The sequence below is a fragment of the Pseudolabrys sp. genome (assembly GCF_050250095.1).
Lineage (GTDB): Bacteria > Pseudomonadota > Alphaproteobacteria > Rhizobiales > Xanthobacteraceae > Pseudolabrys.
Map to the genome: position 1 here is coordinate 278,609 of NZ_JBFWPH010000002.1, position 115,343 is coordinate 393,951.

At 64.7% G+C, this 115,343-nt stretch carries 93 protein-coding genes (2 of these 93 running past the window's edge); 51 read left to right on the forward strand and 42 right to left on the reverse strand.

From position 1 onward, the window contains the following. Positions 1–97 carry the 3' portion of a cbb3-type cytochrome oxidase assembly protein CcoS gene (gene ccoS, locus AB7F10_RS06655; protein WP_428559398.1) on the forward strand. 44 nt of this gene lie to the left of the window's left edge, so the window shows 97 of its 141 coding nt (coding positions 45–141); its start codon lies off the left edge, out of view; it ends in the stop codon at positions 95–97. A 39-nt stretch (positions 98–136) separates the two neighbouring features. Here the strand turns inward: ccoS and AB7F10_RS06660 are convergent, their stop codons facing one another. From AB7F10_RS06660 to AB7F10_RS06685, 6 genes are read right to left on the reverse strand one after another with little or no spacing between them, the layout of a single operon-like run. After that, positions 137–538, reverse strand: coding sequence for a cupin domain-containing protein (locus tag AB7F10_RS06660; protein WP_428559395.1), 402 nt, complete (start codon positions 536–538; stop codon positions 137–139). A 42-nt stretch (positions 539–580) separates the two neighbouring features. Further along, positions 581–931: a hypothetical protein gene (locus AB7F10_RS06665; RefSeq protein WP_428559393.1), complete on the reverse strand. Its 351-nt coding sequence runs from the start codon at positions 929–931 to the stop codon at positions 581–583. A 9-nt stretch (positions 932–940) separates the two neighbouring features. Beyond that, positions 941–1,342 carry a RidA family protein gene (locus AB7F10_RS06670; protein ID WP_428559391.1) on the reverse strand — a complete coding sequence of 134 codons (402 nt, stop codon included), beginning with the start codon at positions 1,340–1,342 and terminating at the stop codon, positions 941–943. Further along, positions 1,335–2,417: an Ldh family oxidoreductase gene (locus AB7F10_RS06675; protein WP_428559388.1), complete on the reverse strand. Its 1,083-nt coding sequence runs from the start codon at positions 2,415–2,417 to the stop codon at positions 1,335–1,337. The genes AB7F10_RS06670 and AB7F10_RS06675 overlap by 8 nt, the downstream gene beginning before the upstream one ends. Continuing rightward, on the reverse strand, positions 2,417–2,815 hold the full coding sequence (locus AB7F10_RS06680; RefSeq protein ID WP_428559386.1) for a YciI family protein: 399 nt from the start codon (positions 2,813–2,815) through the stop codon (positions 2,417–2,419). Before AB7F10_RS06680 ends, AB7F10_RS06675 begins: the two co-directional genes overlap by 1 nt. Next, entirely contained in the window at positions 2,812–3,552 is a 741-nt protein-coding gene (locus AB7F10_RS06685) for a GntR family transcriptional regulator (protein ID WP_428559384.1), read from the reverse strand. Before AB7F10_RS06685 ends, AB7F10_RS06680 begins: the two co-directional genes overlap by 4 nt. 170 nt (positions 3,553–3,722) lie before the next feature. Here AB7F10_RS06685 and AB7F10_RS06690 point away from each other — a divergent pair, with 170 nt between their 5' ends. The 3 genes from AB7F10_RS06690 to AB7F10_RS06700 are packed head-to-tail and all read left to right on the forward strand — an operon-like array spanning position 3,723 to position 6,335. Beyond that, the gene (locus tag AB7F10_RS06690) at positions 3,723–4,751 is read left to right on the forward strand and encodes an ABC transporter substrate-binding protein (RefSeq protein ID WP_428559382.1); all 1,029 of its coding nucleotides are present in this window, start codon (positions 3,723–3,725) and stop codon (positions 4,749–4,751) included. Between the two features lie 19 nt (positions 4,752–4,770). Further along, on the forward strand, positions 4,771–5,577 hold the full coding sequence (locus tag AB7F10_RS06695) for an ABC transporter ATP-binding protein (protein WP_428587150.1): 807 nt from the start codon (positions 4,771–4,773) through the stop codon (positions 5,575–5,577). Then, positions 5,574–6,335 carry an ABC transporter permease gene (locus AB7F10_RS06700; protein ID WP_428559380.1) on the forward strand — a complete coding sequence of 254 codons (762 nt, stop codon included), beginning with the start codon at positions 5,574–5,576 and terminating at the stop codon, positions 6,333–6,335. Before AB7F10_RS06695 ends, AB7F10_RS06700 begins: the two co-directional genes overlap by 4 nt. A gap of 42 nt (positions 6,336–6,377) precedes the next feature. On the opposite strand, the gene AB7F10_RS06705 is transcribed toward AB7F10_RS06700, so the two are convergent. Beyond that, positions 6,378–7,142, reverse strand: coding sequence for an IclR family transcriptional regulator (locus AB7F10_RS06705; protein ID WP_428559378.1), 765 nt, complete (start codon positions 7,140–7,142; stop codon positions 6,378–6,380). Between the two features lie 265 nt (positions 7,143–7,407). Between AB7F10_RS06705 and AB7F10_RS06710 the strand changes: the two genes are divergently transcribed. From AB7F10_RS06710 to AB7F10_RS06720, 3 genes are read left to right on the forward strand one after another with little or no spacing between them, the layout of a single operon-like run. Continuing rightward, entirely contained in the window at positions 7,408–9,507 is a 2,100-nt protein-coding gene (locus AB7F10_RS06710; protein ID WP_428559376.1) for a hydantoinase/oxoprolinase family protein, read from the forward strand. Then, positions 9,504–11,291, forward strand: coding sequence for a hydantoinase B/oxoprolinase family protein (locus tag AB7F10_RS06715; RefSeq protein ID WP_428559374.1), 1,788 nt, complete (start codon positions 9,504–9,506; stop codon positions 11,289–11,291). The genes AB7F10_RS06710 and AB7F10_RS06715 overlap by 4 nt, the downstream gene beginning before the upstream one ends. Positions 11,292–11,313: 22 nt before the next feature. After that, positions 11,314–11,703, forward strand: coding sequence for a hypothetical protein (locus AB7F10_RS06720; protein ID WP_428559372.1), 390 nt, complete (start codon positions 11,314–11,316; stop codon positions 11,701–11,703). Between the two features lie 3 nt (positions 11,704–11,706). Here AB7F10_RS06720 and AB7F10_RS06725 read toward each other — a convergent pair whose 3' ends face one another. Beyond that, positions 11,707–12,711, reverse strand: a complete 1,005-nt coding sequence (locus AB7F10_RS06725; protein WP_428559370.1) for an amidohydrolase family protein — start codon at positions 12,709–12,711, stop codon at positions 11,707–11,709. Between the two features lie 189 nt (positions 12,712–12,900). On the opposite strand from AB7F10_RS06725, the gene AB7F10_RS06730 reads away from it, so the two are divergent. From AB7F10_RS06730 to AB7F10_RS06750, 5 genes are all read left to right on the forward strand, one after another. Further along, positions 12,901–13,806 carry an IclR family transcriptional regulator gene (locus AB7F10_RS06730; RefSeq protein ID WP_428559368.1) on the forward strand — a complete coding sequence of 302 codons (906 nt, stop codon included), beginning with the start codon at positions 12,901–12,903 and terminating at the stop codon, positions 13,804–13,806. Positions 13,807–13,828: 22 nt separating this feature from the next. Continuing rightward, a complete protein-coding gene (locus tag AB7F10_RS06735) occupies positions 13,829–14,812 on the forward strand; it encodes a TAXI family TRAP transporter solute-binding subunit (protein WP_428559365.1) in 984 nt (327 codons plus the stop codon). 63 nt (positions 14,813–14,875) lie between these two features. Then, positions 14,876–16,786 (forward strand): TRAP transporter permease, encoded by a 1,911-nt coding sequence (locus AB7F10_RS06740; RefSeq protein WP_428559363.1) that lies wholly within the window; start codon positions 14,876–14,878, stop codon positions 16,784–16,786. 2 nt (positions 16,787–16,788) lie between these two features. Then, complete coding sequence (locus AB7F10_RS06745; protein WP_428559361.1) at positions 16,789–17,877, forward strand: oligogalacturonate lyase family protein; 1,089 nt, start codon at positions 16,789–16,791, stop codon at positions 17,875–17,877. Continuing rightward, positions 17,874–18,650: a D-glutamate cyclase family protein gene (locus AB7F10_RS06750; protein WP_428559358.1), complete on the forward strand. Its 777-nt coding sequence runs from the start codon at positions 17,874–17,876 to the stop codon at positions 18,648–18,650. The genes AB7F10_RS06745 and AB7F10_RS06750 overlap by 4 nt, the downstream gene beginning before the upstream one ends. A gap of 42 nt (positions 18,651–18,692) precedes the next feature. Here AB7F10_RS06750 and AB7F10_RS06755 read toward each other — a convergent pair whose 3' ends face one another. The 13 genes from AB7F10_RS06755 to AB7F10_RS06815 all read right to left on the reverse strand — a co-directional run bounded on the left by AB7F10_RS06755 (position 18,693) and on the right by AB7F10_RS06815 (position 31,707). Further along, on the reverse strand, positions 18,693–19,781 hold the full coding sequence (locus AB7F10_RS06755) for a Rieske 2Fe-2S domain-containing protein (protein WP_428559356.1): 1,089 nt from the start codon (positions 19,779–19,781) through the stop codon (positions 18,693–18,695). A 3-nt stretch (positions 19,782–19,784) separates the two neighbouring features. Further along, entirely contained in the window at positions 19,785–20,012 is a 228-nt protein-coding gene (locus AB7F10_RS06760; RefSeq protein WP_428559354.1) for a recombinase-like helix-turn-helix domain-containing protein, read from the reverse strand. A gap of 73 nt (positions 20,013–20,085) precedes the next feature. Then, positions 20,086–21,042, reverse strand: coding sequence for an MBL fold metallo-hydrolase (locus AB7F10_RS06765; RefSeq protein WP_428559352.1), 957 nt, complete (start codon positions 21,040–21,042; stop codon positions 20,086–20,088). A gap of 22 nt (positions 21,043–21,064) precedes the next feature. Then, complete coding sequence (locus AB7F10_RS06770) at positions 21,065–22,054, reverse strand: PDR/VanB family oxidoreductase (RefSeq protein ID WP_428559350.1); 990 nt, start codon at positions 22,052–22,054, stop codon at positions 21,065–21,067. Between the two features lie 4 nt (positions 22,055–22,058). After that, the gene (locus AB7F10_RS06775) at positions 22,059–23,591 is read right to left on the reverse strand and encodes an aldehyde dehydrogenase (RefSeq protein WP_428559348.1); all 1,533 of its coding nucleotides are present in this window, start codon (positions 23,589–23,591) and stop codon (positions 22,059–22,061) included. Between the two features lie 7 nt (positions 23,592–23,598). Next, positions 23,599–25,302, reverse strand: coding sequence for a thiamine pyrophosphate-binding protein (locus tag AB7F10_RS06780; RefSeq protein WP_428559346.1), 1,704 nt, complete (start codon positions 25,300–25,302; stop codon positions 23,599–23,601). Positions 25,303–25,323: 21 nt separating this feature from the next. Continuing rightward, entirely contained in the window at positions 25,324–26,115 is a 792-nt protein-coding gene (locus tag AB7F10_RS06785) for an SDR family oxidoreductase (RefSeq protein ID WP_428559343.1), read from the reverse strand. Positions 26,116–26,124: 9 nt separating this feature from the next. Next, positions 26,125–27,000, reverse strand: coding sequence for an IclR family transcriptional regulator (locus AB7F10_RS06790; RefSeq protein WP_428559341.1), 876 nt, complete (start codon positions 26,998–27,000; stop codon positions 26,125–26,127). Then, on the reverse strand, positions 26,993–27,826 hold the full coding sequence (locus AB7F10_RS06795) for an alpha/beta fold hydrolase (RefSeq protein ID WP_428559338.1): 834 nt from the start codon (positions 27,824–27,826) through the stop codon (positions 26,993–26,995). Before AB7F10_RS06795 ends, AB7F10_RS06790 begins: the two co-directional genes overlap by 8 nt. Continuing rightward, positions 27,823–28,680 (reverse strand): ABC transporter permease, encoded by an 858-nt coding sequence (locus tag AB7F10_RS06800; RefSeq protein ID WP_428559335.1) that lies wholly within the window; start codon positions 28,678–28,680, stop codon positions 27,823–27,825. The genes AB7F10_RS06795 and AB7F10_RS06800 overlap by 4 nt, the downstream gene beginning before the upstream one ends. A 22-nt stretch (positions 28,681–28,702) precedes the next feature. Further along, positions 28,703–29,641 (reverse strand): ABC transporter substrate-binding protein, encoded by a 939-nt coding sequence (locus AB7F10_RS06805; RefSeq protein ID WP_428559333.1) that lies wholly within the window; start codon positions 29,639–29,641, stop codon positions 28,703–28,705. A gap of 113 nt (positions 29,642–29,754) precedes the next feature. After that, positions 29,755–30,909, reverse strand: coding sequence for an FAD-dependent oxidoreductase (locus AB7F10_RS06810; protein WP_428559331.1), 1,155 nt, complete (start codon positions 30,907–30,909; stop codon positions 29,755–29,757). Between the two features lie 30 nt (positions 30,910–30,939). After that, positions 30,940–31,707: an ABC transporter ATP-binding protein gene (locus AB7F10_RS06815; protein WP_428559329.1), complete on the reverse strand. Its 768-nt coding sequence runs from the start codon at positions 31,705–31,707 to the stop codon at positions 30,940–30,942. Between the two features lie 322 nt (positions 31,708–32,029). On the opposite strand from AB7F10_RS06815, the gene AB7F10_RS06820 reads away from it, so the two are divergent. The 13 genes from AB7F10_RS06820 (at position 32,030) to AB7F10_RS06880 (ending at position 46,029) form a co-directional block, all read left to right on the forward strand. Continuing rightward, entirely contained in the window at positions 32,030–32,899 is an 870-nt protein-coding gene (locus AB7F10_RS06820; RefSeq protein WP_428559327.1) for an IclR family transcriptional regulator, read from the forward strand. A gap of 54 nt (positions 32,900–32,953) precedes the next feature. Beyond that, positions 32,954–33,475, forward strand: coding sequence for a cupin domain-containing protein (locus AB7F10_RS06825; protein WP_428559325.1), 522 nt, complete (start codon positions 32,954–32,956; stop codon positions 33,473–33,475). Between the two features lie 64 nt (positions 33,476–33,539). Next, positions 33,540–34,490, forward strand: coding sequence for a VOC family protein (locus AB7F10_RS06830; protein WP_428559322.1), 951 nt, complete (start codon positions 33,540–33,542; stop codon positions 34,488–34,490). Between the two features lie 10 nt (positions 34,491–34,500). Further along, positions 34,501–34,863 (forward strand): hypothetical protein, encoded by a 363-nt coding sequence (locus tag AB7F10_RS06835; protein WP_428559320.1) that lies wholly within the window; start codon positions 34,501–34,503, stop codon positions 34,861–34,863. Between the two features lie 16 nt (positions 34,864–34,879). After that, complete coding sequence (locus AB7F10_RS06840; RefSeq protein ID WP_428559318.1) at positions 34,880–35,632, forward strand: SDR family oxidoreductase; 753 nt, start codon at positions 34,880–34,882, stop codon at positions 35,630–35,632. 25 nt (positions 35,633–35,657) lie between these two features. After that, on the forward strand, positions 35,658–36,779 hold the full coding sequence (locus tag AB7F10_RS06845) for an FAD-dependent monooxygenase (protein ID WP_428559316.1): 1,122 nt from the start codon (positions 35,658–35,660) through the stop codon (positions 36,777–36,779). 166 nt (positions 36,780–36,945) lie between these two features. Beyond that, positions 36,946–37,497, forward strand: a complete 552-nt coding sequence (locus AB7F10_RS06850; RefSeq protein ID WP_428559314.1) for a cupin domain-containing protein — start codon at positions 36,946–36,948, stop codon at positions 37,495–37,497. Between the two features lie 369 nt (positions 37,498–37,866). Beyond that, the gene (locus AB7F10_RS06855; protein WP_428559312.1) at positions 37,867–39,363 is read left to right on the forward strand and encodes an ABC transporter substrate-binding protein; all 1,497 of its coding nucleotides are present in this window, start codon (positions 37,867–37,869) and stop codon (positions 39,361–39,363) included. A 58-nt stretch (positions 39,364–39,421) separates the two neighbouring features. Next, positions 39,422–40,366 carry an ABC transporter permease gene (locus tag AB7F10_RS06860; RefSeq protein ID WP_428559310.1) on the forward strand — a complete coding sequence of 315 codons (945 nt, stop codon included), beginning with the start codon at positions 39,422–39,424 and terminating at the stop codon, positions 40,364–40,366. Beyond that, the gene (locus AB7F10_RS06865; RefSeq protein WP_428559308.1) at positions 40,363–42,279 is read left to right on the forward strand and encodes a dipeptide/oligopeptide/nickel ABC transporter permease/ATP-binding protein; all 1,917 of its coding nucleotides are present in this window, start codon (positions 40,363–40,365) and stop codon (positions 42,277–42,279) included. Before AB7F10_RS06860 ends, AB7F10_RS06865 begins: the two co-directional genes overlap by 4 nt. Beyond that, complete coding sequence (locus tag AB7F10_RS06870; protein WP_428559306.1) at positions 42,276–43,112, forward strand: ATP-binding cassette domain-containing protein; 837 nt, start codon at positions 42,276–42,278, stop codon at positions 43,110–43,112. The genes AB7F10_RS06865 and AB7F10_RS06870 overlap by 4 nt, the downstream gene beginning before the upstream one ends. Then, positions 43,112–44,503 (forward strand): amidohydrolase family protein, encoded by a 1,392-nt coding sequence (locus tag AB7F10_RS06875; RefSeq protein WP_428559303.1) that lies wholly within the window; start codon positions 43,112–43,114, stop codon positions 44,501–44,503. The genes AB7F10_RS06870 and AB7F10_RS06875 overlap by 1 nt, the downstream gene beginning before the upstream one ends. A gap of 200 nt (positions 44,504–44,703) precedes the next feature. Continuing rightward, positions 44,704–46,029, forward strand: coding sequence for an aspartate aminotransferase family protein (locus AB7F10_RS06880; protein ID WP_428559300.1), 1,326 nt, complete (start codon positions 44,704–44,706; stop codon positions 46,027–46,029). A gap of 23 nt (positions 46,030–46,052) precedes the next feature. On the opposite strand, the gene AB7F10_RS06885 is transcribed toward AB7F10_RS06880, so the two are convergent. Beyond that, positions 46,053–46,736: a GntR family transcriptional regulator gene (locus AB7F10_RS06885; RefSeq protein ID WP_428559298.1), complete on the reverse strand. Its 684-nt coding sequence runs from the start codon at positions 46,734–46,736 to the stop codon at positions 46,053–46,055. Between the two features lie 151 nt (positions 46,737–46,887). Between AB7F10_RS06885 and AB7F10_RS06890 the strand changes: the two genes are divergently transcribed. The 3 genes from AB7F10_RS06890 to AB7F10_RS06900 all read left to right on the forward strand — a co-directional run bounded on the left by AB7F10_RS06890 (position 46,888) and on the right by AB7F10_RS06900 (position 50,645). Beyond that, positions 46,888–48,120, forward strand: coding sequence for an alpha/beta hydrolase family protein (locus tag AB7F10_RS06890; protein WP_428559296.1), 1,233 nt, complete (start codon positions 46,888–46,890; stop codon positions 48,118–48,120). Between the two features lie 101 nt (positions 48,121–48,221). After that, positions 48,222–48,716 (forward strand): hypothetical protein, encoded by a 495-nt coding sequence (locus tag AB7F10_RS06895; protein ID WP_428559294.1) that lies wholly within the window; start codon positions 48,222–48,224, stop codon positions 48,714–48,716. Between the two features lie 114 nt (positions 48,717–48,830). After that, positions 48,831–50,645, forward strand: a complete 1,815-nt coding sequence (locus tag AB7F10_RS06900) for an ATP-binding response regulator (RefSeq protein ID WP_428559292.1) — start codon at positions 48,831–48,833, stop codon at positions 50,643–50,645. Here the strand turns inward: AB7F10_RS06900 and AB7F10_RS06905 are convergent. After that, positions 50,642–51,274: a response regulator transcription factor gene (locus tag AB7F10_RS06905; RefSeq protein WP_428559290.1), complete on the reverse strand. Its 633-nt coding sequence runs from the start codon at positions 51,272–51,274 to the stop codon at positions 50,642–50,644. The genes AB7F10_RS06900 and AB7F10_RS06905 overlap by 4 nt on opposite strands. Positions 51,275–51,698: 424 nt before the next feature. On the opposite strand from AB7F10_RS06905, the gene AB7F10_RS06910 reads away from it, so the two are divergent. The 3 genes from AB7F10_RS06910 to AB7F10_RS06920 all read left to right on the forward strand — a co-directional run bounded on the left by AB7F10_RS06910 (position 51,699) and on the right by AB7F10_RS06920 (position 70,653). Further along, positions 51,699–68,096 carry a leukotoxin LktA family filamentous adhesin gene (locus tag AB7F10_RS06910; protein ID WP_428559288.1) on the forward strand — a complete coding sequence of 5,466 codons (16,398 nt, stop codon included), beginning with the start codon at positions 51,699–51,701 and terminating at the stop codon, positions 68,094–68,096. A gap of 176 nt (positions 68,097–68,272) precedes the next feature. Next, entirely contained in the window at positions 68,273–69,922 is a 1,650-nt protein-coding gene (locus AB7F10_RS06915) for a ShlB/FhaC/HecB family hemolysin secretion/activation protein (RefSeq protein ID WP_428560019.1), read from the forward strand. Between the two features lie 35 nt (positions 69,923–69,957). Then, positions 69,958–70,653, forward strand: a complete 696-nt coding sequence (locus tag AB7F10_RS06920; RefSeq protein WP_428559286.1) for a hypothetical protein — start codon at positions 69,958–69,960, stop codon at positions 70,651–70,653. A gap of 40 nt (positions 70,654–70,693) precedes the next feature. Here the strand turns inward: AB7F10_RS06920 and AB7F10_RS06925 are convergent, their stop codons facing one another. The 7 genes from AB7F10_RS06925 to AB7F10_RS06955 form a co-directional block, all read right to left on the reverse strand. Then, positions 70,694–71,452: an ABC transporter ATP-binding protein gene (locus tag AB7F10_RS06925; protein WP_428559283.1), complete on the reverse strand. Its 759-nt coding sequence runs from the start codon at positions 71,450–71,452 to the stop codon at positions 70,694–70,696. Further along, positions 71,445–72,239, reverse strand: a complete 795-nt coding sequence (locus AB7F10_RS06930; protein ID WP_428559281.1) for an ABC transporter ATP-binding protein — start codon at positions 72,237–72,239, stop codon at positions 71,445–71,447. The genes AB7F10_RS06925 and AB7F10_RS06930 overlap by 8 nt, the downstream gene beginning before the upstream one ends. Further along, on the reverse strand, positions 72,236–73,318 hold the full coding sequence (locus AB7F10_RS06935) for a branched-chain amino acid ABC transporter permease (RefSeq protein WP_428559279.1): 1,083 nt from the start codon (positions 73,316–73,318) through the stop codon (positions 72,236–72,238). Before AB7F10_RS06935 ends, AB7F10_RS06930 begins: the two co-directional genes overlap by 4 nt. Beyond that, a complete protein-coding gene (locus AB7F10_RS06940; RefSeq protein ID WP_428559277.1) occupies positions 73,311–74,180 on the reverse strand; it encodes a branched-chain amino acid ABC transporter permease in 870 nt (289 codons plus the stop codon). Before AB7F10_RS06940 ends, AB7F10_RS06935 begins: the two co-directional genes overlap by 8 nt. Before the next feature lie 82 nt (positions 74,181–74,262). Continuing rightward, entirely contained in the window at positions 74,263–75,435 is a 1,173-nt protein-coding gene (locus AB7F10_RS06945; RefSeq protein WP_428559275.1) for an ABC transporter substrate-binding protein, read from the reverse strand. 58 nt (positions 75,436–75,493) lie between these two features. Beyond that, positions 75,494–77,377 (reverse strand): AMP-dependent synthetase/ligase, encoded by a 1,884-nt coding sequence (locus AB7F10_RS06950; RefSeq protein ID WP_428559273.1) that lies wholly within the window; start codon positions 77,375–77,377, stop codon positions 75,494–75,496. Between the two features lie 81 nt (positions 77,378–77,458). Next, entirely contained in the window at positions 77,459–78,094 is a 636-nt protein-coding gene (locus tag AB7F10_RS06955) for a TetR/AcrR family transcriptional regulator (protein ID WP_428559271.1), read from the reverse strand. A gap of 130 nt (positions 78,095–78,224) precedes the next feature. Here AB7F10_RS06955 and AB7F10_RS06960 point away from each other — a divergent pair, with 130 nt between their 5' ends. The 9 genes from AB7F10_RS06960 to wecC all read left to right on the forward strand — a co-directional run bounded on the left by AB7F10_RS06960 (position 78,225) and on the right by wecC (position 89,882). After that, on the forward strand, positions 78,225–79,343 hold the full coding sequence (locus AB7F10_RS06960; RefSeq protein ID WP_428559269.1) for a 5-methyltetrahydropteroyltriglutamate--homocysteine S-methyltransferase: 1,119 nt from the start codon (positions 78,225–78,227) through the stop codon (positions 79,341–79,343). Positions 79,344–79,925: 582 nt separating this feature from the next. After that, the gene (locus AB7F10_RS06965; protein ID WP_428587137.1) at positions 79,926–80,492 is read left to right on the forward strand and encodes a polysaccharide biosynthesis/export family protein; all 567 of its coding nucleotides are present in this window, start codon (positions 79,926–79,928) and stop codon (positions 80,490–80,492) included. A 403-nt stretch (positions 80,493–80,895) separates the two neighbouring features. After that, positions 80,896–82,218, forward strand: a complete 1,323-nt coding sequence (locus tag AB7F10_RS06970) for an outer membrane beta-barrel protein (protein ID WP_428559264.1) — start codon at positions 80,896–80,898, stop codon at positions 82,216–82,218. Beyond that, positions 82,199–84,508 carry a GumC family protein gene (locus AB7F10_RS06975; RefSeq protein ID WP_428559262.1) on the forward strand — a complete coding sequence of 770 codons (2,310 nt, stop codon included), beginning with the start codon at positions 82,199–82,201 and terminating at the stop codon, positions 84,506–84,508. The genes AB7F10_RS06970 and AB7F10_RS06975 overlap by 20 nt, the downstream gene beginning before the upstream one ends. Before the next feature lie 4 nt (positions 84,509–84,512). Further along, positions 84,513–86,015 carry an undecaprenyl-phosphate glucose phosphotransferase gene (locus tag AB7F10_RS06980; RefSeq protein ID WP_428559259.1) on the forward strand — a complete coding sequence of 501 codons (1,503 nt, stop codon included), beginning with the start codon at positions 84,513–84,515 and terminating at the stop codon, positions 86,013–86,015. Between the two features lie 200 nt (positions 86,016–86,215). Next, entirely contained in the window at positions 86,216–86,599 is a 384-nt protein-coding gene (locus AB7F10_RS06985; RefSeq protein ID WP_428560016.1) for an acyltransferase, read from the forward strand. Between the two features lie 78 nt (positions 86,600–86,677). Beyond that, the gene (locus AB7F10_RS06990; RefSeq protein ID WP_428559257.1) at positions 86,678–87,463 is read left to right on the forward strand and encodes a WecB/TagA/CpsF family glycosyltransferase; all 786 of its coding nucleotides are present in this window, start codon (positions 86,678–86,680) and stop codon (positions 87,461–87,463) included. Then, positions 87,460–88,608: a non-hydrolyzing UDP-N-acetylglucosamine 2-epimerase gene (gene wecB / locus AB7F10_RS06995; protein ID WP_428559255.1), complete on the forward strand. Its 1,149-nt coding sequence runs from the start codon at positions 87,460–87,462 to the stop codon at positions 88,606–88,608. Before AB7F10_RS06990 ends, wecB begins: the two co-directional genes overlap by 4 nt. Beyond that, entirely contained in the window at positions 88,605–89,882 is a 1,278-nt protein-coding gene (gene wecC, locus AB7F10_RS07000; RefSeq protein WP_428559253.1) for a UDP-N-acetyl-D-mannosamine dehydrogenase, read from the forward strand. The genes wecB and wecC overlap by 4 nt, the downstream gene beginning before the upstream one ends. Here the strand turns inward: wecC and AB7F10_RS07005 are convergent. From AB7F10_RS07005 to AB7F10_RS07015, 3 genes are read right to left on the reverse strand one after another with little or no spacing between them, the layout of a single operon-like run. Then, positions 89,865–91,058, reverse strand: coding sequence for a glycosyltransferase (locus AB7F10_RS07005; protein WP_428559251.1), 1,194 nt, complete (start codon positions 91,056–91,058; stop codon positions 89,865–89,867). The genes wecC and AB7F10_RS07005 overlap by 18 nt on opposite strands. Beyond that, entirely contained in the window at positions 91,030–92,400 is a 1,371-nt protein-coding gene (locus AB7F10_RS07010; RefSeq protein ID WP_428587138.1) for an O-antigen ligase family protein, read from the reverse strand. The genes AB7F10_RS07005 and AB7F10_RS07010 overlap by 29 nt, the downstream gene beginning before the upstream one ends. After that, on the reverse strand, positions 92,397–93,959 hold the full coding sequence (locus tag AB7F10_RS07015) for a lipopolysaccharide biosynthesis protein (protein ID WP_428559246.1): 1,563 nt from the start codon (positions 93,957–93,959) through the stop codon (positions 92,397–92,399). Before AB7F10_RS07015 ends, AB7F10_RS07010 begins: the two co-directional genes overlap by 4 nt. 57 nt (positions 93,960–94,016) lie before the next feature. Between AB7F10_RS07015 and AB7F10_RS07020 the strand changes: the two genes are divergently transcribed. Next, positions 94,017–95,267 (forward strand): glycoside hydrolase family 5 protein, encoded by a 1,251-nt coding sequence (locus AB7F10_RS07020; RefSeq protein WP_428559244.1) that lies wholly within the window; start codon positions 94,017–94,019, stop codon positions 95,265–95,267. Positions 95,268–95,280: 13 nt separating this feature from the next. On the opposite strand, the gene AB7F10_RS07025 is transcribed toward AB7F10_RS07020, so the two are convergent. Then, positions 95,281–95,796: a MarR family winged helix-turn-helix transcriptional regulator gene (locus AB7F10_RS07025; protein WP_428559242.1), complete on the reverse strand. Its 516-nt coding sequence runs from the start codon at positions 95,794–95,796 to the stop codon at positions 95,281–95,283. 153 nt (positions 95,797–95,949) lie between these two features. Between AB7F10_RS07025 and AB7F10_RS07030 the strand changes: the two genes are divergently transcribed. Further along, on the forward strand, positions 95,950–97,893 hold the full coding sequence (locus AB7F10_RS07030; protein ID WP_428559239.1) for an FAD-binding monooxygenase: 1,944 nt from the start codon (positions 95,950–95,952) through the stop codon (positions 97,891–97,893). A 79-nt stretch (positions 97,894–97,972) separates the two neighbouring features. Here AB7F10_RS07030 and AB7F10_RS07035 read toward each other — a convergent pair whose 3' ends face one another. After that, a complete protein-coding gene (locus AB7F10_RS07035; protein ID WP_428559237.1) occupies positions 97,973–98,998 on the reverse strand; it encodes an ABC transporter substrate-binding protein in 1,026 nt (341 codons plus the stop codon). 404 nt (positions 98,999–99,402) lie between these two features. On the opposite strand from AB7F10_RS07035, the gene AB7F10_RS07040 reads away from it, so the two are divergent. The 6 genes from AB7F10_RS07040 (at position 99,403) to AB7F10_RS07065 (ending at position 104,288) form a co-directional block, all read left to right on the forward strand. Next, positions 99,403–99,939: a helix-turn-helix domain-containing protein gene (locus tag AB7F10_RS07040; protein WP_428587152.1), complete on the forward strand. Its 537-nt coding sequence runs from the start codon at positions 99,403–99,405 to the stop codon at positions 99,937–99,939. A gap of 90 nt (positions 99,940–100,029) precedes the next feature. After that, positions 100,030–100,932: a polysaccharide deacetylase family protein gene (locus AB7F10_RS07045; protein WP_428559235.1), complete on the forward strand. Its 903-nt coding sequence runs from the start codon at positions 100,030–100,032 to the stop codon at positions 100,930–100,932. A gap of 28 nt (positions 100,933–100,960) precedes the next feature. Further along, a complete protein-coding gene (locus tag AB7F10_RS07050) occupies positions 100,961–101,917 on the forward strand; it encodes an acetamidase/formamidase family protein (RefSeq protein WP_428559233.1) in 957 nt (318 codons plus the stop codon). 42 nt (positions 101,918–101,959) lie between these two features. After that, positions 101,960–102,751, forward strand: a complete 792-nt coding sequence (locus tag AB7F10_RS07055) for an ABC transporter ATP-binding protein (RefSeq protein WP_428559231.1) — start codon at positions 101,960–101,962, stop codon at positions 102,749–102,751. Continuing rightward, on the forward strand, positions 102,726–103,598 hold the full coding sequence (locus tag AB7F10_RS07060; protein ID WP_428559229.1) for an ABC transporter permease: 873 nt from the start codon (positions 102,726–102,728) through the stop codon (positions 103,596–103,598). The genes AB7F10_RS07055 and AB7F10_RS07060 overlap by 26 nt, the downstream gene beginning before the upstream one ends. Positions 103,599–103,613: 15 nt before the next feature. After that, positions 103,614–104,288 carry a fumarylacetoacetate hydrolase family protein gene (locus AB7F10_RS07065; RefSeq protein WP_428559226.1) on the forward strand — a complete coding sequence of 225 codons (675 nt, stop codon included), beginning with the start codon at positions 103,614–103,616 and terminating at the stop codon, positions 104,286–104,288. A gap of 12 nt (positions 104,289–104,300) precedes the next feature. On the opposite strand, the gene AB7F10_RS07070 is transcribed toward AB7F10_RS07065, so the two are convergent. The 7 genes from AB7F10_RS07070 to AB7F10_RS07100 all read right to left on the reverse strand — a co-directional run bounded on the left by AB7F10_RS07070 (position 104,301) and on the right by AB7F10_RS07100 (position 113,304). Continuing rightward, entirely contained in the window at positions 104,301–105,287 is a 987-nt protein-coding gene (locus AB7F10_RS07070) for a 3-hydroxybutyryl-CoA dehydrogenase (protein ID WP_428559224.1), read from the reverse strand. Positions 105,288–105,289: 2 nt separating this feature from the next. Then, positions 105,290–106,369, reverse strand: coding sequence for an NAD/NADP octopine/nopaline dehydrogenase family protein (locus tag AB7F10_RS07075; protein ID WP_428559221.1), 1,080 nt, complete (start codon positions 106,367–106,369; stop codon positions 105,290–105,292). A gap of 116 nt (positions 106,370–106,485) precedes the next feature. Next, positions 106,486–107,217 (reverse strand): ABC transporter ATP-binding protein, encoded by a 732-nt coding sequence (locus AB7F10_RS07080; protein ID WP_428559219.1) that lies wholly within the window; start codon positions 107,215–107,217, stop codon positions 106,486–106,488. Beyond that, the gene (locus AB7F10_RS07085) at positions 107,217–109,019 is read right to left on the reverse strand and encodes an ABC transporter permease subunit (RefSeq protein ID WP_428559217.1); all 1,803 of its coding nucleotides are present in this window, start codon (positions 109,017–109,019) and stop codon (positions 107,217–107,219) included. Before AB7F10_RS07085 ends, AB7F10_RS07080 begins: the two co-directional genes overlap by 1 nt. After that, positions 109,016–110,059 carry a branched-chain amino acid ABC transporter permease gene (locus tag AB7F10_RS07090; RefSeq protein ID WP_428559215.1) on the reverse strand — a complete coding sequence of 348 codons (1,044 nt, stop codon included), beginning with the start codon at positions 110,057–110,059 and terminating at the stop codon, positions 109,016–109,018. The genes AB7F10_RS07085 and AB7F10_RS07090 overlap by 4 nt, the downstream gene beginning before the upstream one ends. A gap of 41 nt (positions 110,060–110,100) precedes the next feature. Continuing rightward, the gene (locus AB7F10_RS07095; protein ID WP_428559212.1) at positions 110,101–111,255 is read right to left on the reverse strand and encodes an ABC transporter substrate-binding protein; all 1,155 of its coding nucleotides are present in this window, start codon (positions 111,253–111,255) and stop codon (positions 110,101–110,103) included. A gap of 429 nt (positions 111,256–111,684) precedes the next feature. Beyond that, positions 111,685–113,304: an ATP-dependent acyl-CoA ligase gene (locus AB7F10_RS07100; RefSeq protein WP_428559210.1), complete on the reverse strand. Its 1,620-nt coding sequence runs from the start codon at positions 113,302–113,304 to the stop codon at positions 111,685–111,687. Here AB7F10_RS07100 and AB7F10_RS07105 point away from each other — a divergent pair. The 3 genes in view from AB7F10_RS07105 to AB7F10_RS07115 are tightly spaced (at most 48 nt apart) and all read left to right on the forward strand, a layout consistent with a single transcriptional unit that may run on beyond the window. After that, positions 113,294–114,184 (forward strand): aspartate/glutamate racemase family protein, encoded by an 891-nt coding sequence (locus AB7F10_RS07105; protein WP_428559207.1) that lies wholly within the window; start codon positions 113,294–113,296, stop codon positions 114,182–114,184. The two genes, AB7F10_RS07100 and AB7F10_RS07105, sit on opposite strands and share 11 nt — an antisense overlap. A 48-nt stretch (positions 114,185–114,232) precedes the next feature. Beyond that, positions 114,233–115,207 carry a PDR/VanB family oxidoreductase gene (locus AB7F10_RS07110; protein WP_428559205.1) on the forward strand — a complete coding sequence of 325 codons (975 nt, stop codon included), beginning with the start codon at positions 114,233–114,235 and terminating at the stop codon, positions 115,205–115,207. A 17-nt stretch (positions 115,208–115,224) separates the two neighbouring features. Continuing rightward, positions 115,225–115,343, forward strand: partial view of an aromatic ring-hydroxylating dioxygenase subunit alpha gene (locus tag AB7F10_RS07115; protein WP_428559203.1) — the start only. The gene runs 1,195 nt beyond the window's last position; only the first 119 of its 1,314 coding nucleotides appear in the window; the start codon lies at positions 115,225–115,227; the stop codon falls past the right edge of the window.

The following is a 115,343-nucleotide window of genomic DNA, read 5'->3' on the forward strand; positions in this document are numbered from 1 at the left end:
CGCGGTCGCGCTCGGCGCCTTCATGTGGTGCCTGCGGTCGGGCCAGTACGACGATCTCGATGGCGCCGCAGAGCGCATTCTGTTCGAGGATGATTAAGTCCGCTTGCGCGCGCAAATTCGCCGGCTTCGCGGAGCGCTAGTGGGCGTCCTGCTCGTCGGCGTACCAGTCCGGCTTGTGCGGATAATGCGGACCGTCGTAGATTTCGACGATCACCGTTTCTTCGTGCGCGATCGCGGGGCCGTGTACGTTGCCCTTCGGGTTGCAGTAGAAGCAGCCGGGCGTCAGGGTGACGCCGGTCGAGGTGTATTCGTACTTGCCCTGCAGGCAGAACATGAACTGGTTCGACGAGTGGTAGTGCGGCTTCGGGATGCCGGCGCCCTTGTCAAACTTGATGAGTGCGATCGAGGCGCCGGTTTCCTCGTTCCGCCACAGCATCTTCTCATGAACGCCCTTCAGCGATTTTTCGCGCCAGGGAACGCCGTTGGACTGGATGAGGATTTCATCGAGGCTCGGTGCGCCGGCGGGCATCTGGGTCATCGTCATGTCCTTATCTAGGCTTGCGAACGCGGGAATAAGGCGTCAGACCGTCCAGGTGACGGACTTTATCTCGATCAGTCGCGACAGATAGACGACGTTCGACTTGTTGGTGAGTTGGTGCACTTCGCGCATCTCGTCGATGAAGGTGTAGGAGCCGGCCGGCTCCTGCACGGTGATCTTCCTGCCCGAAATGGTTTCGATCTCGTTCTCGCCGCCGCTCAATGAGAGCACCGCATAGGGGTGGTAGTGAATGTGGAAGCCGAGCGTTTGGCCCGGCTCGAGCCGCACCTCCCACATGCGAATGTGCTCGTTTTCGAGCAGCACCTTGTCGCCGATCTCGCGCAGCGCGATGCGGCGCGCAGCTGCTGCTTTCAACCCGTATTTGTCGTCCATGCGCGCCTCCTATGCGTTCGGAAGAACGGCGATGGCATTGATCTCGATCAGGTAGTCTGGGGACACCATCTTGGCGACCTCGACCATGGTCGAGGCGGGCAGCGGCGCCTTGAAATATTCGGCGCGCACTTTGTGGATGGCGTCGAACTGCTCGATGTTGCGGACGAAGACGTCGACGCGGCAGATGTCGTCCATCGTGCCGCCGGCGGCTTCGACCGCGGCTTTCAGGTTCTCGCAGACCTGCCGGGTCTGCGCCGAAATATCGCCGATCCCGGCGATGCTGCCGTCGGCGCAGCGCGCCGTCATGCCGGAGATGAAGACGAGGCGGCCGGTCGCCTCGATGGCGGTTGCGTGCGAGAAGACGCCGGGCGGTTGGCGGAGCTTCGGGCTGCTGATCTGGGTCTTAGGCATGGCGTTTCTCTCGCGTGGACTCATGGAAGGGGGCGGTGACGCCGAGTTCGCCGGCATAGCGGGCGAGCATCGTGGCGACCGGTTCGTCGAGCGTGACGACGCCGTCGGCGTCCTGCTGGCGCCGCCACTCGATCTCACCGGGCGCGAACAGGCCCGTGACGCCGGGCGCGCGTGCACCGGTACGGATGCGTTCGGCTGCGGCCGCGGCCTGCTGCCGGAACACCGCGAGGTCGCAGAAATGCGCGACATCAGCGGCGATGAACAGGTGTGAGCAGTCATAAGGCGTGGCGAAGTCGCCGTAGAGCGGCTGCACCTGCGGACCCGTAGCGCCCTGCGCTAGCAATCCGCACAGGAGGTCGATCATGAAGGAGAGGCCGAAGCCCTTTGCGCCGCCGGACGGCAGCAGCATGCCCTTGATGGCTTCGGCGGGATCGGTGGTCGGCGTGCCGCGCGCGGTGACGGCCCAGGATTCCGGAATAGCTTCGCCGGCTTTCTCCGCCATGCGAATCTTGCCCATGGCCGCTTCGCTGGTCGCCATGTCCAGAACGATCGGAATGTCGCCGTCGGTCGGCACCGCGATCGCAATCGGATTGTTGCCGACGGCGCGTTCCGCTCCGCCGGGGGCAGGCATCAGGGGGCGCGTGTTGCACATCGCGATGCCGATGCAGCCGGCCTCGGCCGCCTGCCGGGCATAACGGCCGGCCGCGCCGAAATGGAAGCCGTGGCGTACGGTGACGATGCCGGCGGCGAACTCGCGCGCTTTCGCAATCGCCATGTCCATGGCCCGCGCGCCGGTGACATGACCGAGCGCGTGCCCGGCATCGAGCACCACGGCGCCGTGGCGGTTCGACACCACCGTTGCGCTTTCCCCACGCGAGACGGAGCCCTTGCGCAGCCGCTCGATATACATGTCGGCGAGCATCACGCCGTGCGAGCGCAGCCCCATCAGATCGGCCTCGACCAGCCCGTCGGCCACGACCTCGGCCGCGCCCTGCGGCGCGCCGGCGGCGTGGAACAGCTGCGCCATAAAGGCGCGCAAGTCGTCGGCCGGAATCCGCCGGGCCTGTTCGGACATCACGCGTACTCGATCTTCTGGGCAGCGATCTTCACCGACAGCGTGAAGCTGCCTTCGTTCATCAGCCAGGGGATGATCTTGTAGGTGCGAACCCCATCGCGATGCATCGGATCTGCGTCGGCGATTTTGCGCGCCTCTGCGATATCCTTGGCGCGATAGACGATCATGCCTTTGCCGGTCCATTCCTCGCCTTTCTCGTCGGAGAGAGGGCCAGCGGCGACGATGATGCCGCGCTTTTCCAGGTCGCGCTGATATTCGAGATGAATGCCGAGATGGCGCTGCACGGCGAGGCGGTCCTGCTTCGGCTCCGTGAAGCAGATGAAGTATTCGCGTGCGGCGAGGCCTTCCGCCCGCGCATTGTCGATCCGTTGCCGCCAGGTCTGGATGGTTTCGGTCATTTTGCCGGTTTCCTGTTGACGACTCGAAGTTCGGCAGGCCGTTTGCGGTCCGCGAGCGAGGCCGCAACCTTGTCGAGCGTCCGGGTGATATGGAGGCGGTTGAGTTCGAGCGTCTTGCCGACGTCGCGGCTCAGCGCCGCGCGCATCAACTGCTTGTGCTCGGAGACGTCGTCGCGCGAGGGTGCGTTGGCCATAATCGACAGCGCGACATAGCGTTCCGCCTGTTCGAACAGGCGGGAGCGGATCGACATCAGCGTCGGCGCGCCGCAGGCGGCGACCAGCGCCGCATGGAAGCTCTCGTGCTCCTTGCTCCAAGTCTCGCTGATCGTGCGCGGGCCTTCGAATTTCTCCTGCCGCGACAGCCGATGGAAGGCGCTCACGAGGTTCGCCTCCCAGTCGACGCCGCCATTCTTCAGCGACCAGCGCAGCGCGACCCCTTCGATCTCGATGCGCGTGGTCATCAGGTCCGTGAGATTGTCGAGCGAGACGTCGGAGACCCGGAAGCCCTTGTTTTCTTCCAGTACGACGAGGCCCTCGGCCTCGAGTCGCATCAGCGCCTCGCGGATCGGGCTGGTGCTGACGCCGTAATGCTCGCGCAGCGCCTCGACGCGAAGCCGCTCGTTCGGCATCAGCCGGCAGTTGAGGATGTCGGACCGCAACCGCGCGAGCGCGGCGGAATTCAGCGTCGTCGCGGCGTCGGAGCGGGCGAGCGAGGTCGTCTCAAGCGAAGTCGGCATGGGCCAACGGATCTCCCGGCGCGCAGGAATGCGGCATTTGGAGATAGCCGAGCGACTCCCGATAATCAAATGGATTTTCGAAAATCTATTGACGTCCCGAAACTCGCATTGCACGATGACGGGCATCGCGGACGCCGTACGCCGCGCCGTGCAACAGGGGAGGTTGGGGTATGAGCGCGTGGATTCGTATCGCTGCAGTGTCGCTTGGGATCGTCTCGTATACCGTCGCGGCCGCTCCGGCCTCGGCGCAGGACGCAAAACCGCTGACGAAAGTGGTGTTCTCGCTCGACTTCATTCCGCTCGGCCGCCATGCGCCGTGGTATGCCGCGCTCGCCGAGGGCTACTTCAAGGATGAGGGCCTCGACGTCAGCATCATCCCGAGCCAGGGCACCGCGCAGGTGATCCAGGCGGTTGAATCCGGCACCGCCAATATCGGTTTCGTCGACGTGCCGAGCCTCGTGCTCGCGCGCAGCAACGGCTCCAAGATCAAGATGGTCGCGGTGAACTACCAGAAGGCGCCTTATGCGATCTTCAGCCTCAGCACCGGCGCCAATGTCACTCAGCCCAAGCAGCTGGAGGGTTTGACGCTCGGCAGCGGTGCGGGCAGCTCGACGCCGAAGATCATCCAGGGCTTCATGGCGCAGAAGGGGCTCGATCCGGCGAAGCTCACGATTTCGAATGTCGCGCCGCCGGCGCGCGCCTCGATGCTGCTCGCGGGACAGGTTCCTGCGATCGAATTCTTCGTCATGTCGAAGCCCGGTCTCAGCGGCGGCGCGAAAGCCAAGAACGCGGAACTGCGGACGCTTCTGCTGGCGGACCACGGCCTGCAGCTTTATTCGAACGGCATCGCCGCCACCGAGGACTATCTCGCCAAAAACGGCGATGTGGTGAAGCGCTTCGTACGCGCCGCCCTGAAGGGCTGGAAGTTCGCGCTGGCCAATCCGGAGAAGGCGGCAGCCGAGCAGATCAAATACGTTCCCTCGCTCAAGCCGGATGTGATCGTGGCCGAGCTTGGCGTGGTCGGCGATCTCGCGGTCACCGACGACACCAAAAAGAACGGCTTCGGCTGGTTCGACCCGGCGAAGATGAAGGCGAATGTCGATTTCGTCGTCAAATATATCGGCGTCACCGGCAAGGCGCCGGCTCCGGCTGACCTCTACGCCACCGGCTTCCTGCCGTCGCCGGCCATCAAACCCTGAGAGGACGCGACCCATTCAGATCGAACCTGCAAACAGCACACAGGGGCGGACGAGCGCCGCCCCTGTTCCGTTTGGGCACTTCAAGGACGTCCATCAGTCCTTCGGGCGCGCCAAGGAGCCGCCGCTCGTCGCGATCGATAACATCACGTTCGATCTGAAGGAGCGGCAGCTGGTGACGCTGCTTGGCCCGAGCGGCTGCGGCAAGACCACGTTTCTGAAGATTGTCGGCGGGCTGATTGGCGCAACGAGCGGCACCATCCAGATCGGTGGCCGGGATGTGACCGAGCCGCACGAGGATTTCGGCGTGGTGTTCCAGCAGGCGAACCTGATGCCGTGGCGGACGATCCTCGATAACGTGCTGTTCCCCATGGAGATTCTCGGCCGCACCGGCTCGGCGGCGAAGCAGCGGGCGCAGACGCTGCTGGCGCAGGTCGGCCTCGAAGGCTTCGATCGCGCTTATCCCTCGCAGTTATCGGGCGGCATGCAGCAGCGTGCCGCGCTCTGTCGTGCATTGATCCACGAACCGAAACTTCTCCTGATGGACGAGCCGTTCGGCGCGCTCGATGAGCTGACGCGCATGGAAATGCAGGATCTGCTGCTCGACATCCGCGAGCGCACCGGTGCGACGACTCTGTTCGTCACCCACAGCATCAGCGAGGCGATCTACATCTCCGATGCGGTTGTCGTATTCAGTAGGCGGCCCGCGGTGATCGCGGACTACATCGAGGTCGATCTGCCTTATCCGCGCTCGGCGGAAATCCGCTATTCCGCGCACTTCACCGAGCTCGAGCACAGGGCGGGCCGTGCGCTCGGGATTGCCCGATGATGCTGCGCAGGATCGAGAACACCATCTATCCGCTGGCTGGCGTCGCCGTCATCCTGATCGCGTGGGAGCTTTACACCTGGGCCTTCGGCATCAGCCGGATCGTATTGCCGAGCCCGTCCGACATCTATCACGCATCGGTCGCCAACTGGCGCATCCTGCTGGTCGAAACCTGGCCGACGTTCTTCGAAAGCCTGCTGGGCTTTGCACTCGCGGTGGTGATCGGCATCCCGATCGCTGTCTGCGTCGCCAATTCGCGCATTCTCAATCTGACGCTCTATCCCATCCTGATCGCGACGCAGTCGGTGCCGAAGGTTGCCATCGCGCCGATCGTGCTGGTGTGGTTCGGTCTCGGCATGCAGTCGAAGCTGGTGATAGCGTTTCTCGTCGCGTTCTTTCCGATGGTGGTGGACACCGCGGCAGGCATGCGGGCGACGCCGCCGGGTCTCCTGGAACTGGCGCGCTCGCTGCGCGCCTCGCGGCTGCAAATTTTCCTGAAGGTGCAGTTTCCCGCCGCGCTGCCGTTCGTCTTTGCCGGCGCCAAGGTGGCGGTGACGCTCGCCGTGATCGGCGCGGTGATCGGTGAGTTCGTCGGTTCGGTCAACGGTCTCGGCAATCTGCTTCTCGCGGCGAACTCGCAGCTCGACAGCCCGCTCGCCTGGGCGGCGCTGGTGTGGTTGAGCGTGCTCGGTATCCTGCTGTTTGCCGCCGTGGTCGTCGCCGAACGGCTCATCATGCCGTGGTCCGGTTCCGGCCACTGAGCGAAAATATCCCCCCGTACTCGTCCGTTCCGAAGAGTGACTCTATTCGGGGACGGCGCCGCCGCTCGCCTCCAGGCCGCGCGCAATCAGGTCCGCGGCATTCAGCAGAGGCTTGAGGCCACGGCTTGCGAGCGCGTCCGGCTTCATCCGCACGGTCGGCGCGGCGACGCTGAGCGCTGCGATCGGATAGCCGTCGCGGTCGAGGACCGGGACAGCGAGAACGGTCAGGACGGTGGAAATCGTCGAACCGCTCAGCGCAAAGCCCTGCTTGCGGACCGCGGCAAGTTTTTTGTCGAGATCGGGCGGAGCGGCGATCTCCTGAAAGTCGCGCTGCCGCGACGGCTGCTTGAGCGTGCGGATGCGGTCGGCGTCCGGCAGGAAAGCGAGGATCGCCCAGCCGATCACACTGGTCGCCGCCGGGATCAGCGTGCCCACGCGGATATCGACGCCCAGTCGCGTGATGCCGGCGCGCATGCGCTCGACGTAGAGCACGTCGCCGCCATCGAGCACGCCGAGGCTTGCCGCTTCGTTCGTTTCGTCGACCAATGCGCGCAGCATCGGCCGCGCCAGCATGCGAATGTCGCGCCGTCCGATGGCATGGAAGCCGAGGTCGAGTACCTTCAGCGTCAGCGCGAAATGCTTGGGATCCGAGCGCGCGACATAGCCGAGATCGACCATCGTGTTCAGCATGCGATGCGTTGTGCCGGGATCGAGGTCGGACGCGGCGGCAAGCTCGCTCAATGTCAGGTCGGCATCGGATGCGGCGATGGCTTCGAGCAGCCGGAATGCCTTGCCGAGAGATTGCACGGAACTTTTGCTGCTCGCTGCGTCTCGCGCGACGGCCTTCTTCGCAGATTTCCTGGGGCGGCTTGGCATGATCTGCACGGTCGCTGGCTTTGAGGATCGCGATGCCGCCGGCTTCTTGACAAGGGCGGCACCGGCTGACACCTTATCAAAACGAAAATAATTTCGCAATCCGAAGGTCGGATGTTCGGCCGCGAACCGTGCAACACGGCTTCGGTTGGCTCGCCGGCAAGACCGGGCGGACAGGAAGGGCGTACGGGAAGGCGTTATGGCAGCCGCGTCATCTCCGGCAAAGGGGGCCGCTGGAACCCTGCGCATCGCTGTCGATATCGGCGGCACCTTCACCGATCTCGCGGCATTCGACGAGGCGACCGGCGCCCTGCATTTCGGCAAGGCGCTGTCAACCCACGGCGAATTGGTGCGCGGCATCGAGGATACGCTCCACGGTGCGCGCATCGCGGCCAAGGACGCCTATCTCTTCCTGCACGGCTCGACCATCGCGATCAACACGCTGCTCGAACGCACCGGCGCGGAAACGGCGCTGCTCATCACCGAGGGCTTCCGCGACATCTATGAGATCGGCCGCGTCAACCGGCCCGACGCCTATAATCTGTTTTTCAGCAAGCACGAGCCGCTGATCCGCCGCTCGCTGCGCTTCGAGGTGCCGGAGCGCCTGCGCGCCGACGGCACGATCCACAAGGAACTCGACGAGCAGGCTGTCCGTAATCTGGTGCGCTCGCTGAAGGATCGCGGCATTCAGGCGGTCGCGGTGCTGCTGCTGCACTCCTATCGCAATCCCGCGCACGAGGTGCGCGTCAAGGAGATCGTGCAGGAGGAACTGCCCGGCACGTTTGTCTCGGCGTCACACGAGCTGTCGCAGGAGTATCGCGAATTCGAACGGGTCTCGACCGTCGCCGCCAATGCCTATGTCGGCCCGCGCGTCGCGGCTTATCTCGGCGAGCTTGAAAGCCATCTGACCGATGCGGGCTTTCGCGGCAGCTTCTATGCCGTGCAGTCGACCGGCGGGTTGTTCCCGATTGCCCATGCGCGGCGGGACTGCGTGCGGATGCTCGAATCCGGTCCCGCTGCCGGTGTGATCGGCGCGCAGGCGATCTGCGCGCAGATGGGCATGGGCGAGGCGATCGCTTTCGACATGGGCGGCACCACCGCCAAGGCCGGCGTCATCAGCAAGGGCGAGCCGCTGACGACGGGCAGCGCGCTGATCGGCGGCTACGAAAAGGCGCTACCGATCCAGATTCCGATGATCGATATTTTCGAGGTCGGCACCGGCGGCGGCAGCATCGCCAGGATCGGCGAGGGTAACTCCCTCCGTGTGGGTCCGCAAAGCGCGGGCTCGATGCCGGGGCCGGCCTGCTACGGCAGGGGCGGCAAGGAGCCGACCGTCACCGACGCCAACCTGCTGCTCGGCCGGCTCGACGACAAGAACTTCCTCGGCGGCGAAATGGCGCTGGACACCGCCGCCGCTCATGCTGCGATGCAGGCCGTTGCCGGTCCACTCGGCCTGGACGAGATCCAGATGGCGGACGGCATTCTGCGCATCGCGGTCACGTCGATGTCGCACGCCGTCAAGGCGGTCACCACCGAGCGCGGACTCGATGCCGGCTCCTTTACGATGGTGGTCTATGGCGGGGCGGGGCCGCTGCATTCGTCGGCGATCGCGCGCGAGATCGGCATTCGCCGCGTGCTGGTGCCGTTCTCGCCGGGCCATTTCTCGGCCTATGGCATGCTGTTCAGCGATCTGCGCTATGACTATGTGCGCTCCTGCTTCAAGCGGCTCGACGAAGCTTCGTTCGACGAGCTTGAGGCGATCTATGCCGACATGGAGCGCGAAGGGCGCGCGGCCATCGCCGACTCCGCCGTGAAGCCGAGTGAGATCCGGGTCGCCCGCGCCGCCGACATGCGGTACGTCGGTCAGGAACACGCGGTCACCGTCGATCTCGACGAGAGGTTCTTCCGGGAGCAGGACCGGCGCGGCATCAAGGGCCAGTTCGACGAGGTCCATGCCGTACGCTACGGGACCTCGGCGCCGAAGGAGCCGGGCGACATCGTCAGCCTGCGGCTCACTGTCACCGGTCTGATGAAAAAGCCGAGCCCTCGCACGGTCCCCGAAGGCGGCAAGGCGCCGGAGAAGGACGCGCTGCTGCGCAAGAAGCCGGTCTATTTCCGCGATGCCGGCGGCTTCGTCGATACGCCGGTCTACCGCCGCACGCTCTTGCGCAGCGGCAACGAGATCGCAGGACCGGCGCTGATCGAGGAACATGCCTCGACCACGGTGCTCGCGCCCGGCGACCGCCTCGCGGTCGATGCGTTCGGCAATCTCGTCATTGCGATCGGGAGCCAGACATGACGTCCGAGCAGAAATCGCCCGAGATCGACGCCGTCACCGTCGAGGTCATCCGCAACGGTCTTCTCGCCATCACCGAGGAGATGAAGACCAACCTGATGCGGACGGCCTACAACCTCATCATCTACGAGGCGCTGGATTTTACCGTTGGTCTGTTCACGGTGAAGGGCGAGACGATCTCGATCGGTCTCGGCCTGCCGATGTTCATCCGCGGCATGGCGGAGACGGTAAAGGCGAAGATCAAGCATTTCGGCCTCGACGGCATTCATCCCGGCGACATCCTCGTCACCAATGACGCCTACACCACCGGTTCGCACCTCAATCACTTCACCTTCACCCAACCGGTTTTTCACAACGGCGAGATCATCGCTTTTTCGTGCTGCATGGCGCACTGGCTCGATGTCGGCGGGACGCTCGGTCAGGTTACGACCGACATTTTCTCCGAAGGCATCCAGATTCCGATCGTGAAGTACCAGAAGGCCGGGGTGGTCAATCAGGATCTCGTCGACATCATCGCGATGAATGTGCGCCTGCCGGAACGCGCACTGGGGGACCTGCGCGCGCAGATCACGGCGGTGACGACCGGTGAGCGCCGTTTCACCGAACTGGTCAATCGCTACGGCAAGGAGGCGGTGCTCGGTTCCGTCGCCGTCATCATGGATCATTCGGAGGCCATCGCGCGCGCCAATACGCGCAATATACCGGACGGCGTCTACGAGGCCGAATCCTACATGGATGACGACGGCGTCGATGTCGGCGAGCGCATTCCGATCAAGGTCAAGGTCATCAAGCAGGGCGACGAGATGACCATCGATCTCACCGATGTCAGCAAACAGGTTCGGGGTTTCTACAATTCCGGCTACACGACCGGAATCGCCTGCGCGCAGGTCGCCTATAAATGCCTCACCACGCCGACCGATTATCCGGTCAATGACGGCAGCTTTCGGCCGCTGAAAGTCATCATGCCGATGGGCCGCGTCATCAGCGCGGAGCGGCCGTTCCCGATGCGCGTGTGGATGACCTTCCCGATGACGGTGATCGACACGATCTTCAAGGCGCTGGCGAACGCGATTCCTGATCGCGTGATCGCCGGCCACCACGCCGACCTCGTGTTTCCGAACATCCACGGCATTTCGCCGAGCGACGGCCGGCTGTTCATCGTGGGCATCGGTCCGCTCGGCGGCGGGTGGGGCGCGAAGAAATCCGAGGACGGCATTTCCGCAACCGTGTGCATGAACGACGGCGACACCCACAACAGCCCCTCGGAGCAGCTCGAGTCGAAATATCCGGTGCTGGTCGAGCGTTATTCGCTGCGGCAGGATTCCGCAGGCGCCGGCCGGAACCGCGGCGGCCTCGGCGCGGAGATGGTGGTACAGGCGTTGTCACCCTTCGCGGTGACGACGCGAATCGACCGTGTTCACTGCAAGCCCTGGGGCTTGCACGGTGGCATGGACGCCGCCGGCAATGGGATCGGTATCCGCCGCAACGGCAAATGGGAAACCGATATGCCGAACGCCAAGATCTTCGGCGTGCGGCTGCGGCCGGGCGACGCCTATCTGATGAAGTCCGGCGGCGGTGGCGGTTTCGGCTCGCCGCTCGATCGCGACGCCGAACGCGTCGCCTCCGATGTGCGCGAGGGCTATGTCGGCGCCGATGCGGCGCGCCGTGACTACGGCGTCGTCGTCACGGCGGATGGCGTGCTCGATGCCGACGCGACGGCAAAGTTGCGCGCGCAGATGCGTGAAAAAGGCGCAACAGGTGGAGAAATCAAGGCTGCCGCCGGTTGAGCTTCGGGGTATGCTTGCCGCAATGCTCAGTTCCGAACAACGCCGCGGCGAGGCGCGCGACCTCGCTTCGCTCTGGGGGCGCATCTCGCGCCAGCATCTGACCGCCGGGCAGGGCTGCGCCTGCGGCTTCGGCGGCATGATGCTTCAGGCATCCGACTTCGAACTGGATATCGTCGAATTCGTCATCAACGACGCGCGCAAGGCCGGGCTGTCCGGTGTCGAAACCTTTATCGATACTGTCGCGAAGCGTGGACCGGACAAATACAGCCTGCCGGCGCTGTTCGACGCCATTGCCAAGGATAGTCCTTTGCAGCCGGGCGGCGGCGAGGTTGATTTCGCGCTCGGGCGCCTGCGCACCACGCTAACCTCGATCGAGAACGCACATAATACTGCGCGTTTCGAGTGTGACTGACGATCAGGCGGCGATAAAACGCCGCAGATTGCCGTGCAGGATGTCGGCATGCTCCGCCGGTGCGAGCTTGAGGTCGCCGATGGCGCGCAACGTCTCCCGCACGAGGTAGCTGCCGCCTTCGGCGTCATAGGGGAAGTCGCTGGCAAACAGCACCTGCCTGCCGCCGAAATAATCGAGGCCGCAGCGCGTCGCGCCCGCCGAGCCTGACAACGCGGTGTCGGCATAGAACATCTTGAAATAGTCCGACGGCTTGCGCTTCAGCGGCACTGGCAGGAGGTCGGCGTCCGCCGGTGGCGTGCGCGTGCCCATTTCGAGATCCCAGCCCTGTTCGATCCGGCCGGCGAAATAGGGGATCATGGCGCCGAGATGATGCGTGATGATGCGCAGGCCGGGATGACGGTCGAACAGGCCGGCGAACACGATATGCGACATCGCGACCGAGGACTCGTAAGGCCAGCCGAAGCACCACCACACCTCGTATTTTGATTTCGGCAGAGTGGGATAGTCCGGCACCGGCCCGCGCACCGGGTGCAGCCAGATCGGCACGTTCGCTTTGGCGATGGCGTCGAAAATCGGTAGGAAGGCCGGATCGTCGAGCGGCCGGCCGCGCACATGCGTGCAAATCTGGAAGCCTTTGGCGCCGAGGCCAAGCGCGCGTTCGATTTCACGCTGGGCAAGGTCGGCATCGAGGAACGACAAGGCGCCGACGAAATAAGGAAATCGCGCGGGATATCGCGCGACTAGCTCGGCAAGGCCGTTATTCATCAGCATGGCGAGCGCGGCCGCCTCGTCCGCCTCGCCGAGTTCCTCGACCGGCGGCATCGATGGTGTGAGCACCTGGGCGTAGTTCTCGAACCGGTCCATGATGCGGAACCTGACGTCGAGATCGTAGAGCGATTTCAGCGTCATCCAGCGCTTCAGCGGTCCGGTTGCGCTCGCAACGCCTTGCAGCTTCTGAAAATAGGCGGGCGGAAAAATATGCGTCCAGGCATCGATCGCTGTGGTCATTCCGTGTCCCGTTGCCGCTTGCTGTGGACGGCCGGCGCGGCCGGTCGCCGATATTGTTGCGTCGCATCGGACGCGCCGATGCGGGCGCCACTATTGACTCGCGGCGCGCAAAAATTCCATACTTTTCGAAACTGCAAATAAACTTCGCAGTCCGAAAAAAAGCTACAGGGACCGGGGACGCTGACAGAGATGCCGAAGGGCGCACGCGCGCAGGCGACGGCGAAGTCGGGAGACTCCAAGCCGCCGAAGGTCAAGCCGGGCAAACGCGGCGCCAAGCGCGCAGCGTCTGCCGCGCGTGACAGCGTCGTCCAGGGCAGCGTTGTCAGTTCGCTCGCCAAGGGCCTGCGTATTCTCGAAGCGTTTTCCGCGGATCGCTCCGAACTGACGTTGAGCGAAATCGCGACGCTCGCGCAGCTCGACCCCGGCACGGCGTTTCGTCTGCTGAACACGCTGGTGATGCTCGGCTATCTCGACCGCGTGTCGGGCGGCCGGCGTTTTCGCCTCACCTTGAAGGTGACCGACCTCGGTCTGCATGCCATCGCCCGCGCCGATCTGCGCGAGGTGGCGCGGCCGATCCTGCGTTCGCTGGTCGGCGTGGTGAACGAGGCGGCGAGCCTCGGCGTGCTCGACGGCGCGGACATTCTCTATGTAGAGCGCGTGCGGGCCGGACTGACGCGCGTCGGCGTCGACATTCGTATCGGCACCACGATCCCCGCCTTCTGGAGCACGATCGGCGAGGCGATGCTGGCTTATCTGCCGCCAGACGAGCTTGCAAAAGTGCTGTCGCTGACGCCGCGCTCCGGCTCGTTTCCGCACATGCCGATGAACCGCGACGAGATCACACGGCGGCTGCGAAGCGTGCGCGAGAACGGCTATGCGCTGCGCGATTCCTATTTCGGCAGTGGCCTGCGCGTCCTCGCAGTTCCGGTGCTGGATATCGACGATTACCCGCTCGCCGCGCTCAGTGTCGTTGTGCCGGAATTCCAGATGTCGCTCAGGGAATTTCGCGTCCGTGCGCTCGAAGCCGTGCAGCGGTCGGCGAGGGATATTGCCAGGGTCATGCAATCGAGTGGCGCCGTCCGGGTGACGGCATAACAAACACGAAGGGAGAAACGCCATGACGTTCGGAAAATGGTCTATCGCGGCGGTCGCCACCGCCGCGCTGGTCGGTACGGCGATCGCCGCCGAGCCGATCCGCATCGGTGCGATGCCGGTCGGGTCGGGCTGGTATGTCGCGGCTGCCGCGATGGAACAGGTCTTCAAGCCGGCGCTCGGCGGCCGCGACGTCGAGGTGATCGCCCGCGGTGGCGGCGTCGCCAACCCGATGGTGGTCGAGCAGGGCAAGGCCGAGATCGCCCTGTCGAATGTCGCGACCGCGGTGTGGGCGACGCAGGGCCGCGAACTCTACGGCGGCAAGAAGGCGACGCACATCCGCGCGCTGGTTGGCGGCCTGAACTCGGTCTACCTCTCGATGATGGTCCGCAACGACTACATCAAAAAGAGCGGCCTCGACACTATGGAAAAAATCATGTCGTCGGGCAAACCGCTGCGCATCGTGATGAAGCCGCAGGCTTCCAACGTGCCGTCGAGCGTCGACATCGTGCTCGAGGCCTACGGCCTCGACCGCGCCAGGATCAAGGCGAACGGCGGCGATATCATCCAGGTCGCGCCGGCGCAGATTCCCGACGTGATGCGCGAGGGCCGGGCCGACATCCTGTTCGACACTGTGCTCAAGGGCCATCCGATGATCACGGAAGTCTCGCTCACCGCGGATGTCAGCTTCCTCGACCTGTCGGAGAAAGCGCGTGCTGCTCTCGGCAAGAACGGCGTGAAGCCCTCGCAGTTCCCCCAGTGGTTCAAGGGCCAGAACGGTCCGACCTGGGGCGCTGACTTCGGCACGCAGTTGATCGCGCGTGACGATCTACCGGACGATGTTGCCTACACCATCGTCAAGACGTTCATCGAGAAGCGTGCCGATCTCGCCAAAGCCTATCCGGCGTTCGGCGCGTTCGATCCGAAGCAGGCGGCCAAGCCGGAAAACACCGGCATTCCGCTGCATCCGGGCGCTGCGCGTTACTACAAGGAAGCCGGCCTGATGTAAGGCCGATGCGGCGGGCGTCCGTGTGGCGCCCGCCGGTCTTTTCTGCGGGGAACCAGAATCGTCATGGATGCCGTCCTGCGCACGCTTCGCGATGTCCGCCTGTGGGCCGGTCTCGCACTCGTCGTTTTCCAATACTGGATTCTGATCCACCCGCAGCCGCCGCTGGTCGCCCGCCCGGTGCACCTGGTGCTGGCGCTGCTGATCGTCTTCCTCTGGAATCCGCTCGATACCGGCAAGCTGCCGAAATGGCTTGAGCGCGTCCTCGACGCGGTCATCCTGATCGGAGTGGTCGGCTTTGCGATTTATTACTGGCTATCGATGACGCGCATCGACGAGCGCATCGAGAACGTTTCGCCGGTCTTTCCGCAGGACGTCATCTTCGGCATCGTCCTCGTCTTTCTGCTGCTCGAAGGCGTCCGCCGCACCACCGGCTGGATCTTGGTGTGGGTGATCCTTGCCTTTCTGCTCTACGGGGCGCTCGGATTCCTGCTGCCCTATGGCGGCTTCCGCGGCTTCGAGTTGAAGGAATATGTCGAGATTCTCGTGCTGACGACGAGCGGCGTGCTCGGCGTCACGACCGAGACGTCGGTGTCGTTCGTCTTTTACTTCATCGCTTTCGGTGTGGTTTACGCTGCAATCGGCGGCGGCCGGTTGTTCATCGATCTCGCGATCCGCCTCGTTGGGCGTGCAACCGGCGGCAGCCAGAAGGTCGCGGTGGTCGGTTCGAGCCTGATGGGCACCATCACCGGCAGCGCGGTCGCCAACGTCGCCGCGGTCGGCGTGTTCACGATCCCGCTGATGCGGCAATCCGGCGTGCCGGCCGACCGCGCTGCGGCGACGGAAGCCATTGCATCCACCGGCGGGCAGTTGATGCCGCCGGTGATGGGCGTCGCCGCCTTCGTGATGGCGGAACTGCTCGGCATTCCCTACGCGCAGATCGCACTGGCCGGCGTTATTCCGGCGGTGGCTTATTACGTTGCGCTCTATATTTTGTGCGACCTCAATGCGCGCAAGACCGGCACCGGCACGCTGCCGGCCGTCGCGGTCGACAATGTCGAGCCGGTGTTGCCGCGTCTGCATCTGTTGCTGCCGCCGGTCGCCCTGATCGCCGCGCTGATGATGAACTATTCGGCGCAAACGGCGGCAATGTACGCCACCATTGCCTGTTTTCCGGTTGCCTTCATTGGACGCGCGGAGCGGGTCACGTTCGGAAGAGTTCTCGAGATGGTGCGGGATGCCGGCCGGCAGGCGTCGGAGATCGCGGTGCCGATCGCGGCCATCGGCATCATCATCGCGGTGGCGATCCAGTCGAATCTCGCGCTGAAGTTTTCCGCCGGATTGATCTCGTTCGGCGGCGGCACGCTCGCCGGTTCGCTGATCCTCATCATCATCGGCTGCATCATCATGGGCATGGGCCTGCCGACGGTCGCTGCCTACATCATCGGCGCGGTGCTCTACGCTCCGGCGCTGCAGAAGCTCGGCGTGCCGCAGCTCAGCGCGCATTTTTTCGTGATGTATTACTGCGTGCTGTCGATGGTGACGCCGCCGGTCGCGCTTGCGGCCTACGCGGCGGCGGGCCTCGCGAAATCGAGCCCCTGGACCTCGGGCTGGATTGCGTTCCAGATGAGTTTCGTTGCCTTCCTCATCCCGTTCGCCTTCGTTGCCGATCCTGCGCTGCTGTTCCAGGCGCCGATTTTGCAGGTCATTGTCGCTTCGATCGGCCTGATCGTCCCGACCGCGGTGTGGGCAATCGGCCTGACCGGCTGGTTCCGGATCAACCTTGGCTGGCCGGACCGCATCTTCCTGATGCTGTGCGGTCTCGTCGCCATTGTCGCGCCGACACTCAGCCCGTTCTGGCTGATCGGCAATTGCGTCGGCCTCGCGTTTCTGGCGATCAAGTGGCGCTTTCCCTGGTTCGGCCTTCAGCCAAGCCGGAAGCTCGCAGGCGGCAACGGCGAGACAGCCGGAGTGTAGTGGTGAAGGGCAGCCGGTATGCGCCGGAGAGCCGTAATCTGACGGATCCCGCCTCGCGGCGCGTGGTTCGTCAGATCACGTCGCATCCCAGCATTCATCATCATCCGTTTTTCTTCGTGCCGGCCTACGACCGTGCGGGAGAGAAGCTGATTTTCGTGTCATATCGTACCGGCAGGCCGCAGCTCTTTTTCGAGGAGCGTGCAAGCGGCGACCTCGTTCAGGTCACCGACTGCGACGACCTCGCCGACTGGTCGATCTACCCGTCGCCGGACGGGCGCTTTGTCTTTTTCACCGCCGGCACCGGCGCATGGCGCGTCGATCTGGCGAGCTTTAAGGAAACCAAGCTCGCGGATTTCGGCGCCGTCGAGATGCGCGAGAAGGGCATGGTCGGCGCGGCGATGGGCACCACCGCCTTGTCCGCAAGCGGCCGCTGGTGGGCCATTCCGGTCAAGGCAGGCGGGATGTCGCGCTTCGTGCTGGTCGACACGCAGACCGGCGAGAGCCGCGTCATTCTCGAGCGCGACACCATCGGCCATCCGCAGTTTTGCCCCGACGACGACAACCTCATCCTCTATGCCGGGTCGATGACCGACCGCGTCTGGGTCGTCAACCGCGACGGCACCGGCAACCGCCGCGCCTATGAGCGCGAGGACCGCATGCAGTGGGTCACGCACGAGGTTTGGCTGCCCGGCCGCCGCGCCATCGCGTTCGTCGATTGGCCGCGGGGCTTGCGTCTGATCGATCTCGAAACCGGCGCGGCGCCGTGGCTGTCACGCTTTCCGGCCTGGCACGCCGCGCCAGACGCGGATGGTCGCCGCTTTGTCTGCGATACCAATTTTCCCGATCGTGGCCTGCACATCATTCCGCTCAGCACCGAAGCGCCCGGCTTCTTGTGCGCCAGCGAGGCGACGTCGGAAGGCGCGCACTGGGGCGGCCAGTTCCCTTATAATGACGGCCCGGTGGCGGTGGAGGCGCGCCAGCACACCCATCCGCATCCGCGCTTCTCGCCGGACGGCAGACGTGTCGTCTTCACCTCGGATCGGACCGGACACGCGCAGATTTACGAAGTCGAGATCGGAGGCGACGCATGAACGCCGAGGCCCTGCTGGAAAGCCAGCGCGTGCGGCGCGAGATTCGCGAAGGTCGCATCACCGGCACAAGCCGCGGCATGGCGCCGGGATTCGTTCAGTGCAATCTCGCCATCATGCCCAAGGCCTTTGCTTTCGACTTCATGCTGTACTGCCAGCGCAACCAGAAAGCCTGTCCGGTGCTCGAAGTCACCGACCCCGGCGATCCGGTGCCGCGCAAGCTCGCGCCGAACGCGGACCTGCGCACCGACTGCGCACGCTATTCGGTTTTCGTCGATGGCGAGCGGCAGGAAGACCGGCTCGACGTCAGGGACATCTGGCGCGACGATCTCGTGGCGTTCCTGATCGGCTCCGGCATCACCTTCGATGCCGCGCTCGAGCGGGCAGGCGTGCCGACGGACCGTAACCGCTGGGTGCTGCGCACCAATAGACCGACCGAGCCGGCTGGCCCGTTTCGCGGCGATCTTATCGTCACCATGCGGTGGTTGACCCCGCAGCAGGCGATCGTCGCCGCGCAGGTGTCGTCGCGTTTTCCGTTCAACCACGGTGCGCCGATCCACATCGGCAATCCCGCGGATATCGGCGCGGATCTCAAGAACCCGATGTTCGGCGGCCCGGTGCCGGACATGCCGAGAGATCAGACGGCGGTGTTCTGGGCCTGCGGGGTGACGCCGCAATCGGCGGCGGAAGCGGCGCGGCTGCCGCTCTTCATCGTGCATGCCGCCGCGCACAGCTTCATCACCGACCTGCCGGCCGATCATCTGATGAACGTGTGAAGCCGCAGCCGAACGCTCCGGCCCACGGACGAACGCCCGCGGTCAGAACTTTCCGGCGGCCCTTAGATCGGCAAGCTGTTTGCGCGCCTGCTGCGCCAAATAACGGCGCAACCGGATCACGCCGGCGTCGTGCTGGTAAAGCATCTCGAACTTCTCGAGGCCGGGCTTGAGGTGCGCGAGCATTTCGCGGTCCTGCTCGAGTACATGCCAGTGCCGCTTCTCAAGGTTCGTCTTGTAGAGGAAGCGCCAGACGTCACGCTGCCAGCCGGAGACTTTGCGGGTGCGCCAGAAGAACACGCACATGTTGTTTTCGTCGATCGGCGTGCCGAAGCCGGTGATGCCGAAATTGCCGCCCGGACCGCCGGACGGCGGGTAGGGGATTTCGAGCCGCACATAAAGCCCGCCGTCGTCGACCAGTTCGCTCCAGTCGAAATTCACGTCGCGCTGGCCGACCTTCTCGAAGAAGAAGCCGTGCGGCGTGTCGCGAGTCGCGAACTGCGCCTGCGTGTCGCCCTGATACATCGTGTGCGAATTGGCATGCAGGAACGTGCCGTGCATGGGATCCATGAGATTGTCGAAGGCATAGCGCCACGGCATCTCCCAGTCGGCGTAGCAGAGGAAGCTTGAATACTCCGGCGCGCTGATTTCCGGCGGCGGGTCGAACGGCGCCGGCTCCGCGTGAAGCACGTCGCCGAACCAGACGAAGATCGCGCCGGCGATATCCTTTGCCGGATAGGTCTTGACCGCCTTCTTGCCTTCGAGCGGACAGCCGGGCTGGCCCGGCACGTTGAGCACGGTGCCGTCGGGGCCGACCTCGACGCCGTGATAGTTGCAGCGCAGGCGGTCGCCTTCATTGATACCGCGCGACAGCGGCACCGCGCGATGCGGGCAGCGGTCGGCCTGAACGCGGATCTCGCCTTTGTTGTCGCGCCACAGCACGAGCGGCTCGCCGAGCCGCATCAGTCCGAGCGGCTTGCCGCCCGTTTGGACGAAGCGCGAGGGGAGAATGGGCCACCAGCGGTTACGCAGGCCGGTGCGCAGATAGGTCTGCACCTCCTGGTCGGTCGGGCCGGCGGCCGGCGCCTTCGGCGCGGCGGTGCGGGGATTTTCGAGCGTCGTGACATTCGACATGGCTCAGGCTCCCAGTTCTTTCATCAGTGCGGTGAAATTCTCCGGCGTCCAGTCGCCGCCGTTCGGCGGCCGCACCCGCGTGCCGTTGAGGCCCGCCACGACCTCGTCGATTTCGCGCGCGCCCTTGGTGAACACGCTCTCGATCGCGTTGGCGAGCTCCTGCTGCCACGCAGTCGGCGCCTGCGCGCGAGCCTGGTGCGGCTCCAGATAGGGGAAGCGGTAATCTGACATCGGTGCCTCCTGGCGTGTGCTCGTCGCTGGCGCTGTTGAATACTAGAACTTTTCGGGCCGTCCGTCGTCCGCGCTAGTTTCGCATCGCTGCGGTTGGCTTGTCGGCGATCGTGATGGTCATCAGATCGCGGCCGACTTCGAGCGGCCCATCGTAGACCTTGCGGGTGCGGGCGATCAGGTCGGCCGGCGTCGCGCCACCGTTGAGCCCGATATGGCTGTAGACCGCGAGCTTGGGTTTGGCTTCGGAAAAGACCTTGCCGGCAACCTCGGGCGAGGAAAGGTGTTTCAGGATGCGCTCGTAGACTGGAAATTTCTTCATCAACTCGTCCGGGATGACGGTCACGCAGTGCACCAGCAGGTCGGCGCCGGTGGCCTGCTTCACCACTTCGGCGCTGTAGCGCGTATCGCCGGACAGGACGACGCTGTGGCCGCGATACTCGATCTTGTAGCCATAAGACGGCGTGACGAGCTCACCGTGGTCGTTCTGGAACGCCGTGACCTTCAGCCCGTCTTTCTCGTAGACCGGGCCGGGCTTTACTTCGTGGACGTCGAAAGCGATGCCGGCCGGCGGATTTTTCTCGTCTTCGCCACGGATTTCGAGATCGCGCGAGAATGCTTCGGTTAGGCCCTTGGTGAGTTTGGCAAGGCCGGGCGGTCCATAGATCGTCATCGGCTTGGAACGCTGCGCATAGGGCGGGCGCAGCCAGCCGGTCAGCCAGAGGTCCGGCAATCCGTTGAGATGGTCGGAATGAAAGTGAGTCAGGAAGTGGGCGTCAATCTTCCCGAACGGGATTTTCAGCTGCGCAAGGCGGATGGTGACGCCGCGGCCGAAGTCAAAGACGAGCTTCTGGTCGCCGGCCTCGACCAGCGTGCTCGGGCCGAACCGTTCGGGCGAGGGCACCGGCGTTCCAGTGCCGAGCAGCGTCACGCGGAAGTCGCCGTCGGCCGCGGTCGCGCGCGGCGCGAATGAGCCGGCTGCGACCATCGCCATCACGGCCAGGCCGAAGAATTGCAGTACTCTTTTGCTCATCGTCCCGTTCCTTGTCTTGCCTTCAAATATCGAGCACCAGCCGCGAGCCTTTGGCACGCGACACGCAGATCATCATGGTCCTGTTAGCGGCGCGCTCGCTCGACGATAGGATGCTGTCGCGATGGTCGGCTTCGCCGGAGACGATCGCGGTCTCGCAGGTGCCGCAAATACCCTGTTCGCACGAACAGGGCACGTTGACGCCGGCATCGGCGAGCGCCGACAGGATCGAGCGGTCGGGCGGCACCGTGACGGTGACGCCGGACTGCTCGCACACCACCTCGAAGGCGCCGCTCGTTTCATCGGCAGGGCGGCTGCGCGGCGTAAACCATTCGAAATGAATGCTGCCTTCCGGCCAGCTGGCGGTTGCTTCCTCGACCGCCGTCATCAGTTTTTCCGGGCCGCAGCAGTAGACGACAGTATCTTTCTGGACCCCGCTGAACCGCTGCGCGACATCGAGTCGGGTGCCGGCCTCGGTCGAATGCAGGGACACCGTTCCGTTATCGAGCGCTTCGATCTCGGCAAGGAACGGAGCGTCCTCGTTGCGCCGGTTGCAGTAAACGAGCGTCCAGGGTTTCCCCTTGGCGCTCGTCTCGCGCATCATCGGGATGAACGGCGTGACGCCGATGCCGCCGGCGACGAAGATGTAGTTTTTCGCCTCGACCAGCGGGAAGTTATTGCGCGGCGTGCTGACGGTGACGAGATCGCCGGGCCGCAGCTTCTGATGGATGAAGCTCGACGACGCGCCGCCGGTAATCGCGCGGATGCCGACGCGGTAACGCGACAGGTCGTTGGGATCGCCGCACAGCGAATATTGCCGCATCGTGCCGTTCGGGAGCTTGAGATCGATATGCGCGCCGGGCTCAAAGGCGGGCAGCGGGCTGCCGTCCGGCGCGGTGAGTTCGAGCGACACCACGCCGGGCGCCTCCCAGACGATCGCGCGCAGCCGCACTTCGAGCGTCTGCTCGCCGCTGCGCGGGGCTAAAGAGGGGGCAAGGGTCGCTGCGCTGTTCATCGTCTCAAGCCTTGTCGGTGAGCGCGGGCGCCGACCACGGATGCGGCGTCTCGCTCAGGTCGCAGTAGATCGACTTCTGCGCCATCCAGGCGCGGATGCCGTCGCGGCCCTTTTCGCGGCCGAGACCGCTATCCTTGGTGCCGCCGAACGGCGTCGAAATGGAGAACTGCTTGTAGGTGTTGATCCAGACCGTGCCAGTGTCGATGGCGCGGGCGACACGCCAGGCGCGCGGGAAATCGCGGGTATAGATGCCGCAGGCAAGTCCGTGGCTGTTGTCGTTGGCCTGCCGCACGAGATCGTCCTCGCTGTCGAACGGCAGTACGGCAAGCACCGGCCCGAACACTTCCTCACGGCAGAGCCGGCTGTCGTTAGCGAGGTTCGCGACGATGGTCGGCCGGTAATAGGTGCCGCCGGCATAATCGTTGCCAGCCGGTCGCTCGCCGCCGGTCAGGATGCGTCCGCCGTCGTCGCGGGCGTGGCGGACATGAGTTTCGACCTCGTCGCGATGCTTCGGGCGGATCAGCGGCGCGACCTGCGTGCCCGCTTCGAACGGATGGCCGATGCGCAGGCGGTTGGTCGCCGCGACAAGCTTCGAAACGAAGGCATCGAAGATGGAGCGTTCGACGAACAGCCGCGAACCCGCGATGCAGGACTGGCCGGTGGACGAAAATACGCCGAACATCACGCCGGCGCAGGCGACGTCGAGATCGGCGTCGGCGAACACGATAGTCGGCGACTTGCCGCCGAGCTCCAGCGACACCGGCATGAATTTGTCGGCCGCCTTGCGGGCGATGTCGCGCCCGGTCTCGGTGCCGCCGGTGAAGGATACCTTGCGGATCGCCGGGTGGGTGACGAGCCGCTCGCCGACGACCGATCCTGCGCCGGGCAAGGTGGAGAACAGGCCCTTCGGCAAACCGGCCTCCTCGATGACACGCGCCAGCTCGAGGCAAACGAGCGGGCTCCAGGACGACGGCTTGAGCAGGATCGCGTTGCCGGCCGCAAGCGCGGGCGCAACCTTCTGCGCGTCCGACGCAATGGGTGAGTTCCACGGCGTGATTCCGGCGGTGACGCCGAGCGGCTCATAGACCGACATCGTCAGGAAGTTGCCGCGCGGGGGCGTCAGCGCATCTTCGTTCGTTTCGAGCGCCGCCGCCATGTAGCGGAAGGTGCCGGAGGCACTCATCGCCAGCGCGCGGGTTTCGCTCAGCGTCTTGCCGGTGTCGCGCGACTGGATATGGGAAATGCGGTCGGCGTTGCGCGCGATGCCTTCGGATATCCGGTAGAGATAGGTTGCGCGCTCATGCGGCAGCAGTTTGCGCCAGGCAGGATTGCTGACCGCGTCCTGCGCGCGCTCGATGGCGAGATCGACGTCTTCCAGCGACGCGCCGGGCAGAACGGCATTGAGCGAGCCGTCGGCGGGGAAGTTGGACGCAATGTCGGCGCCGCGGCCGCGACGCCACTCGCCGCCGATATAGAGCTTGTCTTGTGGCGCGATCTTTTGATCCATCGAACGCTCCTGGATCGCAAGGCGTGTCATGGCCGCCTCATTCCGGTTTTCCTGCGGCGCCGGCCGGCGGGCCGGCAAAGCTGCGGGCGAACGAGCCAATGGCGGTCATGTCGATCTCGATCATCTTCGGCCCAGCGGCCGCGATGGCGCGGTCGAGCGCCGCCTCGAAAGCGTGGGAAGCGGTGACGCGCTCATGCGGAAGCCCGACCGATGCGCACAGCAGCGCGAAATCGGGCGTCAGAATATCGGCATAGACGCGGCGGCCGGCATATTGCGCGTCCTGGATGTTGCGGATGACGCCATATCCCTTGTCGTTCATCATCACGAAGACCATGTCGGCCTGCGCTTCGACGGCGGTGGCGAGTTCGCCGATCATCAGCTGCGCGCCGCCGTCGCCGACCAGCACGATGGTCTTCGCCGCGACGCCGGCGAGGGCCGCACCGATGCCCATCGCGATGCCCTGGCCGATGCCGCCGCCCAGCGCGTGGACGCCGAGATGCGGCGCGGCGATCCGCACATAGCGGTTGCCGAACGTGCTGTTCGAGATCGTGACGTCGCGGACCCACGGATGACCGGCCTTGTGGACGCGCGCGTTCAGCGCATCGGCGATGGCTGTATAGGGGCCGAGCGCCGCCCGCAGCGCGGCTTCGGATTTGACGCGAGCCGCGCCGATGGCGGCGAGAAAGTCCGCGTCGGTATTGAGCCGCGAGGGTAGACGCTCCAGCAGACCGTCGAGGGCGAGGCGAGCGTCGCCGGCGATGAACTGCTCGACCGGATAGTTGCGTCCGGCCTGGCCGGTGTCAGCGTCGATCTGCACGAGAGCGGGCAGCGGCATCTTGTTGTTCTGCGTTTCGTTGCCGCGCAGCCGCGAGCCGACCACGATCATCAGGTCGGCGCGGCCGTAAATCTCGACCGCTTCGGGCGTCATGTTGAAGGCCCCGAGACTGTGCGGATGGCCTTCCGGCACCGTCGCGCGGCCGTTTGTGCTTGTCACCGCGCCGAAACCACGGGTGACGAGCGCGGTTGCCGCATCCGCGGCCCCACGCGCGCCGCCACCGAGCCACAGCATCGGACGCCGCGCCTTGCGGACCGCTTCGGCCAGTGCATCGAGCTGCGCCGCATCGGGCATGGCGCGTGGCACGGCCGGCATGCCGGCGAGCCGGCGCGCTGCCACGTTGACGCGCTGAATATCGACCGGAATTTCAAGCGTCACGGGGCCGGTCGGGGCGGTGAATGCGCTTTGCGCTGCTGCGATCAGCGTGTCGACGGCTGCGGCCGGCTCCCAGATTCGCAGGTAGGTCTTGCTGATCGCCTTCAGCATGTCGGGCTGGCGCGGCACGTCATGAATGGCGGCGCGGTCGCGGTCGACGAATTCGCGGTCGACCTGCGTGGTGATGTGCAGCACCGGCGAGCCGGCGGTCAGCGCCTCGACCTGCGATCCGGCCGCGTTGCCCGCCGCGGTACCGGTCGAGGTGATGGCGACGCCGAGCGAGCGCGATACCCGCGCGTAGGCGTCCGCCATATTCATCGCGCCGGCTTCGCCGCGCGCCGGCACGAAGCGGATGCGGCCCTGGCGCGCGATGGCGTCGAGGATCGGCATGTTGTGGATCGAGATGACGCCGAACACCGTGGTGACGCCGATGTCGGCCAGCGCGCGCGCGATTGCATCGCCGACCGTCTCGGCGGCGGGCGCGGGCGCTTCCCGGCTGGTGTGTTCGGCGACGGCGGCGGACATGGTCATGGCTCGTACTTTCAGTGGTCGTTAGATGAAGCGCGAAACGCCGCCCGAGATTTCGAGGCTGGCGCCGGTGATGTAGCTTGCGGCCGGAGAGCCGAGGAAAACGATCGCGCGCGCCGGTTCGTCCGGCTCGCCGAGCCGGGCCAGCGGAATGTGCTTGCTCTTGGCGAGCGCGGTGAACCATTGCTCGCGCGACACCGCCTTGTCGGGGCGGGCCTCGAAGCGGCGCTGCCACTGGCCGGAATCGACGAGGCCGAGCAGTACCGTGTTGACGCGGATGCGCGGCGCGAATTCGGTAGCGAGCGATTTGAGCAGGTTCTGGACGCCGGCCCGCGCCGCCGAGGTGCAGACCATGTGCGGTTCTGGTTGCAGCGACAGCAGCGAGTTGACCGCGACGATGGCCGGCGACGACGAGGCATCGAGCATCGGCCGGAAGGCGCGGATCGGCAGTACCTGACTGAAGAACTTCAGTTCGAGCTCTTCGCGCCATTGCGCGTCGGTCGTCTCCGCGAAAGTGGAAACGCGGCCCTGGCCGGCATTGTTGACGAGCAGATCGACGCAGCCGCCGCTCCACGCGCGGGTCTTGTCCGCCAGCGTCGCGACGTCGTCGGACTTCAACACATCGCAGCGAACGGCGAGCAGGTGGCCGGGACGGACCGGCTCGAGTACGTCTTGCGCCGTCTTGAGGCGGCCGGCATCGCGTCCGCAAATGACGACGCGTGCGCCTTCCCTGAGCAGGATGCGCGCGGTCGCAAGGCCGATGCCGGAGGTGCCTCCGGTGACCACCGCGACGCGATCTGCCAATCCGAGATCCATGACGTTGCCTTAAGCCGTTTCGCGCGCACGGCGGCGCGCAGTCTTTGCCGGTGCGGCGCCCGCGACCGGCAACTGCGTTCCGCGCCAGCCGAGGCGCTGGGATATTTCGATCGCCGCCGTCTTCATATTGTCGGAAATCAGCGTGCGCCGTACCGCGCCGGCGAAATCGGCGGCGTGGCCGCTGACATTGAGGGCGGCGACCGGCGCGTCGGTCGCATCGAAGATCGGCGCCGCAACCGAGCTGATGCCGGCCTCGAAATTGCCGTCGCTCCAGGCAAGGCCCGCGGCGCGGTCGCTCGCGAGCTGGGTGTGCAGCTGCGTCAGCGTGACGGCGGTATGCGGCGTGACACGCCGCAGCAGGGTGCCGGAGAACAGGCGGTCGATGCGGTCCGGCGGCATATGGGCGAGGATGATGCGGCCCATATTCGCCGCGTGCGCGGGCAGGCGGCTGCCGACGCGGATGTTGCTGGCGTAGACATGATTGGGCACACGGCGGACCAGATAGACCACTTCGAGATTGTCGAGCACGCCGAGATGCGCCGACAGCCGCAGCGTGTCGGCAAGCCGCGTCAGCACCGGCACCGAAATCTGCACCAGATCTTCCGAGAAAAAGGACTGCGCGGCGAGTCCGATCAGCCCGAGACCGATGCGCCAGCCCTGGCCCTCCGGGCGCGGCTCGATGAAACGCTCGGCTTCCAGCGTGTGGAGCAGGCGCAGCAGGGTGGTGCGGTTGATGCCGAGTTCACGCGCGGTGCGCGACATGTTGGTGACCTGGTCGCCTTCGGCGATGTGGCGCAGCAGCACGACGGCGCGCTGCACCGGCGGCGAGATATAGATGTCGTCGTGACGTTCTTCGACCGGCTCGGTCTTGGTCCTCTTAGCCACAGTGGCGCTCCAGCAGTTCGGAGAGGATATCCGCGACGGCCGCCGGGCTTTCCTGCGGCAGAGCATGGCCGGCATCGGGAATTTCGTGGAAGCCGGCCGAGCGGCGCAGCGCGGCGTGCAACGTACGCGCGTTCTCCGGTGGCGTGACGACGTCTTCGGCGCCGACGGCAACCGCGACCGGCGCGTCAATCCGTGCTGCGTCGGCAAGGAGGTCGCCTGCGCCGAGCGCGTAGACAGCTTGCGTGTAGCCGGCGGTATCGACCGCGGCCATCGCGGCGCGCACGGCGGCGAGCACCTGCGGTTTGCGCTCAGGAGCGTGGACCAGGCGAGCCGCGCGCTTGGCGGCAAATTCGGCCGGTCCGAGCGCCACGATATCGTCGATGCGCGCCTGCACGCCGGCAGGCAAAGCGGCGCCGGGCGAAACGCGATAGCCGAGCGCCGGAGACAGGAGCGCGAGCGCGCGGACGCGGTCCGAATGGCTTGCCGCAAATCGCGCCGCGAACAGGCAGCCGAGCGAATGGCCGGCTAGCACGAATGGCGGCAGGTTGAGCGCGCGCACGAGCTTGTCCAGCGCATCGGCATAATCGGCTGGCGAGGGGTGTTTGGCGGCGACCGGCTGCGAGCCGCCGTAGCCCGGCGCATTCCACGCGATGATGTCGCAGGAGGCCGGCAGCGTGGCGATCAGCGGCTCAAAGCTTGCGGCATTGCTGCCGATGCCGTGCAGCAGCACGACCGTCGCGCCGTTCGCCTGTCCGCTCCGGCGCAGAAGCCGGATTCCGGCGGCATTGCCGGGCACAATGCGGGCGATGTCGGCGACTGCGTTCATGGCTGCGGCTGCGGAGCCACGACCGCGCGCGGAACATAATGCAGCACGCGCGCTTCGACGGCGGTGACCGCCCAATACATCACGATGCCGATGACGGTCAGGAGCGCGATGGCGTCGAACACCATCGCGGTGTTGGCTTGGCCCTGGCCGAAGCTGATGAGGTAGCCGAGGCCAATCTCACCGCCGACCAGCTCGCCGACTGTGATGCCGATCACCGCCAGCGTCGCGCCGATCCGCAAGCCCGCGAGCAGGTTCGGCATCGAGAAGGGCAGCATGACTTTCCAGAAGATCTTGGCCTTGGACATATTGTAGGCGCGCGCAAGATTGACGAGGTCGCGGTCCATGACGCGCATCGCCTGCAGGACATTGACGAGGATCGGGAAGAACACCACGAGGATGGTGACGATCAGTTTCGGCCAGGCGTTGTAGCCGAACCACAGAATGAACAGCGGTGCGAAGGCGACCTTCGGCGCGATCTGCAGCGCGAGGATGTAGGGAGAGAGAACCTTTTCCCACGTCGGCAGCAGGCCGAGCGTGTAGCCGAATACCGCGCCGAGCAGGCCACCTAGGAAGAAGCCGAGGATGGACATCGACGCCGTGGACATGAAGTGAGCGACGAGATTTTCGCGATACCACATCCGCACCATCTCCGAACCGAGGTCGGAGAGGCGCGGGATGATGTATTTCGGGACGCCCAGCATCGGCGGCAGATATTGCCAGGCGAGCATGACGACGACGGCAAGAATAAGACTCGCAAACGGCACGATCGCATTCCGCAGCCACGGCGTCCGCATTTCGGCGGAGCGGGATGGCAGGGTTTCGGACGCGGCGGTGCCGTTTGCGCGGTCTGACATTGTCGTCGTCTCCTCGTTCCGATCAGATGAACTGATTGGTGTACAGGTCTTCCACCGGGACGGCGGACTGGATGATGCCGTTCTTCAGATAGAAGTCCTGCACCGTCTTGAGGCGCTTGGCGTCGAACTTGCCGAGCGCGGAGGCCGGCTCCGTGGTGTAGATCTGGTCCACGTAACGGCGCAGGATCTGCTCCATCACCTTTTCCTTGCCCTTGTGCTGCGGCACTTCGGCGACGAAGTCGGCCGCGGCCGAAGCCGGGTCCTTCATGCAGTCGCGAAGCGCCTGCATCACCGCCTTGACGAAGCCGCCGACAGCCGCCGGGCGCTCCTTGACGAGCTTGTCGGAGGTGAGAATGGCCTGCGCCATCGCCGGGAAGGTCTTCTCGACCGGGTGATAGTCGAGCGTGATGCCGGCGCCTTCGATCGCGAAGGCCCATTCCGGCGTCGCCATGATGCCGTCAAGCGACTTGGCGATCATCAGCTGGGTGACGCCGGCAGGACCGACCGCCTGGACTTCCAGATCGGCACGCTTGAGATCGGCGGAGGCCAGCACCGCCAGCAGGGCATAATAGCCGGTGTCCTGATAACCGATGACGCCGAGCTTCTTGCCGCGCAGGTCCTTGAACGACTTGATGTTGCTTTCCTTGCGGGTCACGAGCTGGAACAGCGGGTGAGAGCCGAGTTGCGCCACGGCGCGAACCGGCAGCCCGTTCGGACGGACAATCATCGAGGTTTCGCCGAGGCCGCCGCCGAGGTCGGCATTGCCGGCGCCAACCTGCTTGGCGACATCGGCGCCGCCGCGGCCGGTCTGGAACGCCACTTCCACGTTGTTCTTGGTGTAGTAGCCGCGCTTGGTCGCGACATGGAACGGCATGAAGGCCGGCAGGAAGGCCGGAGCCGGAAACAGATACGTCACCTTTTCCGCAGCGGCGAAAGCCGGACGGAATGCCGCGGTAGCCATCAGGCCTCCCACTGCCGCGCGCCGAGTAATCCTCATGTCATTGTCTCCCCTTTGTTAAGGCACGAACGCGGCGAGGCGTCGGGCCGTTGCGAGTGGATGTGTCTGCGGAGCCATCACGCCGGCTCCGCGATGCGTTGATAGAAGCGGTCGACGTCCTGCTGGGCCGTCTCGCGCATCCGGGCGTGGCGAATATCTCGGCCGGAGCCATCCTCGGCCGCGCCTGCTTCGCCGACGCGGCGAGAGGCGTCCTGCACGAACTTGCAGCGCGCGAAGCGGCGTTCGCTGAACCGGCTCAGCGTGGCCGGAATATCGGAAACGCCGTCCAGCATCTCCGCGAGAATGATCGCGTCTTCAAGCGCCATGGCGCCGCCCTGGCCCATGAAGGGCGAGGACGAATGCGCGGCGTCGCCGATCAGGAGAACGCGGCCGCGGCTCCAGGGCAGCGGCAGATGCACCTCCTCGACCGAGGTATAGAAGACGTTTTTGGTGTCATCGATTTCCGCAAGAAACGCGACGGCGGGGCCGGCGAATGCCCCGAATTTCCGGCGCATTTCGGCTGCCCATGTTTCGCGCGAGTAAAACGGCTTGCCGGGCTCGCGCGTGGTGCCGAACATGTAAAGCTCGTCGCGGCTGGTCGGCATGATGCCGAGCCGCGTTCCGGTGCCCATCATCATGATCTTGGTGTCGATGCTGGCGGGCTTGGCATGAGTGCTGCGCCAGACGCCGAAGCCGGTATAGACCGGTTCGATCTCGCCAAAGAGATGCGTGCGAATTTGAGAGCGGATACCGTCGGCGCCGATCAGCACGTCTGCGGCCAGCGTCGTTCCGTCGGAGAGGGTGAGTGCAACCGGGCGGTGCGGATCGGCGTCGTCGATCGCGGTGACGGTCACGCCAAGCCGGACCTCGACGCCCAGCCGCTCGAGGCATGTCGCCAGCACGCGGTGCAGTTCGACGCGACGCATTCCGACGATGGCCGGCACGCGCGCGCTGCCGCGCGGATAGACCGTGCGGGTGATGACGCTGCCGTCCTCCGAAAGATAGAGATTGCCGCCATCCGGGCTGACCCAGCCGCTGTCGCAGATCTCGTCGAGCACGCCGAGCTGGTCGAGTGCCATCAGCCCGTTGCAATAGATGAAGATACCGGAACTGGCCGGCGTCCAGCGCTTTTCACGCTCGATCAGCGTCACCGGAACATCGCGGCGGGCCAGCGCAATCGCGAGCGCCGATCCGGCAATGCCTCCCCCGACGATGACGACCCGGTTCAACACGTCAACATCCTCCGCGGCACGCGGCCGCGATCATGCATCGACACGGTCTTCTATGTGCAGCGAATGAAACAGATGAGCGACGATTTCGCTCGCGCGCGGCGTCGCGACGCGGGCGATGGGGTTATTGCGATCCGGCAGGCCGACGTCGATTTCTTCGACGATACGGCCGGGACGGTCGCTCATCACCAGAATACGGTCCGACATCGCGACCGCTTCGGAGAGATCGTGCGTGATGAGCAGCGTGGTCAGGCTCGATCCCGCGATGGTTTCGGCGAAGCTCTTTTGCAGGACGAGCTTGGTCTGCGCGTCGAGCGCGGAGAACGGCTCGTCGAGCAGCAGCACATCAGGATTGATCGCGAGCGTACGGGCGAGCGCCGCGCGCTGCCGCTGTCCGCCGGAAATCTGATAGGGGTATCGGTCGGCGAAATCGGTGAGCCGGCAGCGCTTGAGTTCACGCATCGCGCGCTCGCGCCGTTCGGCCGCGCTCATGTTGCGCGCCTCGAGGCCGAATTCGACATTGTGCAGGACCGTGCGCCAGGGCAGCAGCAGATCCTTCTGCAGCATGAAGCCGACGCTGGAATTCGGGCCGGTCACTTCGACGCCGTTAAGCGAGACGGTGCCTTCGCTCGGGTGATCGAGCCCCGCGACGAGATTGAGTAGGGTGCTCTTGCCGCAGCCGGACGGTCCGACGATCGAAACGAATTCGCCCTGGCCGATGGCGAAGGTCAGGTCGCGGACCGCGACGAATGGCGATGCGCCGGCGGCGCGTCCGGGAAACTGTCGGACGACGTCCTGCAAATGCAAAACACTCGGTGTTCCCGTTGACACGTCGATGGCGCTCCCGTTTGTCTGTTCATAATTGAACAGATCGTTCGTATTTTGCACAATTCAAATCTGAACGGGCGGGGAGAGTCAACCGTCGGCGCAACGCGGTAGTGGTTTTGCACGGACGCGCCGATGCGGAATTGCTGCGTGCTGCATGAGCAAACGCGAGAGTGGAATTTGTGCAGTGCCGTGCGGTGCCGGAAATCGTTACGGAAATTCCGCTTTGACGGCACGGCAGAAAGTTCGTATACTATACGAGGTTTCGCTAATAAAACAAATGACGGCGCGGTTCTCTATGACCAGGCGGCGTGACGCTTTGTCCCAGCGCAAGAAGAAAGCGGTCGCTTCCGCCGACGACGGTGCGACTCGATATCTGGTGCCGGCGCTGATGCGCGGCATGTCGATCCTGCGCTCGTTTTCCGAGGCGCGGTCGCCATTGTCGTTATCCGAGATCGCCGCCGACCAGAAGATCACCCGCTCGTCGGCTTATCGATTGCTCTATACGCTGAGCCATCTCGGCTTTGTCACCTTCGACGCCGAGGCCAAGACCTATACGCTCGGCTCTCAGGTTCTCCAGCTTGGCTATAGTTATCTGGCTTCGCGCGATGTCGTGGAGATCGCCACGCCGCATCTCGTGCGGCTGCGCGATCGCACCGGCTGGTCGGCCCATCTCGGCGAGCTGCACGGCCGCGATGTCGTTTATCTCGCGCGCATCGCGACCCGCCGCACCATTGCCAGCACCGTCAATGTCGGCACGCGCCTGCCGGCGCGGCTGACCACGATGGGGCGCATCCTGTTGTCCGGGATCGCGGCAGATGAGGTGAGGGAGCTTTACCGCAATGAGGAGTTTTCCCGCAGGGACGAGCGCGCGTCGTTGAACAGCCTGATCGAGCAGCTGGCGGAGGACCGTAAAGCTGGCGTCGTGGTGCAGAAGTCGGTCTACGAGCCCGGCGTCGCCAGCATCGCAGCGCCGGTCCGCGACATTGCCGGACATATCGTAGCGGCGATCAACATCTCGACCGTCGCGCTGCTGACCAACGATTCCGAGCTTTACGGGCCGCTCAAGGCCGATGTGATCGCCGCCGCACAGGCGATTTCCAGCGATCTCGGCCACCAGTCCGACGCTTTCAACACGGCCGCCGGCTCACGGCGGTCGACAGGCTGACAGACCAGACGCGGTCGGCGTTCCGCGCCAGCCGCAAAACGAAGGAGTAGGTACATGGACGACGTCACGAAAAGGTCTTGGGACCGCCCGGAAGGCGCAACTTTCGAGCAGTGGATGAAAAGCCGCGTCGCGCGGGTTTCCGAGCGTCAGTACGACTGGAACGCCCTGAAGTTCCAGGCCGACTTCGATCCGAAATACCGCCGCGCGCAGAAGCGCTTTATCGGCACCGGTGGCACCGGCGTTGCCAAAGACACCAATGTGATCCCCGCCGAGCACTTCACGCTGTCGAATATGGTCATCCCGCCGGGCGGCGAAGGCCCGATGCATCTGCATGTCGACGCCGAAGAGGTGTTCTTCGTGCTGCGCGGCAAGGTCAAGGTGATGGTGGAGAAGGATGGCGAGTATTTCGAGACGATCCTCGGCGAGCGGGATTGCGTTTCGGTCCCGCCCGGCGTCTATCGTGGCGAAATCAATGTCGGCGATGAAGACGCGATCATGATGGTGATGATCGGATCGCCGAAGCCTGTCACGCCGACCTATCCGCCGGAGCACCCGCTCTCGAAGGTCAAGCGCTGAGAATTGGCGGCGCGCCGCTGTTATGGCGGTGCGCCGCAGACGCCTGATAACAGGAGTTGAGATCATGTCGTTGATGGGTATCGATGCCGTTGTGTTCGGCGTGGCCGATATGGCGGAGGCAAAGCGCTTCCTCGACGACTGGGGTGTCGCGCTGGCGTCGGGTAGCGCCGACAAACTGGTCTATCGCACCCGCGACGGCGCCGAGGTGATCGTGCGTCCGAAGGACGCGAAGGACCTGGCGGCTCCGATTGAACAGGGCAACACCGTGCGCGAGGTGATCTGGGGCGCGGCCAATGAGGAGGAGCTTGAAAAGACGCTCGCCGGCCTTCGCTCGCTCGACAGCTTCACCACGGGCGCCGATGGACTGCCTCGGGTCAAGGACCCCAACGGCATGAGCCTCGCGTTCCGCGTCAGCAAACGCACGCCGATGAAGGTCGCGCCGACGATGCCGAACGCGCCGGGCTCGCATCAGCGCGTCAACACGCGCTCGCCGATCCATACGCAGGCGCACCCGATCAATATCGGCCACATCGTGCTGTTCGGTTCTGATTTCGCGGCGATGCGCGCGTTCTATACCGAGAAGCTCGGCTTCTCGATCAGCGATGAATATCCCAATCACGGCGTCTTCATGCGCTGCCAGAAGGTCGGCGACCATCACAACACGTTTGTGCTGAACCGTCCGGGCAAGCCCGGCATCAACCACGTCGCCTTTACCGTCACCGACATCCACGAATTGATCGGCGGCGGCATCGCAATGAGCAAAAAGGGCTGGAAGACCGAAATCGGTCCGGGCCGGCACCCGATCTCCTCTGCCTATTTCTGGTATTTCGAGAATCCGCTGGCCGCGCCGCTCGAATATTATGCGGACGAGGATTTCTGCACCGAGGATTGGAAGTCGCAGACCTTCGAGCGCAAGCCGGAACTGTTCGCCGAATGGGCGATCGTCGGCGGCATCGACGGCAACACTCGCCGTCAGGCGGCCGGCTTCGACAAGAGCGGCCGCGGTCACCCGTAAGGCACCGACCATGAGTCCGGATCTGCGCCGCATCATTGCCGTTGAGGCGCACCGGCGCCGGTGCGGCCGCTATCCGTTGCGGGTGCATTCGCTCGGGACCGGTGAAACCTACGATATCGCAACGGCCGATGGGGGGTTCCGCGACGTCACGACCGGGCTCGTCGCGCGGTTCGATGGCCGGCAGATCGTACTGTCGGACGGGCGCGGCCCGATCGATCTGACGCTGACGGACGACATTCGTTTCGAGGGGGCGGTTGGCGGCGAGCCGTTCACTGGCCGGGCCGGTGGCGGCGCGTCGGTGACCCTCTATGAAATCGGCGGCGACGAAAATTATTTCCAGTTTGCGTTGGGCACCGAAGCCGACGGGATTTGAAGGACACGCGGGAACGATGAGTAAACGATTTTCCGGAGAACGCATCGTCGTCACAGGGTCTGGCCGCGGTCTCGGCTTCGCCTTCGCCGAACGGCTTTGCCGCGAGGGTGCTTCGGTGATCGTCGCCGAGATCGACGCGGCGCTGGGAGCGGCGGCCGAAGCCAAACTGAAAGCCGCCGGCTATGACGCGCGTTTCGTGCAAACCGATATCTCGTCGGAGGCGTCGGTCGCCGCTATGGCGGCGGAAGCCGCCAAAGGGTGTGACGGAATTCATGGTGTCGTTGCCAATGCCGGCTGGGCGAACAATGTTGGCGGCAAGCACTATGACGAGATCACGCCCGAGGTCTGGGATCGGATGATGGCGATCAATGTGCGCGGCACCTGGCTGACGATCCGCGCGCTTGGGCCGAAAATGCGCAACGGCGGTTCGATTGTTACCGTGTCGTCCGACACTATCTACTGGGGACCTCCCAGGCTTCTGCACTACGTCACCAGCAAGTCGGCAATCGTCGGCATGACGCGCTCGCTGGCGCGCGAATTCGGCGAGCGGATGATCCGCGTCAATTGTCTGTTGCCGGGCCTGACGATGGGTGAGGCGACCAAGGACATTCCGCAGGACCGCTGGAACGATTATGCGTCGCGCGCCATCCTGAAACGGACTCAGCAGCCCGACGACCTCGATGGTGTCGTGGTGTTTCTGATGTCGGACGACTCCAAGTTCATCACCGCCCAGACGCTCGCTGTCGACGGCGGTTTTTCGATGCATTGATCCCAGGCAGTTTGAGTAAAGAGACATGAAAATCGGCATCAACGGTGGCGGCATCGGTGGTCTGGCATCGGCGATCGCGTTGCGCGCCGGCGGCCACGACGTCGAGGTCTACGAACAGGCGGCGGATTACCGGCGCGTGGGTGCGGACATCAATCTGACGCCGAACGCGGTGCGGGCGCTCAAGAGCCTCGGCGTATTCGAAGCGCTGGTTGAAAAAGGCGCGCAGCCGACCCATCGCATCAGCCGGATGTGGGATACCGGCGAGGAAACCTCGCGCCTCGAAATGGCCGGCGAGGCTGAGCGCAAATACGGTGCCCCCCAACTCACCATTCATCGCGCCGATCTGCTCGACGCCCTGCGCGGGCGCATTCCTGAAAGCAACGTCCTGCTCGGCCACCGCGTTACCGGCATCGAAACGGGCGATACGCCGCGCGTACGTTTTGCAAATGGCGAGGTGCGGTCGGTCGACGTGCTGGTCGGGGCCGACGGCATTCATTCGCCGACACGCACCGCGCTGTTTGGGGCCGAACATCCGCAATTCACCGGTCTTGTGTCGTATCGCGCCGTCGTCGATCGCGCAAAGCTCGACGTGCCCAACCTCGACGCTTTCACCAAATGGTGGGGCCCGACGCCCGACCGGCAGATCGTGACGTTCCCGCTCAATCGCGGACGCGAGACGTTCGTGTTCGCCACCACGGTGCAGGACGACTGGCGTCATGAATCCTGGACGATGCCGGGCGATGTGGCGGAGCTGCGCGCGGTCTATGCGGATTTTCATCGCGAGGCGCGCGCTCTGCTGGATGCCTGCGATGCCGTGATGAAGTCCGCGCTTTACGTGCGCGATCCGCTGCCGGCGTGGTCCGCCGGGAATGTGACGCTGGTCGGAGATGCATGTCATCCGATGACGCCGTTCATGGCGCAGGGCGCCTGCATGGCGATCGAGGATGCGGTGGTGCTCGGCCGCGCGCTCGCGGGCGTGCCGCGCGCCGAAGCGCCGGCGGCGCTCAAGCGTTACGAGAACGCACGCAAGGAACGCACCGCGCGCGTGCAACTCGGATCGCGGGGCAACGAGTGGCTCAAGCAGGGCGGTAATGCCGACTGGGTGTACGGCTACGTCGCGAGCGAAGCGCCGCTCGATCCGGCGTGAGCACGGCCAGCGGCATTCGCGGCACGTTTGCGATCCTGAACTGCAGCCAAACGGTCCGGTTCTGAAAGTATTGAAATCAAGGCATTATCGATTTGAGCCGCGCTTGCATTTCATGGCGCTCGGTGCATCATGTCTATGATCGTGAACAGTGCGGAAGGGTTCGATCATGGCGGCGGTCGATGTCGGGGCGCGGCTTCGTTTCATTCGCATGCAGAGCGGCATGTCTCAGCGCGAACTCGCGCGCCGCGCCGGCGTCACAAACGCCACGGTGTCGCTGATCGAGTCGAACCGGATGAATCCGTCGGTCGGCGCGCTCAAGCGTGTGCTGGACGGCGTTCCGATCGGCCTGTCCGAGTTTTTCGCACTCACGCCGAACAAGGCCGATCAATTGTTCTGGCGTTCGGAGGAATTGGTCGAAATCGGGCAGGGTCCGATCTCCTATCGGCAGGTCGGTACGAACCTGGTCGACCGGCAGCTGCAGATTTTGAAGGAACACTATGAACCCGGAGCTGACACCGGCCGCGTTTTGCTGACGCATGACGGCGAGGAGGGCGGCATCATCATCCGCGGGCGTCTCGAGGTGATGGTCGATAGTCAGCGTCGCGTGCTGTCGCCGGGCGATGCGTATTTTTTTGCCAGCCGTCGTCCGCACCGTTTCCGCAATGTCGGCGACGGTCCGTGCGAACTGATCAGCGCCTGTACGCCGCCGACCTTTTAGTCCGGTCGCGCGGCCGCCGCTCCACAACTGCAAAAGCGAGCGCCGGCGCATCGCCGCGACAGCGCGCCGCACGCGAAATTGCGAGCCGAAACGGGTCTGGTGCTGTTGTTCAGGATCGTGAACGAGGCGCGGTTGAGCGCGATGGAAATCAATGGGTTAGAGCCGGAAACAAATAGGCTGTTCAAAGCAGCAATCGCCCTTCAGTCTTTCGTAGCAGTTCGGCGGCGTGGAGCCGGCGGGCAAGCCAAAACAGTCACGTCGCCGAGCGAGGCGGCGGAGCCGGTCGGGCGGCGGAGCGCGGTGCTGGCGCTCGGATAAAAATGGAGCGCGGCATCTGCGCTCGGAAAAAAAGGACAGAGGGGACTTCAGATGACCATCGTTATGAAAGCCGTGTCGAAGGCGGTGTTGGCCGCCGGCGTTGTCGCGATCGCCTTGACGAGCGCGGTGGAAGCCAGCCCGCAGGGCACTTTGAATTACGGCACCGTGATCCAGCTCAACAACTGGAATCCGCTGGTGAAGCCGAACCAGACCTATACCGGCATCGTCTATGAGGGCCTGGTGAAGGCCGCGCCCGACGGCTTCACGCTGCAGCCGAGCCTTGCGACGCAGTGGAAGCTGTCGACCGACAAGCTGGAACTGACCTTGCGGCCCGGCGTCGTCTTCCACGATGGCACGCCGTTCAACGCCGAGGCGGTGAAAAAGAACATCGAATGGATCAAGACGTCCGGCACCCAGTGGGCCGTCGGGTTTGCGCCGGTCAGCAGCATCGAAATCAAGGACGATACCCACCTCGTATTCCACTTGTCGGAGCCGTCGCCGACCCTGCTGCAACGGCTGGCCTCGCGCGGCGCCTTCATGGTGTCTCCGGCGGCGATCGAGAAGAAGAACTGGGCCACCGCCTCCGGCACCGGTCCGTGGACCTATGACGCCGCCGCTTCGCAGCTCGGCACCAAGGAAGTCTTCCGTCTGTTCGATCGCTACTGGAACAAGGACAATGTCGGCGTCGAGTCGATCGTCGTGCATGTGCTGCAGGATCCGAGCGTGGCGCTGAACGCGCTGATCTCGGGTTATGTTCAGGTCACCGAACTCGATCCGTCGCAGTTTCCGGCCGCGACCGCGCAGGGCCTGAAGACGACCGGAACGCCGGTGCTGGTGCAGCACATCCTGTTTCTCGACCGCCGCAACACCTTCGCCGACGAGAACGTGCGCAAGGCGATCTGCTCGGCGATCGACATGGATGCCGTCGTGAAGGCCGGCTACAACGGTCAGGCGACGGCGGTGCCGCAGAAGATGCGCAAGGGGCTGCCCGGCTACAATCCGGAGCTCAAGGGCTACAAGCACGACGTCGACGCCGCGAAGAAGTATATGGCGGCGGCCGGCAATCCGAAAATCTCGTTCACGCTGCCGATGTTCGCCAACAACCACACGGCCGTTCTGCTGCTGGCGCAGCAGATGAAGCAGATCGGCATCGACGCCAAGCCGCAATTGATGACGACCGGCCAGTACTTCAGCTTTTACCAGACGGACAAATATCCGATGCAGGTGAACTCGAGCTCGACCGAGGACATCGGTCCGCTCGACTATTACCAGTTCCGCTTCGGTCCCAAGGGAACCGGCAATCCGTATCGCGTCGATGTCCCGGAGCTTGACGCGCTGGCGAAGAAGGCGCTGCAGGCGGAAGGCGAAGATGCCCAGAACAAGGGCTGGCAAGCGGTGATGAAGTACATCCAGGATCACGCGCTCGATTGCGGGTTCCACGAGGTGTTCACGAGCTGGGCCTACGACCCGAAGAAAATCACCGGCGTGCCGACCACGGTGCTGCGGGCCTCGACACTGCGCTACGACGAGGTGAAACTGATCAAGTAGCAGGGCGGATCGACTCACCGCTTCTCCGCAGAGGCTTAAGGCAAGGAACGGCGGTACGATGCTGCAGCTCATTGCGTTGCGCGTTGCAATGTCCGTGGCGTCGCTGTTCCTTGCCGCCGCCTTTGCGTTCAGCCTTGTCCATCTGTCACCCACCGACCCGGTCGTGCTGGCGCTCGGCGACGGTGCGACCACGGAGCAGAAACTCGCGCTCGCGCGCGACTTGGGGCTCGACCAACCGATCCTGCTGCAGCTGTGGCACTGGAGCGCGCGGCTCGTCAGCGGAGACCTCGGTCAGTCGATCTTCGCGCACAAGCCTGTGATCGCGATGATCGGGGAGGCGCTGCCGGTGACGCTGTTTTTGCTTGCCGGCGCGAGCGCGCTTGCCGTCATTCTCGGCGTGCTGATCGGCTCGTTCGCCGGGCTGCGTCCCGGCTCGTGGGCCGACCGGCTGGTCAACACCGGTGTCTCCGTGGCGCTCGCGACGCCGAGCTTCTGGCTCGCGCTGCTGCTCGGCTTTCTGTTCGCGGTGAAACTGCGGCTGGTTCCGGTGGCGGGCTACACGCCTTTTGCGGACGATGCGGTGCGCTGGGCGCTCGGGCTGATTCTGCCGTGCTTCGCGCTGTCGGTTCATGGCGTCGCCGTGATTTCACGCCACATGCGCGGCGCGGTGATCGACGTGATGGATTCGGCTTACATCACCGCGGCGCGTGCGCGGGGTACGCCGGCGCGGCTGATTGCCCGGCGCTACATGCTGAAGAACGCGCTGGTGCCGATCGTGCCGGTGATCGGCATCCAGGTCGCCGTGCTGCTGGCGATCAGCCCGGTCATCGAGAAGGTCTTTGTGCTGCCGGGGCTCGGGACGCTGATGGTCAATGCCGTGATCACCAGCGACTTTCCGTTGTTGCAGGGCGCCATCCTCGTGATCGCGACGATTTTGATTCTGGTGAATTTCGTCGTCGACATTGCGCTCGGGCTGCTCGACCCGCGGATTCGCCCCCAATGAGCACCGTCACCGATCCCGCTCACGGCGCCACCGCGGTGCTTCCGGCTTCCTCTCTTTCGCTGGCCGCTATTCTGCGTCGACCGTTGACCGCGGTGTGCGTCGCCGGCACCGGACTGTTGCTCGCGGTCGGATTGCTTGCGCCGTTGCTCGCGCCCTACGATCCCAACGACACGGATGTGCTGAATCGCCTTCAGGGTCCGTCGGCTTTGCATTGGCTGGGCACCGACGAGCTTGGCCGCGATACGCTGTCCCGCCTTCTTTATGGCACGACCACCGCGGTCGAAACCTCTTTGGAAGCGGTCGCCCTGGCGATCCTGCTCGGTGTGCCGATCGGTCTGGTGATCGGCTATTTCGGCGGCTGGTGGGACCGTATCGTGATGCGGCTCACCGATATCGCGCAGTCGATCCCGTCGCTGATTTTTGCCTTCGCGGTGATCGCGATCCTCGGGCGCGGCACCCTGCAGACCGCGATCGCCGTCGCCATCGTGTTCGGCATCATCCTGTTGCGTATTGCGCGGGGGCTCGTGCTGCGGGAGCGCGAACTGCTCTATGTCGATGCCGCGCGAGTCGGCGGTCTGTCGACATTGCGCATCCTGTTCCGGGAAATCCTGCCGAACGTTGCCGGACCGCTGATCGTCGAATCCGCGTTGATGCTCGGCTCCGCGATCATGCTGGTCACGATGCTGAGTTTTCTCGGCCTCGGTCTCGATGCCGAAACGCCCGACTGGGGCAGCATGCTCGATGCGGCGCGCAAGTATCAGATGGTGAACCCGTTCATGACGTTGCCGCCGGGCCTCGCCATCATGTTCGCGGTGCTGCTGTTCAACTTTTCGGGCGATACGTTGCGGGACGCGCTGATGGGCCGCCGCCGGTCCGTGCATCGCAGACCGCGCGAAGCGGGACGACGGCGCGCTGCGGCTGCCGCCAAGCCGGCAGTCGATGACGCGACCGTGCTGGCCGCCACCGGCCTGTCCGTCGGCTATGCTACCGACAGCGGCCTCTTGTTCGACGTGCTGTCGGACGTCGCGATCGGCCTCCGCCACGGCGAAACCGTCGGTTTGGTCGGAGAATCGGGCAGCGGCAAGTCGACCACCGGCATGGCGATGATCGGCTTGCTGCCGGCGATCGCGCGCCGCAACGGGCAGGTCTGGCTCGGCAATCGCGATCTGATGGCGATTTCACCACGCGAGGCCGCACGGCTGCGCGGTTCGGAAATCGCCATGGTGTTCCAGGACCCGGTCGGCGCCTTTTCGCCGGTTCACACGGTCGGCCAGCAGATCATCGAGCCGCTGCAGACCCATCGCGGTCTCGGCCGCGAGGAGGCGACGCGCCGGGCTGTCGAACTTCTCGATCTTGTCGGCATCCCCGACGCCGCCAAACGCATCAACGACTATCCGCATCAATTCTCCGGCGGCATGGCGCAGCGCGCGATGATCGCGATGGCGCTGAGCTGCGAGCCGAAGGTGCTCATCGCGGATGAGCCGACCAGCGCGCTCGACGTTACCGTGCAGGCGCAGGTGCTGAAGCTGCTCGGCCGCTTGTCGTCGGAATACGACACCGCCGTTCTGCTGATCACGCACGACCTCGGCGTCGTGGCGGAAACCTGCGACCGCGTCGTCGTGATGTACGCCGGCGAAATCGTCGAGGAGGGACCCGTTGCCAGCGTTCTTCGCCGGCCACGGCATCCCTATACGCATGCCTTGCTCAAGGCGACGCCACGCAACGAGGCTCCCGCCGGGCGGCTGCCGACGATTCCGGGGGCGGTGCCGCCGCCGTGGGAATGGCCGGCTGGCTGCCGTTTTGCCCCGCGTTGCGGCTTCGCGATCGAACGGTGCGCCGCCGGCAAAGTGCATCTGGCGGACGGCGTGCGCTGCATCCGTGCTCATGAATTGCAACTGGCGGTCGAACGATGACCGATAGTCCGTTGCTCCAGGTTCGCGATCTTGCCATCACCTACTACGGTGGCGGCAGCATCATTCCCGGCCGCCGGCGAAGCTTCGATGCGGTCAAGGGCGTTTCCTTCGATATCGCGGCAGGGCAGGGTTTTGCGCTCGTCGGCGAATCCGGGTCCGGCAAGACGACGATTGGCCGCGCGATCCTGCGCCTGGTGACGCCGAGCCGCGGCTCGATTGTTTTCGACGGACAGGACGTGACGGCGTTCGGCCGCCGTACGCCGCTGAGCTTTCGCCGCGACGTGCAGGTGGTATTTCAGGATCCGCGCTCGTCACTCAATCCGCGACGGACGGTGCGCGATACGCTGATGCAGGTGCTCAAGCGGCATTTCGGCGTGGCCGGTGCGCAGGCTGCCGCGCAGGCCGCCGAATTGCTCGATCAGGTCGGCTTGCCGTCCTATCACCTGAACCGCTATCCGGGCGAACTGTCCGGCGGGCAACAGCAGCGCGTCGCCATTGCGCGCGCGCTGGCGCCGAAACCGCGGCTGCTGGTTTGCGATGAGCCGGTCAGTGCGCTCGACGTCTCGACGCAGAGCCAGATTCTGAACCTGCTGGCGGATCTGCGGCGCGATCTCAATCTGGCCTACCTGTTCATTTCGCACGATCTTGCCGTGGTGCGGCAGGTGGCCGATATCGTTGCCGTTATGCACCGCGGCGTCATCGTCGAAACAGGCCCGACCGAGACGCTCTATACGCAGCCCGCGGCCGAATACACCAAGATCCTGCTGGCGTCGGTGCCTTCGCTCGAGCCGCGCCGGCGCGCCAGAGATGCCGAAATACCGGGAGTACAGTGATGAGCAAGGTTCTGTTCAAGAACGGCGTCGTGATGTCGTGCAACGACAAGCTCGGCGACATCGAGAACGCCGATGTGTTGGTCGATGGAACGAAAATCGCCAAAGTCGGGTCCGGTCTCGCTGCCGACGGCGCGGACGTGGTTGATGCGACCGGCATGATCGTGATGCCGGGCATGGCCGACACCCATACGCATATGTGGGAGACGCCGTTCAAGGGGCGCATCTTCGATGCCTGGGGGATGGAATACTTCACCAACATCCATCCGCTGGTCAGCTATACCAACGCCGAGGACGTCTACGCCGGCATCTATGCCGGCGCGATCGAGTCGCTCTCGGCCGGCGTCACCTCGATCTTCGACTACAGCCACTGTATCCGGAGTAGCGAGCACGCCGACGCCGCGATGGCGGCGTTGAAGGCGGCAGGCATCCGCGCAACCTTCGGCTACGACCTGCGCGGCACCGACCACAGCGGCAAGCAGGCGCTCAAGCCGTCGGAGGGGCGCTTCTCCGATATCGAACGCGTCAAGGGCATGATCGACAACAGCCCGGAAAGCCTGCTGCGGCTCGCGGTCTGCCTCTCCGAAGTCACGAACGATTCGAAGGAGCGGATCGCGCGCGAAATCGCGTTCTCGCGAGAACTCGGCGTGCGGATGTCCTGGCACTGCAACAAGGCGGGCGAGGTCACCCATTTGTACAAGAGCGGCCAGTTGGCCGCCGACCTGATGCCGGCGCACGGCAACTACATGACGGACGAAGACATCGATTATCTCGGCGGCGTTGGCGGCTTCCTCACCACACAGCCCGAGGCCGAAACCTATGCCGGCCGCCGCTCGATGAGCATGGTCGCCCGCTGCCACCGCCGCGGCGTCAAGATCGGGCTCGGTATCGACGTGCCGGTCATCATGAATTACGGCCTGATCGCGCAGATGCGGCTGCTGTTTTTCCTCCAGCGTTACATGGACGGCATCGTCGAGCGTCACGAAGGCCAGTTCCCGATTACACGGCGGGAAGGCGTGCCGACCTTGTCGCCGCGCGACATCCTGCGGTTCGTCACCACTAACGGCGCTGAGGCGAATGGCGTCGGCGATGTCGTAGGTCAGATCACGCCAGGCTTCCAGGCCGACATCGTGCTGCTCGACACCCGCGACTTCGGCCGCGGCGAGGGCGACCCTGCGGGTCACATCGTCACCAACAGCTCGCTCGGCGACATTCACTCGGTGATGGTCGCGGGCCAGTTTCGCAAGCGTGATCGCAAGATGATCGGCGTCGACATGCCGAAGATGCTGTCGGAGCGCATCGCCGCTCGCGATCGCATCTATCAGCGCGCCGGCGAGCAGCCCGGCAAGTACAACAAGACCTATTGGAATTGGGGTGCGAGCGCGGTGAACTAGCGACGCTGGCATGCGGTTCGGCAGGCCCGTTCGGCTTGCCCTGCCGCGTGTTTCTCGATGTTCACAACTCTGCACAACGGTGCGGTTCGTATCAGTGAAATCAAGTGCTTAGCCGCTGCAAGAAATAGGCTGTTCAGGCCGAATTTCGGCATGCGACGTTGAATTGCAGTTCTTCCATCGCGATCCGCCGGGACGCCATCATGACCGCCAGCTTGAAAAACGAACTCGACCTTGCCGCCTACTGGATGCCGTTCACCGCAAACCGGCAGTTCAAGGCCGCGCCGCGCCTGTTCAGCGGGGCGAGCGGCGTGTTCTACCGCACGGTCGATGGCCGCGACGTGATCGACGGTTCCGCCGGTCTGTGGTGCGTCAATGCGGGGCACGGCCGCCGCGAGATCACCGACGCGGTGGCGCAGCAGCTCGATGAGTTGGATTACGCGCCGTCGTTCCAGATGGGCCATCCCAAGGCCTTCGAGTTCGCGACACGGCTGGCGAAACTCGCGCCCGACGGGCTCGGCCGCGTGTTTTTCACCAATTCGGGATCGGAATCGGTCGACACCGCACTCAAGATCGCCCTCGCTTATCATCGCGCGCGCGGCGAAGGCCATCGCACGCGGTTGATCGGGCGCGAGCGCGGCTATCACGGCGTCGGCTTCGGCGGCACCTCCGTCGGCGGCATGGTCAACAACCGCCGCGCGTTCGGCTCGCTGCTCGCCGGCGTCGATCATCTGCCGCACACACATAATCTTCAGGCGAACGCCTTCTCGCGCGGGCAGCCTGCCTGGGGCGCGCATCTCGCCGATGCGCTACTCGACCTCATCGCGCTGCACGGCGCCGAGACGATCGCGGCGGTGATCGCCGAGCCGGTCGCGGGCTCGACCGGCGTGCTGGTGCCGCCGGTCGGTTATCTCGAGGCGTTGCGGGCGATCTGCGACAAGCACGGCATTTTGCTGATTTTCGACGAAGTGATCACCGGCTTCGGCCGGCTCGGCCAGCCGTTCGCATCGCAGTATTTCGGCGTGACGCCGGATATGATCACCACCGCCAAGGGCATCACCAACGGCACCGTGCCGATGGGCGCGGTGTTCGCGCGCGACAGCATCTACGACGCCTTCATGAAGGGGCCGGAACAGATCATCGAGCTGTTCCACGGCTACACCTATTCGGGCCATCCGATCGCCTGCGCCGCGGGCCTTGCGACGCTCGACATTTACGACCGCGAGCAGTTGCTGACGCGCGTCAACGCGATCGCGGATGTCTGGGCCGATGCGTTGCATTCGCTGCGCGATCTGCCGAACGTGATCGACATCCGTAATCTGGGCCTGATCGGCGCCATCGAACTCGGCAGCCGTCCGGGTGCGCCGGGCGCACGCGGCTACGATGCGCTGGTCGCAGCATTCAACAGCGGCCTTTATTTCCGGACCGCCGGTGACATCATCGCGCTGTCGCCGCCGCTTACCATCACGGTCGAGCAGATCGGGCAGCTCATGGCAGTCCTGCGAAAGGTTCTCCTGGGCGTGAAGTAACGCCCTGTTTCCCGGCGCCGGCTTCAGCGGGCTCCGGCAACCTGAAGGCGCTCGGCGAGGCCGGCCGGCTCGCGTCCGGTCAGCGAGCGGACCAGCCCGATCTTGATGCTGGCGACGTGCTCGCGCATCAGGCTTTCGGCGCGTGCGGCGTTCCGCGCGACGATGGCATCGTAGATTTTGTGATGATCGTCGTGCCGGTCGACGATGTTGATGAATTCGAATGCAACCACATTGCTGACCGACGACTGCGGAACCCGTTCGCAGAGCCGCAGCATCTCGCCCAGCATCCGGCTGCGGGCGGCCTCGTGAATCGTATCGTGGATGATGACATTGATTTCGCCGAACTCGATTCGGTTGAGGTCGGTGAGCGATGTTTTGGTCAGCAGGGCGTCGCCCCGCGCCAGCGCCGCTTCGATGTTGCGACGGTGCTCGTCGCTCAGCCCGCGCTCGGCGGCGAATTTCGCCGTCATCGCTTCGAGATTGGCGCGGATGTCGTAGGCGTCGACGATCTCCGAAATCTGGAACGCGCGCACCGAATAGCCGCGGTTCGGCGCGTAGTCGAGCAGGCCTTCGCTGGCCAGCGTTTGCAGCGCCGAGCGGATCGGCGTGCGCGACACCGCCAGCAATTCACTCAGCCGCATTTCGTGCAGGCGTGCGCCGGGCGGAAAGTCACCGGACAGCACGGCGGACCGGATGCGGTCGGCCACCGAAATGGACCGTGTCAGGGCGCGTGTGGGTGCGGTGGGCTCTGTAAGCCCGGTCAAAGCGCGACTCATGGGGGAGCAATGTATACAAAAGCTTGACCAATGGAAGGATTGTACTCAATCTTGAGGAGGATCCAAGTCTGGAGGTTGCGATATGGCTGGGTTTGCCGACGGCGCGATTGAGCAGATCACTGAGAACAGGCTGCCTCACTATGAGCCCTATGGCTGGCACCATTGGCCCGAACACCCGTGGCTCGCCTATCAGTTCCGGCGCGGCCTCGGCGAAAGCCAGGAGGGCGGTGGCACGGTCTCTGAGATTTTCCTCGCCGCCTCGCGCATGGAGCCGGGCAGCCTGGAAAGCTGGCACGTCGAATGGAAGCGCATCGCCGACCGGAACTGGCAGCGCGGCCTCGACGAAGAAAAACTCGGCCATATCCGCACCGCGATGAACTGCTTTTTGCGCGCGGCGGACTACTACCGTCAGGCCGAATTCCATCTCGAGCCAAACGATCCGCGCCGGCTGCCGACCTTCGAGGCGATGGAGGCTTGTTCCAAGAAGTTCATCGGCTATCTCAATCCGCCGGGTGAGGCGGTCGACATTCCTTATGAGGACGGCAAGCCGATCTGCGCTTACTTTGTCCGCGCGCCGTTTCCCGGCAAGAAACTTCCCGTGCTGATCTGCATGGGCGGTCTCGACTCCATCAAGGACGAGATGTGGTTCATGCAGGCGCATGGCTGCCTGCAACGCGGCATCTCGGTGCTGATGATCGACGGCCCCGGACAGGGCGGCACGCTACGCCGTCACAAAATTCACAGCCGTCACGATTCCGAAGCGGCGATCAGCAAATGCATCGACTGGCTCGAGAAACGGCCGGATGTCGATGCCTCACGCATCGCATTATGCGGCTCGTCGCTCGGCGGCTACTACGCGGCGCGCGCCGGCTGCTACGAGCACCGGCTCGCCGCCTGCATCTCGCATGGCGCGATCTGGGACGTGCACGAGATGTGGAAGGACAAGGGTGAGGACTTCGGTCTTGCCATGCACATCAAATGGGTTCTCGGCGCGAAGACCATGAAAGAGGCGATGGAGAAGGCCAAGGCTTTCACGCTGGACGGCCATCTTCAGAAGATGCGGTGCCCCTATCTCATCGTCCATGGCGGCTACGACGTGCTCACCGTGTCGGCCGCCACCAAGGCGCGCGATTATGCGCTCAAGCATGGCGTCGATGTCACGTTCCGTCTGGTGCAGCCGGATGAGACCGGCGCCGAGCATTGCCAGCATGACAACCCGACCATCGGACAGGAAATCCTGGCCGACTGGCTGGCGGACAAGTTCGGCATCGACCAGCGCGCCTTGCTGAAGACCAGCTTCAATCCGCTGGTCTAGCGGGAGCGCCGATAGCGGCGTCGATGTTTGTCTTTCAGGGACAATAGCTTAGGGCGAAGCCACGGACGCTTCCGCTCGCCACTGCGGCGCGCGGCGCCTGCGTGGGCGGCGTCGAAAGTTCGAAGGTTTCCACTGGCAAAGCGGCGGGGGACAATGGAATTCGTTTTGCCGATCCAATAGCGTTGCCGTCGAACCCGGCTCCGCAACGGCCGGGTTTGGGGTGGGCGGTGCAACGAACTATCGGACTTTCATGGGCGGTTGCCGCGCTGGCATTGGTCGCGCTGGCGAATTGCTCCTCACAACCGGCAAGCATCGTCGCCGACGACGAGGCTCTGTGCCGCTATTCGGCAGCCACTGTCGGTCCGAACAGGTCCGAAGCGCAAGCTTACGCCAATTGCCGCGCCCGGATCGGCCAGTCGCGTACGACGACGCTGGCCGCCAATGCGTCGGCGATCCAGGGCTACGCGCTGATAAAAACGCCGACCGAGATGGCTAACCCCTGCGCCGCGCCGGGCGCTCCCAAGGATTGTTCGCCGGAGGACCTGACCGGTTCGATCAATCCGGCGCCGAAGCCGGTGCCAGAGCCCAAGCGCTGAGCGTCGGGCATCGCCGGCGGGTAATACCGCTATCCGCGACACCGCCGGGAAACTAGGATCAGAGCCTCGTCGTCCGGTCATCGCCAGCGATGACCGCGTGTTTCGCGGATAGTCATGGCGCATCTCGCCGACATCTTCTCCAGTCATCGTCCAAAGCCCGGCCGGGCGGCGATGTCCCGCGAGCAACTCGACTTTCTGCGTTTCGAGCAGGTTGCGGCATTCTATCGTAACGCGGCGCCGGGCGCGTTCGGCAGCCTGTTCGCCGCGGTGATCCTGGCGGGAATGCTTTTCTACATTGGCGGCATTCCCCTCCGGTCGATGCTGATCTTTGACGCTTTGGTCGGAACGAGCATTGCGGGCCGGTTCGTGCTCCTGCGCGCCTATGCGCGGGCAAAGCCCGAACACGCCGACTGGCGGCGATGGGGAATTGCGGCAACGTTGAGCGCGCTCGCCGGCGGCGTCGCGTGGGGATCGGCGACGTTGTTTCTGATGGTCGACGGTCGCGCCGATCTGCAATTGCTGGTGTTCCTGACCGCCGCCGGCATGTCCGCCGGTTCGATCACCGCGTTCGGCACATTCCTGCCGGCCTACTACTGCAGCCTGTTTCCGATGATGGTGCCGACGGTCATCTGGTCGATGTTCCAGAGCGACACCTTGCATTGGACCTACGCCATCCTGAGTCTGTTGTGGATCGTCATCATGGCGATGCTGGCGCGCACCTTCAGCCGCATCCTGGTTGAATCGCTGTCGCTGCAATTCGAGAATTTGTCGCTGGCCAACAGTCTTCGGCAACAGAAGGAAGTCGCCGAGGCGGCCAATGTCGCGAAGTCGCGCTTTCTCGCCGCGGCAAGCCACGATCTGCGCCAGCCGGTGCATGCGATCGAAATGTTCGTCGGCGCGCTCGCCGGCCAGCCGATGAGCAGCGATGCGCGGCGGCTGGTCGGGCAGATCAAAGGATCGGTCGACTCGCTCGGCGGTCTGTTCAATTCGATTCTCGATATTTCCCGGCTCGATGCCGGTATCGTCGATGCGCGGCCGCGTCCGTTCCCGATTGCACCGCTTCTGGAGCGCATCTGCCGGGACGAGCGGCAGGTGGCGGATCGCAAGAATGTCGATGTCCGGCTGATGCACAGCAGCGCCATTGTCGAAGCCGATCCCGTGCTGCTCGAACGCATTCTCAGAAATCTGATTTCGAATGCGGCGCGTTACACCGAGGCAGGACGAATATTGATCGGCTGCCGGCGAGGAAAACGGCTGTCGATCGAGGTCTGGGACACCGGGCCGGGGATTTCCGAAGCGCATCGTGAGTTGATTTTTCAGGAGTTTTTTCAGGTCGGAAATTCCGAACGCAGCCGCACGCGCGGCCTCGGTCTCGGTCTCGCGATCGTGCGGCGTCTGTCGGGCATCCTTCACATGCCGGTGACACTGGAGAGCGTGCAGGGCAAGGGATCGGCGTTCAAGGTTTCGGTGCCACTTTCGGTCGAGGCGATCGAGATGCCGCACGGGGTGCCGGACGACTCTGCGGTATTCGACTTTCAGAGAAAGTTGCGGATCTTCGTGATCGACGACGAACCTGAAATCCAGGTCGCCATGCAGGCGTTGCTTGGCGCATGGGGGCACGCCGTCGTCGCCGCGGGATCGGGCGACGATATCATCGCGCAAATCGACGGCATGAAGACGCCGCCCGATCTCGTGATTTCCGACTACCGTCTGCGCGGCGGCGAGAACGGTCTGCATGCCATCAAACGCCTGCGGGAGCGTTTCGATGGCGGGTTGCCGGCGATCCTGATTACGGGCGATACGGCGCCGGACCGCCTGCGCGAGGCGGCGGCCAGCGGGTGCTTCCTGATGCACAAGCCGATTTCGAACGCGCGGTTGCGCGCCGCAATCACGAACCTCACCAAGCCGGACGAGGGGAGGCCGGTCTAAAGAACGCTGGCGCGGCGCGCGAAGGCGACGGCGTCCGCGCGATTGGTCACCCGGAGCGACTTGAAGATCGCGGTGATATGAGCCTTCACCGTCCGTTCGGCGAGTTGAAGCTCGCGGCCGATCGCCTTGTTCGAAAGTCCGCGGTCGAGAAGGCGCAGCACTTCGATCTGCCGCTTGGTGAGCGGCGTCGCGATATGGTGGAGCGAGCCGGCGGCCCCGCCGCCGTTGCTGTCGCTGCGCAGCATGACCGGCGGAACGTAGACCTCGCCCGACATGACAAGCCGGATGGCTGACAGCAGCGTTTCGGGACTTGAGGATTTCGGCACATAGCCCAGCGCGCCGGCCGCCAGTCCGCGGCGGATGTCGCCCGGATTTTCCGAGGCGGCGAGCAGGATGACGGGAAGGTCGGGCCGGATCTTGCCGAACTCTTTCAGCGCGGCGATGCCGTCAATCTCCGGCATTGAAATGTCGAGCAGCACGACCTCGATGTCCGGATTGGCGTCGACGACGTCGAGGCCTTCCCTGGCGTCCTTCGCCAAGAGGACCGACATGCTGTATCGCGGCTGTTCGAGCAGCGCGGCGAGGCCTGCGCGTACCATCGAATGATCGTCGACAATCAGGAGTTTCATGGCGCGCGATAGCTGTCTGGCGTAGCCGTCCACCGGGATTTTCGGGGAAAGGTTACTTGGCTTACGGAAGCAGGCATCGAGACGCAATCGATACGATCAGATTTCACTTGGTTTCGCAAAGGCTTCGCAGCGGACAATGCCGGATCGCGGCGCGTAAAAATAGTGTCAAGCAGGTCTTAGCACCACCCTGTACCGAAAGAGACTTGTGAGAGGGGGCGCTCGGCCCGAAAATTCACGTTGCCCCAGGGGGATAACTGAGGGCGTCCAAAAAATATTCAGAGCAATGGCGGCGTCGGGCGACCAACAAGGCTTCGGACGAAGCGGCTTCGCATCTGGCGAACCGGCGAACGTCCGCGCGCGTCGCAAGCAGGCCTGCCGTTCAAAGCTTTCCTTTCATTCCCGGCCTGTCGAGACGCCCCGCGGGTTGATACGGCCGCTCGACCGCTATCTTGCTGCGCGTCCCGACGACCGCTGCTTCATCGACGGTCAGTCGATGCGAATCAGCGCGGTGCTGCTCAGCCTGGTGATGACCTTCGCGCCGGTCGCGACCTACGCGCAAAGCGTGCCGCCCGGCGTGACCCGCATCGTCCCCGACGGCCGCACCCAAACGACCGTCACCACCAGTGGCAGCGTCAGCACCGTTACGACAAGTACGGTCAGCGGTCCGAACGCGTTCAATTCATTCTCGCAGTTCGAGATCGGCCGCGGAGCCACCGGCAATCTGGTACTGCCGAACGGCACCAGCAATCTCATCAACCTGATGACCGGCAACGATCCCGCCGTCATCAACGGTATCATGAATTCATACAAGAACGGCCAGATCGGCGGCAATGTCTACTTCGCATCGCCCAAGGGCTTCGTGGTCGGCCGGTCGGGCATCGTCAATGTCGGTTCGCTGAACGTCACGACGCCGACGCGCGAATTTGTCGACAGCGTCATCGGTCCGTCGGGTCAGATCAATCAGGGCGCCGTCAACAATCTCCTCGCCGGCACGGTGCCGATCTCGCCGGACGGCAATATCCGCATCCGCGGCCGCGTCAACGCGGTCGATGCGGTGCGCTTGACCGGCCAGAACGTCCTCGTCGGCAGCCAGCGCGACGCGGTCAACCGCGATCACGCCATCAAGTTTGCCTCGACGGTGAACTCGCGCGGGTTGCGCAGCGCGAACTCCATCGTGGTGCGCAACGGTTCGATCCAGATCGTCGCCGCCGACAGGGCGCGCGTCAACGGCCGGCTGTCGACCGCATCGAAGACCGGCAAGGCCGGCGATATCACCATTTCGGCGCGCGACATCATGGCCGGCCCGCGCGCGAAGCTGTCGGCTGCGAGCACGGCCGGCGACGCCGGCAAGATCATCATCTTTGCCGACAACAACCTCGAGGTGAAATCCGGAGCGCAAATCGACGTCAGTTCCACGCAGGGCAATGGCGGTTTCGTCGACCTGTCGGCGCGGAATACGGTCACGCTCGGCGCGATCCGGTTCAAGCTCGCCGCGCCGAATGGAACTGCCGGCACCGTGCTGGTCGATCCCGACGACATCGTCATCACCGGCGACGGGCAGAGCTACGGCACCGGCAATAGTCTTTACAGCGACGGCGGCAACATCATCCTGACCGCGTCCGACAGCATCACGGTCACCGCAACCGGCGTGATCGACAGCCGCGCCTATGACCGCGGGCAGGGCGACCTTTCCGAAACCAATGTGTCGACCGGAAATTCCGGAAACATCACGCTCAACGCCCCGAACATTACGGTGCTCGGCAAGATCCTCGCCGACGTCATCAATGACGGCACGAGCTACACGGCCGGCGACGTTACGCTCAACGCCATCGCGTCGGTCAATCAGGTTGCCGGACTGGTGGAGACGGCGACGAGCATCGATATCGGCGGCAATGCGCTGATCAAGGGCCGCAATATCGCTCTGAACTCGAACGCGACCGCGATCTCCTCCTATACCGATTCCGTTGTTGGAATTCTGGCGCTGATCGGCCAATCGGCGGCCGCCTCGGTGATCGGGCTCAACGGCGGCTATGTCGCCGGCACCGCGACCGCGACGATCAACGTGCGCGACAACGCGACGATCGACGGCACCGGCAACGTCAACATCGCCTCGTCGGCGAAGGAGGTGGCGTCCGACCCGGCGCTGTCGATCGGCGGCGCCTTGCCGGTCACCGTCGCGGTCACCGTCGGCGAGATCGTAGGCACGGTGGAAACCACCATCGGCTCCGGCACGCATGTCTATGCCGGCGGCGATCTCAAGATCACCAGCCAGAACGACGCCCACCTGAACGTGCTGGCGATCGGCCTGTCCGACGACCAGTTCGTCCCGACTGTCGCCTACGGCACCGCGTCGGTGAACACCAGCACCACAGTGGAAACCGGCGCCGATCTGAAGACCGGCGGCAATCTCTATGTCGGCGCGCAGAACATCAACAGCTTCAATGTCAGCGCGACATCCTATTCGATCGGGCAGACCGGCAAGGCCGGCGTTGCGATCGCCTATAGCGACGTCAACACCAAAGCGACCGCGAAGCTCGGCGCCAATGTCGGCGCGGCCGGCGCCCCCATTGCGGGTTCGGTCACCGTCGAGGCGAATTCGGGCATGCCGAATTCGACGGCGGATGCGACCAACACGACCTCGTCGACCGCGGTGGCGGGCAACTCGATCCTCATCGATCTGATCGCCAAGGGCGCGGCGTCCTTCACCCAGAAGAAGTTCACCGACTTCGTCGCCGCCAAGGCGCCGTCGTCGAGCCGGAGCGATCTGAAGTTCGCCGGCGCGCTGAGCCTGACGTTCAGCGATCAGTCGGCCACCGCGGCAATCGAGAACACCGGCACCACCGGCGCTGCGCCTTCCATCAATGCCGCCGGCAACGTCGCCGTCGTGGCCAAGGTGTCGGATGTCGGCGTCAGCAGCCTCGCCGACGCCAGCACCAATTCGCAGGAAATCGCGGATCCGGACGCCGCCAGCACGCAAAGCCAGGCGAAGAAGGCGGTCGCGTTCGGCGTCGCGATCGGAAATTACGGCCACCACGCCAATGCCTATATCGGGCAGGACGTCGCGGTGTGCTGCGCCAATCTCGGCGTCTCGGCGACGATCGAGATGCCGATCACGATCACCTGGCTGACCTACGACAATCTCGGAACCTGGCTCGGCAAGTTCAACGGCAACCTCGGCACCGTCAATGAGGTGCTGACGAGCTACGCCAACGCCGCCTCGCAGGCGCAGGACGCGACCAAGGTCGGCGCTGCCAATTACTTCGCCGTCGACAATTCGGCGACCGCCTGGATCGGTGAGGGCGCCACGATCACCCGCGATTCCACGACGCCCGCCGCGCCGTGGTCCACCGCGCTCGTCGACGGCTCGTCTGTCGCCTGGGATCAGGCGATCGCCGTTCAGGCGGCCACGCGCACCGCCAGCATCAATATCGGCGGCAACTTCAGCTGGGTCGGTCTCACCGGAAGTTCGGGGCAGCAGAACGAGGCGGGTCACAGCCGGGCCTCCGCCATCGGCGGCGCGGTCAACGTCGTCTCCTACACGAACAACACCATCGCCGGCATCAGCGACGACGTCACCGTCAACTCCAACGGCGGCGTCGGCGTCAACGCCAGGAACGAGAACGTCGTCTTTTCGGTGTCGCCGACCTCCGGCGCCGGCAACGACACATCTTACAACGGCATCGTCGCGCTCGGGCTGATCGACGACGTCGCGCACGCTTCGATCTCCAATTCGGCGCGTATCACGGCTCCCTCGGTCGATATCGGAGCGGACGAGATATTGTCGATCTTCTCGGTCGGCGGTGTGGTGGCGTCCTCGCAGACAACCGCGGTCGGCGTGGTAGTCGCGGTCAACCAGATCCAGGCCGATACCGCAGCCTATATCGGCGACAACCGCGCCGATATTGCAGGAAGCCGTGACGCCGCCAACGATCCCGGCACGGCTTCGAGCGTGACCGGTTACGTTTACACCGATGGCCTGCAGCTCGACGCGCAGAGCTACGGCATCGTCACGGCCGCGAGCGTCGCGGCGACCGAAGCCTCCGGAAGCTCGAACAGCACCGGCTCGACCTTCCTCAACAAGTTCATCAGTCTGCTCAAGACGGACAGCGCGCAGAGCAAGGCGGATTCGAAGGCGGATTCGGCCGCCGGAACCACGACGCCGAAGACCAGCCTTTCGATCGCGGGCAGCTCGTCCGTCAATATCTCCGAAGTCAACACCACCGCCTATATCAGCGGCGCCGTCATCGACAAGAAGTCCGCCGCCGGCAGGACGTCGGTGCAGGCGGTCAACAACACGATCCAGCAGACCGGCGCCGGCTCGGCCGCGTTCGACATGGCGAAGGTTTCGTCGGGCGGGCAGGCCGGCAAGAGCGCGGCAGTCGCCGGCGCGCTCGCCATCAACATTTCCGGCAACGCGACGCGCGCCTATGTCGACAATTCGACCATTTCAAACACGCGCGCGTTCTCGGCACTGGCTTTGTCCGGCGGCGAGCAAACGACGGTTGCGCTCGGCCTTGCCATCAATAATTCGGCGGACAAGGACAAGGCGGCATCGGTCGCCGGCTCGGTATCGATCGCTATCGTCACCGATCTCGTCGACGCGCATGTTTCCGGCTCGGCGATCACGGTCGACCCGGCGCTGACCTCGGCGACGCTCGGCTACACGGACGCCTTTATCGTCTCGGCCTACCAGACCACCGACGTCGGCGTCGGCGGCGGTTCGCTCTATTTCGGCGGCAAGACCGGCTTCGGCTTTGCCCTGACCTATACCGAGATCGGCGATCCGGACGGGCTCAAGGCGGTCAATGCGCATGTCACGAACTCCACCGTTACCGGCTTCTTCAACGCGACGGTGGGCGCGTCCTATGCCGGCAGCGTGGGCGCCGGCGCCGGCCTGTTCGGCTACCAGAAGGGCAACGGCGGCACCGGCGTCGGCTTCGGCGTGTCGCTGGTGATCACCGATATCGGCCCGACCGTGGATGCCTCGATCGACGGCGGCTCGGTGGTGCGCGTTGCCGGTATCAGCCAGATGTCGCCGGTCGTTTATGCCTCGACGCTCGTCAGCACGACGGAGCTGACCGACACCGCCGACACCGACTACACCGAGACCGGCCGGTTTGTGAATCCGCTCGATCCGAACGTCACCTTCTACTCCTATGATGTGGCTCACACGGTGATGGAGCTGCGGCACGGCGACGTGACGGTGTCGTCGAACGGAACGCGCATCGCGGCGTTCGACTCCGCGATCGCCAATGCGGCGCGGACGGGCGGCTCCCTCATCAACACCGGCTTGGTTGACTTCAGCGGTGCCGCGATCGCGGCCGAAGGCACCAATTCCGGCGCCTCGATCACCGCGGTGGCGGGTCTCATCCAGGGTGGGGCGAACTCGGTCGGCTTCGCCATCACCGCGAGCACGATCCACCAGACCAACCGGGCGACGATCGACCACGCCAGCGTGACGTCCGACAACGGCGATGTGGTGGTCACCGCCGACAGCAGCGCCGATATCCTCGGCATTGCGGTCGGCATCGCGGTGTCGGACGGCAAGTTCGCCGGGCTTGCCTCGAGCAGCATCAACCTCATCGATAATACGGTGTCCGCCACCGTCGGCGGCACCGGCGCGACCCCCGCCAATACAACGGTCGACGCCACCAATCTCGTCGTCCGCGCGACCGACAATGCCGATATTCGCGGCGCCGCCGGCACGCTCGGCATCGGGCTTGGCAATGCGGCGGCGGGCCTGTCGGTCACCTACGACCAGATCGGCAATTCGGTCACCGCGGCGATCAGCGGCGCCAAGGTGGATGTCGGCAACGACGTCCTCCTGAACGCGGCATCGAACGCCGACATCCTGTCGATCGCCATCGGTATCGCCGTCTCGAAGAATGTCGGCATCGCCGGCTCGGTCGTCACCAACATCTCCGACACCAACGTCACCGCCAGGATCGACGGCGGGGCCGATGTGACCGCCGCGAACAATATCGGCGTAATCGCCGACAACACCGACACGATGAAGGTCGTTGCCGGCGCGCTCGGCGTCGGCCTGACATCGGCCGGCGTCGGCATTTCGGTCGTCGTCAACGACGTGAAGGGCGCGACCACCGCGACGATCGCAGGCAGCGGCACCAAGGTCGACGCTTACGCGACCGGCGGCTCCGCCCTGTCGGTCAACAGCGGCGCGCTCGCGCACAGCTTCGACGTCAGCACCGCGGACAACCCGAACCTCGACATTCCCGATCTGAGCGAGCTTCAGCGCACCGTGTCCGGCGTCGCCGTGGTGGCAAGCTCGCATCAGGCGGTGGTCGGCGTCGACGTCACCATCGGCCTTTCGGCGGAACTGCTGACGGGTGACGCGCTGGCGCTGGCGCCGGTGACGAGCCTGATGGGCGGCAGCACCACGGCCTCGATCGACGGCGCACAAGTCGGCACGCGGCTCGCGAATTCGCCGTCGGCAACGGCCGCGCCGCAGATCTTTGTCGGTGCCGGAAGCCTGAGCTATTCGCGTAATCTCGTCATTGCCGGCTCCGGCGCGGGCGGCTTCAGCGGCGCCGGCGCCATCGCCGCCAACCGCATGGAGCGCGCCACCCACGCCTTCATCACGGACGCGCAGATCGGCTCGAGCACGCGGTCGGTCGGTGACGTCGCCATCAACGCCGCGGCGACGCAGATCGCATCGGACATCGCGGTCGGCCTCGCCGTCGGTGTCGCAGGGGCGGGCGCCTCCATCATCGTCAATGTGTTTTCGGCCGACACCCAGGCCTATCTCACGCACGGCGCTCTCTACGCCTCAAACTTGCTGGTCAACGCGCTGAGCACGGAAAGCTATTTCGCGGCCGGCGGCGCGGCGGCGGTCAACTTCCTCGGCGGCTTCGCTGGCGCTTTCGTGGTCGGCGCCACCCAGAACACTACCAAGGCCTATATCGGCGATGACGACGCCGGCACTTCGGTCAATCTCGCCAACGACCTGACGGTCAACGCGCAGTCCGACAACACGTTCTACAGCTACGCGATCGGCGGCTCGGCCGCCGGCACCGGCGCGGTGGCCGGCATGGTCGACTTCACGGTGGTCAACAATCACACCGAAGCGACGATCAGGAATGTCACCGACACGCAGACGGAAGCCGGATCGGACGTCAATGTCTCCGCGCTGGAGACCGTCACCATCCGCCCCACCGCCGGCGCCGGCGCGGTCGGCCTGTCGGGGGCGGGCATCGGCGCTTCGATCAACGTCGTGTTGCTGAAGAGTCAGGTCGCGAGCGGTATCGTCGACAGCACGCTCGACGCCAAGGGCGCCGTCAACGTCCTCGCCACGAGCAACAAAGATATCGACATGCAGACGGTGACGTTCGGCGCCGGCGGCAGCGTCGGCATCGCGGCGTCGATCAGCCTGCTGCTCGCCGGCCGGACCGCGCCGGGAGATGCCGCCGACCAGATCAATGCCAGCGTCTCGGCGGCCGACGGCGCAAGCAGCGGCATCCCGGCCGACAACGGCATCGAATCCGACGACGTGCCGGGCAGCGCCAATCCGGCGCCGGACCGGCCGCCGTCCTACAGCCTTGCCGATGCGCTCGGCAGCGCCAACGACGCGGTGACCGCGGAGATCACCGGCGGTTCGACCAAGGCCGATGCGGTCAGGGTCGAGGCGACCGCGAACGTCAAGACCAAGAACACCGCCTCCGGCGTCGGCATTGGCGGCACGGTGGGTGTCGGCGCGGCGCTCGGCTATTCGCTGGTCTACGATACGGTGATCGCGTCGGTCGAAGGCGACGTCACCTCCGACAAGGTCGATGTGCTGGCGACGATGCAGGACAATTCCGGCCACGCCGTCGAGGTCAATGCCTATGCCGGTGCGGGTTCGCTCGGCGCGGCGGTGGGCGCGGGCGTTGCGATCGGCACGATCAACAATACCGTCGCGGCCCGGCTCGGCGGCAAGGTGACCGGCTCGGGCGTCGGCACCACGGCGAACAAGGCGACCGTCAGCGCGCTCGACAGTTCCAGCGTCTCGACGCAGGCGGTCGGCGCGGCGATCGCCGCCGGCGCGCTCGGCGTCTCCGCCTCGGTCAGCACCAAGTCGAGCCTTGTTTATGCGACCGTGCCGGAAGGGGCGGTGATCGATGGCTATTCGACGCTGAAGATCCTGGCGACCGGCCGCGGCGCGGTGAGTTCGGACGCCATTGCCGGCGCCGGCGGCGTCGTCGCCGGCTCGGGCGCGGGCGCTGAGTCGACCGACAACGAACACATCATCGCCGAAGTCGGCACCGCCGCGATCCAGGAAGCGCTCACGGGTAATCCAGCGCCCTCCGGGCCGCCGGCCGGCGGCGCGCCGAAGATCACGGTCGGCCTCGGCGACCCTGGCGACGCGGCGAGCCTCGGCGCGCTCGAGGTCCATGCCAGCGGCACGCCGGAAGCGACGGCCTCGGCGGTCGGCGTTTCGGTCGGCGCGGCCGGCGTCGGTGCGTCGGTCGCGAAGGCGACCGTCAACCCGACGGTCACCGCGCTGGTCGACAGCTACGCGCAGATCATCACCGCGCCGGTGCTGTCCGCGGATACGCCGCCGATTGCCGGTTACGGCAAGCTCATGGTTTTTGCCGAGACGCTGGTGCCGGCGAGCACTTATTCCGCCAAGGCTTTCGCAGTGGCGGGCACCGGCGGCTATCTGATCGGCGCGAACGCGACCGATTCAGAAGCGAAAAACGACTCCTTCGTGCGCGCGGCCATCGGCGATCATGTCGTGCTTCCGGTCGGCAATATCGAGATCAAGGCGCGCAACAATACCTCCGAATATGCCGACACCACCGGCATCGCGGTCGGCTATATCGCGCTCGGCGTCGCCGTCGCGCTCACCACCGCCAACGCCACGACGCAGGCCGCGGTCGGCAACTCGGTGACGTCGGATGACGAACGCATCGGCAGTCTGTCGATCAGCGCGATCGGCACCGACACCGTCGCCGCGACCGCGACCTCGGGGGTTGGCGGTGTCATCGCCGGCAACGGCGCGGGCGCCAACACCACGGTAAATGCCAATGTCGGTGTCAGCATCGGCGACGACGCCGACATTACCGCGGGCATCCTCTATCTCGGCGCGTCGCACGCCACGAACTACAAGGCGCGGGTCAGCTCGGTGAACGCCTCGCTCGCCGGCGCGAGCGGCGCGGCGGCGGTCAACGACCTCGACTCCAACGTCACCGTCGACATCGGCAAGAACACCAAGCTGATGGCGCTCTCGAACGCCTGTGGCAGCTCGAGCTGTCTCGCCGCCGTGACTCTCATCGCCGAAAACGACTTTGCGCAGATCGGCAGCGGCGACAGCGCCACCGGCGCCGGTGGCGGCGTGCTGAACGGCTCGGCGGTCGAAGGCAACACCAAGGTCCGCGGCCACACCACGATCACCGTCGCCGACGGCGACGATGCGGCTCACGGCACCACCATCACCGCCGGCACCGACCCGTTCAACAATCCGGGCGGCATCCGCATGACCGCGTTCAGCACGCTGAACGCGCAGGACACCGTCAGCCTCGAAACCGGTGGCGCGATCACCGCGGCGGGCGTCAATACGACGGTCGACGCCGAGGTGCACAACGACGTGACCGTCGGCAACTTTGTCCAGCTCAAGACCTTCGGCAGCATCGGTCTCGGCACCTTCTCGCAGATGGCGGTGAATACCGGCGCCTATGTCAGCACCTACGGCATTGCCGCGGTCGGTGCGGCGGCGGCTTTCGTCGACCTGCGGGACTACGAGACGGTCACGATCAAGAACAACGTCCGGCTCGACGCCTTCGGCAACGTCAACCTCACCCCCGGCCAGGATCCCGGCGGCAATTTCCGCACCGTGCTGATCTCCGGCCTTTCGGATGCGCAGGCCTATGTGCGCGGCCTGATCGCGGTCCCGGATGCGATCGGCCGCACCGAGCTCACCACGGACTCGAACCTGGTAATCGGCACCGACTCCTATATTGGGGCAGGGCAGAACGTCACGCTCGCCGCCTATGAAGGCTCGCAGTCGCTGGAGTCGCACGGCGACGCGCACGGCTATTTCCTGTTCCTCATTCCGGTCACCGTCAGCGACTCCGACCGCATTCCGCACCAGAGCTCGAAGATCGCGATCGGCGACCGGACCAATGTGGTCGCCGGTCAGTATCATGAGCAGACCGTCACCATCGATTGCGGCGCATCGGCCTGCACATCCGGCTCGCGGCCGAGCCTGACGGTCGCGGCCGGCGGCGCGCCGCTCAGCTGGATCGACTACACCGATCCGAACAAGCCGCTGTTCGACGTCGTCGCCTATATCAACAGCCGCTACGACCCGGACGTGAAGGACGTGCTGCTGTCGTCGGTGGCGGGTTCGCCGGTGCCGGCGTTCCAGATCGGGCCGCTGTTCGCGTCGGGCGGCAGCGTCACCATCGATGCGCGCACGCTCGCAGGTAGCGGCACGATCACGGCTTACGGCTCGCCGAAGATCAACGTGACGGCGAACAGCCCGGCGTATCTGATCTTCAGCGGCGCCTATATCCCGGACCTCGTCGGCGGGCAGGTGAACTTCACCGGCGCGGCAGGCGAGAGCAGCAAGCCGGCGGGCATGGTGATCGACCGGCAGGCCGGCGATGGCCTCTCGAAGATCACGCTGGTCAACAATTTCACCGGCCAGACCGGTTCGACGGGCGCCGGCCCCGCGATGCTGTTCGACGGCGACGTCACCAATCTCGGCGGCACCATCACCATCAACAATCTCGGCGGCTCCTACGGCACCGTCGGCAACACCAACGCGCAGGGCATCGACCTCAACGTGCCCAACGGCGCGGCGGTGATCTCCAATCCGGGCCCCGGCGGCTATTACGGCCCGGTCAACGCCTTCGGCGGCTTCGACGGCCTCGCGGTTCTTTATCCCGGCGGTCAGGCGGATCGTTACGACAATACGCCGAACAGCACCTGGACGCCGACGCTCGGCGCCAACATCGCCGCGGAATACGTCGCCAATATTCTGTATCAAGGCCACTATACCGGCAGCACCGACGCCGAGAAGCTCGCCAACATGAACGGTGCGATCTACGGCTTCCTCAACGCCGGATCGGAGCATTTCTTCGCCGGTACCGAGATTTCCGAGATATCGACGCTGTTCTTCAGCAACTGCGTCCCCGGCGCCGCCGGCGCCTGCACGAGCAGCCCCGGCTACACCCCCAATTGGAGCGTCGGCACCAACTTTATCGTAACGCCCGGTTTGAACATTCCCGCCTTCGGGATCTACGTTCCCGGACAGTATCTGATGGGCAATCTTGGCAACCGTTCCTATTTCGAGCGGGCCGTTCCGTTCCGGTCGCTGACCTACAGCAGCAACAATGTCTCGCTGCCGGCGACCAACCTGGTCACGACCTTCGGCGGCGGCAACGTCGCCATCAAGGCGGCGGTGATCGACATCAACGCCAAGATCGTGATCGGCCGGCCGGCCGAGCAGACGGTGACGATCCCGCAATCGGTCGAGGCCACGCTCGTGCAGTACCGGACCGATTACCTGAACGCCTCCGCGGCGGGCGGCTCGTTGCCCAACCCGGTCCATGACATTCCGGGACTGCTGAGCGCACTCGACGCGGCGACGCAGGGGCGCGGCACGGCCGTCTACGACGCCTCCAGCAGCCAGATCATCATCACCGACACCAACGCCTCGTCGAGCGGCGGCCGGCTGACGATGAACGGCGCGATCATCAGCACCAGCACCGCCGGCAATATCGAGGTGAACGGCGGCCTCGGCCAAGTGACGATCGACAACCAGACGTCGATTTCGATGGTGGTCAACAAGGTCAACACCGGCAGCCTCGGGACCGATGGCACGGTGGTCAGCACGGTGAAGATCACCGACACGCTGCGTCCGACCGCGACCAATACGACGACCTATCTCTACACCGCCGGGCAGGGCGTCCTGACCTACGTTACCGGCAACGGCGACGATCCGGTCCTGACCGGTCCCAATGCGACCGCGCCGCTGGGCGCGCTGAATGTCTCCGGCAACCTGCAGTACACGCCGGTTCCCGGCGCGCGGCTGCAGTGGGCGCAGCAGGCGGAGTTGACGCGCAGCCTTGATAACGCGGGCGCCGGACAGTGGAGCTGGGTGATGCCCGGCGACCAGCCGAACAATCCCTGGATGTTCGTCAGCGGCGCGGCGCTCACCAACCCGAGCTATGACGCGACCCAGAAAACGGCGTCAGGCGATCTGGTGTCGCAGGCGCATCCGCAGGGCATCGTCACGATCGGAAATCCGAACGACGCGAAATACAAGCAGACGATCACCGGCGGTATTACCAGCCAGACCACCTATCAGGAAAACCAGTACGACCAGGGCAGGCCGGTCGTGGCTGGGTTTGACGGCAATTCTCCGGTGGTCCTGTATTACTTCTCCGGCTTTGCTGCCACCGGGATAGCCAGCCCCTTCGCGGCGACGTCGGCGCATGGCTGGAGCGGCGATAGCGATCAAACGGGGCACATTTTCAATATGCCGACCGCGCTGTGGCTGAAGGTCACAAGCTCGGTCAAGGCCGACAATCCCTTCAACGTCAGTTTCAGAGGCGGCACGGTCGGTTCGGTGAGCATCACCTCGAGCGCGCCGGTGACGCTCGCCGATCAGCTCACCAATTCGAGCGGCACCACCCGGATCACGGCGGCCGGCAGCATCACGCAGGGTGTCGACGCTTTCGTGCGCACGAGGAACCTGATCCTGGATGCGACCGGCGGGCAGGGCGCCACCGCCAACAACGCGACCAGCGGCATCGGCGCCAAGGGAACGCCGTTCGCGGCGACGCTGAACGGCGGCGTCGTCAACGCCACCGCCGGCTCCGGAAGTTCCGGTGGCATCTACATGGACATTTCCGGCAGCGCGACCACCGGCAAGGTCGCGGCGGTCGATGCCAACGGCTACGGCGACATCGAATACACCCAGCATGGCAACCTGTTCGCGGCCGGCGGCGCCGATGCGGTGCCGATCAATTTCATCGGCAACAACATCACGCTCTCCAGCATCGGCGGCGCGATCGGCACCGGCGCGGCGCCGATCGTGATCAGCGCCAACAGCAGCCTCGATCAGAACGGCGCTGCGGTCGGCGGCAAGGTCGACATGAACGCCCAGGGCGACATCAATTTCCGGCAGAGGAGCGAGACGCCGGGAGGCCATCTCGACCTGCGGCTCGGCACCGTGACCTCGCAGTCCGGCGACGTGATGATCGAAGTGACGAACGGCGCGCTGGTTGATGCGCGCGGCCTTACCGCAGGCGACGCGCTGAGCCAGGATCAGGTCGACGCGATCTCGCAGCTTCTGCACCTGACGGCGGCGGACGGCGCGGGTCAGGCCGCGATCGACCGCTCGGTGACACCGTTCGAGAAACTCATAACCAGCAACTACAACCGCTATTTCCGCATGAAGGGCGACGCCTGCACGGCCAACTGCACCGCGCTTGAAATGTCGGCTGCGACGCTGGCGTATTACCGCCCGCTGGCTCAGGCGGGGCTGGGCGTTGCGAACGCCGATCTCACCGATGCGATGGTGACGGCCTATATCGCGACACTGCACGAGAAAGACACCTATGTCCTGTCGGACGCGGCGCTTGCGCTCTATCGGCCGCTGGCATTGGCCGCACTCGGCAGCGGCGCGACGACGGTCACCGATGCCCAGGTTCGTGCCTATGCCGACGCGCAGTATCTGGGCATCGCCCGCGATTTCCGCCGCGCCTTCGGCGACGACTGGGCGGCGCTGTCGCGGTTCGCGACCCCGGGTTACGCGAGCTACCTGACCCTGAGGGGCCAGAACTGCACGGCCAATTGCGCGACCTTCTCGGTATCGGACGCGGCGCTGGCGTTCTACCGGCCGCTCGCCGCCGCGGCGCTGAACGTCGCCACGCCGACCGACGTACAGGTCAGGGACTACATCACGACGGCCCACAACAAGTACGGGAGCGTCAACCTCAACGGCAGCGCACTCGACGGCTACCGCGCCGCTGCGCAGTCGGCCATCGGCGGCGCCGATCCGGTCACCGATGCCGATGTCCGCGCCTATGCCGACGCGAGGTTCCAGGGGCTTGCGACCACCTACACCTTCGCCGTCACCGATACCGAAGCGGCGTCGGGACTGCTGTCGTCGCTCACGGACCGCGCCGTGTGGGATCCCGCGCAGATCGTCGCCGGTATCGACCGGACCGCGTTCCAGCCGGCGTCGCCGGTGGTCGGCAACGCAACGCCGAACATCGTCGGCCGCAATGTCACTCTGACCGTCGGCGGCGGCATCGGCGTGCTGGCCGCGCCGGTCTCGGTCGGCCTCAATTCGTTGATCGATGGTGGCGGCGGCGCGCCGCTGACCAACGCGCAGAAAGCCGCGATCGCGGCCGCCAACACGCCCGGTGCGGTGACGGTGGTCGGCACCGACAGCCAGGGGCAGACGGTCCGGGGCTTCTCGATTTCCGATATCCCGGCCGGCGTGACGGTGACCGGCGTGGAGATCAACCGGCAGGCTCCGATCTTCGTCTCCGCGAGCGAGACTTTTACGGCGACGGCGTCCGCCGGCGCGGCCTTCGTGCAAAGCACCGGAGCGCCGGACCTGACGGTCGGGCAGGTGACGGCGACGGGCGATGTCGCGCTGACCTCGCCGAAAAGCATTCTCGTTGCGGTCGACCAGCAGCTCGGCGCTCTGTTTGCCCAGCAGGTCAAGACGTTCGGCAACCTGACGCTGACCGCCGGCAGCGGCAACATCGGCGCGGCCGGCCGCGCCTTTACCTATGCGGCCGATGGCAACCTTGTCGCCGCTCAGGCAAGCGGGAGCGTGTATCTCGACTACGCCGGCGGGCTGACCGGAGCCAACCCGAAGACCGAGATGACGATCGGCCGCGTGTTCGCGGACCAGACCGCCTCGCTGAATTCGAGCACCGGCGGCATCTCCGGTTATCTGCCCGGCCTCGCGATCACCGCTCACGACATCTGGCTGAACGCCGCGGCGGGCGACATCGGCGCGCCCGGCAGTGCGCTCAACGTGCGCACCGACGGCGGCGCGCTGACCGGCACTGCGTCGGGTAGCGCCTCCATCAACAGCCCCACAGTGGACGGCCAGATTCCCGCACCGCTGACCGTCGCTTCGCTTGCGGCCAACGGCGCGATCACGGTGACCGGCGACTTCGACCTCGTCGCGCAAAACGTCACATCGGCCAACGGCGACATCCTCATCGGTTCGGCCGGCAACACGACGGTGACGAATGCGACGGTCACGGCGCAAACCGGCAACGCATCGATCACGGTGACCGCGCTGGGCGATCTCGAAACCGGCACGCTGACCGCGCCGGGTCAGGTCAAGGCGCAGGCGGGCAGCACGCAGATGGTCACGGTGAGCGGCACGCTGACCTCACGGACCGACGGCGTCGAAATTCTTGGCGGGGCGGTTGCGATGCAGGCCGGTTCCTCGGCCGTCGCCGACAAGACGGCCGTCGTCACCGCGCAGAACGGCGACGCGACGGTCGAGCAGTTGATTTCGGCGGCAGGCGATATCGCGGTCACCGCCGCCGGTCAGGCGAAAATCGTCACGGCGACGGTGCAGGGCGGCAGCGGCGGGATTACAGCGAATGCGGGGGCTGACCTCGACCTCGGCAATCTGACCGCGCCGGGCCGCGTCTCCGTACAGGCCGGCGGTGCGCTGACGGTTGGCCTCGGCAAGGCGATCACCTCGCTGTCGGACGCCATCGACGTGGCGGCTGCCTCGCTGGCGATGCAGGCTAATTCGTTGATGTCGGCCGCGAAGACGATCGCGGTGACGACGCTGGGTGACGCCATTGTCGGCAAGCTGATCAGCACCTTCGCGTCGCCCACGGCCAACACGCCGGTCATCACCGTCGCTGCCGGCGACGCCACGCATGCGGGCCAGATCCAGGGCAACGGCGACGGTCAGACCAACTTTACCGTCACCCGGCCGAACAGCGCGGTCACGCTCGCGGCGAGCAATGGCATGGGGACGGAAAGCCAGCCGCTCACGGTGGACACGCCGTGGCTGTCGGCCACCGCGACGCAGGGTGACATCCACATCAAGAGCCTGGGCGACGTTCATGTGCGGACGCTGGCGGGCCCCGGCAAGCTCGATCTCACCACCACCGGCGCGCTCATCTTCGATGAGGTGAAGGGCGACGACATCGTTCTGCAATCGAACGGAAAGCTGGATGTCGGCAATGTCGAGGTGACAAGCTCGGTGCAGCTCATCGGCACGGAGATTGTTGGCACGGTCGTTCAGACGCCGGGCTCTCCGGGACCGCTGATGGTCACGATCATGGGCCCGAACGGAACGCTGGCCAAGAACGCCGTGGTAGTCATCGATCCGCCGGCGACCATCATTCCGCAGCTGCTCGCGGTCGACGCCACGATCACCAATATCGGTCCGAGCTTTACCGTGCAGTACGGCTACGTCTCCGGCCAGTTCACCTTGTTGATGAACGGCCAGACCTTCGTGATGAACAACCGCAGCCCGGCGCCCCTCGGCGGTGTGGACGTCCAGCTCTACCAGCAGGGTTCGCCGTTCTACTTCTCGCAGAACGGCATCCGTACCTACACCAGCGGCTATGTTGTCAATTACGGCCTCGGCGTCGACCCGACCGCGCTCAGCCTGTTCAACGGCATGAGCTTTACCCGCGACGTACCGCGCGACATGTGGAGCGGCAGCCCGTTCGACGACAAAGACGACGGCGGCAAGAAGCCCTCGCGCCTGCGCAAGACCGGCCTGTCGCCGCAGGCGATGCTGGACGGCTTCCGGATCCCCAGGGCGGTCCAGAAGGTGGGCGAAGGGCCTGCGGTCAATATTGAAGGCCTGCAATGACGGGTGCGGCCGGTTCAAGCCGAAGGGTGTCTCAGCCAGGTCCGACAGTCCCGCCGCCGGCAGATCGAAGGGGAAAACGCCGGGCTGGCGTTATGAGGCGGCCGGAAAGCACTGTATTTTCGGGCAGATTCCACGAATTGTTCCGTCATTTCTCCGGTAGCCCTGTCGCCATGCGAATGCGGTTGGCCTGTCTGGCTCTGAGCGTCGGCCTCGTGTCGGTGGCCGTGTCGGTTGCGCATGCGCAGGTTGCGCCGCAGATTAATCCCGGCGTCATCGATCGGGACGTCGAGCGCCAGCGCCAGCGTATTGAGCAGCAGCAGCAGCCGCAAAAGCAGCAAGGGCCTGCGGTGGTCGGGCCGCAACGCGCGCCGGCGGTGACCATTCCCGGCGGCGGCCCGCGCTTTCTATTGCGTCGGGTAAGGTTTGACGCCTCGAAGTTCATCACGCCGGAGGAACTGCAGGCGATCGCGTCGAAATATGTCGGCAAACAGGTCGACATCGCCGGCCTGCAGAACCTCGTCGCCGACGTCAACGCGCTCTATGCGCAGCGCGGTATCGTGACGGCAATCGCGACGCTTCCTCCGCAAACCGCGACCGGCGGTGTCGTCCACGTCAAGCTGACGGAAGGCAAGCTGCAGAAATCGAGCGTGGTCGGAAACCGGCAGACCTCCGCAAACTATATCCTGCAGCGGACCGACCAGCCGAAAGGCGAGGTGCTCGACGTTCCCAAGCTCAATCGCGATGTGACGTGGTTCAACCGTACCAACGACGTGCAGGTGCGGGCGCTGCTGCAGCCGGGAACGGACTTCGGTCTGACCGATCTGCAACTTGCCGTCACCGAGCCGCCGCGCAACACGCTCCAGCTCTTTCTCGACAACCAGGGGGTGCGGACTACCGGGCGGGGCGAGGGCGGCGTCTATTACAAGCTCCACGGCATGCTCGGCATCGACGACCGCCTGACTTTCTACGGCGTTAAGTCGGAGGGCAATCTGAACGGCAATGTGGCCTACAACGTGCCGATCAATCCATGGGGTGGGCGGCTCGGCGTGAGTTATACCCAAGGCAAGATCAAGATCGTGCAAGGGCCGTTCACCTCGCTCGATGTCACCGGAAATTCCAATCAGGCGGGCATCAATTTCGGCCAGCCGCTGTTCGTGAACGAAACCTGGCTCGTCCAGGCAAACGCCGCCTACGTTTACGGCAATTCGGAGAGTGACTTCTCTGACGTCACGGTGAGCAGCGACCGCTATGGCAAGGCGACCGCCGGCGCGGCGATTACATGGTCGGGCGCAAATTACTGGGTTTCAGTATCGCCGGCATTCAACGCGATCGACTGGCACGACAAGATTCTCGGTGGCGACCGCAGCTTCGACACCTTCACCGGCGCGGCGAATGCACTGGTCAAACTGCCCTTCGCATTCAGCGCGACATTTCTCGGCAGTTGGCAATACACGAGCGAGAAGCTGTTGCCGGGCGATCAGCTGTTCTCGATCGGCGGTCCGACCACCGTGCGCGGCTATCCGACCAACGCAGCGTCAGGCGACAAAGGCTACTACTTCAACCTCGAGCTTCACCGCGACATGTCGGACATGCTGCGCGGCCTCGATCTTTTCGCCTTCACCGACAGCGGTGCGACCTATTCCACGTTTCCAGGACACACGCAGCTCGATTCCTCGGGCTTCGGACTGTCGTGGACGCCCTACAGTTCGATCACCTTCGAGGCGAGCGTCGGCTTTCCGTGGCGGAACGTGGTGCCAAACCAGAACGATGCGGAATTCTACGGACGGGTGACCATCCGTCCGCTGTTGCTTCTCGCTAGTCAATGAAGCGGCGGTAACGCCGGCAGAACAAGGAGAGTGCAATGCGTACCGATGATGGGGTTTCCAGAGGGGTTCTCGCCAGCGCGGCCCTGGTTCTGATGCTGGCGCTGCCGCAGCAGGCGGCCGCGCAGGTCAAAAGGGATGCGGGCTCGCCGCCGGCCGGCGCCTCCGGCGTGATGGCGACGGCTCAGGCCAAGGTCGATGGCTTCCGTGCCGCCAAGTTCGGCATGACCGAGGCGCAGGTGAAGGCGGCGGTGATGAAGGAATTCAATCTCAAGGCCGACGCGATCCGTGAGCAGCCGAACCCCGGCGAGCGCACCAAAGCGATGGTCGTGAAGGTGCCGGACCTGCTGCCGGGCGGTGGCGGGGCCGAGGTGTCCTACATCTTCGGTTACCAGAGCAAGAAGCTCATTCAGGTCTCGATCTCGTGGTCGAAAGCGACCGACGACAAGATGACGCCGGAGCAGCTGTTCTCGAACTCGAGCGTGCTGCGGGCGCATTTCCTCGGCGAGGGTTTCAAGCCTGAATCGATCGCCTCCAACATGCCGGTGTCGGGCGGCATCCTGATGTTCCGAGGCAGCGACGCACAGGATCATTCCGTCATCCTGATCCTGCAGGGCACGATGGCCCAGGGCGCCAACAACCAGCGGGTGCTGACGCCGACCGGCCTGCTGCTGTTCTATGTCGAAGACGCCAAGACGCCGGATGTTTACCGGCTGCCGCGCGGCTCTTTCTAAACGTTGCTGCGGCCGGCGGCTCAAACCCGCCGGCTGCCTCTCACGCGGTTCCGAGATAGGCGGCGCGGACCCGCTCGTCGTTGAGCACGGCGGCGGGGTCGCCCTCGGCGATGGTGCGGCCGTAATCGAGGACGTGAATGCGGTCGGCGAGATCGGCGATCATCTGCATATCGTGCTCGATCCAGATCATCGACACACCCAACTCGTGCTTGATGCGCAGGATATAACGGGCGAGGTCCTCGCGTTCCTCGCGGTTGAGACCGGCCGAGGGCTCGTCGAGCAGGATCAGCGCCGGTTCGGCGGCGAGCGCCCGGGCAAAGCCGACGATCTTCTGAATGCCGAACGGCAGAGAGCCGACCGGCGCGTGGCGATAACGCTCGAGGTCGACAATGTCGACGATGCGCTCGACGGCTTCGCGATGCTCGATCTCGGCGCGGCGCACGCCCGGCAGAAACAGCATTTCGGCGAGCGGATTAGTTTTGATCCGCGCATGGCGGCCGGTTAGCAGATTGTCCAGCACGCTCATCTGGCCGAACAGTTCGCCGTGCTGAAAGGTCCGGGCGAGGCCGCGCGCCGCGATGACATGCGGCGCGAGCCCGTTGATGCTCTCGCCGCGAAAGCGGATCGTGCCGCCGCCGCGATAGATGCCGCTGATGCAGTTGAGAGCGCTCGTTTTGCCGGCGCCGTTCGGGCCGATCAAGGCGAATAGCTCGCCCGGCCGCACCTCGAAGGAAATATCATCGAGGACGGTGAGACCGCCGAAGCTCAGGCTCAGGTGTTCGACGACGAGTTCAGCCATACCACCTCCGCGACCGGCGATATTGCTTGACGTCGCGATAGCTGCGCCGCGTGCCGTCGGCGCCGCCGAGGTAGAACTCCTGCACGTCCTTGTGGCCCTGAAGGCGCTCGCGATTGCCGTCCAGCACCACGCGGCCGTTCTCCATCACATAGGCATGGTCGGCGATCTCGAGCGCGACCGCCGCGCTCTGTTCGACCAGCAGGATGGAGATGCTGAGTTCATCGCGGATCGCGGTGAGACGGCGCTTGAGATCGTCGACCACGATGGGCGCAAGCCCGAGCGAAAGCTCATCGATCAGCAGGATTTTCGGCTGGCACATCAGGGCGGAGGCGATGGCGAGCATCTGCCGTTCGCCACCCGACAAAAGGCCGCCGACCCGGGCGCGCAATTCGGCAAGTCGCGGAAAGAAGTGATAGACGCGCTCCTCCTGCCGGCGGGCGTCGCCGCCGCCATGCGACACCGGGGCAATCAGGTTTTCGGCGACGGTAAGGTTTGGAAACACTTTTTCGCGTTCCGGCACCAGCACGATGCCCCTGGCGGCAATCTCGTGGGGAGGGCGGTTCTCCAGCCGTGTCCCATCGAACATGACGGAACCCTCGGTGACACGGGCGTCGTCGAGGCCGAGAAAGCCGGAAATGGCCCGTAGCGTCGTGGTCTTGCCGGCGCCGTTGGTGCCGAGCAGTGCGACGATTTGGCGTTCGCCGACGGTGAGCGTGACGCCCTGCACAGCGGTGATGACGCGCTTGTAGACAACCTCGATCTTCTCGACCGCAAGGAGCGCCGTCATTTGCCGCCTCCCGCGAGGGAGCGCTGTTTGAACGGCCACAGCAGAAAATAGTTCTGGACGCGACGCCAGATGCCGACGAGGCCGAGCGGCTCGAGGATCAGGAACAGGATCATCACCACGCCAAACGAGGCATAGTTGACGGCAAAAATGTCGCCGGCGAGCCGCTGCACATTCGGAAGCAGATGCAGCAGCGCTTCGATGACATAGGGGAAGATGACGACAAAGGCCGCGCCGAGGATCGCGCCGAGCAGCGAGCCCATGCCCCCGATGATGATCATCGCCACGTATTGAATGGAGAGGAACAGGTCGAAAGCCTCGATCGAGACGAAGCCGCGATAATAGGCGAACAGGCAGCCGGCGACCGAGGTCATCGCGGACGAGATAATAAAGGCGAGCAGTTTGTAGCGGGCAATGTGGATGCCGAGCGCTTCGGCGACCGTCTCACGGGTGTGGATCGCGAGCCAGGCGCGGCCGCTGCGGCTGCGCAGGAGGTTGATGCAGATAAGGAGGCAGGCGGCTGCCGCGGCGAGCAGCACGAAATACCAGGCGCGTCCGTCGCGCAGCGTGACGCCGAACAGGCTCGGCGGCTCGACCACGATGCCGGTCGAGAAGCCGCGTTTCGTTTCGTATTCGCCGCCGAGATAGATGACGATGAAATGCAGGGCCAGCGTGCTGACCGCGAGGTAAAGTCCGCGCAGCCGCAGCGACGGCAAGCCGAAGATGAAGCCGAGCACCACGCCGGTCAACGCCGAGGCCGGCAGCGTCAGCCAGAACGGCGCATGAATCTCGCGGGCCAGAATGCCGGTGGTGAAGGCGCCGGCGGCGATCAAGCCGGCGTGGCCGAGCGAAATCTGCCCGGCATAGCCGGTGAGCAGCATCAGCGACAGCGCACCGATCGAGGCGAGCAGAACCTGGCAGGCGAGGTCCAGAAGGAAGGGGCCGACGGCAAAGGGCAAGACCGCGAGCGCGATCAGGAAACATGCAAGGCTCGTTTTCTCTGCGCGCGTTTGCACCAGCGCGGTGTCCTGCGCGTAGGCGGTGCGGAAATAGCCGCTGGCGCGCGGCGCCGGCCTAAACACGGTCCAGCTCCTCGCGCGTGCCGAACAGACCCCAGGGCCGCACGATCAGCATTGCGACCAGAACAAGGAACGGAACCACGTCCGACAGAAGCGGGTCGACGTAGTAGATCAGCAACACCTCGGCGCCGGCGACGATCAGCGCACCGATCAGCGCCCCGGCGAGGCTGTCCAGCCCGCCGACCAGCGCGGCCGGAAATGCTTTCAGTCCGATGATCGGCATCGCCTGCGTAAGGCCGGAATCGAGCGCCATCAGGATGCCGGCGGAAGCGCCGGTCAGGGTCGAAAGCCCCCAGGCGAGGGCGTAGACGGCGTGCAGATTGATGCCGCGCTGGGCTGCGAGCAGCGGGTTCTGCCCGGCGGCCCGCATCCGCGTGCCCCAGCGGCCGAAGCGCAGAAAGACGAACAACGCGCCGTAGGTGAGCGCGGTGACGCCGACCAGCACGGCCGACCACAGGGAGATATGCGCCCCGGCAATCGCCAGCGAAGGGTTCGGCACGCCGAGCGCCTGCGCCGGATATTGCTGCTGCGCCGACCAGATCAGCACCACGATACCTTTGATGAGGATGCCCAGCGCAACGGTGGTGAGAATGGCGGCGAGCACCATCTCGCCGGTCATCTTGCGCATCAGAAAGACATAGACGAGGCCGCCGGCCACGAGACTGAGCAGCACTGCCATGCCCAGCGCGAGCGCAGGGCTGCCGTTGAACAGCGAGGCGGTTGCGAGCACCAGATAGGCCCCGAGCATCATCAACTCGCCATGCGCGAGATTGAGCACGCGGCTGACGCGATAGATCAGCACATAGCCGCACGCGATCAGGGCGTAGATCGACGCCAGCACGATGATGTTGACGACCAGTTGCACGTCGGCCCGCCGCAATTGTCGTGAGAAAGGAAGCCCGGCGGCGACGGAGCGCGCCGCCGCCGGGCAGGGAGGATCCCGGCGGTTACTTCACGGGATAGGACTTCCAGTCCTGCACCTGCGCGATCGCCGACTTTGCGCCGTCCCAGCGGTAGACGCGGTAATCGAGTTTGGTGCGGAAGTGGTTGTCCTTGGTCCACTCGATCGGGCTGCCGCGCAGGCCCTTGGTGTCGAGCTTCAGGCTTTCCATCGCCGTGCGCACCTTGGCCGGGTCCGCCGGCCATCCGGCCGCCTTCAGCGCCGCCTCGATCGCCATGCCGCCGATCCAGCCTTCGGTCATCATGGTCGGCGGATATTTCGAGCCAGCTTTCTTGACGGCGTCGATGATCTCCTTGTGGGCGGGCAGGTTGTCCTGGAACAGCGCATTGGCGCCGATCACGAAGAACCGGTCGTCCTTGAGCCGGGGCAGTTCGGCCTCGGACTCAAGATGCGCCCAGGCGATCATGTCGTCCTTCCAGCCGAGCTTGCGCAGCGCTTCGAAAGTGCGCACCTGCGTTACCCACGGCGCCCAGGAATAAACCCAGGTCGGGCCGGCGTCCTTCAGCTTGGTGGCGAAGGGCGTGTAGTCGGCGGTCGGCGGCGGAATGACTTCCTTGTCGACCGGCGTCATGCCCATCGTCTTCGACAGGCTTTCCGCGTGGTCGATCTCGCCGCGCGACAGCGGAATGGCCATCGCGGAGAACCCGATCTTCACCGCGCCCTTGGCATGGGTCTTGATGAAGTCGAGCGCGGCCTGGCTATCGTAATTCGCGGCATAGCCGGTGGTGCAGAACTGCAGCGGGTCGGCCGGCGGGTAGACGCTCTTCGGGCAGACGCCGCTGGCGAACAGCAGCGGGACGTTGGCGTTCTTGCTCTCCGCGATCACCGGCGCGTAGGTCGATGACAGGCTCGCATTGACCATCAGGACGACCTTGTCCTGCGTGATCAGCTTCTTGGTGTTGGCGGCGGCCTTGGAGGGCTGCGCGCCGTCGTCTTCCAGAATGAGCTTGATCTGCTTGCCGTTGACGCCGCCGGCGGCGTTGACGCGGTCGATATAGATGCGCAGGCCTTCGACGGCCGGCGCGTAGGTGCTCGACGGCGGGCCGGTGAGCGCGCCGGTCAGGCCGACGAGATAGGCGTCCTGCGCGGCGGCCGGCAGGGCCGCGCCCAGGGTCAAGCCGAAGACCATCGCGGTCCCCAGCAGCAGTGTCGTCTTCATGGCTTCCTCCCTCGTTGCGTATGGTTGTTCTGGTCTTGCTGTCTCACTCAAAGCTGCGTCATTGCATAAGCGGCCCGCCGGCGCCCGCGGCGATCAGCCGGTCCTCGCGGTCGTCGTACATGGCGTCGACCAGATCGCGGAACCGCTCGTACATCAGCTTGCGTTTCACCTTGCGGGTCGGCGTCACCGGCTCGCCTTCTTCCTCGGGGTCGAGCGCCTTCGGCAGGATGCGGAACGCCTTGATCTGCTCGACGCGGGCGAGGTCGGCGTTGACGGTGTCGATGGCGCTCTGAATCAGCTTTGCGACACTGGGCTGCGCGGTAAGGCTGGTGAATCCGGTATAGGCGATGTCGTTGGCGCGCGCCCAGTCGGCGACGGTGTCGAAGTCGATTTCGATGACGGCGGTGAGGTATTTGCGGCCGTGGCCGAACACGACCGCCTCCGCGACATAGGGGCTCGCGCGAAGAGCATTCTCGATGAAGGACGGCGAAATCGTCTTGCCGCCGGCGGTGACGATGAAGTCCCGGGCGCGGTCGATCAGCCGCAGTGAACCGTCAACCCATTCGCCGACGTCGCCGGTGCGCAGCCAGCCGTCGGCGCCCTTGATCTCGCGCGTTGCTTCGTCGTTGTTCCAGTAGCCTTCGAACAGGTCAGGGCCGCGCACCAGCACCTCGCCGCCGTCCCCGAGCTTGACGTCGAGCCCATCAACCGGCGTGCCGACGCTGCCGGGGCGCGGGAATGGACCGCGCTGGCCGGAGATGATGCCGCCGGCCTCTTCGGTCTGGCCGTACATCTCGACGACATTGACGCCATAGATATGCCAGAGCGCCGCGGTGTCCGGCGGCAGCGAAGCGCCGCCGCTGACGACCAGTTCGAGGCGGTCGAAGCCGATCTTGTTCAGGATCGGCGCGAAGACGGCGGCGTGCAGAAGCCGATAGGCAAGGGTGTCGAGCGCGCCCGCTGTGCCGTCCCAGCGGCGGCGCGTGTAGCGGCGGGCAAAGCGGACGGCACCGTCGTAGATTCGCCGTTTCAGCGGGCTGGAATTGAGCATGCCGACCAGCACGTGCGAGGCGAACTTCTGCAGGTAGCGCGGCACGGTGAAGATCGCGGTTGGCGCGACCTCGAACAGCGTGGCGGCAAAGTCTTCCGGGTTTTCGCCGAAATGCGGGACAAGCTGGGTCATCAGCGGCAACGTGATCGCGACGTCGCGTCCGAGCACATGGCACATCGGCAGGTACACCGCCGTGCGATGCGGTTTATCGCGCAGCGTCGGGTAATGCGCCGACACGGTATCGGTCGCGGCGAGGTGCTTGCCGTGGGTGACCAGCGCTCCTTTCGGGTGTCCCGTGGTGCCGGAGGTATAGACGATGAAGGCGGGGTCGTCGGGCGACAGCTTCGTCACCTCCGCCTCAAGCCATGCGATATCTCCCGGCGCGGTGCCTGCCGCATCGTCGAAACTGCGCAGCTTCGGGTGGTCGTAGGCGAACATCGCGGAGTCATCGATCACCAGGATGGTGCGCAGCCCCGGCAGGTCGTCCACCAGCGGCAGGATCTTGTCGACGTATTCCTGGTCTTCCGCGATGAAAATCGACGCGCCGCCATCACGCATCTGGTAGGCCACTTCGGCGGGCGCAGCGGTCGGATAGATACCGTAGACGACGGCGCCGAGCGACTGCACGGCGAGGTCGCAGATCATCCATTCCTCGCAGACGTCGCCCATGATCGCGACGCGCTCGCCGCGGGCGAGGCCGAGCGACTGCAACGCCCGCGCGGCGCGGGCGACGAGCGCGGCGTAGTCAAGCCACGTGCGCTCACGATAGACGCCGAATTTCTTGGATCGGAACGCGACGGAATCCGGGCTAGTGCGCGCCCGGTCGCACAGCAAATGCGGAGCCGTGGTGCGGCGCAGCTTTTCGCGATCGACCGCGTTGACTCCGGTCATTGGTCGCTACCTTGCGCGTTTCCCTATAAATTCTATAGCGCAATCAAATTTGGATTTCCATAGCGCCGGCGCGTCAGGCGCTTAACGGCGCGCGCGCTTAGGCTTCGCGCGCTTGCCGAGCCCATCGACCACCAGCCGGGAAAATTCGACGCTGAGCATCGCGATTCCGACATTTTCCTTGCGATACCAACTGGCTGCCGCATTGCACATGCCGAGCACGGCGAGTGTCGTGAGCCGCGCATTGAGGTCGGGCCGGAACTCGCCACCGGCGACGCCATCCTTGATGACCGCTTCAAAAAGACGCTCGACGCCGCGCGACCAGCGGCCGACCCGGCGGCGGCTTTCGGTCGGGAGATGCTGGCGTTCGTTGAGGAAGACCTTGACGAAGTCGCCGCGGTCGGCGAGGGGCGACAGGTGCGAATTGATCAACAGTGACAGGCGTTCCCGCGCGCTGGCGTTGCTGTCGGCAATCAGCTTGGCGGCTTCGAAAAAGTCCTCCACGCCTTTCAGGCAGACCTGCTCGAAAGCGGCTTCCTTCGACGGGAAGTAATAATAGAGGCTTGCCTGACGGATACCGAGCACGTCGGCGATATCTTGCGTGGTGGTCCCGTGAAAGCCGCGTTCGGCGAACACGCGCGCTGCCGCTTCGACGATCTCCGGCTTGCGCCGGCGCTGCCCGCCGGATCGTGGTTTGGATGGAAAGCTGACAACGGCCATGGGACAGTAGCCCTGACATTTTCGTTGCGACGAGAAGACAAAATTATGCGCTACCGATATTGAGTTGTGCCACGGGCTCGCGTTAAATGCTATCTATTAAACTATAGAATTTAGAAAACGGGAGCCGTTGATGAGCCGAGAGACCGCTGGGCGTCCGCCGTTTCGCGCCGATCATGTCGGCAGTTTGTTGCGGCCGTCGGTTCTCAAGCAGGCATTCCGCAGCCATGCTGCGAAGACCATCGGCGACGCCGAATTCGGTAAACTCCAGGACGACTGCATCCGCAAGGCGGTGGCTGAGCAGGAGGCGGTCGGACTGAAGGTGGTGACCGACGGCGAGTTTCGGCGCGGTTCCTACTGGGGCCGTTTCGTCGACCGCACCGAGGGCTTCGAAATCAGGCCGGCCTCGTTCAAGTTCCGCAACGACGAGGGGCATGAGGTCGCGTTCACTGCGCCTTATGCGACGGCCAAGATCGGCCGCCGTCAGCCTCTGGCGCTCGACGAATACGAATTTCTGCACGCGGTCACAAAGGTCACCGGCAAGATCACGCTGCCGGCTCCGTCCACCATGCATTTTTATCGCTGCGACGATTATGCCGACAAGAAAGCCTATGCCGACGTCGACGCGTTCTTTGCCGATCTCGCGACGGTCTTCAAGCAGGAGATCGCAGGGCTGGCGAAGGCCGGCTGCCGGTATATCCAGCTTGATGAGGTTGCCGTGGCGTTGCTGTGCGATCCGGCGATCCGCGAGCAGATCAAGGCATCCGGCAGCGATCCGGACGCGTTGGTCGATCTTTATATCGACAGCATCAATCAGGCGGTGGCGGATTGCCCGGCCGATATGGCGATCGGCGTCCATATGTGCCGCGGCAATTTCAAGGGACACTATCTTGGCGCGGGCGGTTATGAGTCGGTCGCGGAGCGGTTCTTCGCCAACACCAAGGTGACTCACTTCTTGCTCGAATATGATACGCCGCGAGCTGGCGACTTCGCGCCGCTGCGTTTCGTCCCGAAGAACCGCGGGGTGGTGCTCGGACTCATCAGCAGCAAGACGCCGGCGCTCGAGCCGATCGATGTGCTCAAGAGGCGAGTCGACGAAGCAACGCGCCATATCGATCTCGGGCAGCTCGCGATCAGCCCGCAATGCGGGTTCGCGAGCACTGTGGCCGGCAACCCGTTGAGCGAAGACGATGAGCGCGCCAAGCTGTCGCTGATTGTCGAGGCCGCGCGCGCAATCTGGAACGACGCATAACAAAGCGTAATGGCGTCATTATTTTCCGGTCGCGCATCGCTGCAACGTTTTATTGCGCGCGCAGGTCGCTTCTCTCTGTTCAAATTTGAGACAACGATGCTCCACGTTTGAGATGCGGAGTACTCGGAATGTGTTGCGAATCGCGCGGATGACGCAGCTACATTTCGAAACTGCGTAATCGTTACGCGAACTGCATCGAACATCATCATCGACAGCGAAGCACGTGTCGCAAAAGAGTGACAACAGTCGCACTTGGGTGACAGTGTGGAGTGTTAGTCACAGTCGCAGCGTCGTTCATTACGGCTAGATCCATGTTCAATGCATGTCGGATTCTGTCGCGATCATCACGCGCGCGATCGACACGAATTGTGACCGTGCATTCGCGTTCGTGATTCCATTCCCGCGCGCGAACGACGATCCGCAATAAGAACATAAAGTTTCCGCCGACGCGCCCAATGCCGGACAAAATGCGACGGCTCTATTCGCTGCGGCGCAAACAAGAGCATGCGTCTGTGCCGCTCTCGCGAACTTCGTTCATCGAACAATCGGACAACAATGAATTGGGGACGAACATTGCTTGTCTTGGCTGCCATCAACATGTCGTTGAGCAACTGCGACGGCCCACGCGGGATCGTCGGTGCTGCCGATACGGCAGCGACGCCTTACGCGATGGCTGAGGCATCGCCGCAAACCTATCGGCTGGCGCTCGGCGACAAGGTCAAGGTCACGGTATTCAATGAGCCTGACGTGTCGGGCGAGTTTCAGATCAGCAGCGCCGGTAAGATCGCGCTTCCGCTCGCTGGCGACGTCGTTGCGGCCAACAGGACGGTCGACGAGCTTGAAAGCGCAGTCGCGAAGAAACTGAACGGCCGCTTCGTCAAGAATCCGCGCGTTGCCGTCGAGGTTCTGACTTATCGGCCATTCAACGTCGTCGGCGAGGTCAAGAATGCCGGACAGTATCCTTATCGGCCCGGCCTGACGATCCACGACGCGGTCGCGATGGCAGGCGGTTACACCTACAGGGCGAATACGCACACCCTCTATATCCGCCGCCAGGGCGAGAAAGGCGAGCGGACGGTCAAGTCCGATGTCACATCGGCGTCGGTGTCGCCCGGCGACAATATTCGCGTACCCGAGCGGTACTTCTGACACGAAGCGAGGGATCGGCGGCCGGACGTCCGAAGGTCGCCGAACGGAAACTGGATGCGTCGCGTGGCGCGTGAGAAGGGGGAACGAATGGTCGGATTCATGGCTTCGGCCACGGCAATCGCCGTCCGGCGAGAGGTTTGCGGGCGCTGGCAATGGCCGCGCTCCGCAAAACGTTTCGAATTCCCCGATTGATCGGGCCGCCTGCCGCGCTGCGGCCGGTGCGGCTTTCAAGTCTTTCGGGCTTCAAGGGGTCATAGCGATGGCACGGCGGTTGTCGTGACGGTGGCCGTTTGCCGAAACGGACGCGAACCTCCGTGTCATTCGCAGCATCAGCGACGAATCGGGAACGCAACGCATTCAGGAACGCACACGATTGATCTCAAATCGCACAGGCCGTTCGGAAATGGCAGGCGGCCCATTGCGGCGCGGCTTTGAGATCTGTTTCGCGCGAGGTGAGTTCCTGCTGATCGTCGTCATGGGAACGATGGCAATGTGCAGTCAAAGCCACGGCGAGGATGCTTTGCCGGATTACGAACTATCGCGAATTCCGGTCGACGAGCGTCCTCATCCGGAATTCGATCCGATCGGGTACCGGTTCGGACAGTTCATGTTCTATCCGCGGATGTCCGCAGGCGTGCTCTACAACTCGAACGTCTTTGCAAGTTCCGCCGATCCAAGGTCGGACGCCGTGGCGCGCTTTTCGCCCGGCCTCAACGTGCAGTACGGCAAGCTGCCGACGTCGTTCAGCGCGGGCACGCCGGGATTTTCCGCCGATTTCGATCTCGGCGCCGATCTCTACCGGTATCGGACATATTCGAGCGAGAATCGCACGGATGCCCATGCGCGTTTGAAGACGCATTGGGACATCGCCAACGATCTCAAGGTCGACGGCGCGGCGGAAGTCGCACGTAAACATGAGGAGCGGGGCGAGGCTTCTTCGCCACGCAACGCTGCGGAGCCGGTGCCCTATCTCGATATTCGCGGCGAAACCACCGTCACCAAGGCATTCGGCCGCTTCGGCGTTGCGGTGAACGGCGCCGTACGTCGGCTGTCTTATGAGGACGTAAGTGCGGTGGACGGTAGCGTGCTCGATCAGTCGTCGCGCAGCGGCACCATCGTCTCGACCTTCGTGCGGCCCTACTACGAGTTCTCGCCGGGTTACCAGGCTTTCGTGCGCGCCTCGGCCAATGCGCGCCGATACGCCGGTGAAGGCGTTCTGAACCGCGATTCGAACGGCTACAACGTCACGGCGGGCCTTGCCTTCACAATGACGCCGCTGATCTCGGGCAGCGTGGAGGCCGGCTTTCTCTCGCAATCCTATGAAAATCCGGCGATTGTTCCAGTCAGCGGCGCGTCCTTTAAGGCGCAGGCGCTATGGCTCGCGACGCCGCTGCTATCGGTCAGGGCGAGCGCCGAGCGGCGGGTTGCCGAAACCGTGTCGTCGGACTTCGACTCGCGGCTCGACACCAATTTCATGGTGCGGGCCGACTACGAGTTGCTGCGCAATCTGACGCTGTTCGCGGGTGCGACCTACAGCCACCAGAAATTCCAGGGGCTGCAATCGCGGATCGACAAGGTCGCGAAGTTCTCGCTCGGCGGGCGCTATGCGCTCAACCGGACCTGGAGCCTCGACGGCCGTTACGACTTCATCGACCGCAACTCGAGCCTCGCAAACTACACCTTCGACCAGCATGTGGTGATGTTTAATGTTACAGCGCAGCATTAATCATCACGCCGGCCTGCCGGACGTCGATCACGACCGCCGGCACGCGCCGCAGCACGATGCCGAGGCTGACGCCTTGATGTCGATGCTCCGCTCGGTGCGGCGCAACCTGAAGATGATCGCCGTCGTCACCGTCGCAGGAACGGTGATCGCCGCGGCGGTCGTGCTCGGCTTGACGCCGAAGTATCGCGCCACCGTGACGGTGCTGGTCGATTCCCGGCAGACCAAGATTCTCCAGGACGCCGAGGTTGTCGGACGTCCGGGCACCGACAACGGGGCGATCGAAAGCGAGGTCGAGCTACTGAAGTCCGACCGCGTGATGCGCGAGGTGGCGCAGCGTCTCGATCTGAAGAACGATCCGGAGTTCAGCGGCGGCAACGGTATTCTGTCGCTGGTGAAGACGGCGGTCGTCGTTCCGTTGCGGGCCCTGTTCGGCAACGACGGCGAGGACGCCGAAACGGACGAGCTTGCCGGCATCGTCGCCAGGCTCGACAAGGAGACCGACGCCAAACGCCGCGGCCTCACTTATGTCATCGAGCTGAATGCGTGGTCGCAGGATCCGGCCAAGGCGGCGCGGATCGCCAATATGTTTGCGACCGTCTATCTCGATAACCAGCTCGCCGCCAAGGCGGATGCCACGCAGCGCGCCAGCAGCTGGCTTGCGTCGCGATCCTCCGAGCAGAAGGAGAAGCTCGAGCAATCCGAGCGGGCGCTCGAGGCCTACAAGGCGAAGAACGGGTTGTTCAATCCCGGCGGCGAGAACCTGTCCGACCGGCAGGTCTCGCAGCTCAATGACCAGCTCGTCGACGCGAGGGCGCGCGCCGCCGAGGCGCGGGCGAAATACGAGCGGCTGCGTCAGGTCACACCGGAGCGGCTGCGCTCGGCGGCCGCTTCGCCGGACGTCCTGCAATCGCAGGTCGTCTCGAACCTGCGCGGGCAATATGCGGACATCGTCAAACAGCAGGCCGAACGCGAGGCGCGCTACGGCGCGGGTCATCCGATGGTGGTGGCGGGGCGCGCGCAGCTTGGCCGCATCGAGGGACAGATTACGCAGGAGATCCAGCGGATCGTCTCGAGCGCCAAGACCGAATTCGAGATGGCGAAGAGCCGCGAGGCCTCGCTGGAAGCGAGTCTCGACGAGTTGAAGGCGCGCGCAGCCGAGTTCAACCAGGCCAGCATCAAGATGCACGAGCTGGAGCGTGAGGTTGAGGCGAACCGCAATCTGTACGAGGCCTTCCTGTCGCGCGCCAAGCAGACCGCGGCGCTGAACCTGCAAATCCCGGATTCGCGGATCGTGTCGCAGGCGGAGCCGCCGCCGAGCCCGAGCTTCCCGCGCCGCGGCCTTTCGATCGCTCTCGCGCTGATCGGCAGCCTCGGGCTCGGCATCGCATTGGCGCTGGCGCGCTCGGCCTTCGGCAAAGGGTTCCGCAGCTCCGCCGAAGTGGAGACCATGCTCGGTCTGCAGCCGCTCGCCTCGATCCCGCTGGTCGACGGTCGGTTCGGCGCCGCCTCGCTCGAGGGGCGCACGCCCGGCTTGCGCGCGCTGGCGCACCGCGCGGATGGCGAAGCCACGCGACGCGCCGATGGCTATGCCGGTCGCCTCGCCGGACTGTCGCTGAAACGGCCGAACTCGCCGTTCGCGGAAAGCATTCGCGCGCTTTATCTGCGGCTGCGGCGGCAGGCGAGCGAAGGCCGGATCGGAGTCGGGATCGTCGTTTCGGCACTCCCGCACGAAGGCAAATCGACGGTCGCCGCCAATCTCGCGCGGGTCGCCGCGCGGGCCGGGGAAAAGGTGCTGCTGATCGACGGCGACCTGCGCAAGCCATCGGTCGCCGCGGCCCTCGGTCTGTCCGGTGAGCCGGGTCTTGCCGAGGTGCTCGCCGGCGAGAGCGATCTCGGTGCATCGGTGAAACGGGATCCTGCAAGCGGCCTCTACGTCATCGGCGGCATGCGCGCGATGTCCGGCACGGATGTGATCCGCCTGCTGGCGTCCGGGCAGATGACCGGTCTGATGCAGCAGGCGCGTGAAGCCTTTGAGCTTGTGATCGTCGATACCTCGCCGATGCTCGCTGCGGCCGAGGCTGATGTGCTGGTCGATCTCGCCGACTTCGCGGTGCTGGTTGTCGCGTCCGAACGCACCAGCCGTGACGCCGTTCTGACCATGTTGAGCGAAAGCCCTGATCTCGAGCGCAAGATTGCGGGCGTCGTGCTCAACGGAACGTCCGACGATTTCAGGCGGTACGACCGCTACGGCGGCTATCGCGGTCAACGACACGATGCGATTGCGGGGTAAGTCGATGTGGAATGAAGACAGACAAACGATCAAGGCCGGCCGCAGCTCGGCAGTCGCCTGGGAGTCGTTCGAACGCGGTCACCGTTCGGATGCCTTCGCCACCCATCCGCCGTCTCAGGCGCTTGCCGCGCACAGCTTCCCGGTGCTGGCAGCCGCCGTCGAGTTTGCGATCCTCGCAATCGTTATTTTCGAGACCGGCGCGGTCTATCATCTGACTGTCTTTCAGTACGTGCCGGCGCCCTGGTTCTATGCCGGAACCGCGGCGGCGCTTGCGGCGGTCTATGTCGTCCAGTGCGCGCTCGGCCGCGACCATTCAATCAAGCGGCAGCTGGACGGTCGCGAGCAGCTGCGGTCGGCGTTCCTGCGGTGGAACTCGGCCTATTCGCTCTGGGTGCTCGGTCTCTTCATCTTTCAGATGACCGAGACTTATTCTCGCGGCGCGATCCTTGCGCAGTATGTGGCCGGCCTTGGAACGGCGCTGATCGTCCGCTTCATCCTCACCCGCGTCGTCGGCCGCGGCCTGAGGAGCGGTTTGATCGCCGGCCGCAAGACGCTGGTGGTCGGAGAGCCGGTTCTGGCGCGCGATTTCGCGAGGCAGGTACGCGATGCGGGCAGGGGTGCAACAATTGTCAATGTCGTCACGGTGACAGCCGACGACTTTGAAGACGACGAGGCTTCGAAAAGACTCCAGGAACGCATCGAGACGATTGCCCGCGATGCGGCCGTCGACGACGTTGCTTTCGCGCTGTCCTGGTCGAATACCAAGACCATCCGCCGCTGCATCGAGATGATGTCCGCCATTCCGGCGACGGTCCATCTTGCGCCGGACCCGCATCTGTTCTGGGTGCGTTATCCGGTGCTCGAGCGCGTCGGTGGGCACTACACGCTTCGTCTGGCGCGTGCGCCGCTGACGGTAAAGGACCGCATTCTCAAGCGGTCGTTCGATTTCGCCGTCGCTTCGTTGATGCTGGCGGCTGCGGCGCCGGTGCTTGCGGCCATCGCGATCGCCATCAAGCTCGATACGCCGGGTCCGGTTTTGTTTCGCCAGCGGCGAAATGGATTCAATCAGAAGGAATTCCGGATCTTCAAGTTCCGGACCATGACGACGCTCGATGACGGCGCGGTCGTGCGGCAGGCCACCAAAGACGACATGCGCATCACACGCGTGGGCCGGCTGTTGCGGCGAACCAATCTCGACGAACTGCCGCAACTCCTCAACGTGATCCTCGGTCATATGTCGCTCGTGGGGCCGCGGCCGCACGCACTGGCGCATAACTGCCAGTACGAGGAGAAGATTCGTCTTTATGCCCGTCGCCATAACGTCAAGCCCGGCATCACCGGCTGGGCGCAGGTTAACGGCTACCGCGGCGAAACCAGCGCGCTCGACAAGATGCTGAAGCGCGTCGAACACGACTTCTATTACATCGACCACTGGTCGCTGTTGCTGGACATCCGAATTTTGCTGACAACCGTGCTGTCGCCGACCTCGTATCGCAATGCGTACTGATCGAAGGAAGCCTGATGCCGATCGCCGAAGCCACAGGAGGAATTGCGATGAATGAAAGCCGCGACGCGGACTGGGCCGCAGCCGGCTTTGTGCCGGTGGCTGTCCGCGATCCGAAACGCGGATGGCTGCGCGCCGTCTGGCTGCGCGTCCGCAGATCGCTGATTGCGCTGCGGCGTGTCTATCTGTGCCGGGTGTGGTCGATGGATATTCATCCGACCGCGGCCTTCTCGCTGCGCGTGGAGCTTGACCGGACGCATCCGAGCGGAGTCCACATCGGACCGGACAGTTACGTCGCCTTCGGCAGCGTGATCCTGACCCATGACATGACACGGGGGATTTATGCCGACACGCGCATCGGTGCGCGCTGTTTCATCGGCGCACACAGCATCCTGATGCCGGGTGTGACGGTGGGCGACGGCTCCATCGTCGGCGCCGGCAGCGTCGTCACGCGGAGCGTGCCGCCGGGCTCGATCGTCGTCGGCAATCCGGCGCGGGTCGTGCGCTCCGGCATCAAGACCTATCGCTTTGGCTGCCTCTGGGACTGGGAAACCTTATCGGAAGGCCGCATGACCCAGAGCACCTAGCGGGCAGGATTTCATCGTCGAAACAAAGGGTTGGACAGGCATCGCTTGTCCAAGCGGGGGCGGTTTGTGTCGGAAAGGATGGCCATGATGCGAACGACATTTCTCGGGGTCCCGATCGATCCCCTGACATTCGACCAGACGGTCGCAATCGCGCGACGAGCGATGCTCACCCGGCAGCCGGTTCAGCATGTCGCGCTGAACGTCGCGAAGCTCGTGAAGACGCGGACCGACCCGGACCTGCGGCGCGACGTCATCGAGAGCGATCTGGTCGGCGTTGACGGCACCGGGATCGTCTGGGGCGCGCGGGCTCTGGGGATCCATGTCCCCGAGCGCGTCGCGGGCGTCGACCTGATGGAGCGACTGCTCGCAATCTGCGCACGCGAGTCGTTCCGGCCGTACTTCCTCGGCGCGCGCCCGGCGGTTCTGGAACGGGCAATGGCTGTCGCGCTCGCGCGATGGCCCGGCCTCACATTCGCGGGGGCGCACGACGGCTATTTCGAGCTGGAGGATGAGGCCGACGTCGTCGCCCATATCCGGGCGAGCGGGGCCGATTGCCTGTTCATCGCCATGCCGACGCCGCGCAAGGAGCGCCTTCTGCATCGCTATCGCGCAGACCTTGGCGTCCCGTTCATTATGGGCGTTGGCGGGTCGCTCGATGTTCTGGCCGGCGCGGTGCGCCGCGCGCCGGTTCTCATGCAACGTGCGGGTCTCGAATGGCTCTACCGGACATGGCAGGAGCCGAAGCGCATGTGGTGGCGCTACGCCAGCACCAATGCGGTCTACGCCAGGTTGATCGGACGCGAGCTTGTCGCGCGGGCGGCCGGGCGGCGCGGCGTCACCGGCATCCGGAGGGGCGTGCAATGAACATTCTTGTCGCATTCGGCACCCGGCCGGAAGCCATCAAGCTTTTCCCGGTCATCCTCGCGCTGCGCAACAGCCGCGATTTCAACGTTACGGTGTGCAGCACCGCGCAGCATCGCGAGATGCTGGATCAGGTCCTGCGCATCGCCAATATCGAACCGGACGTCGACCTCGACATCATGCGGCCGAACCAGACCCTGCCGCAGATGACGGGGCGCATCCTGTCGGCCTTCGACCGGGTGCTGGAAGACGCCGCGCCGGACCGGGTAATGGTTCAGGGCGATACCACAACGGCAATGGTCGCCACGCTGTCGTCCTACTACCGGAAGATTCCCGTCGACCATGTCGAGGCTGGGTTGCGGTCGGGCAACATCTACTCGCCGTTTCCGGAAGAGGTGAACCGCAAGATCATCTCGACGGTCGCATCGCTGCATTTCGCGCCGACGCCTGCCGCAGCGGAGTCGCTGCGCCGCGAGAGCGTTCCGAAGGATCGGATCTTCATCACCGGAAATACGGTGATCGATGCGCTGCTGAAGACCCGCGGCAAGATCGACGATGCCGTTGCTGCTCGCGGACTGGCCGACAACGGCCTGCCGCCGCTCGACGACAATCGCCGCATCGTCCTCGTCACGGCGCATCGCCGCGAGAATTTCGACGGCGGCATGGAGCGGATCGCATCGGCCTTGCTGAAACTCGCGGAGCGGGAAGACATTCTGATCGTCTTCCCGGTCCACCCCAATCCGAATGTCGTCGGCCCGATGCGGAACCGTCTCGGCAATCATCCGCGTATCCGGCTGCTGCCGCCGCAGGACTATGTGCCGTTCGTCTATCTGCTGTCGCGCTGCCATTTTGTTCTGACGGATTCCGGCGGCGTGCAGGAGGAGGCGCCGGCGCTCGGAAAGCCCGTTCTTGTGATGCGCGATACCACGGAGCGGCCGGAAGGCGTCACCGCCGGCACCGCGCTCCTCGTCGGCACCGATCCGCGCCGGATCGCGGAGGAAGGCCTGCGGCTGATGGCGGACCGCGTCCATTACCAGCGCATGAGCCGCGCCCACAACCCGTTCGGCGACGGCCGAGCGAGCCAGCGCATCATCAACGTTCTTGCCGACACGGCCGGTTACCGTCGTCAAAAGGAGAGTGCACTATGAAGAACCAGGACATCTCATCGGTTTGCGTTCTGGGCCTCGGCTACATCGGGCTGCCGACCGCGGCCCTGATGGCAAGCCGCGGCCTGCGGGTGATGGGCGTCGACACCAATCCCGAAATCGTCGAGACGGTGGGACGCGGATCGATCCACATCACCGAGGCCGATCTCGACGGTCTCGTGCAGAAATGCGTGCGCTCGGGCATGCTGACCGCGCATATGGCGCCGGAACCGGCGGATGTGTTCATCATTGCGGTGCCGACACCGCTGTCGGGCAACCGCCGGCCGATTGTCGATCACGTCATGAGTGCGGCGCGCTCCATCGCGCCGCACATCGTACGCGGCAGCCTGGTCATCATCGAATCGACCTGCCCAATCGGGACGACCGAAAAGGTCCGCGACGCAATCGCGCGGGCGCGGCCGGACCTCAATCTCGAGATTGAAAACGGCGCCGAGCCGGACGTCTATATCGCATACTGTCCGGAGCGCGTTTTGCCGGGCCGCATCCTGATGGAACTGGTGCAGAACGACCGTTGCATCGGCGGCATCACGGCCTTTTGCAGCGCGCGGGCGCGCGGCTTCTACGAGCTGTTCGTCAACGGCCGCTGCATCGAGACGCAGGCGCGGACGGCGGAAATGGTGAAGCTCACCGAAAACGCCTATCGCGACACCAACATCGCCTTCGCCAACGAACTGTCGATGATCTGCGACGATGTTGATGTCGACGTGTGGGACGTGATCGAACTCGCCAACCGGCATCCGCGGGTGAGCATCCTGCGGCCGGGACCGGGCGTCGGCGGTCATTGCATCGCGGTCGATCCGTGGTTCATCGTCGATGCCGCGCCGTCGGCCGCCCGGCTGATCCGCACCTCGCGCGACGTCAACGACGGCAAGGCGGATTACGTGTTCGACCGGATCAATCTGCTGATGGAAGATTATCCGGAGTATCGGCTCGCCTGCCTCGGCCTGACCTTCAAGGCCAATGTCGATGACCTGCGCGAGAGCCCGGCAGTCGAGATCGTGGAGCGGCTGGCGAAAGAGTACGGCCCCCGCGTCTCGGTCGTCGAGCCGCACATCAAACAACTGCCGGTCAATATCGCGCGGTTCGGCGTGCGCAAGGCGACGCTCGACGAGGCGCTCGGCGAGGCCGGTATCGTCGCGGTGCTGGTCGATCACGAGGCCTTCGCACGGGTGCCGACGGAACGGCGCAACGGCGCGATCATCTACGATACGCGCGGTATCTGGCGTGATCCGGGCCGCTCAGCGCGCAACCACTAGCCGCGGACGCGAGCGCGGCAGGCGGTCGCGGTTCTCCGTGCCGCTTGTCGCGCGCGTCAGAATAGTTGCATAGGCGCGTGCGATGCTGTCGCGCTGCAGGTGGCCGAAGGCGCCGGCCGTCTGCAGTCCGGCGATGCCATTCTTGAGGCGGCGCTGGTTGGCGAGAAGATGCAGGATGCCTTCGGCGACTGCGGACGCCGAGGACGGATCGCATCTGACGCCGGCCTCCGGGCCGATGAGGCCATCGATGCCACGGTCTTTCGCCCACAGCACGGGGATGCCGGCGAGCACCGCTTCGGCGTGGACCATGCCGTAGGTCTCGCGGCGAGGCGCCATCACATAAGCAGCGTAGCCGTTCATCACCGGCTGGACGCGGTCGTGCGGGAGCGCGCCGCGCAGTCGGATCCGGTCGCCGACCTTTGCGCGAGCGATGACACGGCTGGCGGCGAACACGGCGCGCGGGCTGCCGCCGCCGAAGATGTTGAGAACCGCGTTCGGTCGTGCCGTGCCGACCCCGCGCATCGCGGCGCACAGGACATCGAGGCCCTTGCGCTGCCATGAATCGAGCGCGAACACACTGATCAGTCGTTCAGATTCCCGCATGTCAGGCGGAATAACGGCGTCTTCCGCGGTGACGACAGGCAAGACCTCGGTCTGCTCCGGCCGCGCGCCGAGCGTCTCCAGCGCATAACGTGCCGTCCACGGCGCGGCGGGCAGCAGCCGCTCCGCGCGCGCAGCAATCGCGCGATAGCGTTCGCGCAGCCCCCGTTTGGCGTTAATGATCTTGGTGTCCGTGTCGCCCCACAGGCTGGCAATGAAGGGAACGCCGAGGCGTTCCGCGAGATCGGCGGCGACCAGGCCCTCGACCGACAGCTTGTGGGCGTGGATGAGGTCCGGGCGGATACTGTTGCGCGTGAGATCGGCAGCGATGAGGTCGGCAACCGGCCGCAGGAAACGCGCAAGGCCGATCCCGTAGGGTGGCGCGCCATAGGCGATAGCAATGCGGTCCTCGCCGAACGGCAGGGCGCGCACGCCGCGGTGCCAACTCAGACGGTTCAGCGAACAGACGACATGACGAAAACCGCCGACAAGACCCAGCAGATTGGCGACGGCTTTGGTCTTTGCCGGCACCATCGGGTCCGGAAAGTCAGCGCTGATATGCAGCACGATTTTCATCGCGACTCCTTCGGGGGTCGTAGGCCACCGCTATGGCGAATGCGAGGGTGCAGATATTGGCGAGCGTCGTGAACCCGCTCGATTCAGTCAGGCCGTTCAACACGACGAAGGCGAGCATCACCACGATGACGCGGTCGCGATAGGCGACGGCGCGAATGCCGAGCGCCAGCATGGTCGCGAGGAACAGCAGCAGCCCGACGCCGCCGGTGGTCAGCAGCAGTTGCAGGAAGAGATTGTGGGCATGTGACGTCGCGAAGCCGATCGCGTCGGTATGCTCCGGCAGCACAAACACCGAGCTGCCATAGCCATAGCCCATCCACGGCTGCAATTGTGCAAGCTTGAGCACAGTGTACCAGATCTCCGTCCGGCCGGTGAACGATGTCACCTCGCCAACGGTGCCGCTGCGGGAAACGGCCTTCAGTAACGCATCCTGACCGAACGGCAGGATGGCGATGGCCGCCAGCAGTCCCGTCGAGGCGATGAACAGCCCGGCATAGAGGCGGCGCCAGTTGAGCAGCCACATCATGGCGACGATCGCGCAGGTCATGGCGAGCGCCATGCGGGAATTTGTCATCACCAGCGCGGCACCGCAGATCGCCGTCGCGGCGGGGAGAGACAGCGGATTTATGCGGTACAGGGTACGGGCCTCAAGCGCGATGAGAATGATGCCGAAGGAGGCAATCAGCGCCATGTTGTTGGCGCTGCCCGCAATGCCTGCGAGACGCGGACTGACGAAGCGTTCCTCGTTGAGCCAATACACGTAATGGCCGAATTCCGGCAGCACGAAGTAAACGACGATGGAGATTGCGCAAAATAGCGTCACCGAGGCGAGGATGGTTAGAAAGACCGTGCTGGCCGGAAACCGCGCAAAGACATAGGCGCAAGTCAGAACGCAGGCGACGATGGTAAAGGCTGACGCGAGCGTGTAGTTCGGGGCGGAAGATGCCGTTGCGGTCAGCGGCAGCCACAGGATGAACAGGATGGCTGGAAGATTGGTCGGCTGCAGCAGCAGGTGAGCCCAGCGGCGGACATAGACCGTGGCGACGGTTGCGACGGCGACCCAGAGCGCCATCTTGATGATGACCTGGAAGTCAATGTCCTTGTCGTCATAGGCGCGGATACGAAAAACCGCCTGCATCAGAAAGACGGTGCCGAACAGAAGCAGCAAGGCGGCAGTGCGGTTCCCGCGCAGCGCCAGATAGAACAGCGCCGCGCCGCAGGCGACGCCGGGCACGACGGAGATCGCGGTCAAGGGCGGGGCCTGCGCGGCGATCGCGGCGGTCGCCGCGGCGGCGACGCCGGCGCAAAAGATGACGACGATATTCGGCCGGGCGGCGATCATGACCGCCTCTTGCGCAGCATCAGCGCAGCGGTGCCGGAAACGGCGAGGAGCCAGCCGATGCCGCACGCCGCAATAGCGCCGACCTCGGCAAACCGCAGGATGAGCGGGTAGGCGACCGCGATCGCAACCAGCGATGCGAGGCCGCGCATGGCGTAATAACGGGCGAATTGCTCGCGGGCATAGACCAGCGACTCAAGCGGCATCGCGACGCTGATGAGGACATAGGTAATGGCCCAGGCGACGAGCGCACCGCCGTGTCCTGCAAACTTGTCGCCGTAAGCCAGCATGATGATTTCGCCCGACGCAAGCGCCGCAAGCCCCGCGAAGGCAAGGCCGATGGCCGCATAGATCGCGACAAGTCTGATCGTCATTGTCCGCTGACCGGCGCCGGCCGGCGAATGGGCCAGTTCGGCAAACCGCGATTTGTCGGCGATGTCGAAGCCACGCAACAGGATCTGAAGCGGCTGCATCAGGCTGCGCGCGGCGACGAAAGCCGCGGCGCTCATCGGGGCGGCAAGAATGCCCAGCATGAACAGCGGGACGTGGTTATAGCCGGTGTAGGTGAAGGTCGCCGCCGCCGACCAGCCGCCGTAGCGCGCCATATCGGCCCGAAATCGTTGCCACCCCTGCCGCAGCGACGGCGCGGCTGTCAGCATCGGCAACGCCGCAAGATGCATAATCATCGCCGCACCGAGCACAGCGAGGAGCGACGGGTAGGTGAGATTGAACCACAGCGCCGATACCGCGAGCGTCACCGCCACTGCGCAATACCAGCCGGCGCTGGCTAGCAGGAGCCACGGCCTGCCGATCTTGACCAGCAGGACGCGCGCGAACTCGAGCTGGAGGTAGACGAACAGCATGACCGCGCTCGATGCGACGATGGTCAGCACATAGCGCCCATGTCCGACAAGCGCCGCGGCCGCGTAAGCGATGGCGCCGAGGCAAGCCGCCAGCGCGACCGTCATGCACTGTTCGCCGAGCACTGTCGCGATGTCCTGCCGTACCTTGGCGGAGGGCTGCAGCATCAGGGGAATGGTGATGCTGTGGCGCTGAATACCCTGCAGCATCAGACCGATCGACAGGCCGATACCGTAGGCGGCGAAGTCCTCGGCGGCGTAGGCCCGGCCGAGGGCGAGCGTCAGCGCAAAGTTCGTGAATGCGACAATGACTTGATCGCCGACGGCGGCGATCCGGACCTTTGCACTTGAAAACCGGCTGAGAATGCCGGCCCCGGCGTCCGGCGACTTCGTGCTCGTCAAAGTCATGCGAACACCATCGATTGCGATTGGCGTCGGAGCAGATTGCTCGCGCTGCGGCGGATCGGCAACGACAGCAGTTGTTGTGCCGCCGATAAGCCGGCTGCGCGACGAATCCGGATCAAGAGCGATGCACCCGCCGATGACGAAACCGACGCGGCACGCGCGAGCGTCACCCGTCGGCCTTCTTGATGATGATGTGAAGAGTTGCCGCGTTCCGTGGCGAAAATGGGACCAAGATCGGGTCAAAATCGAGCGATACGCAGCGCATCGTTCGCGCGTCGAGAAAAAGCAGACGTACAAATATCTGCCGCGTTCCCATGTCAGTCATTCGTCGAATGAACGGCACTATGAGGGATCATGCGGATTCGTGATGCGCTTCTTGCCGCTGTCGTGGTGTTCTGCCTGACAAGTCCCGCGGCGGCGAAATTCGATGTCGGGCCGTCGATCAACGTTGCGCAATGGTTTACTTGGCCGCGTTATGAGCGCGCGCCTTCAACCGGCGTGGTGTGGCCGCCCTACGGCAACAAGAAGCCACCGCCGCCGACGGCGGGCGATCTTCGCGCGCTGAAAGCCGCAGGGTTCAAGACGATCCGGCTGCCAGTCGATCCGGCGCCGTTCTTCGTTCTGGAAGGCAGCCGTCGCGAGGCAATGTACGGCATGCTTTTCGACGCATTACGAAAGATCATGGATGCCGGTCTTGATGTGATCGTCGATCTGCATCCGAACAGCCGTCACCCGGTGTGGGGGCAGCACGCGATGATCGACCCGGATTCGCGCGCCTATGCGGGGCTGAACGAAGTGATTGCCGAAATGGCGAAGCGGCTGTCCCGTCTCGACCAGAACCGCGTCGCACTGGAGTTGATGAATGAGCCGCGCCTGAAGTGCAAAGGCGAGGAGAATACCCGCTGGCAAACGATGCTCCGGCAAATGATCGGCAAGGCAAGGCCGGCGGCGCCGAACCTGACGCTGGTGGTGACCGGCGCCTGTGTGTCCTCGATCGAGGGGCTGCTGGCGCTCGATCCGGCAAAGCTCGGCGACCGCAATCTGATCTTCACTTTTCATTTTTATGAGCCATTCGCCTTTACCCATCAGGGGGCGAAGTTCATCGCTTGGCCGGAGAAGTATCTCGACGAAGTGCCATGGCCGGCAAGCGCGGCACCCATCGAACGGCCGATGGCGTTGATCGGCCATCAGGTCGAGGAAGCGAATCTCGATCTTCTCGCGCGCGAAAAAGCGCGGATCGGTGCCTCTCACAACCTCAAGAAGTACTACAAGAGCAATCCGGGCCGGCCGCTGATCGAGCAGCGATTCGATCTCGTGGCGGCATGGGCCCGCGAACACAATGTCGCGCCGGACCGGATTCTGATCGGCGAATTCGGTGTGCTCCGCAAGGTGCCGGGACAAGCCGGCGCGCTCTGTGCGGACCGCATGCGGTGGCTGGATGACGTCCGCCGCAGCGCCGACACGCGTCGCTTCGCCTGGAGCTATTTCAGTTATGACGGCCCGTTCGCTCTGGTGCAGAGCGATGACAAGCGCGTGCTGGACACCGACGTTCTGGCGGCGCTTGGGCTGAAACGCGGCCGGGTCTCGTGCGACACGCCTGACTGAGCGCCGTCGACCGTCAATCAGGCGAGGGTGCCGGTGCAACCCGTAACGGCGCACGGCTGAACTCGTTGTTGACGTGAACGACGCGCGACAGCAAAGCGAGAAACGTCTTGCGTTCGATCGACGTCAGCGGTGCGAGCAATCGTTGTTGCACGCGCGCCATTTGCGCCTGCGTCTGTTCGATCAATTTGATGCCGGGGGCCAGAATCCGAAGCTGCTTGATCCGCTGATTATGCTCGGGCGTTGTCCGTGAGATGAGGCCGCGCGCCTCGAGGCCGCGCAACATGGTGCCGATGGTGGAACGGTCGATCGCGATCATATCGACAAGCGTGACCTGCTCGATGCCCGGTCGATCGTGGATGGCGACCAGCGCGGCGTACTGAACCGGGGTCAGGCGGGTCTGCTTCATCTCTTCGAAGAACAGCGCGACGGAAATCTGGTTGCAACGGCGGATCAGATGGCCGGGAGCGCCGTAGACGTCCTGCAGGGTGACGCCCGGCGCCGCCTTCGCGGCGGATGCCCGTTTTGCCATGATGACAGATCTCCCGGTTTTCCCGTCCTTCGGCCCGCTGCGTTTCCGCTTCGGAGCCGGCCTGTCGTTTTGACAGTATACTGATGATTTGTTATATCCGGTCCCGCCCACGCGCCGCAAGCGGTATCGCGCAAAGACCGGACAGGGAACGCCATGCAATTTCATCTCAACGGGTTCAAAACCGGCAATCCGGACATCGCGGAGCCTTCCGAAATCGGCAAGGCCGCCGCCCATGCGGACACGCTGCCGGGAGAAGTGGACGTGCTGATTGTCGGCTGCGGTCCCGCCGGACTCACGCTTGCCGCGCAGCTTGCGGCGTTTCCCGACATCAAGACCCGCATCGTCGATCAGAAGCCCGGCCCGCTGCAGCTCGGGCAGGCGGACGGTATCGCCTGCCGGACGATGGAAATGTTTCAGGCCTTTGGATTCAGCGAGCGGGTGACGCGAGAAGGCTACTGGGTCAACGAGACAACATTTTGGAAACCCGACGACAGCCATCGCGACCGGATTGTGCGCCAGGGCAGGGTGCAGGACGTCGAGGACGGGCTTTCGGAGTTTCCGCACGTCATTCTCAATCAGGCGCGCGTGCACGAGTTTTATCTCAACGTGATGCGCAATGCGCCGAACCGGCTGGTGCCGGATTATTCGCGCCGCGTCGCTGCTCTCGCCATCGATCCGGCAGCGGATGTGCCCGGCGGTCCCAGCCATCCGGTGACGGTAACGCTGGAGCGCATCGACCCCGAGCATGAAGGACAAACCGAGACGGTGAGGGCGCGATATGTGGTCGGCTGCGATGGCGCGCGCAGCGTCGTGCGGCAATCGCTGGGCCGCGCGTTGCACGGCGACTCGGCCAATCAGGCCTGGGGCGTGATGGACGTGCTGGCGGTGACCGAATTTCCGGACATCCGCTTCAAGTCGCTGATCCAGTCCGCCGACGAGGGCAGCATCGTCCTGATCCCGCGCGAAGGCGGATATCTCGCCCGCATCTATGTCGAGATGGACAAATTGAGCGAAAACGAGCGGGTCGCGGGCCGTAACATCACCGTCGATCACCTGATCGCCGCGACGCAGCGTATTCTGCGGCCGCATCGTTTCGACGTGAAGGAAGTCGCCTGGTGGTCGGTCTACGAGATCGGCCAGCGGCTATGCGATAAATTCGACGACGTGCCCGAAGCGGATGTCGCGACGCGGACTCCTCGCGTTTTCATCGCGGGCGACGCCTGCCACACCCACAGCCCCAAGGCGGGGCAGGGCATGAACGTTTCGATGCAGGATGCTTTCAATCTCGGCTGGAAGCTTGCTTACGTGCTGCGCGGGCAATGCGCGCCGGAGCTGCTGCACAGCTATTCGGCGGAACGCCAGACCGTGGCGAAGGAACTGATCGATTTCGACCGCGAATGGGCCGCGCTTCTCAGCGCGCCGCTGAAATCGGCCGCCGATCCGGACGGCGTCGACCCTGCCGAGGTGCAGAAGTATTTCGTTCAGCACGGCCGCTACACGGCCGGCACGGTGACGAAGTACAAGCCGTCGAAGCTCTGTGCCGAGCCGCTCCATCAGCGTCTTGCCGAGGGCTTCGTGGTGGGCACGCGCTTCCATTCGGCGCCGGTCATCCGGCTCGCGGACGCCAAGGCCGTGCAGCTTGGCCATACCGTCGAGGCTGACGGCCGCTGGCGCCTGTTCGCCTTTGCCGACCGCGGAGATCCGTCCGCGCCCGCGTCCCGCATCCGGGCGCTGTGCGATTTCCTGACCGGGTCGCCGCAATCGCCGCTGCGCAAATACACGGCCTCGCGAGCCGACATCGATTCCGTCCTCGACGTGCGGGGCGTGTTCCAGCAGGAACACCACAGCCTGAGTATTGAGGCCATGCCCGCCCTGCTGCTGCCGCCGAAAGGGCGGCTCGGGCTTCGCGACTACGAGAAAATGTTCTGCGCCGATCGCAAGAGCGGCAACGACATTTTCGACATGCGCGGCATCGACCGGAAGGCGGGCTGCATCGTTGTCGTGCGGCCGGACCAGTATGTCGCGAATATCCTGCCGCTCGACGGTTATGAGCCGCTTGCGGCGTTCTTCGACGGCTTCATGGTGCCGAAGAACTGACGGGTCTATCCGGCCAAGAAAAAACCGTACGGCCGGGGCCGTACGGTTTTGATCGCGGGTCCGGTTGTGGACGGGTCGGCTACTTCACCATGCGCTCGGCAACGGGCGGAAGGTATTTCTCGGTATAGACGTCTTCCGCTTTCGGCTTGTTCGGCAGCTTGTAGGCGTCGACGACGGAGTCGATCGTCTGCTTCAGTCGTTCCGGCTGGACGGTGCTGAGACCGTGCTGCTTGACCCACGGCGTGTAGGTGAGGCCGAGCGCGATGTCGAGGCGGACCTTCTCCACATAGTCTTTCATCATGGAGTCGCGCGCCTTCATGATTTTCAGCGCGCCGGCCGGGTCCTTGATCGTGTCGATGGTGCCGCGGTTGAGACCCTTGACCATCGCTTTGACGACATCGGGATTTTCGTCCGCGAATTTCCGGGTGGTCACCAGCGCGAGGCCGTAGAGGTTAGCACCGAAGTCGGAGTACTTGATCGCGTAGATCTCGTCGAGTTTCAGGCCGACGTCGAGCAGGGCCGGGATGTTGGAATTGGTGAAGCCGGCCGTGCCGTCGGCCTCGTCGCGCGCCACCATCGGCCCGAACAGTTGCGGTTGAACCGGAAGCCAGTTGATCTTGACGTTCTCGGCGTGCGCGGCCTTGAGCAGGATCGAGATCGTGTCGTGGACGGCGGTGCCGGGACCGCCGGCGATGCGGGCGCCGTTGAGATCGGACGGCTTGCGCAGGTTTTTCGATTTGCGGGTGATAATCGCGAGCGGCGAGTCATCGAAGCTGATGTAGACGGCGATCAGCGGCGAGGAGGGGTTCTGCGCGTTGAACCGGATCATCGACGGCATGTCGACCCAGCCGAAATTATAGACGCCGCCAGCAACGCTGACGGCGACGTTGGTCGCGCCCTTGCCGGGGTCGATCGTCACATTGAGCCCGGCCTGCTTGAAGTAATCCTTCTCCTTGGCGACGAAGAACGGCGCATGCGTGCCCTGGATGACCCAGTCCAGCATCATGCTGGCGTTTTTCTGCTGCGCCTGGGCGCACAAGGGCGTTGCCGCGAGAACGAAAGCGGCAGCTACCGCGATGGAATTCAAAAATCCGGGACGTGTCATGACTGAATCCTTTCCTCGACAGACACAATGCTGGAAGCGGATGTTTGTTGAGCTTGCGTTCCCGAGCCTGCGCGCGCCCCCAAATATCAGGACTTGAACGAGAAAAGTGTAGCTTTACTATGAAGAAAGTCAATTGAACGGGCTTGCGTGCCTTCGACGAATGCCGGATTGACGAACTGTCGGCCCGCGGGAAAAGTACCTCCGTACCCACCGGAATCGTGCCTCGGACAATGCGCAAGGCGAACCCAACTCGACGAACGGCGCCGCGCGGCGGCGCCAAAGCTGCGCGGCCGTCGTCGCGTGTTGCGGCAAAAAACCGCGCCGGTCAGAAACGCGAAACGCTCGCCTCGTCCAAGCAGGTTGCCGCCAACCATGCTCCGCCAAATCTCGGTATCGGCGCGCGCCTGCGGCATGCGCGCCTGATGCGGGGCGCGCGGATGAAGGACATCGCGGAGGCAGCGGGCTGTTCGGAAAGCCTGGTGTCGAAGATCGAGAACAACAAGCTCGAGCCATCCCTGCAGGTTCTGAGCCGTTTATGCGGTATTCTGGGCATCAATCTGCGCGACCTGTTCAGCCCGGAGCAGCACGACGACACCATCGTGACGCGAAATACGCAGCGATCGGTCGTGGAAATGGACCCGCTGCGGCAGGGCCACGGCATCATGATGGAGCGGGTGATCCCCTATGCCCGCGGTCACTTGTTGCAAAGCAACATCCATGTCGTCGCGCCGGGCGGTTCGAGTTTCGGCATGATTTCGCATGAGGGCGAGGAGGTCGGCTACATCATCTCGGGCGAAATTGAATTGTTCGTCGGAGACAAAACCTTCAAACTCGCCGCCGGCGATACATTCTGTTTCCGATCCGAAATCGGTCACGGCTATCGCAACTGCGGTCCCGGCGAAGCGCGCATCCTGTTCGTCAACACGCCGCCGACCTTCTAACTTTCTTGTTGCTCAAGTAACTTGAATTCCCTAGCGTGCGCTCCGATGGACGGCGCGTTGGCGCGACGCTCGGCGCCGAGGGAGGTTCGCATGCTGAAACTGCCAAGCCACAAGCGTTATGATTATCTGCCGATCACGAAGCGGCAGCACTACAGCTGGCCGGGCGGCAAGCGGCTCGCGTTCTATGTCGCCCTGAACATCGAACACTTCGCCTTCGGCGCCGGCCTCGGCATCGACCCGCATAACCGGACCGGACCGCAGACCTCGCGCAACTGGGCCTGGCGCGACTACGGCAACCGCATCGGCAACTGGCGCTTTTTCGAGATTCTCGATGAACTCAAGCTGCCGGCCTCGATCCTGCTCAATTCGACGGTCTGCTACGAGTATCCGGAGATCGTCGAGAAGATCAAACAGCGTGGCGACGACGTTCTCGGTCACGGCCGCACGAATGCCGAAGTGTTGCGCGGCATGTGGGAGGAGGACGAGAAGCGCGTCATTCAGGAATGCGTGGACGTCATCACCAAGCATGTCGGCGTGCGTCCGACCGGCTGGATGGGTGCAGGCGCCGCCGAAACCAATGTGACGCCTGATCTGCTGAAGGAGGCCGGCTTCACGCACCTGCTCGACTGGCCGGTCGACGATCAGCCGATCTGGATGAAGACCCGCTCGGGTCCGATTCTGTCGGTGCCTTATCCGATGGAACTGAACGACGCCGGCACGCTCGCGCTGCGCGATCACTCCGGCCGCGAATTTGCCGACATGATCGTCGACCAGTTCGAGGAACTGCTGGAAGCGTCCGAGAAGCAGCCGCTGGTGTTCTCGCTGTCGCTGCACGGCTTCATCCTCGGTCAGCCGTTCCGGTTGCGGCCGCTGCGCCAGGCGATCAAGCACTGCGTCCAGCACAAGAACGCGGATCAGGTCTGGTTCACGCGCGCGGGCGAGATCGCGAAATATTGCTACGGCATGAAGCCCGGCATCATCCCGGGAAGCTGAAGTCGACGTATCGTCAGGAGGTGAGGTTATGGCAGCCAATCAGGCGCCCGTGATGCTCAAGGCCACGCCGGAAACCGTGCATTGGGGCTATCTCGATGCAACGATCAAGCCCGCTCTGACCATCGACTCTGGGGATTGGGTCACCATCGAGTGCGCGACCTGCAATCCGGAATGGATGCCGCCGAAGGATAGCGGTCTCGATGTCCTGCCGGACATCACCGAGATTCACCAGAAGGTCAAGAAAGGCTCCGGCAATCACATCTTCACCGGGCCGATCTACGTGCGCGGCGCGAAGATCGGCGACGTGCTCGAAGTCACGATCCACGACATCAAGCTGCGCCAGAACTGGGGCTGGAACGTCTTCCGCGGTTACATGGGCACGATCCCGGAAGATTTCCCCTATATGCGGCTGACCCATGTGCCGCTCGATCTGAAGAACAACGTCGCGATCACCAAGTCGGGCTTCAAGGTGCCGCTGGCGCCGTTCTTCGGACAGCTTGCGGTGGCGCCGGCGGAGGTTTTCGGCCGCCAGAACAGCAAGGAGCCGCGTGAGTTCGGCGGCAATCTCGACTGCAAGGAACTGACGGCTGGCAGCACGATCTATCTGCCGGTCTGGAACGACGGCGCGCTATTCTCCACCGGCGACGGCCATGCCGCGCAGGGCGACGGCGAAGTCGACGGCACCGCCATTGAAACCGCGCTCGCCGGCACGTTCGAGTTCAAGGTGCGAAAAGATCTCGGCTGGAAAATGCCGCGCGCCGAAACGAAGACGCACTACATCGCGTTCGGCCTCGATGCCGATCTTGACGATGCGGCGCGGCAGGCGCTCAAGGAAATGATCGCCTGGATCGTCAGCATGACCGGCGTCCACCAGGACGAGGCTTATGCATTGTGCAGCTTCGCGTGCGACTTGCATGTCACGCAGACGGTCAACAACGTCAAGGGCGTGCACGCGATGTTGCCGAAAACGATCCTGAAGAAGTAACATAGACTTTGCCGGCCGGGCCATTGTCGCAGGAGTTCTTGAATGGCAGGTTTTGTTGAGCTCGACCGGGTTTCGCTTCGCTACAATGAAGAGGACAGCGCGCTTGCGCTCTATCAGACGTCGTTCAGCGTCGAGCAGGGCGAATTCATCGCGGTGGTCGGCCCTTCGGGGTGCGGTAAATCCACGCTGATGAAAGTGGTTACGGGCCTCTGGCCGCCGACCGCCGGCAACGTGATCGTCGGCGGCAAGCCGGTGAAGGGGCCACTCAGCATCGTCGGCATGGCGTTCCAGAGTTCGTCGCTGCTGCCGTGGCGCACGATCCTGAGCAACGTCATGCTGCCGCTCGAAATCGTCCAGCCCTATGCCAGCCGTCTGTCGAAGGATCGCGAGCAGTTCGAAGCCAAGGCGCGCGATCTTCTCGAACTCGTCGGTCTCAAGGGCTACGAGGACAAGTATCCCTGGCAGTTGTCGGGCGGCATGCAGCAGCGCACGCAGATCTGCCGCGCGCTGATTCACGAGCCGTCGCTGTTGATGCTGGACGAGCCGTTCGGCGCGCTCGACATGTTCACGCGCGAGGAGCTGTGGCTCGCCCTGCAGGATCTCTGGCTGGCGCGCCGGCCGACCGTCATTCTGGTGACGCACGACCTTCGCGAAGCGGCGTTTCTCGCCGATCGCGTGCTGGTCATGAGCGCGCGGCCCGGCCGTATCATACTCGACCGCAAGGTGTCGACGGCGCGGCCGCGCAAACTCGACAGCACCTACGAGCCGGCCACCGTCGAACTGGTCCACGAATTGCGGGAGCACATCAGTGCAGCACGCGCCAAAGCAGCCTGACGCCGCCGTGACCGCGCCGACCGAGGCGGATTATCAGGCGGTGACGTTCCGCCGCGATATCCGCTTTCTCGACCGCAAGCCGGTCCGCAGGGCGCTGCCCTGGGTCGTCATCGTCGGCATGTTCGTGATCTGGGAGCTTGCGGTTCGCGCCTTCCAGATCCAGGAATTCGTGCTGCCGGCGCCGTCGGTGATCTTCCAGCAGATGTGGCATTGGCGAGTCCCGATCCTCGAAAACTCCTGGCAGACGTTGATGACGACGCTGGTCGGCTTCGGCATCGCCATCGTGTTCGGCGCGCTCGGCGGCGTCGCGCTCGGCTCGTCGGCCGTCATCTATGACGGCTTCTATCCGGCGCTGATCGCCTTCAACTCGGTGCCGAAGGTGGCCGTCATTCCGGTGCTGGTCATCTGGTTCGGCATCGGCACTGTGCCCGCGATCATCACGGCCTTCTTGCTATCATTCTTCCCGATCCTCGTGAACGTCGCGACCGGCATTGCGACCGTCGAGCCGGAGCTGCGCGACGTCTTGCGTGCGCTCGGCGCATCGAAACGGCAGGTCATCATGAAGGTCGGGCTGCCGCGGGCGATGCCGTATTTCTTCGCCTCGCTCAAGATCGCCATGACGGTCGCCTTCGTTGGCTCGATCGTGGCGGAAACCGTCGCCGCCAATGCCGGCATCGGCCACCTGATGCTGGTCGCGTCGTCGCGCTTCGAGGTGCCGCTCGCCTTCGCCGGCCTCGTCGTCACCGGCATCATGGGCGTCGGCATGTATGTCGTCTGTGTCTACATCGAGCAGCGGATGACCGGCTGGGCGACCCGTGGCTCGGACGGCGTCGCCTTCGGCGCCTGACAGGGGATTATCAGCATGCCGGTGATTGCGGCCGTCAAAGGCAGCCAGAACGGGTTCGAGGTCCGCCGCATCTATTGCGTCGGCCGGAATTATCTCGACCACATCCGCGAAATGAAGGAAGCCGACGAGCGCGATCCGCCGTTCTTCTTCCAGAAGCCGACGGACTCGCTGGTCGCCGACGGGGCGACGGTGGACTATCCCGCCGCGACCAAGGACTTCCAGTTCGAGGTGGAGCTTGTCGTCGCGGTCGGCAAGGCGGGCCGCAACATCGCGGTCGACGCGGCTGCGAAGCACATCTTCGGCTATGCCATCGGCATCGACTTCACGCGGCGCGACCTGCAGCGCGAGGCGAGGGATCGCGCCTGGCCGTGGGAGATGGGAAAGTCGTTCGATCAGTCCGCGCCCTGCGGCCCGATCCACCCTATCGCCGGCACCGGTGAGATCACCGGGGGCGCGATTTCCCTCAGCGTAAACGGCGTGCAGAAGCAGAAGGGCGATATCGGCCAGATGATCTGGAACGTCGCCGAGATCATTGCCAACCTGTCGAAGCAGTACAGACTCGAGCCGGGTGACCTGATCTATACCGGCACGCCGGCGGGTGTCGGCCCGGTGGTGCCCGGCGACAAGATCGAGTGCGTGATCGACGGCCTCGGCGCCCTGCGCATCGCGGTGGGGCCGGCCGCAGCCTAGCGGCTCGGCTCATCAGACGACCGGCGGCCGCGACAGTCCGGTCTGGTCGAGCATTTTCAGGAACTCCGACAGCCGCTGCTGGCGGTAGGCCGGGACGTCCATCGCGGTGAAGTCGTAGAAGCCCTTGCCGTCGCGCAGGCCGTTGCGGCCTTCCGCCATGTTCTTGTTGACGATCTCCGGCGCCTCGAAGCGCGGATCGTTCATGGCGCCCGAGAGATAGCGGCTGGCGTAGAACAGAATGTCGCCGCCGCCCCAGTCGATAAATTCCAGGAGACCGAGCACGGCGAAGCGGAAGCCGAAGCCGTATTTCACCGCCTTGTCGATGTCCTCGGCCGTCGCAACGCCTTCTTCGACCATCCGCGCCGCCTCGTTCATCGCCAGCGTCTGGATGCGGGGCACGATGTAGCCGGGCGAGGCGGCACATTCGACCGGCACCTTACCGACCGAGGTGAGCAACGCGCTGAATTCCTCCACCACCGCGCGGTCGGTGTCGGGCGTCGGGCTCAGTTCGATCAGCGGTACGATGAAGGCCGGATTGAGCCAGTGCGCATTGAGGAAGCGGCCCGGACGGCCGCTGTAGGCGGACAGTTGCGTCGACAGGAAGGTCGAGGTGGTCGAGGCGACGATGGCGTCCTTCGCCGCCGCTTTGTCGATCAGCGCCAGCGCGGCGCGCTTGGCCTCCTCGGTTTCCGGCACGGCCTCGAAGACATAACGAACGCCGGCAAGGGCCTCCGCGGTCTGGTCGCTCGGGTGCACCGAGACGCGCGCCATGATGGCGTCGATGGCGCTGGCGTCGAATGCGCCTAGCCCGGCCATCAGCTGCAGCGAACCGCGGACCTCGGCGAGCGTCTCGTCGGCAAGGCGCTTCTGGTCGGCTTCCGGGCGCGGCTTGGCGTCGATCAGCCGGACCTCATGGCCCGCATAGGCGAAGGAATGCGCGATGCCGCGGCCCATCCGGCCGGCACCGATGCAGGCAACTGCTGGATATTGCTTCGCCACCGTCAGATGCCTTCGTTCAAGAGCTTGCGCATGCCATCCTTGCTCTCGCCGGCCAAGCCGAGCGATTGCAAACTGCGGCCGCTCTTGCGGAAGTCGTTGCCGCTCGCAGCGCCGGCGACCGCCAGCAGGCCTGCCGCGACCGGCACCGGCACGCCAAGCCATTCGCCGACCGAGACGAGGAAGGCGAGGCCGAGGCCGACGTCTTCCGTCAGGTAGCGGTGCGACTTGAAATCGAGTTTCTCGTGCCAGTCGCCAGAGTCGACCAGCTTGTCATGGGCGAGCTGGCCATACATCCAGTTCGCGCTCTTGTAATGGTCGGCGAGCGGAAAGTGCGGCGCGCCGTAGCCGAGCGCTTCGCGCACCGCGATCCGCTCTGCGTCGAGCGCATCGTGGACGCGGCGGATCGAGACCTGAGTGCCTTCCTTGTGGATGTCCCAGCGGTCGAAATGCTCAATCGGTCCGGCATTCATGATGATGAGCGGCGGGTGGATGATCGGCCCCGCGTTCATCAGCGCGCCGGACAGCGCGTCCTCCACCGGCTCGATGGCGCCGGGGAAAGCCTGCGAGATCACCTTCAGCGCCGCGTCCGAGCGCTTGGCGGGAAATGCGCCGGTCGGCAGCCGTGTCGCCCGCGTGGTGATGGCGATCTCGGCCGGTCCGCGCTTGCGAACGAGCCACGGGAGCGTGCCGGTCTCGGCAATCGTTACCTGCGCGCGGCAGCCCTTGTCGCGTAGCACTTTCATCATCAGGTAGGAGCCGAAGGTGCCGGGCGGCAGGAAGATCACCTGTCCGTCGGTCAGGTGCGGCGCGAGCGTGGCCGCAAGGTCGGCCTGCGCGAAGGCGGGCGTCGGCGCGACGATCAGCTCGGCGCCGCGCACCGCTTCGCCGATGTCGGTGGTCGGCTTGGCGATGGCAACGTCGCGCACGCCCTTGAAGTCGCGGACCCGGATCGTCTTGCCGTCCAGCAACGGCTTGAAGGCGTCGGCGTCGCGTCGCCAGAAGCGGACCTCACGGCCTGCTTCGGACAGGTCGGCCGCCGCGGCATAGGACCCGTTGCCGCCACCCAATACAGCGATCTTCATGACTGGCCTCTGAGACTTGCGTTAAAATCTGCTTCTCGTGTGACGCCGCCGGCCTGCGGCTTTTTTGTTATCGCGTTTTCTTCACGCGAACCGGTACCCACTTCGCTCGAAAACGCTCAATTGTGCGCGTCGCCGTGGCCGCCCAGGTAAGTCGCGATCAGTTGCGGATCGTGGATCAACTCGCCGGCCGGTCCTTGACGGACGATCTCGCCGGTCTCCATGACGTAGCCGTAGTTCGCCGTCTCCAGCGCGGAGCGGGCGTTCTGCTCGATCAGCAGGATTGAGACGCCGAGATCGCGCAGCGAGGGAATGATGCGGAAGATCTCCTTCACGATCAGCGGCGCGAGGCCGAGGCTCGGTTCGTCGAGCATCAACAGCGTCGGCTTGCTCATCAGGGCGCGTCCGAGCGCCAGCATCTGCCGCTCGCCCCCGGACAGCGTGCCGGCATGCTGCGCGCGGCGCTCTTTCAGCTTCGGGAAACGGTCGAACACGTCATCGATCGAGCGTTTCGCCGCGGCGGTGCCGTCCTTGCGGCTATAGGCGCCGAGCAGGAGATTGTCGTAGACCGACATTTCGGCAAAGAGTTCGCGTCGCTCCGGCACCAGCCCGAAGCCCATTTCGATGCGGCTTTCGGTTTCGAGGCGCGTGACGTCCTCGCCGTTGAACAGGATGCGGCCCTGGCAGGGCAGGAGGCCAATCGCGGTGTTCAAGAGCGTCGTCTTGCCAGCGCCGTTCGGCCCGATCACGGTGACGACCTGACCGGCCTCGACCGCGATCGAGACATTGCGGACGGCTTCGGCCTTGCCGTAGGACACGCTCACATTGTCAATGGTCAGGAGGGCGGTCATCAGGCGACGCCTCCGAGATAGGCTTCCTGAACGCGCGGATCGTTGCGCACCGTCTGCGGATTGCCTTCGCTGATCTTGCAGCCGAAATCCATGACGACGATGCGGTCGACCAGATTCATCACGAAATCCATGTCGTGTTCGACCAGCAGGATGGTCAGGCCCTCGGCGCGCAAGGCGCGCAAGAGGTCGGCAAGCGCGAGCTTTTCCTGCTTGCGCAGTCCTGCGGCCGGCTCGTCGAGCACCAGCAGCACGGGATCGGCGGCGAGCGCCCGCGCGATTTCGAGCACGCGCTGGTTGCCGAGCGGCAGATTGCCGGCGAGTTCGAAGGGCCGCGCACCTAGCCCGACGCGCTCGAGCTGCTTCATCGCCTCATGGCGGGCGCGGCGTTCCTCGGCGCGGTCAAGGCCGAGCGCGCTGCCGATATAGCCGGCCTTGGTGCGCGGATAGAGGCCGAGCAGCACGTTGTCGAGCAGCGACATTTTCGGGCGCAGCTTGACGTGCTGGAAGGTGCGGGCGATGCCGGCGCGCGCGATGGCGCGCTGCGGAGAACGGGTAATGTCTTTGCCGGCGAATACGATCTTCCCGCCGCTCGCCGGCAGGGCGCCGGTGATCAGGTTGAACATCGTGCTCTTGCCCGCACCGTTGGGGCCGATCAGGCCGAGGATTTCGCCGGCGCGCACCTCGAAGCTGACGTCGTTGACGGCGATCAGGCCGCCGAACCGGCGCACGGCCGCATCCACCTGAAGCAGAGGCGTTCCCTTGGCCGGTTGCTCGCGGCGCGGCAGCGGCTCTGCCTCGGCGGGGCGCTCGTGCCTGGGCTCCGGCAGCCACTGGGCGATATAGGGGACGATGCCGTCGCGGGCGCGCTGCAGGAACAGGATGAACAGCAGCGCGAAGATCACAGTCTCGAGGCGGCCGAGGGTGGACGGCGACAGGCCGGCCAGGAAATCGGTATTGATGTCCTTCAGGTGCGGCAGCCAGTCCTGGATGCTGTTCTTCAGCAACATGATCAGCGCGGCGCCGACCACTGCGCCGAGCAGATAGCCGGAGCCGCCGACCAGCGCCATCATCAGGTATTCGATGCTGACATTGACGTCGAACGGCGTCGGGCTGATGAAGCGCGTCATGTGCGCGTAGAGCCAGCCGGCAACGGCCGCCATGAGCGCCGCGATCACGAAGGTGATCAGGCGGACCTGAAAGGCGTTGATGCCGAGCGATTCAACCAGCGCGTTGCCGCCACGCAGCGTCCGCATCGCGCGGCCGACGCGGGAGTTGAGCATGTTGTGGGTCGCCAGCATGGCAACCAGCAGAACCGCCCAGATCAGGTAGAAAATCTCGTCGCTGGCGGACAGTGCGTAGGGGCCGATCGAGATCGGCGGGATCGAGGCAATGCCGTTATAGTTGCCGAGACCTTCGATATTGCCGAAGCTGTAGTAGATCGCGAGGCCCCAGGCGATCGTGCTCAATGAGAGAAAGTGGCCGCCGAGCTTGAGCGTGACGCCGCCGAGGATCGCGGCGACGAGCCCGGTCATCACCAGCGCCAGAATAAGGCCCAGCCACGGCGAGTAACCCATCAGGGCGCTCGCCCAGGCCGTCGAATAGGCGGCGATGCCGACGAAGGACGCCTGACCGAACGACACCATGCCGCCGATGCCGGTCAGCAGGACGAGGCCGAGCGCGACGAGCGCGTAGACGCCGATGTAGTTGAACAAAGTGATCGTGAAGGCGCCGAGGTAATACGGCGCGCCGGCGAGCGCCAGGATAGCGACCGCGATAAGTATCCCCTTCTGCGCCGCGCTCATTCCTCGTTGTCCTCTTCGGTCTGCAGCAGCGTGTAGGAGCGCCACAGCAAAACGGGGATGAGGAGCGAGAACACGGTGACTTCCTTGAAGGGGCTGCTCTGGAAGGCCGCGAAGCTTTCAAGAACGCCGACGAACAGCGAGCCGATTGCGGTGACCGGGAAGCTGACGAGACCGCCGATGATGGCGCCGACAAAGGCTTTCAGACCGATGATGAAGCCGGAGTCGTAGAAGATCGTGTTCACCGGCGCGATCAGCACGCCGGAAATCGCGGCCATCACCGAACCGAGCAGGAAGGCGACCGTGCCGGCATGCGCTGGGCGGATGCCCATCAGGCGCGCGCCGGTGCGGTTCATCGCGGTCGCCTGTAGCGCCTTGCCCTGGATGGTGAACTCGAAGAACAGATAAAGCATCAGGCAGAAGATGCCGGCGGCGACGACGATCAGGATGGTCTCGCCGGAAATCGGAACGCCGGCGAACATCAGCGAGAAGTCGGTCAGGCTCTGTGTGCGCACGCCCTCGGGCCCGAAGAAGATCAGCCCCATGCCGGAGAGGGCGAAGTGCAGGGCGACCGCCACGATCAGCAGCAGCAGAACCGAGGCGTCGGCGATCGGCCGGAAGATGATGCGGTCGAGCAGCGGCGCGATCGGCAGGATCAGCGCGATGGTGAGCAGGATGCGCAGCGGCGCGTTCAGCGCGATGTCGCTCGCCAGCCAGACGGCGACGGCCGGCAGCATCGGCAGGATCAGATAGAAAAAGATCGCCCGCGGAATCCGCCGGTAGGCGCCGGCCCGCCAGATGCTGAACAGCTCCATGACGGTGGCGGCGCTGGCGAGCACCGCCACCAGGCCGACGGTCCCCGGAAACTGCTTCGTCTCGAGCGCCGCGAGCGTCAGCGCCGTAAAGGCGGCGATATCGCCGAACGGCACGAAAACGATCCGCGTCACCGAAAAGATCAGGACGAAGCCGAGCGCCATCAAAACATAGATGGCGCCGGTGGCGACGCCATCCATGGTGAGTATCGCGGCAATTTGTGCGTTCATCGCTTATGTCGCCGAATGCCGCGGTTTCGTGCGACGTCGCATCAGGGCTGATACATCCACTTGCCGTTGGCAAGCTTCACGACCACCAGGCTGCGCTCGTCGACGCCGTAGTACGACTTCGGATTGAAGTTGTAGATGGCGTGAACGCCGGTCACATCCTTGTTGGAGTAGATGGCGTTCATCAGAGCCTCGCGGAACTCCTGCGTGCCGGGCTTCGCCTTGGCCAGTGCGACCTCGGCGGCCTTCAGGAACACCAGCCAGCCGTCGAAGGCATAGCCGGAGAAGCCGTCATCGGCCTCGGTGTTGTTTGCCTTCTTGAAGATCTCGTGGAAGGTGGTGCCGATCTTCTTCGAGTAGTGCGAGTCCGGAAGCTGCGAGGTGACGATCACCGGGCCGGCCGAGACCTGCACGCCTTCCACCGCCTTGCCGCCGACGCGGACGAAGTCGCGGTTGAGGAGCGACGGGGTGCCGAAGAAGCCGCCCTTGTAGCCGAGCTTGCGCAACTCGATCAGCGGCAGCGCGCCCTGGGTCGCCGAGCCGCCGTCATAGAGACCGTCCGGCTTGGTGGCGAGAACCTTCAGCGCCTGCGCGGTGACGGTGGTGTCGGTGCGGGCATAGCGCTCGTTGCTGGTGACCTTCGGGCCGCCGGCGGCTTCCGCCGTCTTGGCGCCGTTGTAGACGAGGTCGCCCCACGAGTCGTTGAAGCCGATGAAGCCCGCGGTCTTGACGCCGTCGCGCTTCATGCGGTCGGCGATGACCTTCACCATCAGGCTCGGCGTCTGCGGAATGGCGATGCCCCACGGATGGCCCTCGGCGGGCACCTTCAGCAGCACCGGCGAGATCGCGATCAGCGGAACTTTCAGTTCGTTGGCGATGCCCATCATCGCCGTCGCGCCCGGCGCGCTCGAGGTGCCGACCATGATGTCGACCTTTTCCTGCTCGACCAGCTTGCGCGCGGCCTGCGTCGCCGCCGACGGGTCGGACACGTCGTCGAGCCGGATGACCTTGATCTTGTGGCCGTTCACTTCGCTTTTGTAAGCGACGGCGGCGTTGAAGCCCTTCTCGTAGTTGAGGCCGATCGACGACGCCTTGCCGCTCAGCGAGGTGACGAAGCCGACGGTGATGTCCTGTGCCTGGACCGACGTTGCAATCGAAACTCCGGCCAGCGTAGCCAAGGCGAAAGCGAGTTTTTTCATCGTACTCTCCGTATTTGGCTTAACGTGTGTTCAGTCGATGGACGTTCGACGCGGATGCGCCGACGGCCGGATAATTTCGAGCGTGTTGCGGATGTGTTTGAAGGGATCGGAGGCAAGGCAGCGCGTGCGGCGGTGTCCGCAGCTTCGCGCGGAGCGGTCACGCAACCCGATAACGCCTCGTTCCCCATCGCGTTCCCCGTGGCCGAATGCGCGACCTTGTTGCACCCGATGACAGGTGTGTCGCGATCTGGTTCGGTGCCGGCCACCAAATTACTTTAAGCTTAAAATTATTGGCTCGGCCTTGTCAACCGCGCCGCGGGCCGGTTTCGCCTGTTTTTCCCGCCACTTTTAGCATGTCGGCGGGATGCCGCCGCCCGCGCGCGGATGCCGCAGGGAGGCCCGCCCCGCGTGGCGAGATCGGCAGACAGGTCAGCGCTTGAGGCGATAGCCCGCCGCCTCGCGGTCCCATGTCGCTTCGGTGACGCCGCGCTCGGTGAGCTTGTATTTCTGCACCTTGCCATTCTCGGTGGTCGGCAGCGTGGCGACGAATTCGAGATAGCGGGGAACCGCGAAATAGGGCAGGCGCGGCTCGCAGAACGCGATCATGTCGACATGCGACAGTGTCTGGTCGGGATGCAGGACCACCGCCGCCATCACCTCATCCTCGGCGAGCGAGGAGCGGACCGGGAAGGCGGCCGCGATGGCGACGGCCGGATGACTGAGCAGAACCTGCTCGACCTCGAACGACGATATGTTCTCGCCGCGGCGGCGGATCGCGTCCTTGATGCGGTCGATGAAGCGGAAATAGCCGTCCGCTTCGCGCACCACGCGGTCGCCGGTATGGAACCAGCCGTTGCGCCACGCCTCGGCGGTCTTCTCCGGCGCCGCGAAGTAACCGGTCGCAAAGGCGAGCGATTCGTCGGCGCGCACCAGCATCTCGCCCGGCGTCCCGTCCGGCACATCATTGCTCTCGCCGTCGACAACGCGGGCGTGAAAGCCGCGATAGACCGTGCCCATCATGCCCGGCCGCTGCCGGTTTGCGGTGGTGCCGATGGCAAAGTTGGTCTCGGTCGAACCCCAGCCGTCGATCAGCTTGATGCCGGTCCGTTCGATGAATTCGGCATGGAAGCGCGCCGGGACACCGGGCGCGAGCACCCGTCTTGCGCGGTGTGCCGTCTCCTCCGGGCCTTTCGGCCGGGAGAGCAGGATCGGCACCATGGCGCCGAGGACATAAGTCACGGTCGCCTTGGAGCGCGTCAGCGCCGCGTAGAAATCCGACGCCGAGAACCGCCGCTCGAAGGTGACCGGAATGCCGATCAGCAGCGCCTGAAAGAAGGTGTTGAGCGCATTGGTGTGGAACAGCGGCAGCGTGGTGCAGAGCACGTCGTCGGATTGCAGTTCGAGCAGTTCGGCGGTGTTCAGGCTCCACCAGAAATACTGCGCGTGCGGGCAGCAGACGCCTTTCGAGGGGCCGGTGGTGCCCGACGTATAAAGGATCGTCAGCATGTCGTCGGGCTTCAGCGCGGCCGGCTCGATCGGCGCGCCGGGCGCGGGCAGGGGTGTCGAGACGATGGCGCCGGCCTTGATCGGCGTGTCGCCGTCGACCGTCCAGATCGCCTCGAGCGGCAGTGCCGCGACGTCGATCTGATCGAGATTGGTGCGGAAGGCGTCCTCGATGATCAGCAGCCGGGCGCCGGAATTCGACAGGATGTGCTGCAACTGATGGCCGCGCGAGGCGGTGTTGACCGGCACCGCGACGGCGCCGAGCCAGGCGCAGCCGAGAAAGGCTTGCAGAAATTCGATGCGGTTCGAGCAGATCAGGGCGACCCGGTCGCCGGTCCTGATGCCGGCCTCGCGCAGCACGCCGGCGAAGCGGCTCGCCGCCTCGCGGGCCTGATGGAACGTCCAGCTAACCCCGCCGCTCGAGACCAGCAGCTTGTCGCCGTGGCTTTCGGCCTGCCGTGCCAGCATGACGGGAACGATGCGCTCGTGAGGCGCAAACAGCGCCGTGAGCGGACGGGGCTCATGCTGGTGGGGCGTGTCGGTCATTCTGGACAATTACTTTAACCTTAAAGTATATGGGGGGAAAGACAAGCCGAAAGCTCCCGGCCCGCGCCGACACGACGCGCCGACGAAGCAGCGATGGGAGGCCGACATTCGTATCTGGTATCAGAGCTACGTCGACTACGAGCACGGCAAGATCTACTGGGACCGGTTGCGTGCCCACCTTGCCTCAATCGTTGACGAGGGAACGACCGTCGACGTTCACGGCATCACCCCGCACGACTCCTACGCGCATCCGATTGTCGAGATGCGCTGCGCGCGCGAGGTGATCTGCAACGCGGTGCGCGCGGAGCGCGAGGGATACGATGCCTTCGTGATCGGACACTTTCAGGACGCCGGGCTTTATGAGGCGCGTTCGGTGGTGAAAATTCCGGTCGTCGCCTTGGGCGAGGCCTCGATGCTCTACAGCTGTCAGCTCGGTCAGCGCGTCGGCATCGTCACGATCAACACGCGCTATATTCCGTGGTTCCATCACCAGATCCGGAAATACGGATTGCGCGACCGTGTCACCGGCGTTCACGCGATGCAGTTCGAGCCGGGGCAGATTCTCAAGGCCTATGAATCGCAGAAGCTTGCCGATGAGGTGCGCGTTCTGTTCGACACGCAAGCGAAGCCCCTGGTCGCCGGCGGCTGCGAGGTGCTTATTCCCGGCGGCGGCATTCCGATGCTGCTGTTCGCCGCGCTTCACGAGCACGTCGTCGATGGCGCGCCGGTGATCAACGGAATTCCGATCGCCGTAAAGATGGCGGAAATGGCGGTGAAGCTGCGCAAGCTCACCGGTCTCGGCGTCAGCCGGTCGGGCGAATACACGCTGGCGCCGCCGGAGATCATCCACGAGTTCATGACGCATCCCAAAGGATTGTGATCGGGCCGCGTCGGCGAGAGGCGGCAAGGAAAGTGCATCGGACGGGTGATGGCGAATAGTCAAGGGCTGCAACTTGTCGTAACCGAGGTCCGCGCCGAGACGCCGCTGATCCGCTCGCTGGTGCTTGCGCGGCCGCATGGTGCGCCATTGCCGTCATGGCAACCGGGCGCGCATATCGACATTCAATTGCCCGGCGGTGGCGAGCGCTCCTATTCGCTCATCAATCTGAAGAGCGACCCGGACGCCGGGACGCGGCCGGCTGCCTACCGGCTTGGTGTGCGGCTCGAAGACCCGAGTACCGGCGGCTCGCGCTTCATGCACGGCCTGAAGCGGGGCGACACCGTGCAGATCACGCCGCCGTCGAACAATTTCCCGCTCGAACCCGACCATCGCCCCGTGGTTCTTGTCGCCGGCGGCATTGGTGTCACGCCGATCGTATCGATGGCGGGAGCGCTTTCCGCCGAGCAGCGGCCGTTCCGCTTTTATTACGCCGGCCGCAAACGGCAGGAACTGGCCTTCTTGACCGAGATCAACGCGCTTTGCGCCGACAAGCTCACCATCCACGCCGACGACGAAGTCGGCGGGTTCTTCGATATCAAGGCGCTGATGGGCTCGCTTAAGGGCGGCGAGCGTCTTTATTGCTGCGGGCCGCTGCCGATGATCGAGACGGCGATTGCCGCGGCGAAGGAGCTTGGCTGGGAGCAGGAGCGGTTGCGGTTCGAACTGTTTGCCGCCGCCGCACCCCGCGCCGACGATGCGAGCTTCGAGGTGGTCTTGAAAAGCACCGGCGAAAGCTTCCAAATCCCCTCGGACAAGAGCATTCTTGATGTGTTGATCGAGGCCGGCAAGGATCCGCTTTACGACTGCAAGCGCGGCGATTGCGGGATTTGCCAGGTCACGGTGCTGGAAGGCGTGCCGGACCACCGGGATTACATCCTGTCCGACGCGGAGAAGGCGGAAGGCAAGATGATGCAGATTTGCGTGTCGCGTTCCAAGACGCCGAGACTGGTCATCGATCTTTAGGAATGAGGAGACCGGCGATGTCGAGATATCGCAACAACCGTGAAGCGGTCGCGGATCTGGTGCGGCCGACGGAGGTCCATCGCGACGTCTATATCGACGACGAGGTGTTCCACCTCGAGATGGAACACCTGTTCGC

Coding starts and splice junctions, on each gene's coding strand:
- AB7F10_RS06660 (WP_428559395.1), bottom strand. CDS start 538: ATGACCCAGATGCCCGCCGGCGCACCGAGCCTCGATGAAATCCTCATC.
- AB7F10_RS06665 (WP_428559393.1), bottom strand. CDS start 931: ATGGACGACAAATACGGGTTGAAAGCAGCAGCTGCGCGCCGCATCGCG.
- AB7F10_RS06670 (WP_428559391.1), bottom strand. CDS start 1,342: ATGCCTAAGACCCAGATCAGCAGCCCGAAGCTCCGCCAACCGCCCGGC.
- AB7F10_RS06675 (WP_428559388.1), bottom strand. CDS start 2,417: ATGTCCGAACAGGCCCGGCGGATTCCGGCCGACGACTTGCGCGCCTTT.
- AB7F10_RS06680 (WP_428559386.1), bottom strand. CDS start 2,815: ATGACCGAAACCATCCAGACCTGGCGGCAACGGATCGACAATGCGCGG.
- AB7F10_RS06685 (WP_428559384.1), bottom strand. CDS start 3,552: ATGCCGACTTCGCTTGAGACGACCTCGCTCGCCCGCTCCGACGCCGCG.
- AB7F10_RS06690 (WP_428559382.1), top strand. CDS start 3,723: ATGAGCGCGTGGATTCGTATCGCTGCAGTGTCGCTTGGGATCGTCTCG.
- AB7F10_RS06700 (WP_428559380.1), top strand. CDS start 5,574: ATGATGCTGCGCAGGATCGAGAACACCATCTATCCGCTGGCTGGCGTC.
- AB7F10_RS06710 (WP_428559376.1), top strand. CDS start 7,408: ATGGCAGCCGCGTCATCTCCGGCAAAGGGGGCCGCTGGAACCCTGCGC.
- AB7F10_RS06715 (WP_428559374.1), top strand. CDS start 9,504: ATGACGTCCGAGCAGAAATCGCCCGAGATCGACGCCGTCACCGTCGAG.
- AB7F10_RS06720 (WP_428559372.1), top strand. CDS start 11,314: ATGCTCAGTTCCGAACAACGCCGCGGCGAGGCGCGCGACCTCGCTTCG.
- AB7F10_RS06725 (WP_428559370.1), bottom strand. CDS start 12,711: ATGACCACAGCGATCGATGCCTGGACGCATATTTTTCCGCCCGCCTAT.
- AB7F10_RS06730 (WP_428559368.1), top strand. CDS start 12,901: ATGCCGAAGGGCGCACGCGCGCAGGCGACGGCGAAGTCGGGAGACTCC.
- AB7F10_RS06735 (WP_428559365.1), top strand. CDS start 13,829: ATGACGTTCGGAAAATGGTCTATCGCGGCGGTCGCCACCGCCGCGCTG.
- AB7F10_RS06740 (WP_428559363.1), top strand. CDS start 14,876: ATGGATGCCGTCCTGCGCACGCTTCGCGATGTCCGCCTGTGGGCCGGT.
- AB7F10_RS06750 (WP_428559358.1), top strand. CDS start 17,874: ATGAACGCCGAGGCCCTGCTGGAAAGCCAGCGCGTGCGGCGCGAGATT.
- AB7F10_RS06755 (WP_428559356.1), bottom strand. CDS start 19,781: ATGTCGAATGTCACGACGCTCGAAAATCCCCGCACCGCCGCGCCGAAG.
- AB7F10_RS06760 (WP_428559354.1), bottom strand. CDS start 20,012: ATGTCAGATTACCGCTTCCCCTATCTGGAGCCGCACCAGGCTCGCGCG.
- AB7F10_RS06765 (WP_428559352.1), bottom strand. CDS start 21,042: ATGAGCAAAAGAGTACTGCAATTCTTCGGCCTGGCCGTGATGGCGATG.
- AB7F10_RS06770 (WP_428559350.1), bottom strand. CDS start 22,054: ATGAACAGCGCAGCGACCCTTGCCCCCTCTTTAGCCCCGCGCAGCGGC.
- AB7F10_RS06775 (WP_428559348.1), bottom strand. CDS start 23,591: ATGACACGCCTTGCGATCCAGGAGCGTTCGATGGATCAAAAGATCGCG.
- AB7F10_RS06780 (WP_428559346.1), bottom strand. CDS start 25,302: ATGACCATGTCCGCCGCCGTCGCCGAACACACCAGCCGGGAAGCGCCC.
- AB7F10_RS06785 (WP_428559343.1), bottom strand. CDS start 26,115: ATGGATCTCGGATTGGCAGATCGCGTCGCGGTGGTCACCGGAGGCACC.
- AB7F10_RS06795 (WP_428559338.1), bottom strand. CDS start 27,826: ATGAACGCAGTCGCCGACATCGCCCGCATTGTGCCCGGCAATGCCGCC.
- AB7F10_RS06800 (WP_428559335.1), bottom strand. CDS start 28,680: ATGTCAGACCGCGCAAACGGCACCGCCGCGTCCGAAACCCTGCCATCC.
- AB7F10_RS06805 (WP_428559333.1), bottom strand. CDS start 29,641: ATGGCTACCGCGGCATTCCGTCCGGCTTTCGCCGCTGCGGAAAAGGTG.
- AB7F10_RS06820 (WP_428559327.1), top strand. CDS start 32,030: ATGACCAGGCGGCGTGACGCTTTGTCCCAGCGCAAGAAGAAAGCGGTC.
- AB7F10_RS06825 (WP_428559325.1), top strand. CDS start 32,954: ATGGACGACGTCACGAAAAGGTCTTGGGACCGCCCGGAAGGCGCAACT.
- AB7F10_RS06830 (WP_428559322.1), top strand. CDS start 33,540: ATGTCGTTGATGGGTATCGATGCCGTTGTGTTCGGCGTGGCCGATATG.
- AB7F10_RS06835 (WP_428559320.1), top strand. CDS start 34,501: ATGAGTCCGGATCTGCGCCGCATCATTGCCGTTGAGGCGCACCGGCGC.
- AB7F10_RS06840 (WP_428559318.1), top strand. CDS start 34,880: ATGAGTAAACGATTTTCCGGAGAACGCATCGTCGTCACAGGGTCTGGC.
- AB7F10_RS06845 (WP_428559316.1), top strand. CDS start 35,658: ATGAAAATCGGCATCAACGGTGGCGGCATCGGTGGTCTGGCATCGGCG.
- AB7F10_RS06850 (WP_428559314.1), top strand. CDS start 36,946: ATGGCGGCGGTCGATGTCGGGGCGCGGCTTCGTTTCATTCGCATGCAG.
- AB7F10_RS06855 (WP_428559312.1), top strand. CDS start 37,867: ATGACCATCGTTATGAAAGCCGTGTCGAAGGCGGTGTTGGCCGCCGGC.
- AB7F10_RS06860 (WP_428559310.1), top strand. CDS start 39,422: ATGCTGCAGCTCATTGCGTTGCGCGTTGCAATGTCCGTGGCGTCGCTG.
- AB7F10_RS06865 (WP_428559308.1), top strand. CDS start 40,363: ATGAGCACCGTCACCGATCCCGCTCACGGCGCCACCGCGGTGCTTCCG.
- AB7F10_RS06870 (WP_428559306.1), top strand. CDS start 42,276: ATGACCGATAGTCCGTTGCTCCAGGTTCGCGATCTTGCCATCACCTAC.
- AB7F10_RS06875 (WP_428559303.1), top strand. CDS start 43,112: ATGAGCAAGGTTCTGTTCAAGAACGGCGTCGTGATGTCGTGCAACGAC.
- AB7F10_RS06880 (WP_428559300.1), top strand. CDS start 44,704: ATGACCGCCAGCTTGAAAAACGAACTCGACCTTGCCGCCTACTGGATG.
- AB7F10_RS06890 (WP_428559296.1), top strand. CDS start 46,888: ATGGCTGGGTTTGCCGACGGCGCGATTGAGCAGATCACTGAGAACAGG.
- AB7F10_RS06900 (WP_428559292.1), top strand. CDS start 48,831: ATGGCGCATCTCGCCGACATCTTCTCCAGTCATCGTCCAAAGCCCGGC.
- AB7F10_RS06905 (WP_428559290.1), bottom strand. CDS start 51,274: ATGAAACTCCTGATTGTCGACGATCATTCGATGGTACGCGCAGGCCTC.
- AB7F10_RS06915 (WP_428560019.1), top strand. CDS start 68,273: ATGCGGTTGGCCTGTCTGGCTCTGAGCGTCGGCCTCGTGTCGGTGGCC.
- AB7F10_RS06920 (WP_428559286.1), top strand. CDS start 69,958: ATGCGTACCGATGATGGGGTTTCCAGAGGGGTTCTCGCCAGCGCGGCC.
- AB7F10_RS06925 (WP_428559283.1), bottom strand. CDS start 71,452: ATGGCTGAACTCGTCGTCGAACACCTGAGCCTGAGCTTCGGCGGTCTC.
- AB7F10_RS06930 (WP_428559281.1), bottom strand. CDS start 72,239: ATGACGGCGCTCCTTGCGGTCGAGAAGATCGAGGTTGTCTACAAGCGC.
- AB7F10_RS06945 (WP_428559275.1), bottom strand. CDS start 75,435: ATGAAGACGACACTGCTGCTGGGGACCGCGATGGTCTTCGGCTTGACC.
- AB7F10_RS06950 (WP_428559273.1), bottom strand. CDS start 77,377: ATGACCGGAGTCAACGCGGTCGATCGCGAAAAGCTGCGCCGCACCACG.
- AB7F10_RS06955 (WP_428559271.1), bottom strand. CDS start 78,094: ATGGCCGTTGTCAGCTTTCCATCCAAACCACGATCCGGCGGGCAGCGC.
- AB7F10_RS06960 (WP_428559269.1), top strand. CDS start 78,225: ATGAGCCGAGAGACCGCTGGGCGTCCGCCGTTTCGCGCCGATCATGTC.
- AB7F10_RS06970 (WP_428559264.1), top strand. CDS start 80,896: ATGGCAGGCGGCCCATTGCGGCGCGGCTTTGAGATCTGTTTCGCGCGA.
- AB7F10_RS06975 (WP_428559262.1), top strand. CDS start 82,199: ATGTTACAGCGCAGCATTAATCATCACGCCGGCCTGCCGGACGTCGAT.
- AB7F10_RS06980 (WP_428559259.1), top strand. CDS start 84,513: ATGTGGAATGAAGACAGACAAACGATCAAGGCCGGCCGCAGCTCGGCA.
- AB7F10_RS06985 (WP_428560016.1), top strand. CDS start 86,216: ATGGATATTCATCCGACCGCGGCCTTCTCGCTGCGCGTGGAGCTTGAC.
- AB7F10_RS06990 (WP_428559257.1), top strand. CDS start 86,678: ATGGCCATGATGCGAACGACATTTCTCGGGGTCCCGATCGATCCCCTG.
- wecB (WP_428559255.1), top strand. CDS start 87,460: ATGAACATTCTTGTCGCATTCGGCACCCGGCCGGAAGCCATCAAGCTT.
- wecC (WP_428559253.1), top strand. CDS start 88,605: ATGAAGAACCAGGACATCTCATCGGTTTGCGTTCTGGGCCTCGGCTAC.
- AB7F10_RS07005 (WP_428559251.1), bottom strand. CDS start 91,058: ATGAAAATCGTGCTGCATATCAGCGCTGACTTTCCGGACCCGATGGTG.
- AB7F10_RS07010 (WP_428587138.1), bottom strand. CDS start 92,400: ATGATCGCCGCCCGGCCGAATATCGTCGTCATCTTTTGCGCCGGCGTC.
- AB7F10_RS07020 (WP_428559244.1), top strand. CDS start 94,017: ATGCGGATTCGTGATGCGCTTCTTGCCGCTGTCGTGGTGTTCTGCCTG.
- AB7F10_RS07025 (WP_428559242.1), bottom strand. CDS start 95,796: ATGGCAAAACGGGCATCCGCCGCGAAGGCGGCGCCGGGCGTCACCCTG.
- AB7F10_RS07030 (WP_428559239.1), top strand. CDS start 95,950: ATGCAATTTCATCTCAACGGGTTCAAAACCGGCAATCCGGACATCGCG.
- AB7F10_RS07035 (WP_428559237.1), bottom strand. CDS start 98,998: ATGACACGTCCCGGATTTTTGAATTCCATCGCGGTAGCTGCCGCTTTC.
- AB7F10_RS07045 (WP_428559235.1), top strand. CDS start 100,030: ATGCTGAAACTGCCAAGCCACAAGCGTTATGATTATCTGCCGATCACG.
- AB7F10_RS07050 (WP_428559233.1), top strand. CDS start 100,961: ATGGCAGCCAATCAGGCGCCCGTGATGCTCAAGGCCACGCCGGAAACC.
- AB7F10_RS07055 (WP_428559231.1), top strand. CDS start 101,960: ATGGCAGGTTTTGTTGAGCTCGACCGGGTTTCGCTTCGCTACAATGAA.
- AB7F10_RS07065 (WP_428559226.1), top strand. CDS start 103,614: ATGCCGGTGATTGCGGCCGTCAAAGGCAGCCAGAACGGGTTCGAGGTC.
- AB7F10_RS07075 (WP_428559221.1), bottom strand. CDS start 106,369: ATGAAGATCGCTGTATTGGGTGGCGGCAACGGGTCCTATGCCGCGGCG.
- AB7F10_RS07080 (WP_428559219.1), bottom strand. CDS start 107,217: ATGACCGCCCTCCTGACCATTGACAATGTGAGCGTGTCCTACGGCAAG.
- AB7F10_RS07085 (WP_428559217.1), bottom strand. CDS start 109,019: ATGAGCGCGGCGCAGAAGGGGATACTTATCGCGGTCGCTATCCTGGCG.
- AB7F10_RS07090 (WP_428559215.1), bottom strand. CDS start 110,059: ATGAACGCACAAATTGCCGCGATACTCACCATGGATGGCGTCGCCACC.
- AB7F10_RS07095 (WP_428559212.1), bottom strand. CDS start 111,255: ATGAAAAAACTCGCTTTCGCCTTGGCTACGCTGGCCGGAGTTTCGATT.
- AB7F10_RS07100 (WP_428559210.1), bottom strand. CDS start 113,304: ATGACCGACACGCCCCACCAGCATGAGCCCCGTCCGCTCACGGCGCTG.
- AB7F10_RS07110 (WP_428559205.1), top strand. CDS start 114,233: ATGGCGAATAGTCAAGGGCTGCAACTTGTCGTAACCGAGGTCCGCGCC.